Source organism: Aestuariivita boseongensis (assembly GCF_001262635.1).
In the GTDB taxonomy this organism is placed as follows: Bacteria; Pseudomonadota; Alphaproteobacteria; order Rhodobacterales; family Rhodobacteraceae; genus Aestuariivita; species Aestuariivita boseongensis.
The window spans coordinates 1-114,794 of the sequence record NZ_JXYH01000005.1; the positions used below are offsets into that span (position 1 = coordinate 1).

The 114,794-nt window shown below is 62.4% G+C and carries 104 protein-coding genes and 1 riboswitch (1 of these 105 running past the window's edge); of the genes, 51 read left to right on the forward strand and 53 right to left on the reverse strand.

Annotated elements, in window-relative coordinates; translation table 11 throughout:
* Positions 1-54: 54 nt before the first annotated feature.
* From TR61_RS03265 to TR61_RS03295, 7 genes are all read right to left on the reverse strand, one after another.
* On the reverse strand, positions 55-555 hold the full coding sequence (locus TR61_RS03265; RefSeq protein ID WP_050928136.1) for an OsmC family protein: 501 nt from the start codon (positions 553-555) through the stop codon (positions 55-57).
* On the reverse strand, positions 552-1,478 hold the full coding sequence (locus TR61_RS03270) for a fumarylacetoacetate hydrolase family protein (protein WP_050928137.1): 927 nt from the start codon (positions 1,476-1,478) through the stop codon (positions 552-554). Before TR61_RS03270 ends, TR61_RS03265 begins: the two co-directional genes overlap by 4 nt.
* Before the next feature lie 5 nt (positions 1,479-1,483).
* Positions 1,484-2,260, reverse strand: coding sequence for a cyclase family protein (locus TR61_RS03275; protein WP_050928138.1), 777 nt, complete (start codon positions 2,258-2,260; stop codon positions 1,484-1,486).
* 55 nt (positions 2,261-2,315) lie between these two features.
* Positions 2,316-3,623: a TRAP transporter large permease gene (locus TR61_RS03280; protein WP_050928139.1), complete on the reverse strand. Its 1,308-nt coding sequence runs from the start codon at positions 3,621-3,623 to the stop codon at positions 2,316-2,318.
* Between the two features lie 109 nt (positions 3,624-3,732).
* Positions 3,733-4,251 carry a TRAP transporter small permease subunit gene (locus TR61_RS03285; protein WP_050928140.1) on the reverse strand — a complete coding sequence of 173 codons (519 nt, stop codon included), beginning with the start codon at positions 4,249-4,251 and terminating at the stop codon, positions 3,733-3,735.
* Between the two features lie 6 nt (positions 4,252-4,257).
* Entirely contained in the window at positions 4,258-5,313 is a 1,056-nt protein-coding gene (locus tag TR61_RS03290) for a C4-dicarboxylate TRAP transporter substrate-binding protein (RefSeq protein ID WP_050928141.1), read from the reverse strand.
* A 45-nt stretch (positions 5,314-5,358) separates the two neighbouring features.
* Entirely contained in the window at positions 5,359-5,994 is a 636-nt protein-coding gene (locus TR61_RS03295; protein ID WP_172676926.1) for a TetR/AcrR family transcriptional regulator, read from the reverse strand.
* Positions 5,995-6,172: 178 nt separating this feature from the next.
* Here TR61_RS03295 and TR61_RS03300 point away from each other — a divergent pair, with 178 nt between their 5' ends.
* The 11 genes from TR61_RS03300 to TR61_RS03350 are packed head-to-tail and all read left to right on the forward strand — an operon-like array spanning position 6,173 to position 18,152.
* Complete coding sequence (locus TR61_RS03300; RefSeq protein WP_050928143.1) at positions 6,173-7,228, forward strand: C4-dicarboxylate TRAP transporter substrate-binding protein; 1,056 nt, start codon at positions 6,173-6,175, stop codon at positions 7,226-7,228.
* Positions 7,228-7,740, forward strand: a complete 513-nt coding sequence (locus TR61_RS03305) for a TRAP transporter small permease (protein ID WP_050928144.1) — start codon at positions 7,228-7,230, stop codon at positions 7,738-7,740. The genes TR61_RS03300 and TR61_RS03305 overlap by 1 nt, the downstream gene beginning before the upstream one ends.
* Complete coding sequence (locus TR61_RS03310; protein ID WP_050928145.1) at positions 7,740-9,080, forward strand: TRAP transporter large permease; 1,341 nt, start codon at positions 7,740-7,742, stop codon at positions 9,078-9,080. Before TR61_RS03305 ends, TR61_RS03310 begins: the two co-directional genes overlap by 1 nt.
* Complete coding sequence (locus tag TR61_RS03315) at positions 9,077-9,853, forward strand: IclR family transcriptional regulator (protein ID WP_050928146.1); 777 nt, start codon at positions 9,077-9,079, stop codon at positions 9,851-9,853. Before TR61_RS03310 ends, TR61_RS03315 begins: the two co-directional genes overlap by 4 nt.
* A gap of 21 nt (positions 9,854-9,874) precedes the next feature.
* The gene (locus TR61_RS03320; protein ID WP_050928147.1) at positions 9,875-11,968 is read left to right on the forward strand and encodes an FAD-dependent oxidoreductase; all 2,094 of its coding nucleotides are present in this window, start codon (positions 9,875-9,877) and stop codon (positions 11,966-11,968) included.
* Complete coding sequence (locus TR61_RS03325; protein ID WP_050928148.1) at positions 11,968-13,146, forward strand: acetyl-CoA C-acyltransferase; 1,179 nt, start codon at positions 11,968-11,970, stop codon at positions 13,144-13,146. Before TR61_RS03320 ends, TR61_RS03325 begins: the two co-directional genes overlap by 1 nt.
* Before the next feature lie 10 nt (positions 13,147-13,156).
* Positions 13,157-14,356, forward strand: a complete 1,200-nt coding sequence (locus TR61_RS03330; protein ID WP_050928149.1) for an acyl-CoA dehydrogenase family protein — start codon at positions 13,157-13,159, stop codon at positions 14,354-14,356.
* Positions 14,353-15,474: an acyl-CoA dehydrogenase family protein gene (locus tag TR61_RS03335; protein WP_050928150.1), complete on the forward strand. Its 1,122-nt coding sequence runs from the start codon at positions 14,353-14,355 to the stop codon at positions 15,472-15,474. The genes TR61_RS03330 and TR61_RS03335 overlap by 4 nt, the downstream gene beginning before the upstream one ends.
* Positions 15,455-15,889 (forward strand): PaaI family thioesterase, encoded by a 435-nt coding sequence (locus TR61_RS03340; RefSeq protein ID WP_245626807.1) that lies wholly within the window; start codon positions 15,455-15,457, stop codon positions 15,887-15,889. The genes TR61_RS03335 and TR61_RS03340 overlap by 20 nt, the downstream gene beginning before the upstream one ends.
* Positions 15,886-16,662, forward strand: a complete 777-nt coding sequence (locus TR61_RS03345; RefSeq protein ID WP_050928152.1) for an oxepin-CoA hydrolase, alternative type — start codon at positions 15,886-15,888, stop codon at positions 16,660-16,662. The genes TR61_RS03340 and TR61_RS03345 overlap by 4 nt, the downstream gene beginning before the upstream one ends.
* Positions 16,659-18,152: a class I adenylate-forming enzyme family protein gene (locus TR61_RS03350; RefSeq protein ID WP_050928153.1), complete on the forward strand. Its 1,494-nt coding sequence runs from the start codon at positions 16,659-16,661 to the stop codon at positions 18,150-18,152. Before TR61_RS03345 ends, TR61_RS03350 begins: the two co-directional genes overlap by 4 nt.
* Positions 18,153-18,212: 60 nt before the next feature.
* Here the strand turns inward: TR61_RS03350 and TR61_RS03355 are convergent, their stop codons facing one another.
* The 11 genes from TR61_RS03355 to TR61_RS03405 form a co-directional block, all read right to left on the reverse strand.
* Positions 18,213-18,959 (reverse strand): 2-dehydro-3-deoxygalactonokinase, encoded by a 747-nt coding sequence (locus TR61_RS03355; protein WP_050928154.1) that lies wholly within the window; start codon positions 18,957-18,959, stop codon positions 18,213-18,215.
* Entirely contained in the window at positions 18,952-19,641 is a 690-nt protein-coding gene (gene rpe / locus TR61_RS03360; RefSeq protein WP_050928155.1) for a ribulose-phosphate 3-epimerase, read from the reverse strand. Before rpe ends, TR61_RS03355 begins: the two co-directional genes overlap by 8 nt.
* A 108-nt stretch (positions 19,642-19,749) precedes the next feature.
* Complete coding sequence (locus TR61_RS03365) at positions 19,750-20,442, reverse strand: DUF1045 domain-containing protein (protein ID WP_050928156.1); 693 nt, start codon at positions 20,440-20,442, stop codon at positions 19,750-19,752.
* A 69-nt stretch (positions 20,443-20,511) separates the two neighbouring features.
* On the reverse strand, positions 20,512-20,988 hold the full coding sequence (locus TR61_RS03370; RefSeq protein ID WP_050928157.1) for a class I SAM-dependent methyltransferase: 477 nt from the start codon (positions 20,986-20,988) through the stop codon (positions 20,512-20,514).
* Positions 20,985-21,743, reverse strand: a complete 759-nt coding sequence (locus TR61_RS03375) for a polysaccharide deacetylase family protein (RefSeq protein ID WP_050928158.1) — start codon at positions 21,741-21,743, stop codon at positions 20,985-20,987. The genes TR61_RS03370 and TR61_RS03375 overlap by 4 nt, the downstream gene beginning before the upstream one ends.
* A complete protein-coding gene (locus tag TR61_RS03380) occupies positions 21,740-22,876 on the reverse strand; it encodes a glycosyltransferase family protein (RefSeq protein WP_050928159.1) in 1,137 nt (378 codons plus the stop codon). The genes TR61_RS03375 and TR61_RS03380 overlap by 4 nt, the downstream gene beginning before the upstream one ends.
* A complete protein-coding gene (locus tag TR61_RS03385) occupies positions 22,873-23,460 on the reverse strand; it encodes a histidine phosphatase family protein (RefSeq protein WP_050928160.1) in 588 nt (195 codons plus the stop codon). The genes TR61_RS03380 and TR61_RS03385 overlap by 4 nt, the downstream gene beginning before the upstream one ends.
* Positions 23,457-24,536 (reverse strand): glycosyltransferase family 4 protein, encoded by a 1,080-nt coding sequence (locus TR61_RS03390; protein ID WP_050928161.1) that lies wholly within the window; start codon positions 24,534-24,536, stop codon positions 23,457-23,459. The genes TR61_RS03385 and TR61_RS03390 overlap by 4 nt, the downstream gene beginning before the upstream one ends.
* Positions 24,533-25,780 (reverse strand): glycosyltransferase family 4 protein, encoded by a 1,248-nt coding sequence (locus tag TR61_RS03395; protein WP_050928162.1) that lies wholly within the window; start codon positions 25,778-25,780, stop codon positions 24,533-24,535. Before TR61_RS03395 ends, TR61_RS03390 begins: the two co-directional genes overlap by 4 nt.
* Positions 25,777-26,994, reverse strand: coding sequence for a glycosyltransferase family protein (locus TR61_RS03400; RefSeq protein WP_245626808.1), 1,218 nt, complete (start codon positions 26,992-26,994; stop codon positions 25,777-25,779). Before TR61_RS03400 ends, TR61_RS03395 begins: the two co-directional genes overlap by 4 nt.
* Positions 26,995-27,022: 28 nt before the next feature.
* Positions 27,023-28,303 (reverse strand): nucleotide sugar dehydrogenase, encoded by a 1,281-nt coding sequence (locus tag TR61_RS03405; RefSeq protein WP_050928163.1) that lies wholly within the window; start codon positions 28,301-28,303, stop codon positions 27,023-27,025.
* A 180-nt stretch (positions 28,304-28,483) separates the two neighbouring features.
* On the opposite strand from TR61_RS03405, the gene TR61_RS03410 reads away from it, so the two are divergent.
* Positions 28,484-30,811, forward strand: coding sequence for a mechanosensitive ion channel family protein (locus TR61_RS03410; protein ID WP_245626809.1), 2,328 nt, complete (start codon positions 28,484-28,486; stop codon positions 30,809-30,811).
* 4 nt (positions 30,812-30,815) lie between these two features.
* On the opposite strand, the gene TR61_RS03415 is transcribed toward TR61_RS03410, so the two are convergent.
* The 5 genes from TR61_RS03415 to TR61_RS03435 form a co-directional block, all read right to left on the reverse strand.
* Positions 30,816-32,585 (reverse strand): adenylate/guanylate cyclase domain-containing protein, encoded by a 1,770-nt coding sequence (locus tag TR61_RS03415; protein WP_050928164.1) that lies wholly within the window; start codon positions 32,583-32,585, stop codon positions 30,816-30,818.
* Positions 32,586-32,676: 91 nt separating this feature from the next.
* The gene (locus TR61_RS03420) at positions 32,677-33,831 is read right to left on the reverse strand and encodes an ABC transporter permease (RefSeq protein ID WP_050928165.1); all 1,155 of its coding nucleotides are present in this window, start codon (positions 33,829-33,831) and stop codon (positions 32,677-32,679) included.
* On the reverse strand, positions 33,828-34,856 hold the full coding sequence (locus tag TR61_RS03425; protein WP_050928166.1) for an ABC transporter permease: 1,029 nt from the start codon (positions 34,854-34,856) through the stop codon (positions 33,828-33,830). The genes TR61_RS03420 and TR61_RS03425 overlap by 4 nt, the downstream gene beginning before the upstream one ends.
* Complete coding sequence (locus TR61_RS03430) at positions 34,853-36,778, reverse strand: ABC transporter substrate-binding protein (protein WP_050928167.1); 1,926 nt, start codon at positions 36,776-36,778, stop codon at positions 34,853-34,855. Before TR61_RS03430 ends, TR61_RS03425 begins: the two co-directional genes overlap by 4 nt.
* Positions 36,771-38,540, reverse strand: coding sequence for a dipeptide ABC transporter ATP-binding protein (locus TR61_RS03435; protein ID WP_050928168.1), 1,770 nt, complete (start codon positions 38,538-38,540; stop codon positions 36,771-36,773). Before TR61_RS03435 ends, TR61_RS03430 begins: the two co-directional genes overlap by 8 nt.
* Positions 38,541-38,722: 182 nt before the next feature.
* Here TR61_RS03435 and TR61_RS03440 point away from each other — a divergent pair, with 182 nt between their 5' ends.
* The 4 genes from TR61_RS03440 to TR61_RS03455 all read left to right on the forward strand — a co-directional run bounded on the left by TR61_RS03440 (position 38,723) and on the right by TR61_RS03455 (position 42,724).
* Entirely contained in the window at positions 38,723-39,211 is a 489-nt protein-coding gene (locus TR61_RS03440) for a class I SAM-dependent methyltransferase (RefSeq protein ID WP_050928241.1), read from the forward strand.
* A 191-nt stretch (positions 39,212-39,402) separates the two neighbouring features.
* Positions 39,403-40,176 (forward strand): creatininase family protein, encoded by a 774-nt coding sequence (locus TR61_RS03445; protein WP_050928169.1) that lies wholly within the window; start codon positions 39,403-39,405, stop codon positions 40,174-40,176.
* 8 nt (positions 40,177-40,184) lie between these two features.
* Positions 40,185-41,579: a bifunctional enoyl-CoA hydratase/phosphate acetyltransferase gene (locus tag TR61_RS03450; protein ID WP_050928170.1), complete on the forward strand. Its 1,395-nt coding sequence runs from the start codon at positions 40,185-40,187 to the stop codon at positions 41,577-41,579.
* Positions 41,576-42,724, forward strand: a complete 1,149-nt coding sequence (locus TR61_RS03455) for an acetate/propionate family kinase (RefSeq protein ID WP_050928242.1) — start codon at positions 41,576-41,578, stop codon at positions 42,722-42,724. Before TR61_RS03450 ends, TR61_RS03455 begins: the two co-directional genes overlap by 4 nt.
* Before the next feature lie 53 nt (positions 42,725-42,777).
* Here TR61_RS03455 and TR61_RS03460 read toward each other — a convergent pair whose 3' ends face one another.
* A complete protein-coding gene (locus TR61_RS03460; RefSeq protein ID WP_050928171.1) occupies positions 42,778-45,189 on the reverse strand; it encodes a YbcC family protein in 2,412 nt (803 codons plus the stop codon).
* Positions 45,190-45,211: 22 nt separating this feature from the next.
* On the reverse strand, positions 45,212-46,762 hold the full coding sequence (locus tag TR61_RS03465; RefSeq protein WP_050928172.1) for a proton-conducting transporter transmembrane domain-containing protein: 1,551 nt from the start codon (positions 46,760-46,762) through the stop codon (positions 45,212-45,214).
* A 117-nt stretch (positions 46,763-46,879) separates the two neighbouring features.
* Between TR61_RS03465 and TR61_RS03470 the strand changes: the two genes are divergently transcribed.
* Complete coding sequence (locus tag TR61_RS03470; RefSeq protein WP_050928173.1) at positions 46,880-47,758, forward strand: LysR family transcriptional regulator; 879 nt, start codon at positions 46,880-46,882, stop codon at positions 47,756-47,758.
* Here the strand turns inward: TR61_RS03470 and TR61_RS03475 are convergent, their stop codons facing one another.
* Positions 47,759-48,631 carry a class I SAM-dependent methyltransferase gene (locus TR61_RS03475; protein ID WP_050928174.1) on the reverse strand — a complete coding sequence of 291 codons (873 nt, stop codon included), beginning with the start codon at positions 48,629-48,631 and terminating at the stop codon, positions 47,759-47,761.
* Positions 48,632-48,755: 124 nt separating this feature from the next.
* Positions 48,756-52,166: an indolepyruvate ferredoxin oxidoreductase family protein gene (locus TR61_RS03480; RefSeq protein ID WP_050928243.1), complete on the reverse strand. Its 3,411-nt coding sequence runs from the start codon at positions 52,164-52,166 to the stop codon at positions 48,756-48,758.
* Between the two features lie 140 nt (positions 52,167-52,306).
* Between TR61_RS03480 and TR61_RS03485 the strand changes: the two genes are divergently transcribed.
* From TR61_RS03485 to TR61_RS03500, 4 genes are all read left to right on the forward strand, one after another.
* Entirely contained in the window at positions 52,307-52,750 is a 444-nt protein-coding gene (locus tag TR61_RS03485; RefSeq protein WP_050928175.1) for an Lrp/AsnC family transcriptional regulator, read from the forward strand.
* A 140-nt stretch (positions 52,751-52,890) separates the two neighbouring features.
* Positions 52,891-54,267 carry a TolC family protein gene (locus TR61_RS03490; protein WP_172676927.1) on the forward strand — a complete coding sequence of 459 codons (1,377 nt, stop codon included), beginning with the start codon at positions 52,891-52,893 and terminating at the stop codon, positions 54,265-54,267.
* Entirely contained in the window at positions 54,264-56,444 is a 2,181-nt protein-coding gene (locus TR61_RS03495) for a type I secretion system permease/ATPase (RefSeq protein WP_050928177.1), read from the forward strand. The genes TR61_RS03490 and TR61_RS03495 overlap by 4 nt, the downstream gene beginning before the upstream one ends.
* Positions 56,445-56,447: 3 nt before the next feature.
* Entirely contained in the window at positions 56,448-57,770 is a 1,323-nt protein-coding gene (locus tag TR61_RS03500; RefSeq protein WP_050928178.1) for an HlyD family type I secretion periplasmic adaptor subunit, read from the forward strand.
* Position 57,771: 1 nt separating this feature from the next.
* Here the strand turns inward: TR61_RS03500 and TR61_RS03505 are convergent, their stop codons facing one another.
* Entirely contained in the window at positions 57,772-59,937 is a 2,166-nt protein-coding gene (locus TR61_RS03505; RefSeq protein WP_050928179.1) for a CHASE2 domain-containing protein, read from the reverse strand.
* A gap of 317 nt (positions 59,938-60,254) precedes the next feature.
* Between TR61_RS03505 and TR61_RS03510 the strand changes: the two genes are divergently transcribed.
* A complete protein-coding gene (locus TR61_RS03510) occupies positions 60,255-64,856 on the forward strand; it encodes an Ig-like domain-containing protein (RefSeq protein ID WP_050928180.1) in 4,602 nt (1,533 codons plus the stop codon).
* A 15-nt stretch (positions 64,857-64,871) separates the two neighbouring features.
* Here the strand turns inward: TR61_RS03510 and TR61_RS03515 are convergent, their stop codons facing one another.
* Positions 64,872-65,264, reverse strand: coding sequence for a DUF3307 domain-containing protein (locus TR61_RS03515; RefSeq protein ID WP_082181829.1), 393 nt, complete (start codon positions 65,262-65,264; stop codon positions 64,872-64,874).
* A 194-nt stretch (positions 65,265-65,458) separates the two neighbouring features.
* On the opposite strand from TR61_RS03515, the gene TR61_RS03520 reads away from it, so the two are divergent.
* The 5 genes from TR61_RS03520 to TR61_RS03540 are packed head-to-tail and all read left to right on the forward strand — an operon-like array spanning position 65,459 to position 70,711.
* Entirely contained in the window at positions 65,459-68,437 is a 2,979-nt protein-coding gene (locus tag TR61_RS03520) for an ABC transporter transmembrane domain-containing protein (RefSeq protein ID WP_342669399.1), read from the forward strand.
* Positions 68,438-68,458: 21 nt separating this feature from the next.
* The gene (locus tag TR61_RS03525; RefSeq protein ID WP_050928182.1) at positions 68,459-69,307 is read left to right on the forward strand and encodes a fumarylacetoacetate hydrolase family protein; all 849 of its coding nucleotides are present in this window, start codon (positions 68,459-68,461) and stop codon (positions 69,305-69,307) included.
* 12 nt (positions 69,308-69,319) lie between these two features.
* Complete coding sequence (locus TR61_RS03530; protein WP_157440810.1) at positions 69,320-69,562, forward strand: hypothetical protein; 243 nt, start codon at positions 69,320-69,322, stop codon at positions 69,560-69,562.
* 12 nt (positions 69,563-69,574) lie between these two features.
* On the forward strand, positions 69,575-69,829 hold the full coding sequence (locus TR61_RS03535; RefSeq protein WP_082181830.1) for a phospholipase effector Tle1 domain-containing protein: 255 nt from the start codon (positions 69,575-69,577) through the stop codon (positions 69,827-69,829).
* Between the two features lie 48 nt (positions 69,830-69,877).
* Entirely contained in the window at positions 69,878-70,711 is an 834-nt protein-coding gene (locus TR61_RS03540) for a T6SS phospholipase effector Tle1-like catalytic domain-containing protein (protein ID WP_157440811.1), read from the forward strand.
* Here TR61_RS03540 and TR61_RS03545 read toward each other — a convergent pair.
* Together TR61_RS03545 and TR61_RS03550 are read right to left on the reverse strand one after the other, a co-directional pair.
* Positions 70,696-71,055: an ArsR/SmtB family transcription factor gene (locus TR61_RS03545; protein ID WP_050928186.1), complete on the reverse strand. Its 360-nt coding sequence runs from the start codon at positions 71,053-71,055 to the stop codon at positions 70,696-70,698. The two genes, TR61_RS03540 and TR61_RS03545, sit on opposite strands and share 16 nt — an antisense overlap.
* Before the next feature lie 47 nt (positions 71,056-71,102).
* On the reverse strand, positions 71,103-72,356 hold the full coding sequence (locus TR61_RS03550; RefSeq protein ID WP_050928187.1) for a mandelate racemase/muconate lactonizing enzyme family protein: 1,254 nt from the start codon (positions 72,354-72,356) through the stop codon (positions 71,103-71,105).
* 177 nt (positions 72,357-72,533) lie between these two features.
* On the opposite strand from TR61_RS03550, the gene TR61_RS03555 reads away from it, so the two are divergent.
* Complete coding sequence (locus TR61_RS03555) at positions 72,534-73,742, forward strand: aromatic ring-hydroxylating oxygenase subunit alpha (RefSeq protein ID WP_050928188.1); 1,209 nt, start codon at positions 72,534-72,536, stop codon at positions 73,740-73,742.
* Between the two features lie 3 nt (positions 73,743-73,745).
* Here the strand turns inward: TR61_RS03555 and TR61_RS03560 are convergent, their stop codons facing one another.
* From TR61_RS03560 to TR61_RS03590, 7 genes are all read right to left on the reverse strand, one after another.
* A complete protein-coding gene (locus TR61_RS03560; protein WP_050928189.1) occupies positions 73,746-74,834 on the reverse strand; it encodes a Zn-dependent alcohol dehydrogenase in 1,089 nt (362 codons plus the stop codon).
* A gap of 85 nt (positions 74,835-74,919) precedes the next feature.
* Positions 74,920-76,107, reverse strand: a complete 1,188-nt coding sequence (locus tag TR61_RS03565) for a TCR/Tet family MFS transporter (RefSeq protein ID WP_425394196.1) — start codon at positions 76,105-76,107, stop codon at positions 74,920-74,922.
* A gap of 185 nt (positions 76,108-76,292) precedes the next feature.
* Complete coding sequence (locus tag TR61_RS03570) at positions 76,293-77,627, reverse strand: class-II fumarase/aspartase family protein (protein ID WP_050928191.1); 1,335 nt, start codon at positions 77,625-77,627, stop codon at positions 76,293-76,295.
* A gap of 13 nt (positions 77,628-77,640) precedes the next feature.
* The gene (pcaD, locus tag TR61_RS03575) at positions 77,641-78,429 is read right to left on the reverse strand and encodes a 3-oxoadipate enol-lactonase (protein ID WP_050928192.1); all 789 of its coding nucleotides are present in this window, start codon (positions 78,427-78,429) and stop codon (positions 77,641-77,643) included.
* An 86-nt stretch (positions 78,430-78,515) separates the two neighbouring features.
* Complete coding sequence (locus TR61_RS03580; RefSeq protein WP_050928193.1) at positions 78,516-79,496, reverse strand: threonine ammonia-lyase; 981 nt, start codon at positions 79,494-79,496, stop codon at positions 78,516-78,518.
* Positions 79,493-80,317, reverse strand: a complete 825-nt coding sequence (locus TR61_RS03585; protein WP_050928194.1) for an alpha/beta fold hydrolase — start codon at positions 80,315-80,317, stop codon at positions 79,493-79,495. The genes TR61_RS03580 and TR61_RS03585 overlap by 4 nt, the downstream gene beginning before the upstream one ends.
* Entirely contained in the window at positions 80,317-81,003 is a 687-nt protein-coding gene (locus TR61_RS03590; RefSeq protein WP_050928195.1) for a haloacid dehalogenase type II, read from the reverse strand. The genes TR61_RS03585 and TR61_RS03590 overlap by 1 nt, the downstream gene beginning before the upstream one ends.
* 190 nt (positions 81,004-81,193) lie before the next feature.
* Between TR61_RS03590 and TR61_RS03595 the strand changes: the two genes are divergently transcribed.
* Complete coding sequence (locus TR61_RS03595; RefSeq protein ID WP_050928196.1) at positions 81,194-81,622, forward strand: FKBP-type peptidyl-prolyl cis-trans isomerase; 429 nt, start codon at positions 81,194-81,196, stop codon at positions 81,620-81,622.
* Between the two features lie 155 nt (positions 81,623-81,777).
* Here TR61_RS03595 and TR61_RS03600 read toward each other — a convergent pair whose 3' ends face one another.
* Positions 81,778-82,089 carry a hypothetical protein gene (locus tag TR61_RS03600; RefSeq protein ID WP_172676928.1) on the reverse strand — a complete coding sequence of 104 codons (312 nt, stop codon included), beginning with the start codon at positions 82,087-82,089 and terminating at the stop codon, positions 81,778-81,780.
* 99 nt (positions 82,090-82,188) lie between these two features.
* Entirely contained in the window at positions 82,189-83,022 is an 834-nt protein-coding gene (locus TR61_RS03605) for a hypothetical protein (RefSeq protein ID WP_245626810.1), read from the reverse strand.
* Positions 83,023-83,184: 162 nt separating this feature from the next.
* Between TR61_RS03605 and miaB the strand changes: the two genes are divergently transcribed.
* The 13 genes from miaB (at position 83,185) to TR61_RS03670 (ending at position 95,524) form a co-directional block, all read left to right on the forward strand.
* The gene (miaB, locus tag TR61_RS03610; RefSeq protein WP_050928199.1) at positions 83,185-84,510 is read left to right on the forward strand and encodes a tRNA (N6-isopentenyl adenosine(37)-C2)-methylthiotransferase MiaB; all 1,326 of its coding nucleotides are present in this window, start codon (positions 83,185-83,187) and stop codon (positions 84,508-84,510) included.
* A gap of 258 nt (positions 84,511-84,768) precedes the next feature.
* The gene (locus TR61_RS03615) at positions 84,769-85,311 is read left to right on the forward strand and encodes an OmpA family protein (RefSeq protein WP_050928200.1); all 543 of its coding nucleotides are present in this window, start codon (positions 84,769-84,771) and stop codon (positions 85,309-85,311) included.
* A gap of 12 nt (positions 85,312-85,323) precedes the next feature.
* Positions 85,324-85,620, forward strand: coding sequence for a hypothetical protein (locus TR61_RS03620; protein WP_050928201.1), 297 nt, complete (start codon positions 85,324-85,326; stop codon positions 85,618-85,620).
* 195 nt (positions 85,621-85,815) lie between these two features.
* Positions 85,816-86,829, forward strand: a complete 1,014-nt coding sequence (locus TR61_RS03625) for a PhoH family protein (RefSeq protein ID WP_050928202.1) — start codon at positions 85,816-85,818, stop codon at positions 86,827-86,829.
* Between the two features lie 161 nt (positions 86,830-86,990).
* Positions 86,991-87,494 carry an rRNA maturation RNase YbeY gene (ybeY, locus tag TR61_RS03630; protein WP_050928203.1) on the forward strand — a complete coding sequence of 168 codons (504 nt, stop codon included), beginning with the start codon at positions 86,991-86,993 and terminating at the stop codon, positions 87,492-87,494.
* A gap of 30 nt (positions 87,495-87,524) precedes the next feature.
* On the forward strand, positions 87,525-88,400 hold the full coding sequence (locus tag TR61_RS03635; protein WP_050928204.1) for a hemolysin family protein: 876 nt from the start codon (positions 87,525-87,527) through the stop codon (positions 88,398-88,400).
* Entirely contained in the window at positions 88,397-89,869 is a 1,473-nt protein-coding gene (gene lnt / locus TR61_RS03640; RefSeq protein ID WP_050928205.1) for an apolipoprotein N-acyltransferase, read from the forward strand. Before TR61_RS03635 ends, lnt begins: the two co-directional genes overlap by 4 nt.
* 50 nt (positions 89,870-89,919) lie before the next feature.
* A riboswitch (SAM-SAH riboswitch) is annotated at positions 89,920-89,969 on the forward strand.
* Between the two features lie 5 nt (positions 89,970-89,974).
* Positions 89,975-91,156, forward strand: a complete 1,182-nt coding sequence (gene metK / locus TR61_RS03645) for a methionine adenosyltransferase (RefSeq protein WP_050928206.1) — start codon at positions 89,975-89,977, stop codon at positions 91,154-91,156.
* Position 91,157: 1 nt separating this feature from the next.
* Positions 91,158-91,790: a hypothetical protein gene (locus TR61_RS03650; RefSeq protein ID WP_050928207.1), complete on the forward strand. Its 633-nt coding sequence runs from the start codon at positions 91,158-91,160 to the stop codon at positions 91,788-91,790.
* Positions 91,791-91,803: 13 nt separating this feature from the next.
* The gene (locus TR61_RS03655; RefSeq protein ID WP_050928208.1) at positions 91,804-92,433 is read left to right on the forward strand and encodes a glutathione S-transferase family protein; all 630 of its coding nucleotides are present in this window, start codon (positions 91,804-91,806) and stop codon (positions 92,431-92,433) included.
* Between the two features lie 312 nt (positions 92,434-92,745).
* Positions 92,746-93,450, forward strand: a complete 705-nt coding sequence (gene trmB / locus TR61_RS03660; protein WP_050928209.1) for a tRNA (guanine(46)-N(7))-methyltransferase TrmB — start codon at positions 92,746-92,748, stop codon at positions 93,448-93,450.
* 119 nt (positions 93,451-93,569) lie between these two features.
* Positions 93,570-94,916, forward strand: a complete 1,347-nt coding sequence (gene aroA, locus TR61_RS03665; protein ID WP_050928210.1) for a 3-phosphoshikimate 1-carboxyvinyltransferase — start codon at positions 93,570-93,572, stop codon at positions 94,914-94,916.
* Positions 94,913-95,524 carry a (d)CMP kinase gene (locus tag TR61_RS03670; RefSeq protein WP_050928211.1) on the forward strand — a complete coding sequence of 204 codons (612 nt, stop codon included), beginning with the start codon at positions 94,913-94,915 and terminating at the stop codon, positions 95,522-95,524. Before aroA ends, TR61_RS03670 begins: the two co-directional genes overlap by 4 nt.
* A 5-nt stretch (positions 95,525-95,529) precedes the next feature.
* Here TR61_RS03670 and TR61_RS03675 read toward each other — a convergent pair whose 3' ends face one another.
* From TR61_RS03675 to TR61_RS03690, 4 genes are all read right to left on the reverse strand, one after another.
* Positions 95,530-96,441, reverse strand: a complete 912-nt coding sequence (locus TR61_RS03675; RefSeq protein WP_050928212.1) for an alpha/beta fold hydrolase — start codon at positions 96,439-96,441, stop codon at positions 95,530-95,532.
* The gene (locus TR61_RS03680) at positions 96,438-97,121 is read right to left on the reverse strand and encodes a Crp/Fnr family transcriptional regulator (RefSeq protein ID WP_050928213.1); all 684 of its coding nucleotides are present in this window, start codon (positions 97,119-97,121) and stop codon (positions 96,438-96,440) included. The genes TR61_RS03675 and TR61_RS03680 overlap by 4 nt, the downstream gene beginning before the upstream one ends.
* Before the next feature lie 95 nt (positions 97,122-97,216).
* Entirely contained in the window at positions 97,217-98,056 is an 840-nt protein-coding gene (locus tag TR61_RS03685) for a hypothetical protein (RefSeq protein ID WP_172676929.1), read from the reverse strand.
* Positions 98,057-98,176: 120 nt separating this feature from the next.
* Positions 98,177-99,346: a cation:proton antiporter gene (locus TR61_RS03690; protein ID WP_050928215.1), complete on the reverse strand. Its 1,170-nt coding sequence runs from the start codon at positions 99,344-99,346 to the stop codon at positions 98,177-98,179.
* 165 nt (positions 99,347-99,511) lie between these two features.
* Here TR61_RS03690 and rpsA point away from each other — a divergent pair, with 165 nt between their 5' ends.
* From rpsA to TR61_RS03725, 7 genes are all read left to right on the forward strand, one after another.
* Positions 99,512-101,347: a 30S ribosomal protein S1 gene (gene rpsA / locus TR61_RS03695; RefSeq protein WP_281178058.1), complete on the forward strand. Its 1,836-nt coding sequence runs from the start codon at positions 99,512-99,514 to the stop codon at positions 101,345-101,347.
* Between the two features lie 271 nt (positions 101,348-101,618).
* Positions 101,619-101,900 (forward strand): integration host factor subunit beta, encoded by a 282-nt coding sequence (ihfB, locus tag TR61_RS03700; protein ID WP_050928245.1) that lies wholly within the window; start codon positions 101,619-101,621, stop codon positions 101,898-101,900.
* A 6-nt stretch (positions 101,901-101,906) separates the two neighbouring features.
* Positions 101,907-102,257 carry a lipopolysaccharide assembly protein LapA domain-containing protein gene (locus TR61_RS03705; RefSeq protein WP_050928217.1) on the forward strand — a complete coding sequence of 117 codons (351 nt, stop codon included), beginning with the start codon at positions 101,907-101,909 and terminating at the stop codon, positions 102,255-102,257.
* A gap of 11 nt (positions 102,258-102,268) precedes the next feature.
* Positions 102,269-102,922 (forward strand): phosphoribosylanthranilate isomerase, encoded by a 654-nt coding sequence (locus tag TR61_RS03710; RefSeq protein ID WP_050928218.1) that lies wholly within the window; start codon positions 102,269-102,271, stop codon positions 102,920-102,922.
* A gap of 23 nt (positions 102,923-102,945) precedes the next feature.
* Complete coding sequence (locus tag TR61_RS03715) at positions 102,946-103,176, forward strand: hypothetical protein (protein WP_050928219.1); 231 nt, start codon at positions 102,946-102,948, stop codon at positions 103,174-103,176.
* A gap of 201 nt (positions 103,177-103,377) precedes the next feature.
* Positions 103,378-104,622, forward strand: coding sequence for a tryptophan synthase subunit beta (gene trpB / locus TR61_RS03720; RefSeq protein ID WP_050928220.1), 1,245 nt, complete (start codon positions 103,378-103,380; stop codon positions 104,620-104,622).
* A 700-nt stretch (positions 104,623-105,322) separates the two neighbouring features.
* Positions 105,323-106,456: a slipin family protein gene (locus TR61_RS03725; protein WP_050928221.1), complete on the forward strand. Its 1,134-nt coding sequence runs from the start codon at positions 105,323-105,325 to the stop codon at positions 106,454-106,456.
* A gap of 22 nt (positions 106,457-106,478) precedes the next feature.
* Here the strand turns inward: TR61_RS03725 and TR61_RS03730 are convergent, their stop codons facing one another.
* From TR61_RS03730 to pth, 6 genes are all read right to left on the reverse strand, one after another.
* On the reverse strand, positions 106,479-107,021 hold the full coding sequence (locus TR61_RS03730; RefSeq protein ID WP_050928222.1) for a helix-turn-helix transcriptional regulator: 543 nt from the start codon (positions 107,019-107,021) through the stop codon (positions 106,479-106,481).
* Between the two features lie 9 nt (positions 107,022-107,030).
* Positions 107,031-107,522: a hypothetical protein gene (locus tag TR61_RS19845; RefSeq protein ID WP_050928223.1), complete on the reverse strand. Its 492-nt coding sequence runs from the start codon at positions 107,520-107,522 to the stop codon at positions 107,031-107,033.
* Positions 107,523-107,606: 84 nt separating this feature from the next.
* Positions 107,607-108,245, reverse strand: a complete 639-nt coding sequence (locus TR61_RS03740) for a hypothetical protein (protein ID WP_050928224.1) — start codon at positions 108,243-108,245, stop codon at positions 107,607-107,609.
* Positions 108,246-108,445: 200 nt separating this feature from the next.
* Entirely contained in the window at positions 108,446-108,820 is a 375-nt protein-coding gene (locus TR61_RS03745) for a DUF2237 family protein (protein WP_050928225.1), read from the reverse strand.
* Positions 108,821-108,833: 13 nt separating this feature from the next.
* Positions 108,834-110,003 (reverse strand): serine hydrolase domain-containing protein, encoded by a 1,170-nt coding sequence (locus TR61_RS03750; protein WP_050928246.1) that lies wholly within the window; start codon positions 110,001-110,003, stop codon positions 108,834-108,836.
* Between the two features lie 91 nt (positions 110,004-110,094).
* Positions 110,095-110,772 (reverse strand): aminoacyl-tRNA hydrolase, encoded by a 678-nt coding sequence (gene pth, locus TR61_RS03755; RefSeq protein WP_050928226.1) that lies wholly within the window; start codon positions 110,770-110,772, stop codon positions 110,095-110,097.
* Positions 110,773-110,846: 74 nt separating this feature from the next.
* Between pth and hmuQ the strand changes: the two genes are divergently transcribed.
* On the forward strand, positions 110,847-111,158 hold the full coding sequence (hmuQ, locus tag TR61_RS03760) for a heme-degrading protein HmuQ (RefSeq protein WP_050928227.1): 312 nt from the start codon (positions 110,847-110,849) through the stop codon (positions 111,156-111,158).
* A 146-nt stretch (positions 111,159-111,304) separates the two neighbouring features.
* On the opposite strand, the gene TR61_RS03765 is transcribed toward hmuQ, so the two are convergent.
* A complete protein-coding gene (locus TR61_RS03765; RefSeq protein WP_050928228.1) occupies positions 111,305-112,480 on the reverse strand; it encodes an acyl-CoA dehydrogenase family protein in 1,176 nt (391 codons plus the stop codon).
* Positions 112,481-112,556: 76 nt separating this feature from the next.
* On the opposite strand from TR61_RS03765, the gene TR61_RS20125 reads away from it, so the two are divergent.
* Positions 112,557-112,730 (forward strand): hypothetical protein, encoded by a 174-nt coding sequence (locus TR61_RS20125; protein ID WP_172676930.1) that lies wholly within the window; start codon positions 112,557-112,559, stop codon positions 112,728-112,730.
* 26 nt (positions 112,731-112,756) lie between these two features.
* Here the strand turns inward: TR61_RS20125 and TR61_RS03770 are convergent, their stop codons facing one another.
* Together TR61_RS03770 and TR61_RS03775 are read right to left on the reverse strand one after the other, a co-directional pair.
* Entirely contained in the window at positions 112,757-113,419 is a 663-nt protein-coding gene (locus TR61_RS03770; RefSeq protein ID WP_050928229.1) for a 50S ribosomal protein L25/general stress protein Ctc, read from the reverse strand.
* Positions 113,420-113,501: 82 nt separating this feature from the next.
* On the reverse strand, positions 113,502-114,794 hold the 3' portion of the coding sequence (locus TR61_RS03775; protein ID WP_050928230.1) for an MFS transporter. 147 nt of this gene lie beyond the right edge of the window; the window shows 1,293 of its 1,440 coding nt (coding positions 148-1,440); its start codon lies beyond the right edge, outside the window; its stop codon occupies positions 113,502-113,504.

Genomic DNA, 114,794 nt, shown 5'->3' on the forward strand with positions numbered 1-114,794 from the left:
TCTTTCTGGCTTCAAATACCCATCCGACCGGCCCGCCACGGGTCTGCCTTCCGGTCAGATCTCCACATAATCCCCATCGCGCAAAATCCGGTGGCGGATTTTGTTTTGCTGGCCAAGGGTCTGCTCCAGAAAGCAGCCCTTTTGCGCCGCATGAACCAGGGCCACCGTGTCTTCGAACGCGTCGGGGCTGTCGATCAGCACGTCGATCTCGAAACTGTTGGGTGCGGTTTCGTACACGCGGCCCGCTTTTTGCCAGTCCCAGACCACGCGGGTTTCCACCTTCAGATCGGTCAGTGTTACGCCCAGCCGTTTGGCAAAGGCGCGGATCTGGGTCATCAGGCAGCCGGTCAGTCCGGCGACGAATAAGGCAAGAGGCGGTGGGGCCGAGGCGTCGCCGCCGTGAAAAGCGCCTTCGTCCGAGGCGAGCTGGAAGCTTTCGTGGAAGGGCCTCACCATGTCGACGGCCAGTTCATTGCGCATCTTGCCCACGGCGGTGCCCGTACAGTTGAACTGCACCTGTGCGGTTTGGGGCATTTGGTCGAGATCGACGCTCATGACTTCACGATCCGATTTGTGAGCGTGCCGATTTTCTCAATCGTCAGGTCGAACTGGTCGCCGGGTTGCAGATGTTTGCCGATCTCCAACCCGCAGCCGGTGCCGACTGTGCCTGACCCGATCACCTCGCCCGGATAGAGCGTTTCGGAGGCGGAGATATGTTCGATGATCCGCCCGAAATCATGGTGCATCTGGGAGGAGTTCCCGCCACCCCAGCGTTCGCCGTTGACCGATACCTCCATGTCGAGGGCGGCGGGGTGAGGCACCTCATCCGCCGTCACGATCCAGGGGCCGAGGATATTGCCCGTGTCGAAATCCTTGCCCTTGGCCGGGCCCAGCTGGCCGGGCATTTCGACCATCTGCGCATCGCGGGCCGAGACGTCGTTCAGGATGGAATAGCCAAAGATATGCGCAGGCCCATCGGCGGCGGAGATATCCTTACCCTTCTTACCGATGATGATGGCCATCTCCAGCTCCACATCCAGGAATTGTGCGTAGTTTGGCCAGATGACATCTTCCTTATGGCCGATGAAGCTCATCCGGTTGCCTTTGTAATAGATCGGCTGATCGTACCAGACAGGCGGGATGGCAAAGGGGCGGCCTGTCATCTTTTCGGCCTGGGCGAAGCTGTTTTTCAGATGCGTCTCGAACACCAGGCAATCGCGGTATTGCACGGGCAGGATGGGCGGGCGGAAGGTGATTTCCTCCTCCAGCAGGATCGCGGCATCCTGGGCGTTATCGATCAAGGATTGCGCCAGTGCGAGCGCTTCATCGCCGCCATAGATGACGGACAGCATGTCGATGAAGAGTGCTTCGTTCTCATGGGCATGCTCGGCGGCCAGATGCAGATCCAGCATGCGGCCTTCGCCCAGATCGGCAACGACGCGTTCGCGGTTTTCATAGCAGACAGTTCCAAGGCGCATTTGGCTTACTCCTCGATAATGGCCACGGCGCGGGTGAACCCGGCAGAGGCGGCTTTGATCTTGAACGGAAAGGCAGAGACGGTGAAGCCGGTGTCGGGCAGTTGATCGAGGTTCGTCATTTTCTCGATCTGGCAATAGCCCTGATCCATGCCCGCGCGGTGGCCTTCCCAGATGATGGAGGCGTCACCCGTCTTGGCGTATTCCTGTGCGGTGTAGCCGAAGGGCGCGTCCCAGCTCCACGCGTCGGTGCCGACCATGCGGACCCCTTTGGAGGTAAGGTAATTCGTGGCATCCCGGCCGAAACCGCAGCCCTTCATCAGGTAATCGTCGCGGCCATAGGCTTCGCCGGCGGAGGTGTTCACCACGACGATATCCAGAGGTTGGAGGGTATGGCCGATGCGGGCCAGTTCGGCTTCGATCTCAAGCGGGGTCACAACATGGCCGTCCGGCACCTCGCGGAAGTCGAATTTCACACCGTTGCCATAACACCATTCCAGTGGCACCTCGTCGATGGTCATGGCGCGCTCGCCTTTGTTCATCGTCGAATGGTAGTGATAGGGCGCGTCCACATGCGTGCCGTTATGGGTGGCGATCTGCAGCCGTTCGATGGCCCAGCCTTCGCCGCCGGGCAGGTCTTCGCGTCGAAGGCCCGGAAAGAACATCATTACCTGTTCGGCGGTTTGCTGGTGATCCATGTATTCGATCTCGGGCAGCATCATCGGCGGGTCCGAGGCGATGCCGGTTTCCAGCGGGACAGAGAGGTCGATATAGCGTCGGGGCATTTAGGGCTCCTTCTATCAGGGGCATCGCCCGCCCTGATGGGCGGTCTCAGGCGGGTTAGCGTAACAATCCGGTGGCGATTGCAGGAAAGGCCAGGACGAGGCCCAGGACGAGCAGCATGATCAGCGCAAAGGGTGCTGCCCCTTTGAAGATATCGCCCAAGGTGATGTTGGGATCATCGAGCGTGGCCTTGATCACATAGACCGATATCCCGAAAGGCGGGGTGAGCAGGCCGATTTCCACCGCCAAAACGGTGATGATGCCGAACCAGATCAGGTCGATATTCATTGGGATCACCACAGGCAGCATCAGCGGCACGAGGATCAGCATGATGGACGAGCTGTCCAGGATCATGCCCATCGCGATCACGATGGCGCAGTAGATCAGGATGATGCCCCAGTACCCCAGCTCGGCATCTGTCGCGAGGGAGCCGAGGCCTGCGGGCACGCCGGAGAGCGCCAACATGCGCGAATACATCTGTGCGGCGATGATCAGGAAACAGACGGTGGCTGTGACCAGGCCGGTCTCAACCAGAACGGTCCAGAGGGATTTGAGCGTCAGGCGGCCCATCGCGAAGCCCAAGACCAGTGCGCCGATGGCGCCCATGGCACCGGCCTCGACGGGGGTGAAGATGCCCGCGTAGATGCCGCCCAGGACTAGGATGATGAGGCTCGCAATGGGGAGGGCTTTTTTCAGAAGCTCGGATCGGGGGAGGCTGGGGATGTCGGCCTCATCCGGGGAGCCCACGAAGCGGGGGGTGAAGATCGCCATGGCGACGATGCCCAGGGAGAAGAAGATGGCGAGCAGGAGGCCGGGGCCGATGCCTGCGATGAAGAGATCTCCGATACTTTGTTCGGCGAGGATGCCGAATAGGATGAGGAGAAGGGACGGGGGGATCATCATGCCCAGGACGGAGGACCCGGCGACCACACCTGTCGCAAAGCGCGGGGTATAACCGTGGCGGATCATTTGCGGGACGGCGATCTTGGTGAAAACGGCAGCAGAGGCGATGGAGATGCCGGTGATCGCGGCGAAGATGGCGTTTGCGCCGACTGTACCGACGCCAAGCCCACCTTTGAGCCTGCGGAAGGCGGCATTGGCCACGTCGAAGGCGTCGCGGCCGAAGCCTGCCTCGGACACGATGAAGCCCATCAGCACGAAAAGGGGCACGACGCCGAAGAAATAGCTGGAGATGGCGTCATTGGCGGCCAACGCGAGGAGTTTGGAAGCCAGAACGGGGGAGCCTTTGATCGCCCAGACACCCACGAAGGAGCAGACCATCAGCGCGATGGGTACAAACATGCCCGCCATCACGGCAACGCCCATGGCAAGGAGCGACAGGAGGCCGATGTCGAACGGGGTCATCTGGGTGCCTCGGGCAAACCGCTTCGAAGCGGCTTGGATGAAGCCTGTTCGAACAGGCTTGGGAAGCGGTTTCGAAACCGCTTGGTCCAAGGCATTTCGAAATGCCTTGTCATCGGTAGCGCCTCCAGATGCGGGCGGCAAATTGCAGGATCAGGACGGATCCGCCCAGGATGAGGATCAGTTTTACGGGCCAGACGGGGGCGGCGAAATCACCCACGGCACCGACGAACTCGCCGCGGTCCCAGGCGCGGGTGAAGATGGGCCAGGTCTCGCGTAAGATCACCCAGATCACAGCGATGGCGATCAGATCGAAGAGCGTTGCCAGCAGATTTCCGATTGTCGGATAGGTACGGGTGAGCCAACCGATGAAGGCATCGGATTGGGTCATGCGACCTTGCCTGAGGGCGGCGGGGATTTGCAGAAAGACGATAGCGACGATGGAGAGCGTCACCAGTTCCGGCACGCCGCTGATGGGGTTGCCGGCCAGGTTCCGCCCTGCCACGTCGATCCCTACAAGGGTCATAAGCAGCAGGATCAGCGTTGATCCTGCCACGTTCAGCCCTTGGGTGATACCGTCAAGCAATCGCAGCGGGAGAGGCTCCCGCTGCGGGGTGGTGGTGTCGGACATCGAGGGTTACTCGGTATCCCAGTTGCGCAAGGGCGTGGCACCCGCGTCGCGCATGGCCGTCATGTAGTTCGTCAGAACTTCGGAGGCTGGCTTGCCCTGTGCGTCAAGGCTGTCGGCCCATTCACGCGCGGCGTTGTCCATGCCAGCGGCCCAGGCTTCGCGCATGCCGTCAGGGGCGTCCTGGATGGTCGCACCTGCCTCACCCATCGCAGTCAGCGACGCAGTGACGGCGGCTTCGAGTTGGTCGACATACCAGGCTTGGGCCGCGTCCGCGCCTGCGGCCAGCGCATCCTTGGCTTCTTGCGGCAGGCTGTCATACCACGCCTCATTCGCGCAGAGCGAACCGGCATATTGCGCGCCGAGACCTGCTTTGGTGATGAAGGGCGCGACCTCGAACAATTTGCCGGGCAGCGCTGCAGAGGCGAAGACGATCACGCCGTCATAGACGCCTGTTTTCAGCTCGTTGTAATAGGTCGTCAGGTTGCCCGACACGCCCACGGCACCGGTGCCCGAGAGCCAATTGATGGCGGCCCCTGGGGCGGCGACCTTGCGGCCGTCCAGATCGGCCAGCGAATTAACCGGGAAGTTCGTCATCAGCAGGTAATCGTCGATCACGATGGGCGCGCCCAGATAAACCACACCGTTTTCGCCATAGGCTTCGGTCATGGCGGGCAGGTTGGCGTGCATGTCGTCGATGATCGTGGACACCTTGCCCAGATCCGACGTGGTGAAGGGCGTATAATAGGTCACGTTCTGCACGGCGAGTTTCGCCGGATCAAAGAGCGCCTGGCATGTGCCGATTTCGGCCAGTCCAGCCTCGACCGCTTCAAGTTCCTCGCCCACCTTGGCGAGCGATCCGCCATATTGTTCGGAGAAGGAGATGGAGCGGCCTGCCGCTTCGACCTGTTCTGTAACCGTGGGCACGAACACGTCCGAGATCATCTTGACCCAGCGAAAGACCGGCGGGTGACCGGCGGCGATGGTGACGTTGTAATCCTGCGCGATGGCGGCCACGGGCGTGGCGACAAGGGCGCTGGCAAGAGCAAGGTGTTTCAGTTTCATTGCAGTCTTTTCCTCCCAAAAAAAACGGATCCGGCAGGGCCGGGGTTAATCTGGCGGTGGCGCGATCAGGGCGCGGATGCCGCCTTCGACGTAAGTGGTGAGCGTGTTGAGCACGTCTTCCTGTTGGGTTTTGTCAGGGTCTGCGCCACCCAGCCGTTCGGGGCGGCCCGAGTTGGAGACGGCGGCCACAAGCGTGCCAATCGCCAGGTTGTACCCCCAGCTGATCGCCGCGCGAGATGCGCCGGGCAGGGCCGTGTGCAGCGCGTCGATAAAGCGGGCGGCGGTGTCATCATAATGCAGGCGCACCAGTTCGGCGTCACGGGCGTCCCCCACGGTCAGACCCGCCAGAATGCGCGCATAAGCGCGACCGCCACCCTTGGGGCCAAGGGGCGGCTCCATGAGGGCGCGCAGGATCCGGGCCACCGCATCGGGCGCGGTCAGGTCGACCGCGGCCAGCCGTTCCAGCCGTTCGGCATTGATGATGCCCGATCGCCGTTCGATCACCGCGGCATAGAGCCCTTCCTTGTTGGTGAAGTGATAATGCAGCAGCCCCTGCGCCACACCGGCCTTTTGCGCGATGGCCTTCATGCCTGCGCCGGAAAAGCCGTCATCGGCAAAGGCGATCTCGGCCGCGTCAAGAATGCGGTCGCGGCCAGAGCTTTGCGAATCTTGGTGTTTCAACTCCCCCATGGCGATGCATCAAAATACTGACTGAACGATCAGTCAAGCATCTTGCGTGCGTGATGGGCGGATTCTCTCAAGGCGGGGAAAAACCGCTTGCAAGAATCCGGGGGCTGCATCAGTGTGCACTCGCAAATGCGAAACGCAATTTCGCATAGTGAAAATGGGAGGAATTTTCATGTCATTCATGAAAGGGGCCGTGCTGGCCGCTTCGATGGCTGTGTTCGGTGGTGCAGCCTATGCAGAGACCGTTCTGATCCATGGGGAGGCAGGGCCTAACCGCGGTGCGCGCGCCGCCGCCCTGCAATGGTTTGCCGATCAGGTGGCGGAACGTTCGGCCGGCGATCTGCGGATCGACATTCAATGGGGCGGGGCGCTGTTCAAGGCGAATGCGTCCGTGCCTTCGATCCGCGACGGTGTGGCCGATATGGGCAGCGTGATCGCAGTTTATTTCCCGCAGGAAATGGCGGGTTACGGCATTGCAGACCTGCCGATGAACAACCCGGACGCCTGGGTCGGCATGCGCGCCACAGATGAGCTGATGCGCAATTCGGCTGAAATTCAGGCTGATCTGGCCGACAAGAACCTGGTCTATATCGGCACCTGGACGACCAGCCAGGTGAACATCGGCTGCAAGGATGCCGCGATCCGCACCGCCGACGATATCTCGGGCCTGAAGGTGCGTGGCGTGGGTGCCTATGGCAAAGTGTTCGGTGAGATGGGCGCAAACATGGTACGCATGTCGATCTATGACGCCTATCAGGGCCTGGACACCGGCCTGATTGATTGCAGCCAGGGCTATTCCTATGCGGTGGCCGCGCTGAAACAGGCCGAGGTTATGGACAGCTATACCATCCTGAATTGGGGCCAGGTCGGCGGTCTGGGGATCTTCATGAACAAGGATGTTTATGATGGTCTGACACCGGAGCAGCAGGCCGTGCTGAACGAGACCGGCAGCGACATGGCGGACGAGTTTGGCCGCATGATCACCGCGGCGAATGAAAAAGCCGTGGCCTTGATGCAGGAACAGGGAGTCGAGGTGATCGAACTGCCTGCGGACGAGCGCGCCAAGCTGGTCGAAATGGGCGAGCCCTTCCTGGGCGAATGGGTCAAGACTGCATCGTCCATCGGGCTGCCGGGTGACGCGCTGCTGAGCCAGTATCGTGAGCTGATTGCCAAATACACCGCCGAGCGTGATGCCAATGGCTATCCGTGGGAAGATGGCGGCAGCTGATGCTGGGCAAACTTGAAAATGTACTGCTGGGGCTTGCGGCTCTGGCAGTCATGCTTTTGGGCGCGCTGATTGCCGGCAACGTGATTGCACGGGCTGTCTTCGGCGCGTCCTTTCCCGACAGCGTGATCATGGTGCAGGAGCTGATGGTGGCCGCCATTTTGTTGCCTCTGGCCGCGGCGACAGCGCAGCGTGCGCATGTCTGTGTCGAGTTCATCTCGGACCGGATGGGGCCGCGCACGAAATCCTGGCTGATCGTCCTGGGATCGCTGGTCGGGCTTATCGCGCTGACGCCGCTGCTTTATGCGGGCTGGCGCGAGCTGCTGTCGAACTGGAATTCGGGCAGTTTTTATTTCGGCGATCTGGGCCTGCCGAAATGGCCGGGTCGTCTGTTGTTCCTGATCGGGATCGGGGCCTGCTGGATCCGGCTGTTGGAACTGGTGATCCGCGATACCCGCGTGATCCTGTCCGGCGGCATTGTCGATGACAAACACGAATTGACGGAAGCTGAGTGATGGACGCATCGACCATTGGCATGATCGCCTTCGCGGCGGTGCTTATCCTGCTGGCGTTGCGCGTGCCGATCGCCTTCGCATTGGCGTCGGTCGCGATGGTGGCGACCTTCTTCATCTTCGCATTCCGCACCGGCACATTCATGCCGGAACGCGCGTTGAACGCGACCACGTCCATGGCGTTTTCAAACGCGTTCGACCTGATCCATTCCTATAATCTGTCGATGATCCCGTTATTCGTGGCGTTGGGCCATATCGCCTATCGGGCCGAGATCACGACCAAGATCTATTATGCCGCCAAGGTCTGGCTGACCAGATTGCCGGGCGGGGTGGCGATGGCATCCGTCATGGGCTGCGGCGGGTTTTCGGCGATCACCGGATCATCCATTGCCTGCGCCTCGACCATGGGCCGCATCTGCACGCCCGAAATGATGCGCATGGGCTATGACAACCGGCTGGCCACTGCTTCGGTGGCCGCGGGGGGCACGCTGGGGTCGCTGATCCCGCCATCGGTTCTGTTCATCATCTATGGGATCTTTACCGAAACCTCGATCTCGAAGCTGTTTCTGGCAGGGGTTCTGCCCGGTCTTCTGACGCTGGCCGGCTTTATCCTGGTCATCGCCGTTTGGGTCTGGAAAAACCCCGAGATCGCACCGCCGTCACATGAGACCTACAGCTCGAAAGAGCGTTGGGACGCAGCCATTGCAGCCTGGCCTGCGGTGATGCTGTTTGTTGTGATCATCGGCGGGATCTATGGTGGCATCTTCACGGCGACCGAAGCCGCCGCCGTCTGCGTGGCCGCCACCATCCTGATCGGCGTGCTGCAACGCAAGCTGACATGGAATGATCTGTGGGAAAGCTTCAAGGAAACCTGCATCCAGACCGCCGCGATCTTTTTCATTGCCGCCGGCGCCAAGATTTTCGTGGCTTTCATCGCGCTGACCGGCGTGGCGCCGGTGATCGTGAACGCGGTGACAGCCGCCGATCCGTCGGTCGTCATGTTGATGGTCTGCATCGCGCTGATTTACCTGCTTTTGGGCATGTTCCTGGATCCAATCGGTATCATGGTGCTGACCCTGCCGCTGATGATCCCGCTGGTAGAGACCTATGGCCTGGACCTGATCTGGTTCGGCGTCGTAGTCATCAAACTGCTTGAGATTGGCCTGATCACGCCGCCCGTGGGGCTGAACGTCTTTGTGATCGCCAATGTGGTGGGCCGCGACGCGCCGATAGACCGGATCTTTGCCGGTATCGCGCGGTTCCTCAGCGTGGATATCATCGTTCTGATCCTGATTATCGCTTTCCCGGCGATCTCGCTTCTGATCCCGAACGGCATGCAATGACGGACCAGTCGGAAAGCCGCAAATTCGCCAACACGCTGGCCCGTGGCCTGAGCGTGTTGCGCGCCTTCCGTGCCTCGGATGATGGGCTGTCGCATTCAGATATCGCGCAGCGCACGGGGCTGGCGGGGGCGACGGTAACCCGGCTGACCTTTACCCTGACCGAACTTGGCTTTCTGAGCCATGACCGCAAGACAGGGTACTTCCGGCTGGGCCCGGCGGCGATTGCGGTGGGATCGGTGGCGTCCGCCTCGGCCAATTTCCTCGACCTTGTGTCGGGACCGATGCAGGATCTGGCAGACAAGACCGGGACCCTGGCTCTGATGGCGGTGCGCGATGGCGACCGGATGATGCTGACCAAGACATGGCGGCCCTTCGGCACTGCGTCGATCTGGCTGGAACCGGGGCACCGTATTCCGGTTTACGGATCGTCTTCGGGGCAGGCGGTTGTGGCCTCTTTAAGTGACGCAAGGTTTTCGGCGCTGAACCCGGATGCGGATTTGCGCGCCTTCCGGCAGAATGGCTATGAACAACTGGTCGGGCGGGGGTTCACGATTGCACCCCAGCCCACACGATACGCCGCCACCGTCAACGCGGTCAGCGTGCCCTATTTCGCAGGCGAATTCGGCGAACCTGTCGCCTTCACCTGCGGCGCGCTGCCCGAGATGCTGAGTGATGCGCGCATGCTGAATGAAGTGGGCCCGGCCCTGCGGGATGTGGTGCGCGATCTGGAATTGAAGACCGGGCGAAGCAGTGCTTTGGCCCGGCGCGGATAAAGAGGGAGAGAGACACGCGCCATGAGCGACGCCATTCAATATGAAAAGCACGGTGATATTGCCATTCTTGCCGCCAACAACCCGCCGGTGAACGCGCTGGGTAAAGCAGTGCGCGACGGGCTGCTGGAGGGGATCGCGCGCGCCGAACAGGACGGCGTCAAAGCGGTTCTGATCTATGGCGAGGGGCGGACCTATTTCGCCGGGGCCGATATCAAGGAATTCGGCAAGACCCCGCTTGAGCCGTATCTGCCGGATGTGTGCACACGGATCGAATCCTCGCCCCTGATTGTGGTGTCGGCCATGCACGGCACGGCGCTGGGCGGTGGGCTTGAGATTGCCTTGGGCTCGCATTACCGCATCGCGGTGCCGTCGGCGCGCATGGGATTGCCGGAAGTGCTGATCGGCGTGATGCCGGGCGCGGGCGGTACGCAGCGCTTGCCCCGTTTGATCGGTGCGGAAAAGTCGATCGAGGTGATCACATCGGGCCGCCAGATCGGCGCGAAAGAGGCGCTGGAGCTGGGCATCATCGACCGGATCGCCGAAGGCAACCCGCGCCAGATAGGTCTGGCCTATGCGCGGGAGCTGATTGATCAAGGCGCGCCGCGCCGTGCCGTCAGCGAGATGCCGGGGCCGGAGCCCATCGACTTTGACGCGGCCTATGAGGCGACGCTGCAAAAGGGGCGCGGCCAGATTTCGCCCGCAACAGCGGTGCGCGGTGTGCAGGCGGCGGCGGAGCTGCCCTTTGACGAGGGGATGAAGCGCGAACGCGAGCTGTTCACATATCTGATGAACACCGACCAGCGCGCAGGACTGATCCACGCGTTTTTCAGTGAACGCGCGGTGGGCAAACTGCCCGAGCTTGAAGGGGTGGAGCCGCGCCCGCTGTCAGCCATCGGCGTGATTGGTGGCGGCACGATGGGCGCAGGCATCGCAACGGCGGCGCTTTTGAACGGGCTGTCTGTCACCATGCTGGAAATGTCACCCGAGGCGGCAGAGGCCGCCAAAGGTCGGATTTCCGGCAACCTGTCCGGTGCCTTGAAACGCGGCAAGATCAGCCAGGCGGAGTTCGAGGAGATGACCGAAAAGGCGCTGAGCCTGACCACGTCCTATGATGATCTGGGGCAGGTCGATCTGGTGATCGAAGCCGTGTTCGAGGAGATGTCCGTCAAGAAAGAGGTCTTCACCAAGCTGGATGCCGTCTGCAAACCCGGCGCGGTGCTGGCGACGAACACATCCTACCTGAATGTGGATGAGATCGCGGCGGTGACCTCGCGGCCTGAGGATGTGATCGGGCTGCACTTCTTCTCGCCCGCGCATGTGATGAAGCTTCTCGAAGTCGTGGTTGCTGACAAGACCGCGCCCGACGTGGTTGCAACCGGCTTTGCGCTGGGCAAACAGCTGAAGAAGATCAGCGTCCGCGCAGGCGTCTGTGACGGCTTCATCGGCAACCGGATCCTGGCCACCTACCGTACGGCAGCGGATCACATGATCCTGGATGGCGCGACGCCGTTCCAGATCGACGAGGCACTGGAAGAGTTCGGCTTTGCCATGGGTCCCTATGCCGTGAGCGATCTGGCGGGCCTTGATATCGGCTGGGCCGTGCGCAAGAGCAAACGGGCCGAGGGGCTGCACCCCAAAGCGCGCGACGTGGAATTCGCAGACCGTCTATGTGAACAGGGCCATTTCGGGCAGAAGACCGGCAAGGGATATTACGATTATGCCGCCGGGCCGCGGTCGCGTGTCCCGAACCCCGATGTGCCGGGTCTGATCGAGGCAGAACGAGCCGCCAAGGGGATTACACCGCATGAATTCACCAAGGAAGAAATCGTGCGCCGTTACATGGCCGCGATGGTGAACGAGGCGGCCAAGGTCGTGGGCGAGGGGATTGCGCGGCGGCCGCTGGATGTCGATATGACACTGCTCTTTGGCTACGGCTTCCCGCGCTATCACGGCGGCCCGTTGAAATGGGCCGACCTGCAGGGGCTGCCTGAATTGCTGGCCGATATCAAACGCTATGCAGAAGAAGATGATTACTTCTGGCAGCCCGCACCGCTGCTGGAACAACTCGTGGCCGAAGGCCGCACTTTCGATGATCTGAACAAGGAGGCCGCGTGATGCGCGAAGCCGTTATCGTATCCACCGCCCGGACCGGGCTTGCCAAATCCTTCCGGGGATCTTTCAACACCACCCACGGCGCCACGATGGGCGGCCATGTGGTGGAACACGCTGTGAAACGCGCCGGGATCGACCCGGGCGAGATCGAAGACGTGGCCATCGGCTGCGGCTTTCCCGAGGGCGCGACCGGCCAGAACATCGCCCGCCAGATCGCCATGCGGGCAGGCCTGCCGATTTCCGCGTCGGGCATGACGGTGAACCGGTTCTGTTCCTCGGGCTTGCAGACCGTGGCGCTGGCCGCCAATGCGATCACGCAGGAAGGCGCAGGGCCGATGGTGGCGGGGGGTGTGGAAAGCATCTCTCTCGTTCAGCCGCAGGCGAAATCGGTTGAGGAAGCATGGATCGCCAAAAACAAGCCTGCGATTTACATGACCATGATCGAAACCGCAGATATCGTGGCCGAACGCTATGGCGTGAGCCGTGAATATCAGGACGAATTCAGCCTGATGAGCCAACAACGCATCGCGGCGGCTCAGGAGGCGGGGCTGTTCGCAGATGAGATCGTGCCGATGCAGACCACCATGGCGGTGAAGGACAAGGAAACGGGCGAGATCTCGCATCGGGAAGTCACCGTGGATCGCGACGAATGCAACCGCCCGCAGACCACTTTGGAAGGGCTGGCCGGGCTGGATCCGGTGCGCGGCCCGGGCAACTATGTGACCGCCGGTAACGCGTCGCAACTGTCGGATGGGGCGGCTGCGGTTGTGGTGATGGACTCGAAAGACGCTGAAAAGCGCGGGCTTGAACCGTTGGGCGCGTTCAAGGGCTTTGCCGTGGCGGGCTGCGAGCCGGATGAGATGGGCATTGGCCCGGTTTTTGCCGTGCCTCGCCTGTTGGAGCGGCATGGGCTGAAGGTCGACGATATCGACTTGTGGGAGCTGAACGAGGCGTTTGCGTCGCAATGCCTCTATTCCCGTGACCGCCTGGGCATTGATCCCGATAAATACAACGTCAACGGCGGATCCATCGCGATTGGCCACCCGTTCGGCATGACCGGCGCGCGGCTGACTGGTCACCTGCTTTTGGAAGGCAAGCGGCGGAAGGCCAAATACGGCGTCGTCACCATGTGTATCGGCGGCGGTATGGGTGCTGCCGGATTGTTTGAAATCTACAGCTAAGGAGACAGCGATGGACCTCAGCTATTCCCCCGAAGAACAGGCGTTCCGCGCCGAAGTGCAGGAATTCATGGCCAATGAGCTGCCCAAGGAGCTTTCGGAAAAGGTGCGCCTGGGTGACGAGGCGCTGACCAAGGAAGATCAGGAGCGCTGGCACGCCATTCTGAACGAAAAAGGCTGGCTGGCGCAGAACTGGCCAAAGGAATTCGGCGGGGCCGCATGGAACGCCGTGCAGCGCCACATTTTCGAGGAAGAGGCCGCCAAGGCGAACGCCCCGCGCATTGTGCCTTTTGGCCTGTCGATGCTGGCGCCGGTGCTGATGAAATTCGGCTCGAAAGAGCAGCAGGACCATTACCTGCCGCGCATTCTTGATGGCACCGATTGGTGGTGTCAGGGGTATTCCGAACCGGGTGCGGGCTCGGACCTTGCATCGCTGAAGACCAAGGCAGTGCGAGAGGGTGACCATTACATTGTGAACGGTCAGAAAACCTGGACGACGCTGGGCCAGCACGCCGACTGGATCTTCTGCCTTGTGCGCACCGATCCGGATGCCAAGCAGCAGGAAGGGATCTCCTTCCTTCTGATCGACATGAACACACCCGGCGTCGAAGTGCGGCCGATCATCCTTCTGGATGGCACACATGAGGTGAACGAGGTCTGGTTCACGGATGTGAAAGTGCCCGTTGAGAATCTCGTGGGTGAAGAGAACAAGGGCTGGACCTATGCCAAGTACCTGCTGACACATGAGCGGACGAATATCGCCGGTGTCGGCTTCTCGCAGGCCGGGCTGGAGAGCGTGAAGCGCATTGCCAAGGCCGAGAAGGCGAATGGTAAGCCCCTGATCCAAAACCCACATTTCGCGGCGCGCATCGCGCAGGTGGAGATTGACCTGCGCGCGCTGGCCACATCGAACCTGCGGATCGTGTCCAAAGCCTCGGCTGGCGAAGCGCCCGGGATTGAGGCCTCGATGCTGAAGGTCAAAGGCACCGTGATCCGTCAGGAGATCAACGATCTCGCCCGCCGCGCGGTGGGTCCCTATGCGATGCCGTTCCCCTCGGAAAGCGTAGAGGGCGACAACATGGCCATCGGTCCCGATTACGCGGGCCCGCTGGCGGCGCAGTATTTCAACTATCGCAAACTGTCGATCTTTGGCGGATCGAACGAGGTGCAGAAGAACATCATCGCCAAGACGATGATGGGGGGCGGAAGATGAATTTCGATCTGACTGAAGAACGGCAAATGCTGCAGGACACCCTGCGGCGATACCTGCGCGAGAAGTATGACACCGCGACGCGCAACAAGATTCTCGACAGTGACGAGGGCATGAGTGCGGAGATCTGGGCAGAACTGGCCGAACTGGGCGTAATCGGCGCTTTGTTCACCGAGGATCAGGGCGGCTTTGGCGGCGGTGGGTTCGACATCGCCGTTGTGTTCGAAGAGCTGGGCCGCGCGGGTGTTGTGGAGCCTTTCCTGGATACGGCAATTCTGGGTGGTCGTCTGCTGGGCGCCGTTGGCGGGCAGGATGATCTGGTGGAAGAGGTGATCGGCGGGGCTGCACATCTGGCGCTGGCCCATGGCGAACCCGGCGCACGCTATGATCTGACCCGTGTGGAAAGCACCGCCGTTGCCGATGGTGATGATGTCGTTCTCAACGGGCGCAAAGCGGTTGTCGTGAATGCAGAGGCCGCTGGGCATCTGATCGTGTCGGCCCGTGAAAGCGGTGCGGTGGATGAGACGGATGGGATCTCTCTGTTCCTCGTGCCTACGGATACAGCGGGTCTGACGATGCGTGGCTATCCGATGCTGGCCGGTGGCCGCGCGGCGGAAGTTACGTTGGATGATGTCCGCGTGCCCTCCTCCGCCCGATTGGGCGGCGTCGGGGCTGGCTGGCAGCCGCTGCACGACACGCTTGCCTTGGCGCATATCGCGCTGGCGGCGGAAGTGCTGGGCGCGATGGTGTCGGCTACGGCGCTGACCAATGAATATCTTGGCACCCGCAAACAATTCGGGCGACCCATTGGCACGTTCCAGGCGCTGCAGCACCGCATGGCGGATATGCTGATCGAGCTGGAGCAGGCGCGCTCTGCCGTGATCAACGCGGCAGGCTATCTGGAGACCGACAGCCGGGATCTGAACATCGCTGGTGCGCGGAACCTGATTTCCCGCGTTGGGCGTCTGGTGGCCGAGGAGTCGATCCAGCTCCATGGCGGCATCGCCATGACGCAGGAATACGAGCTTGCCCATATCGCCAAGCGCATCGTGATGACCGACCACCGGTTCGGCGATGCGGATTATCACCTGGAGCGGTTCATTGAGCTTTCCGCCGCCTGAGGATGGCATCATTCGCGGCGGGTCGGGCGCACAGTTAAGCGTCGATTACGTCGTGGATGTGGGCCAGCCCGATGGCAAAGGTCGCGCATTGTTGGATGTGCGCGACCAGCACACCAACCGCAACGGCCATCTGCATGGCGGGATCATCGCCATGCTGCTGGATGCGGCCTGCGGGTTCACCGCCTCGATGCGGTTGGGAGAGGGGGATGCGCTGACGCCTTTGGTGACGGTGCAGCTCAACATCTCTTTCGTGGGGGAGGTGGAAAAGGGCCAGCGCGTGATCGCCGTGGGCCATTACACCGGTGGTGGACGCAAGATTGCGCATATTCATGGTGAATTAGCGGATGGAACGGGGCGCGTGGTGGCAACGGCCATGGGCGTGTTCCGCAAGATCACGCCAAGGGGGACGACATGACTTTGGCCCGGATGGAAGATCGCGGCGATCGCGCTGTGGTCGTGAACATGAACGTGACGCGGCGCGGGGCGCTGTCGCCGGATCTTTATGCGGCGATCCGCGATGCGCTTGCGCTGGCGCAGGAGGAGCGTATCCGCGCTGTGATCCTGACGGCCGAAGGCGGGTTTTTCTGCGCGGGGGGCGATCTGAACGTGCTGATCGCGCGGCGTGACCTGTCGGAGCCGGAACGCCGCGAAAAGGTGGATGAGCTGCACGACCTGGTGCGCGGCATCCGGGCTTGCCCGGTCCCGGTGATCGCTGCGGTCGAAGGGGGTGCTGCGGGCGCTGGCGCTTCGCTGGCGCTGGCCTGTGACCTGATCGTGGCCGCTGAAGGGGCCAAATTTACGGCCGCCTATGTGAAAGCCGGTCTGGTGCCGGATGCCGGGCTGACGGCGTCGCTTGCGCGGCTTCTGCCCCGCCCCCTTGCGATGGAAATGTGCTTGCTGGCCCGCCCGGTAACAGCCGAGCGTATGCTGGAGCTGGGCGCGATCAACGGTGTCGTACCGGAAGGCGCGGCGGATCAGGCCGCTGGCGAACTGGCCGATGCCCTGGCGAAGGGTCCGCGTAAGGCGCAATCGGTGATCCGCCGGCTTGTCAGCGATGCCTATGAGATCTCTGAGGCTGATCAGCTTGACGCCGAACGCGACGGGATGGCCGCCGCCGCCGGTGGCTCTGAAGCCGCCGAAGGTATCGCTGCGTTCCTTGAAAAACGCGCGCCGAGGTTCGGACAATGACCCCCCTTTGGCATCAGATTTTCGACCCGCATCTGCGCGAAAGGCCGGACGCACCCGCACTGCGCGATTCCACCGGAATGGAGTGGAGCTATGCGGATCTGGATCGCGCCTGCACCGCCGTCCAGGAGACGTTGTCAGGCATGGGCGTCAAACCCGGCGACCGGGTTCTGGTGCTGTGCGAAAACTCCTGTGCGGCTGTTGCGGCGCTTTTTGGCGCTTCACGCGCCGGTGCCTGCGTGATCCCCGTCAATGCACGCATGACCGCGCATGAGGTCGACCGCATTCGCACCCATGCCCGCCCCTCAGCCGTTCTGACCACCAGCGGCGCCTCCGCCGAGGCCGCCGCCCATGGCGAGCGTCTGGGCGCTGTACGCCAGACCGGCGCGTTGGGGGAACTGATGGTCGCGCCAGATGACGGCGATGGCGAGGCGGTCGATGCGGATGTGGCGGTGCTGCTTTATACGACTGGCACGACTGGCACGCCCAAGGGCGTGATGCTGACCCATGGCAATCTGACCTATGCCGGGCGTGCCGCGCAAGAGTTCCGCAGCCTTGCGCCCGGTCACATCGTCTTTGGCGTGGCCCCGATAACCCATGTGATCGGTCTGGCCTCCATGCTGACGGCGACGCTGACGGCCGGGGCTACCGCGCTGCTGGAAGCACGCTTCTCGGTCGAACGGCTGGAGGCTGCTTTGCGGGCTGGCGTCAGCCACTTGCCCGCCGTTCCGCAGATGCACGCGCTTTTGATGCGCCATGTGCAGGATCAGGGGCTGGATCGCTTGGAGAGCCCTGATCTGTTCTATGTTTCGTCCGGGGGTGCACCGCTGGATCCGGCGTGGAAGCGCAAGGCCGAGGCGTTCTATGGCCTGCCGCTGCAGAACGGCTATGGCATGACCGAAACGACAGCGGCCACGCATATCACCCGGAACAAGCTGGGCGATCCCGATATCTCGGTCGGTCCGCCGCTTGCGGAGGTCGAGATGCGAATCGACACCGATGTGCCCGGTGCCGGGGATGGCGCGGGCGAGGTGATCGTGCGGGGGCCCAATGTGATGAAGGGCTATTTCCGCAACCCCGAGGCCACGGCGGCCGCGCTCAGCCCGGATGGCTGGTTGCGCACGGGTGATCTGGGGCGCGTGGACGCCGAAGGCCGGTTGCACATCATGAGCCGCACCAAGGAGCTGATTATCCACGGCGGTTTCAACGTCTATCCGCCCGAGGTCGAGGCGGCGTTGAACGATCATCCGCAGGTGGTGCAGTCAGCCGTGATTGGTCGGGTCGAGGATGGTGATGAAAAGGTGCTGGCCTTCTGCCAGGTGCCCGTGGGCTGCGACCTGACACCAGAGGCGCTGCGCGATTTCGTGGCGGAACGGCTGACGGGGTACAAGCGGCCCAGCCGGATCATTCTGGCCAGCAGCTTGCCGGCCGCACCCACCGGCAAGATCCTGAAGCATAAGCTGCTGGAGGCCTTTGCCGATCGGTTGGGCTGATCCGGTGAACGCTGCGCTGCGGGGCATGCGTTGCGTTCCGTATTTTCAGCAAGAAGAAGATCAGGACAGGACCTGTTTCCACGCAAGGCAAAAGCCATCGAGATAGGCTTGGGTCAAATCGGCCTCTTCCACGAAGGCCCCTTGTTTTGCCAGCGCATGGGCATAGGCAGCGCTTCGTGCGTCATCTGTCAGGATGACCACAGGCTGACCCAGCCAGTAGGGCTTGGCCGAGGCGATTTCGGCCCCGATTAGATGCGCAAAAGCCTGCCCGTGCCCAGCCGCGCGGTCGCTGGCCAGATGCTGCGCCAGGCGGTCCGGGCGCGAGAGCGTTTCTGACAGTGCCGTGTCAAAGGCGTCATTGGAGGTGGGCTGTGGGGCGCCAAGGGCCGCTGCGATCTGTGCCGTCAGGAACCCCTGGAAGCTGACCACCTCTTCTGCAGAGATATGGGCCCAGAGGGTTTCGTCCCCCAGGACGAGCAGAACGCCATCAAAATTTGGGTTCTGCGCCAGATACCCTGCAATGGCGGTTTCGGCCCCATGGCTGCGCGCCGCCGGATTGTCTTGCCGCAAGGGCGGGATCGCCGCGACATGTGGCAGGCCTTCGGCAAGGGTCGTGCCGGTCAGAGGTTTTGCGGGAACGGGATGTGGTGCGATGTCCAGACCGGCCACTACCACGGGACCGGGAAGGGTTGGCAAGGCGTCTTTGGACAGGTCTTCCGGGGCAGAGGCCGTGCCATCCGCGCCCATCTTCCAGACGCGGATCCCATCAGCGCTCGCAAGAACCGCGCGCCACGCGGGATCAGACATACACGCCCTGCGCCGCCTCGCGAATGGCGCGGATGTTTTGGCCATAGACTTCGGGCTGGCTGACCGATCCGCCACGGAACACGGCAGACCCGGCCACCAGCACATCTGCACCTGCCTGCACCAGTTGCGGGGCGGTCGTTGGGTCAACACCGCCGTCAATCTCGATATGTATGGGCCGGTCGCCGATCATCGCGCGCAGCTTTTTGACCTTGGTCGTCATGTCGATGAATTTCTGCCCGCCAAAGCCGGGGTTCACCGTCATCACGCAAATGAGGTCGGTCAGGTCCAGCAGGTCGGTCACCGCCTCCGCCGGAGTGCCGGGGTTCAGCGCGACGCCCGCTTTCATGCCTGCCCCGCGAATGGCCTGCAGGGTCCGGTGGATATGCGGCCCTGCTTCGACATGCGCCGTCAGGATATCCGCGCCTGCCTGTGAAAAGGCGTCGATATAGGGATCGACCGGCGCAATCATCAGGTGCACATCCATGACCGTTTTGACATGTTTGCGGAACGCTGCCACGGCCGGCGGGCCAAAGGTCAGGTTCGGGACGAAATGCCCGTCCATCACATCCACATGGACCCAATCGGCGCCCTGATCCTCGATCGCTTCGATCTCGGCCCCGAAATTCGCGAAATCCGCCGACAGGATGGATGGCGCGATCTTTACGCTGCGGTCAAAGGACATTGGGCTCTCCTTCAGGTGTGGGATGTTGCGGGTCATATAGACTGCCCGGAACCGGAACGGTAGGGCTTGTTGTCCTGATCCATCTGAAACGTCAGGGCGTGGACAGTTTCACGCGCCGCTCAGGGCAAAGCGGTCGATCAGGTGGAAGAACCCCTCGTCATCCTCGCCCACCAGCGCGATATCGCGGATCACGAAGGGGCGCGGCAAAAGCGGGGCGAGATGGCTTTGCAGGGTGGCAAGCGTTCTGGCCTGATCGTCCTTGGGAAGCTTGCTGGTCAGCGTCATGTGGAAGCGGAACTGATCCAGCACATGGGGATACCCCCATTGCTTCAAGTTCGCCTCCTGCGCGGGCGACAGGTGCGCAGAGCGGCGTCGCTCAAGCTCCTGATCCGAGGGCGGGGCACGGAACGCGTCCAGCTCGCGCACGATGCGGGCAGCGGCGGCGTTGAGGGTGCGTGTCTCGCCCTGCGCGGTGAGCGCGAGAAAGCGGCCCAGCGGTGTCACGTCAAGCCCGGACAGCGTGACCGGTGCGATATCCCTTGCCAGATCCCGCACCGCACGGGTCAGGGCGGCCGCGGTTTTTCCGGCGCGCAGGCGGAATGGGGGTTTCAGTGTCGCATGCAGCCCGTATCGGCGGGGCACCGCCGTGATGGCCGAAACGGGCCGATCCAATCCTGCGATATCGGGGTGTTCGACGGCCTTGCCCGCCGCGATATCCCAGCCCAGCCAGGCGGTGCAGAACGCGGCCCATGGCTCGGCCTGATCGGGAATGAAATAGATCGCATAGCGGGTGGGTGTCATGGTCAAAGCTCCTTGAGGCGAAGCAGTGACGCGGTTTTATGACAGTTCAGTGACACCAGCCTGTGATCTTCAGGCGCGGTAGAACAGGTAACGGTCGGGCGCGATGGTGTCCGGCCCTTCGATCTGTTCGAACCCCACCAGCGGCTGGCCGGAAATCAGAAGCCCTCCAGACGACATCACCCGGGCCAGCGGCACCGAGAGTTTCGCGGCCTCGGCCACGTCCTGTTCCTTGACGCCAAAGCCCAGATCGTAATGCGCCAACCGGATTTTCACGCCCAGACCCGCCAGCTTTTCCAGCATCGGCGCGGCTTCGCCCTCAAGAAAGTCTTCATCGGGCGGAACGCAGGACGGATGGCATTGCAGCACACGGTCGATCACCCAGATGCGCCGATCGGGCAGGATTTCCCGCAGGTGGTCGTAGGTGCGCCCATTGCCGAGCCCCAGATCCAGCACATCGCCTGGCGCATCGCCGATCTGCTGGGCCGCCCAGTTCAACCCGTCGCGCTGGGCGCTCAGTCTGCGCAGCATGCTGTCCAGACGGCTCATGGGCGGTCTCCTTTGCCGAATTGCCAGGGCTGCGCGGGCCCCGACAGAAGCACCGCGATCAGTCGTTCGCAGAAAGACCAGATCGCGGGATCATGTACAAGGTGGTGGGTCAAAAGGCCCAGTGGTTCGTCGGCGTCGCTGCGCCCTGCGCGCCGGTCTTGCAAAAGCCGCGTGATCCGGTCGACCAGCAATGCCTCGTCCAGCAGCCCACGCGTGCCTTTCCAGTCGATCGGGTCGATATGGGTGTTGATCTGCTCCAACCCCTCTGCGGCCCAGCGGCTTTTGCGCGGTGTGGCGGTGGACAACACCTTGAACCCCAGATGAGGCAACTCCGCCACCAGATCCGGGCTGATCCGGTTCCATGGCGGCACGAAAACCGGCTGCAGCCGCGACCCGAAAAGCCCGTGCAGCTTGCCAAAACCGCGATCGGCGTCCTCGATCATCTCGGCCAGGGGGCGGTGCGCGCCGAATTCGGTCTTCTTCTGATCGGGTGGGGCGTGGTTTTCATGGGCCCAGCCATGAACAAGAGGGATCACGTGCGGCGTCCCGGACAGGAAGTCCGCGAGGCTTGTGTCGGCATGGGCCGGGATCACTGCGATATGCACCGGCAGTTGCGTCTTCTGTGACAGCTGTGCCAGTTGCCGCAAGGCTGCACTATCAGAAATGGCGTCGTCATCACGCCACCAGAGCGGCAGGGAGAGACCCTCTCGCTCCCACTGCGCCAATTCGTCGTGCAAGGCGGTCCAGTCGGTCATGTGTTTGCCCCTGCGATTTCTTCCACGATGCGCAGCGCCTCTGCCGCGCCGTTCATGGCAACCCCCTGAACGGGCCTACGGGACATCTGGCTGAGTTTTGTCACATGCTGCGCCATCGCCTCCGCGCTCAGCTCCGCGCTCAGCAGCATGTCGAAGCCGGGCAGGGCCGCAAGGCTTTGGGCACGCAGGGTTTGTTCCACTTCGCCGCCATCGTCAAAGGGGATCAAAAGGGCAGGGATGCCGGTTTGCAGAAGGTCCATGGCAGTATTGTAGCCGGCCAGGCTGACCGAGCATATGGCGTGGTTCAGCATCTGCGGAAAATCTGGGCGTGCGGGCTCAACGGTGGCGTTCTCAGGTGCAATGGCCTGAAGCCCGGCGATCGCGGATGCCGGATCAGCCCCGCCCACCAACAGGCGCCAGTGCAATGCGGGCGTCAGCCTCGCGGCCCGTAACGCGGTTTCGAAAACCGGCAGGCCCACAGCACCGCCGCCTGCGCTGACCAGCACTTCGCCCTCTCCGGCACGGTCAGGATGGGGCTCTGGCGCCGGTGGGGCCACGAACCCGGTATAGCGCAGCTTGGCACGCAAGGCGTCGGAGACAGGCCAGCTGATCTCAAGCGGTGTGGCGGCCTTGTCGGAATGCACAAGAACGGCGTCGTAGTACTGCGCGATGATCTGATCGGCACGCTCGGCCTTGGCGGGTTTCGAGGGTGGCGCAAGGATATCCCGGATCGAACAGAGGATTTTCGGCGGGCGCGGCAGGCGCTGGGCGGCGTCCAGTATGTCCAATAATTCCGGGGCAAGGACCCGCCTTCCAAAGGGGAAAAGCTCGGTGATCAGAACATCAGGGCCGTCCTTGATGCAGTCCAGAAGCCTGTCCAGCCGCCGGGCCAGATAGGCGGCGTCGGCACGCACCCCGTCGTCTGTCAGAAGCGTCGTGAAATTCGTCCCATCCGATTTCAGCGGCGGCAGTTGCACCAGATTGATGCCCGCGGTCTCAAGCCCTGGCACTTCGGTGCCGCCCGAGGCCAATGTCACCTGATGCCCGCCCCCGGCAAAGGCACGCGCAAGCATCATCGCGCGGCGCAGGTGGCCGGTGCCCAGAAGATGGGTCACGACGATCAGGATATTCATTCCGCGGGCCTGTCGATCAGGCGCACGGGTTCGGCTTCGGCCACGCTCAGGCCGTTCGACAGATCCAGCACGAACAACCTGTTGCGTTTGATCTGGAACGGCGCGGGGCCTTCGAAATCCCAGCCGGTCGCGCGTGCCAGCAACACGCGCATGATTCCGATATGCGTAACCGCGACCGTGTCGCGGCTTAGCCCGGCGACCCAACGCTGAAGCCGTGCCCAAACCTCGGCCGGGCTTTCCCCGCCGGGCGGGCGATAAGACCAGCCCCATTCCTCGATATCGCGGAAGCCTGAATTCGGGTCGGCCTTCAATTCCAGACCTTTCTGGCCTTCCCAATCGCCCCAGTTCATCTCGATCAACTCAGGTGCTGTTGCCGGCGGGCGTCCGCCCACCAGCGCGGCCGTTTCCTGCGCGCGCGACAGGGGGCTAGCCACCAGATCGGCCCCGTCCCAGGGCCGGGGCAGAGCCAGTTGCGCCAGGTTGGCCCGCGCATCGTCTTCCAGTGGGATATCGCTGCGCCCCTGGATCTGGCCCGCGCGGTTCCAGGCGGTATGCCCGTGTCTGAGAAGGGCAAGTTTCGTCATTCTGTTCCCTCCATCAGCGGGCCAAGTGTGTTTCGCAGGATGCCAATTGCGGCCGGGCGCAGGTGCCGCGCCTGTACATAAGCGCGGGCCTCTTCGCTGAACTTCCGCGACAGTTCCGGATCAGCAAGCAGGTGGTCAACCCGTTTGGCCAAGGCTGCAGGCCCCTCTTCCGGCGTTGGATAAACGCCAGGCACCAGCACATCACGCACGCCGGGCCTGTCCTGAGCGACCACCGGCAGACCGGCGGCCTGCGCTTCCAGATAGGCCATGCCAAAAGCCTCATTCACCCCGGGCCAGAGAAGAAGCGACGCCTTGGCGTAAGCCTGTGCCAGATCTTCGCGAGACAAAGCGCCCAGAAACCGCACGCGGTTGCCAAAGGGCGCAAAAAGCGCCTGGACCTCGACCCGCGCTTCGCCGTCGCCTGCAATGTCCAGCCGCCAGTCGGGGCGGCGAAGATGGCTGAGTGTTTCGGCAATCAACCGGTACGAGGCCAGCTTGTCGCCTTGCCGCATCATGCCAACGGCCAGCATCGGGCCAGAGTGATCCGATGCTGCCGGCATCGTGTCGCGATCCAGAAACGGGGGCAGTTCCACGATCTGCTGGTCTGCGCATCGGTCCCGTTCCAAAGCGATCCGGTCATTGCCGGTGAAATGAAAGATCACATCGGCTGCGTCGCTGGCCAGATGGGCCATTTCGGCGAAATCTGCCCAGGGGCCTGTCAGCCGTGATTTTGCGCGCGTGGCCTCGATCTGAACATAGGGAATGCCCACGCGTTTGCTGACCACCGGCCCGATCAGATCTGGGGCCTTGTAGTAATTGTGATAGGTCACCCAGATCGCCGGGTCAGGCAAATCACGCAGAACACGCGTGGCTTCTGATTGGGCCTCTGCCATCAGCTGCCTTTGGGTGTCCGCATTGCCTTTCGGCTCAAAACTCCGCAGTTCAGAGGCAAGCGTGACCGGCCGTTCAAAGCCCTGCGCCAAAGCGGCCATCAGGTTACGCGCAATCTGCCGGTCGCCCGAAGCTGTGGGGTGACGCGGCGATTTCAGCGGGGCGTAGAAGGCAATGGGCCTCATGTCGCTTCCCCGGTGAGAGAGGCAAGCCTGCGCGACAGCCGAGCGATGCCGGGATGCATCAGGAAGTTCGTTGTCAGCCTGTCATAGGCTGCCTCGGCCATCCGTGCCGTGCCGACGGGATCACCTGCCATCTGTGCCATAGCCTGTGCAAGGCTGGCTGGCTCGTCGGACACCAACAGCCCATGCACACCGCTTTCGATGAACTCCGGGATGGCAGAGACCGGCGTGGACAGGATCGGCAGCTTTTGCGAGGCCGCCTCCATAAGCACATTGGGCAGACCGTCGCGGTCGCCATCCGCAGCGATCCGGCTGGGCAGAACGAAAAGGTCCGCGTCGCGCATGGCCGCGATCACCTCAGGCTGGTCGCAGGCCCCGCGCCATGTGATGCGTCGCGCAATGCCTGCAGCCTCTGCCCGTTCGGCAAGCCGGTCTTTCAGATCGCCACCGCCGATATGGACCCAGTGCCAGTCCACATGGCCCGGCAACAGCGCCAGCGCATCGATCAGCCGGTCAAATCCCTTTTTTTCGACCAGTCGCCCGACCGAAAGCATGTGAAACGCATCGCCGGCCCCGCGCCTTTTCCGACCCGGCGGAGCGGGAAACCGCGCGAGATCCAGCCCGTGATAGATCAGGTCGATCCGCCCCGGATCGGCGGACAGCCCGCGCAGGTGCTCCGCGCCGAACCGGGTGCAGGTCGCGCCAAAGGCCGCCCCGTGCTGCGCGGGGTCCAGCTTTTCGTGAAGCTCCCATTCGGGCGAGGTCCAGATGTCCTTCGCATGGGCCGAAAAGCTCCAGGGCAGGCCGCGCATGATCGCGGCATATCGCGCGACCGATGATGGCGTATGCAGGAAATGCGCGTAAAGCGCGCGGGTGCCTGCGGGCAGTTCGGTGGCAAGAACGCAGGCCTGCCCAAACCGGCGAATGCGGTTCGTGGTCAAATCGCGCCGCAGATCCTTGCGCCAAACGGCATAGGCGGCGCCATATCCCGGCAAACGCTGCGCCGCATCGCGGGCCGCCCAGACGCGCGCGGGTTCCTGCCAGAGGTATTCGGGCAGATACCGCACCCGGGCGCGCAGCCGGTCATGCAGCGGGTGCGTCTTGGTGTCGGTGGGATGGCGCAGCGACCAGATGTCAAACCGGTGCCCGGCCTCTTCCAGCGCAACCAGTTCCTGCGCGATAAAGGTCTCGGACAGGCGCGGCCAGCCTTTGACCACGACGCCCAGGGGCGGTGTGGGGTCGGTCATTCCGCCGCGCAGCTTGATCTGTCGGAAAGCAGCGCACGCACCCGTTCGTTCACCGTCTCAAGCCCATCCAGAAGACCGTCAACAAAGGCGGCGGAAGGCGGCCGTTGATCGGGCAGCGCGGCAATGGCGGCGATCATCGCATCGGCGGTCAGGCCATCGCGTTCCTCGTCCAGCATCCGGCACAGGCCCAGTTCCTCGGCCTTGGAGGCGCGGATATACTGTTCCAGCCGGGGCACGCGGCGCGGCAGAATCACGGCGGGCTTGTCGAAGGACAGCACCTCGCAAAAGGTGTTGTAACCCCCCATGCAGATCACGCCCTGCGCGCCAGACAAAAGCGCCTCCATCTCGGATTCGAAGCCCACGGTGGTAACGCGGCCATCCAGCTTTTCCACCCGCGCCTCGAACGCGCGGCGGGTGTCGCCCGACAGGAACGGTCCATAGACGAATTTGGCGGGCGGGCCGAGTTCGGGGTCTTTCTCATAGGCCTGCAGAACCAGATCGACCAGGACTTCGCCATCGCCGCCGCCGCCCGGTGTGACCAGGATGTAAGGCTCATCGGGTGCGGTGACGTCATCCGGCACGGTGCGGCGCAGATAGCCTGTCCAATGCATTCGTGCGCGCACCGCCGGGCTGAAGGGCAGGCCCTGCGTCGGGTCATAGATCGACTGCAACCCGTATATCCAGATGTCGTGATAGAACCTTTCGGTCGCAGCAACCGACCCTTTGCGCTCCCATTCGGCGGCAAGGACATCGGGCGCGTCCAGAACCTCGCGCAGACCAAGCACAAGTTTGGTTTTCCCGCGCGCCAGAAGTTCTTCCAGCGTCGGCAGAAGCTCCCCACGGAAGCCGGTGGGTTCCTTGTCGACGATCAGAAGATCCGGGTCGAACTGTTCCGCCGCAGACTGGATCAGGCCGGCGCGCAGATTGGTGGTGGTTTCGATATCCGTCCCCATCGTGGCCGAGGCATAGGAGCCATCGGCCAGCTTCGTCACCCCCGGCAGGCGGATATGGTCGACACCGCGCGGAAAGGTGAACCGCCCCGCCACAGGTGATCCGGTCAGGATCAGCGCTGATGCGGTCGGATCCGCAGCCGTGATCGACGTCGCCAAAAGGCGCGAGCGGCGCAGATGGCCCAGACCGAACGTGTCATGGCTGTAGAGCATGACGCGCGGGGCCCGTCTGGTCTGAATGGGGGTAAGTTTCGCCTGCGCCATAGTATGCTCTTCTTGCGGGGCTGCGGCCTTACAGCCTCATATCCGAGTCAGTTTTGCCAAACATTCCCTTAATGTCATAAAGGATCGCACCCGGTTTTCCAAAGCCGCGAATCTTTTCAGGGCCCATTTCGCGAAATTCGCCATGTGCCACGGCCAGGATGATCGCATCATAAGCACCAGCTTGTGGTGCTTCGATGGGGGTCAGCCCATATTCGCGTTCCACCGCCTGCCTGTCGATCCAGGGGTCATAAAGATCGGCGGCAACCGAATAAGAGGCCAGTTCCGCCAGAATATCGGCCACCCGCGTGTTGCGGGTATCGGCGCAGTTTTCCTTGAAGGTAAAGCCCATGACCAGCACCCGCGCGCGGCTGAGATCGGACTTGCGCGCCAAAAGCGCCTTGATCAGCTCCTGCGTGACATGGCTGCCCATGCTGTCATTGATCCGGCGCCCGGCCAGGATCACCTCGGGGTGATATCCTAGCTGCTCCGCCCGGTATGTCAGGTAATAAGGGTCGACACCGATGCAATGCCCACCCACAAGGCCCGGTTTGAACGGCAGAAAGTTCCACTTGGTGCCCGCCGCCTCAAGCACTTCCAGCGTATCAAGGCCAAGACGTGAAAAGATCAGCGAGAATTCGTTGACCAAGGCAATGTTCAGATCACGTTGCGTATTCTCGATCACCTTCGCCGCTTCGGCTGTCATGATGGATGATGCCCGGTGTAGCCCGGCTTTGACCACCGGCGCATAGATCCGTTCGACCCGGTCCAGTGTCGCGCCATCCTGACCGGCGATGATTTTCACGACGTTTTCCAGCGAATGTTCGGCATCGCCGGGATTGACCCGTTCGGGCGAATAGCCAAGGGCGAAATCCTTGCCTGCGGTCAGGCCGCTGGCATGGGCAAGCTCGGGTCCGCAAACCTCTTCCGTGACGCCGGGATAGACGGTGGATTCCAGGATCACCAACGCGCCCTTGGTCAGATGCGGCGCGATTGCAGAACAGGCGCCCCGGATCGGGTCAAGATCGGGCTTGCGGGCATCGGTAATTGGTGTGGGCACGGCGATGATAAAAACGGTTGTGCCCGCCAGGTCCCCCGGCTCGGCCGAAAAACGCGCCGAGCTGGCTGTAAGCGAGGCTTCCGAGACCTCTCCGTTGCGGTCATGGCCCTTGCTTAAAGCGGCGACATGGGTGGCATCGGTGTCAAACCCGACCACAGTGAAGCCTGCGCGTGACAGCGCCACGGCCAAAGGCAACCCGACATAGCCCAGCCCAAGAACCGCGATCTTTTCGTCAGAAGCCCGGTTGCCCATGGGCCACACTCCACACCTGCTTGTTCGATCTGGCCTATACGTCTGAAGAACGCCCAAGGCCAGTGCAACCCCCTGTTTGTGATTGTGCGTGTGCCACCAAGCGAATTGCGCGGGGCGATCGGGTGATCTAGCGTGACGTCAAGGGAATAGACGGGATTGCGGGACATGGCGTTTGCGGTGATGAGAATTCTGACGGTGGTCGTCCTGCTGGTGACAGGGACGCTCGCCTCGGCGCAGGGGCTGTCCACGCTTGGCGCACGCTCGTCCGGAGAGACGGCGGAAAGCGCGCCTTTGGCCGATGCGATCCTGCGGGCGGCCGAACAAGGTGTGGCGGTGGTTGTCGTCGATCCCGAAGGCCAGGTCATCGCAGTCACAGGCGATCCGTCACAGGAACCCGCCGAAGAGGTGCCGATGATGGCCAGCGCCTCGATCCTGATGAAAGCCCAGGAACGCGCCGCCGATTTCCGCAGCACCTTGCGCGAACGTCTGGAGGCCCTGCCCAATTCGGTCAACGAAGTGGCCTTCATCCTGCGCGCAACCAGCCCTGACGGGCGCATCATGACCTATGTCGAGGCGTTGGTCTTCTCGGTCCTTCTCTTCATTCTCGCGCGGTTCCTGACGACCGAGCTTTACGGCAAGCGCTTTGCCAAACGCTTTGTCGTGGCCCGGATCAAGGAAGCGCCGGAAGGTTACGCCGAGAAGATGCCCTTCCTTGTCTTCCGTTTCTTCATGGGGGTGACGGGCACGCTGGTGTCGATGCTGATCGCCTATACAATCGGCCTTCTGATCTTCGGGTCGTTAGACGACGTGTCGCTGCAATTCACGATCCTGGCGATCTACAGCGCGTATTTCTTCTGGGCGGTGATCTCGGATGTGTGGCGCATGATCCTGTCGCCCTATCTCAGCCAGTATCGCATTCCGCGCTTTTCGGATCGCGATGCACGCAGGCTGTATCTGTGGGCAATCTCGGTCGCGCTGATTGATTTCACCGTGGTGGCGATATCGGCCTGGCTGGCGGATTTCGGGCTGAACTACAACCTCTATGCCATTGTCTATGGTGTCCTGTCGCTGGGGGTTCTGCTGCTGAACATCCTGATGATCCTGGTCAATCGCCGCGCCATCACAGGCGCGATCCGCAATGATCGTTCAGATGCGGAACTGCCCTGGGTCACCCGGTTCATCACCTATGCCTGGGCTCCGGCGGTGATCATCTATTTCATTTTCGGCTGGTTGAAACTGGCCGTCGATCTGGTGCTGGAGCGGCCCGTGTCGATCCCGATGATCGCGGGGGCTTACATGGTCTTCCTGTCCGTCGTCGTTGTCTATGGCATCATCAATTACGTCATCGAACGCTATTTCGAACGCAACCGCGCCCTGCGCGAAATGAACGCCTCTGCCACGACCCACGACGAGGGAGAGGCGACCGAGGAAGAGGTGTATCGCCCCACCGCCATGATGACTTATGAGGCGCTCGCGCGCCGGGTCTCGGGGATCCTCGCTTTTGTCGCGGGCAGCTATGCCATGCTCAAGATCTGGGACAGTGACAATGTCATCCTGAATGACATCATCATTGATCGCGGTCTGGATGTGATCGTGATCATCTTCATCGGTTACATCATCTATCACGCGATCCGCATCTGGATCGACGGCAAGATCGCCGAGGAATCCGGCGACATGCCCGAGGCCGAACTGGGCGATGAGGGGGGCGGGGCCTCCAGCGCCAGCCGTCTGGCGACGCTCTTGCCGCTGTTTCGGAATTTCATGTTGATTATCGTGGTTGTGTCGATCGCGCTGGTCGTGCTGCTGGAACTGGGCATCAATGTCAGCCCGCTTTTCGCTGGTGCCGGTGTTGTCGGTCTGGCGGTGGGCTTTGGCGCGCAGACATTGGTGCGCGACATCTTCTCGGGCGCGTTCTTCCTGGTCGATGATGCGTTCCGCAAGGGCGAATATATCGATATCGGGCAGGTCAAAGGCACGGTCGAAAAGATCTCGGTCCGGTCCTTCCAACTGCGCCACCATCTTGGCGCGCTCCACACCATTCCCTTTGGCGAAATCCAGGTGCTGACGAATTATTCCCGCGATTGGGTGATGATGAAGCTGCCCTTGCGCGTGACCTATGACACTGATGTCGACCGGGTGCGCAAGCTGATCAAGAACCTCGGCGCCGAACTGATGGAGGACCCGGTGGTCGGTCCCAGTTTCCTGCAACCGCTCAAAAGCCAGGGCGTGATCGAAATGCAGGACAGCGCCATGATCATCCGTGTCAAATTCATGACCAAGCCGGGTGATCAGTGGATTGTGCGCAAGCGCGTCTATCAGGATATCCGAGATCTGTTCGAACGCGAAGGCATCAAGTTCGCCCACCGCGAAGTGACGGTGCGCATTGCGGACGAGCCCGAAGGCGGCCTGACCCCGAAACAGCGCGAAGCAGTGAGCGGTGCGGTGAATGCGGCGATCGACGAGGATGCGATGGACGTCAATCCCGGCGATGGCGGGGACGACCGGTAACGCCTTACTCCGGCGGTACCCCCAGCTCTTCCATTTGCTTGCCGATGCGGTCCAGAACGGCAGGGGAAAACACCATCGCGTTCTTGAAACGGGCCACGGACATATTGGGATAGACGCGCATCATCGTGTCGCGCGACGCAAGCGCCGCTTCCTTCTTGCCTGCCCCCAGAAGGGCTGCGCACAGGTTGCGATGAATCCAATGCGCATTCGGCCGCTCTTCGAGTGCGCGCAGGAACATCTGCGCTGCGGCCTCGTCCTCTCCAGCCACTTGGTGGGCCGAGGCGAGGCCGACAAGATTGTTGAAGTTCATCGGATCAAGCGGGCTCAGCCGCATGGCGCGTCCGAAGAATTCCTTGGCCGCATCCGGGCGGTCGGCATAGGTCTCAAGCCAGCCCAGGCGGCTCAGCGCCCAAGCCGCGTTCGGATCAAGCTGGATCGCGCGTTCAAGCAAAACCCGCGCCGCGCCATAGTTGCGCGCAAAGGTATGGACCGTCCCCAGCACGGCCAGAACCAGAGGATCGTCTGACGACAGCGACGCCGCCTTTTCCGCAAGGCTCAGGGCATTGGCCCGCGCTTCATCGATGTTGTCGAACCAGTTGTAAACAGACCGCTGCGCCCAGCACCACCCGGCCAGAGCCAGCGCCAGCGGGTAATCCGGGTCAGCCGCCAGCGCCTGATCCAGAAGCTGCAGCGCTTTTGTCGCCTCGTCCTTTTCCAGCATCCAGACATGGCTGATGGCCCGCATCGTATAGTCATAGGCGCCCATATCATGCGGTGGTTTGCGGCGGGCGCGATCCACCTCGGCCAGCCGGATGGAGGGCTGCAACGCCCCTGCGATCTGTTCGGTGATCGTGTCCTGCAGATCGAATATATCGTCCAGAGAGCCGTCGTATTTCTCGGCCCACAGATGCGCGCCGCCTGCGGTTTCGATCAACTGCACGGTGATGCGTACGCGGTTGCCCGACCGCTGCACGGATCCTTCCAGAACATAGGCCACGCCCAGCTCGCGCCCGATATCGCGCACGTTCACAGCGCGCCCCTTATAGGCAAAAGCCGAATTGCGCGCGATGACAAAGAAACTGCGTATGCGCGACAGCTCGGCCGTGATCGCTTCCACGACACCATCGGCGAAGAACTCCTGATCGGGATCCCCTGACATGTTGTCGAAAGGCAGGATGGCAATTGACGGTTTGTCTGGCAGGACAGGCGGCGCATCCTGCCGTATCGTCTTTTCCCGAACATCCCCGTCCGGCGCCCAGAACCAGATCCGCATGGGCGCTGCGATGTTCTTCAACGCCCGCTCCCCGCCATCCCAGAACGTCACGTCGACCTTGCCCGCTGCATGATCATGCGCCGACGCGCTGAGCGCCACGCCGCCCTCTGGCGCAACCTCCTGAAGCCGGGCGGCCAGGTTCACGCCGTCGCCGAAGATGTCGCCGCGTTCGATGATGATATCGCCGAGGTTCACCCCGATGCGCAGATGCGTTTGCCGATCCTCGGGCAGGGCTGCATTTTGCTCCGCCAGCGCGCGCTGGATCGCCACCGCGCAGCTGACCGCATCCACAACGCTGCCGAATTCGACAAGGGCGCCGTCTCCCATCGTCTTTACTATGCGGCCCCGATGCGCCTTCACCTGCGGCGCAACAATATCTCGGAGCATCGCCTTCAGTGCTTTGAGCGTGCCGGCCTCATCCACGCACATCAGCCGGGAATAGCCGGCAACATCTGCCGAGAGGATGGCAGCAAGACGTCGTTGTGTGGGCGCGGCGGTCATCTGTGACAGGACCTTCCGGTGCAACGGGTGACCCGATTTAGGGTATCAAAGATGCAGTGTTTCATGAACCCGCCTTGTGGTTGGCGTGACATCAATCCTCGTAGGGGTCCAGGCTGTCGCGCAGACCGTCGCCCAGGAAATTGAACGCGAGAACCACGATAATGATGGGCAGCATCGGGATGGCGGTCCAGGGATAGATCTCGATCGAGGCGAGGTTTTGCGCGTCATTCAGCATGACGCCCCAGCTGACCGCAGGGGCACGCAGACCCAGGCCAAGGAAACTGAGCGCGGTTTCCCCAAGGATCATCGCCGGGATCGACAAGGTGGCCGAGGCGATCAGGTGACTGACGAAATTGGGCAGCAGGTGACGCCGGATCACCCGGCCCGAGGACGCGCCCATCATTTCGGCGGCGCGCACATATTCCTCTTCCCTCAGGCTCAGGAATTTCGCCCTGACGGCCCGCGCAAGCCCTGGCCAATCGAGTATCCCAAGAATGACCGAGATGATGAAAAACACCGCCACCGGCCCCCAGTTTGATGGCACGGCAGCAGACAGCGCCAGCCACAAGGGAAGCTCGGGCAGAGAGCGCAGGATTTCGATGGTGCGCTGGATCACCCAGTCGATCTTGCCGCCGAAATATCCGGCAATCGACCCGAACCCGATCCCCAGCAGAAAGGACACCGTGATCCCGATCAGACCCACGGTCAGAGACAGCTGCGCGCCATACAGAATGCGGCTGAACACGTCGCGACCCAGCCGGTCGGATCCCAAAAGGAAGATCGTCGACCCTTCCGAGGCGCAGAACAAATGCCGTTCAGTCTTGAAGATCCCGGCAAGCCTGTATTCCTCTCCGCGGCAGAAGAACTGCAGGGGCATGGGCCGCGTCATATCCGTTTCATAGGTCCAGCGGTAATTCTCAAGATCCGCAATGGCCGTGCGCGGATAGACAAACGGCCCGACGAATTCGCCCTCGTGAAAGAACTTCACCATCTGTGGCGGGGCATAGAGGTGATCGGCGTTCCGCTCGGTCGGGGTGTATGGCGCGATGAAGCCGGCAAAAGGCAGCATCAGGTAGGAAAAGAGCAGGAAGATCCCCGAAATCAGACCCAGCTTGTGCCGCTTGAACTTGCGCCAGACCAGAAGCCAGTTGGGGGCGTCCATATCCGCGCGTTCGATCCGGTTGATATTTTCATCCGGATCATAGGGGGCGTCGTCCACATAGCGGCCGTCGGGCAGTCTGCTCATGCCTCGCGCCCTCCATAGCGGATGCGCGGATCCAGCAGCACAAGAAGCAGGTCCGAAATCATCGTGCCGATCAATGTCAGAAGCGCGACAAACATCAGGATAAAGCCCGCAAGGAACTGATCCTGGCTTTTCAGCGCCGCCAGCAGCGCTGGCCCGATGGTCTGCAGGCCCAGCACCACCGACACCAGAACCGATCCCGAAACCATCGCGGGCAGCAGGTTACCGATATCGGCGACAAAGGGGTTGAATGCCATGCGCAACGGATATTTCGTCAGCATCTTGGCAGGCGCGAGCCCTTTCGCCTGTGCGGTTTCCACATAGGGCTTGCCCAGCTCGTCCAGCAGGTTGGCGCGCAGACGCTGCATCATGGCCGCAGCCCCAGAAGTGCCGATGACGAAGGTGGGCACGATCAGGTGGATCAGGATGGATTTCACCTTTTCCCAGCTCATCGGCTCGCCTTCGAACTGAGGATCCATCATGCCCCCGATAGGCAGACCCAGATAGCGGTTGCCATAGTAAAACAGGATCAGCGCCAGAAGGAAGTTGGGCGTCGCCAGGCCGATATAGCCCACGAAAGCCGCCGTATAATCGACCCAGGTTTTCGACTTGGCCGCCGCCAGCACGCCCAAAGGAAGCGCCACCATATAGACAAACAGAACCGCCGCCAGATTGACCAGGACCGTCAGCCACAGGGCATCACCCACGATGTCGGCCACGGGTTTGTCAAACTCGAACGACCAGCCGAAATCACCCTGCAAAAGCCCCGAAAACCCGTTCGGACCGGGCGCGAAACCCACCCAGATCAGGTATTGCTGCCACAATGGCCGATCCAGCGCATACTCCTTGCGCAGAAATTCCGCCTGCTCCACCGCGGATTCCTGTCCGGTGGCCCGCAGCTCTGCAATCTGGTTGGAAAGGTAATCGCCGGGGGGCAAATTGATGATGAAAAATATCAGGATCGAGACGACCCAAAGCGTCACCAGCATCGTGAAAAGCCGGTAGACCGCATATTTCAGGAGGCTCATTGCGTAACTGTTGCCTCCGGGTCGAACCAGAACTCATCCATCCGGTAAAGGCCAAAATGCGCGCCCGGGTCCCAGGCCCATGTGCCGGTGGTCGGCACGTTGCGCAGGTTATACGCGACGACAACCGGCTGGGGCGCTTCGGCCAGAATGCCGATGCCATAGATCTGGTCGGCGTGGATTTTCAGCATCTCGCGCCAGATCTCGGCGCGGGCTTCCTGGGTTGTGGCGTCCTCCCACTGCAGCGACAGCTCCATCAGGCGCTGGGCTTCGGGCATATCCGGCGCTTCGCCGGCCGCGCCATGGGTCTGGAAATACTGTCCCCATTTCGGCCAGGCCAGAAACTCCTGCTGACGCGGGGCCAGATAATCGGGCGGCGTGTCCGCGGTGGGAATGCCGTTGTCCCAGCCATACCAGACCGACGCCATCGTCACCCCGGTATAAACCCGGTTGCGCAGGATATCGCGGTCAAGCGGCCGCATCACCAGCTTGACCCCCACATCGCGCCAGGTGTCGGTGATGATCTGCAACGCATTCTCGACTTCCTGGCGTTCGCCAGCGGTTTCGATCACCAGCTCCATCGGGCGGCCATCGGGCAACAGGCGGATGCCATCGGCCTGACGTTCATGCAGACCCGCCTGATCCAGCAGCGTATTGGCAAGGGCCGGGTCGTAAATAGCCCATGATGTCAGGTTCTTGGGATCAAAAAACGGGCTGCGCGCCAGAACGGTCATCCCGCCTTCGCGGCCCAGCCCGAAATACAAAGCGCGGTTGATCATACGCCGGTCGATGGCCAGCGACAGAGCGCGGCGCACACGCACATCGCGCAGCACCTCGCGCCAGACCGGATCGTTGAAATTCAGATTGGGATAGATCGCGATCTGCGAGGCCGCGCCATTGGCCCAGAGATTGGTCTGGTAGTTCTTGCCGTCCACCTCGCCTTTCTTGAGGATGGAGATATCGCGGAAACTCAGCCCCCTTGCCTGCAGGTCCGCCTCTCCGGCATTGGTTTTGGCGGCGACCAGACCCCCTGCGACGATGCTCATCTCGACCACGTCGATATAGGGCAGCTGGATGCCGTTCGTGTCGATGCGGTGGTAATAGGGGTTGCGCACAAACAGCGCCCGCGTGCCCGCATTGGCCGACGCGCTGATCCACGGCTGCAACGTGGGCAGCTGCGGATTGTCGAATTTATACATATTGTCCAGACGGTTATGCAAAGCCGCCCAGCTGCGCACGCGCTTCTCGCGCATTTTGGCCTTCAGGTCTTCTTCATCCGCGAAGGCCGCGTGATACTGTTTCAGATAATGGGACGGGCGATAGATGAAGGGCGGGTTGGCCTGGGCCAGTGCGCGCAGGAATTGCGGATTGGGCGCATCCCACTCATAGATCACCGTCACCTCATCGGGAAATGACACGCGCGGCGGCTTGCCATCGGCCAGCAAAAGCTCGGAAGGCCCGCCCGGTGTCAGTTCGTCATTGTTGATGACGTGTTTCCAGTAATATTCGAAATCGGCGCTGGTGAAGGGGGCGCCATCGCTCCAGCGGTGGCCGGGACGCAGGTGGAAGGTGAACTTGCGGTTCTCGACATTCTCGAAATCCAGCAGGATGTCGGGCACCAACTCATAGCCTTCGTCATATCCGACCAGCCGGGCATAGCCATAGACGACCATCTGCCGGATATCCTTTGACCGCGACACCATCGTGCGCAGCGTGCCGCCCTCGATCCCGGGCTCGCGACCCTTCGATTTCAGATCGACGATCAATGGTGTTTCCGGCAGCCTCTCGCCAATGGGCGGCATATTTCCTTTGACGACTTCGGAATTCCAGAAGCTGCTTTCCTGCAACGTCGGAGAGGCAAGAGCCGCCGTTCCAAGCAGGGCCGCGATCAGGGCAAGACACAGTCTTCGGGAAACATCACGCATGGCAGCGCACCTTATGGCCGGGTTCCAGTTCGGTCAACGCTGGCACGATATCGGCGGTAAAGCGATACATCTCGGGCCAGCTGTCGGGTGATCCTGCGCCATGGGCGACCAGTTTCAGGTCGATCGGGCGGTTGATATCGGGTTCAGGCTGCGCCGCGATCAGCGCCTTGGTGTAGGGGTGCTGCGGGTTGTAGAACAGCGTTTCGGGCGGGGCCTGTTCGACCACAAGGCCCTGGCGCATCACGGCAACCTCATCGGCGATGCGCGCCACCACCGCCAAATCGTGGCTGATGAACAGATAAGACAGCCCCGCGCGGTCACGGATATCTTCCAGCAGCGTCAGGATCTGTTCCTGCACCGAGACATCCAGCGCCGAGGTGGGTTCGTCACAGACCAGAAGCGCTGGGTCCAGCATCAGCGCGCGCGCAATCGACAGACGCTGGCGCTGCCCGCCCGAGAACGCATGCGGATAGCGAAAAAGCATCTCCTGTTTCAGCCCGACCCATGTCAGCATTTCGGCAGCCTTGTCGCGCCGTTCCGAGCGCGCGCCCAGCCCGTGGATCTCCAATGGTTCCGTCAGCGCGTCTATCACGCGCATACGCGGCGAGAGCGAGGAATAGGGATCCTGAAACACCATCTGCGCCTGGCGCTGAAACCGCGTGCGGTCGGCGCGCGACATGCCATGCACCTTGATCGGCTCGGCATCGGGGCTGGCGCGGAACATCACCTTGCCACCCGGATCGGGCAGTTCGGCGCCCAGTGCAATCCGCGCGCAGGTGGTCTTGCCCGACCCGCTTTCGCCCACGATCGCCAGCGTCTTCCCCCGTGTCACCGCCAGATCCACGCCCCGGCAGGCATGCACCAGCATCTCGGGTTTCCAGCGGGAATTGCCGCGCACGCGGTAGGTTTTGGACACATCCTTCATGGTCAGGATCAGATCGTCGCGCGGCAAGGGCGGCGCAGGTTCAGCCACATCCGGTATCATCGGCGCGGCGGCAAACAGTTTCTTGGTATAGCCATGGGCCGGGTCTCTCAGAACCAGCTCGGCCGATCCGGATTCCATGACCTTGCCCTTGTTCATCACCGCCACGGTTTCGGCCATATTGGCCACCACGCCCAGATCATGCGTCACAAGGATAACGGCAGTCCCGGTTTCCTTCTGCAATTCCTTGATCAGGCCCAGCACCTGGGCCTGGGTGGTCACGTCCAGCGCGGTTGTGGGTTCATCGGCGATCAGAACCTCTGGCTTTGCAATCATCGCCATGGCGATCATCGCGCGCTGGCGCATGCCGCCGGACAGCTCGAACGGATAGGCGCGGAAGGCGCGTTCGGGATCAGGGAAGCCCACACGTTCGAATTGCTCAAGCGCGGCGGCCTTGGCCTGGGCTGCGCTGACCTTCTGGTGCAGCATCAGCCCTTCGATCACCTGGTTGCCCACCCGGTGCAGCGGTGAGAGGGAGCGCATCGGCTCCTGGAAGATCATCGAGACCGCGTTGCCGCGCACCGATCGCATGCGCCGCTCGCTCAGTTCCGACAGCACCAGCTTGCCGTCACGTCCGTTCAGCGTGATCCGGCCCGTGGGCCTTGCGCGTTTCGGAAGAATGCCCAGGATTGCCCGGCACGAGATCGTCTTGCCCGATCCGCTTTCGCCCACAAGCGCCAGCGTCTGACCCTGTTCAAGAGAGAAGCTGACCCCCTTCACCACAGGCTCAGCCGCGCCAAAGGCGATGCTGAGATCTTCCACGCTTAAAAGAGCGGTCATAAACGCGCCATGCCCCCGCCGGCAGTCCCAATCTGGCCATCCCACTGAATGGAACGGATTCTCTTCTTCTCCACCTTGGCAATGCAGAACCACATTCGTCAATGCGCAGGCTCTGGTTGGGTCTACACATTCCGGGCCGGATTTGGCATCACGGGCAGATATTCAGCATGAAGGATGCGGCCATGACACGACTTGATCTGTTTATCGCACGGATGGTGTCGCAGCGCGCCTGTCTGGATTACGCCATCGCCGCAGCGGCGCAGATGCCGGGGCCTGTCTTCGAGCTGGGTCTGGGCAATGGCCGCACCTATCACCACATGCGTGAAAAGATCACAGGGCGCGATATCTACGTGTTTGAGCGCGCTGTGGCCTCTCACCCCGACAGCACCCCGCCGGAGGATCTGACGATCCTGGGCGACGTGCGCGAGACACTGCCTGCGACGCTGGAAAAGATGGGCCCGGTGGCCAGCCTGATCCACGCCGATCTGGGCGGACATAACGCGGCCAAGAACGTGGCCTTCGCGAAAGAAGTGTCGCCGCTGATCGAACCGCTTCTGGCGCCGGGCGGGCTGATGGTATCGAGCGACCGGATGTTTTTCGAAACCCTGGAAGAACAGCCCTTGCCGCCGGATGCGATCGAGGGGCGGTGTTTCATCTACCGCCAGCCGTGATCCAAAGGAGATCGCTGCGCGATCACGCGGGTTTTTTGGCGCGCTGCGCGCGGGGTGAGGGACGCTGTCCCTCACGCTCCCTGGGATATTTTGAGCCAGAAAGAAACGGCAAGGTGACTTGATGCTTCTCGGGTGCTTGCCATTCGGGCCGTGACGCGGTTCTGTCTGGGGCAGATGAAGGGAGTGTTGCCATGACCCGTCGCCTCGATTGGGCAGAGTATCGCTTTGACGAGTTTCAATCGGCCGATCCGGACCGCACCATCGCGATCCTGCCGACAGCCGCGATTGAACAGCACGGGCCGCATCTGCCCGTGGGCACCGATACGATGATTGCCGAAGGCATGCTGGCGCAGTTGCGCCAGGACGTGCCGGAGGATCTGGATATTCGCATACTGCCGGTGCAGGCCGTGGGGAAATCCAACGAACATCTGCATGCGACGGGGACCCTAACGCTGACCGCGCAAACGGCGCTGGCGGTCTGGACCGAGATCGGTTTGTCCGTCGCCCGCGCCGGCATCCGCAAGATCGCCATCGTCAATTCCCATGGCGGGAACCTGGATCTGATTTCGATCCTTGCGCGTGAATTGCGCGTGCAGGCGGGGATGCTGGCCGTCAAATGCCAATGGGGCGCATTCGGCTATCCCGAGGGGATGTACTCCGATCAGGAAAACACCTTCGGCATCCATGGCGGGGATGTGGAAACCTCCCTGATGCTGGCCTTCCAGCCGCACACGGTCGACATGGATCAGGCCCGCGATTTCCGTTCCAGCGCCGAGACCAGTGCGATCTCGCCCATCGGGCCTGTCAGCTATGGCTGGATTTCATCGGATCTGAATGACGCAGGCACCGTGGGAGAGGCGCATCTGGCCAACGCCGAGAAGGGCCGGGCGACCTGCGCCCATCAGGTGGCGGGCTTTATCGGGCTCTTGCGCAAGATGCGCGACATGCCGGTGCCGGGCAGCTGAGGAGCGACATGTCACATCCCAACCACCACCGTATCGACAATGTGCCTTTCGATCAGCTTGAGATCGGGATGGAGGCTTCGGACACGCGCACCTGCCGGGCTGACGATCTTTATGTCTTTGCCAATGCCTCGGGCAATCTCAACCCGATGCATCTGCCGAAGGAAGACGGTGACGGCGACGGTGTGCCAGAGGCTGTGGCGCCGGGAATGTGGGTCGCTTCGCTGATCTCTTCGGTGCTGGGTTGCAAGCTGCCGGGACCGGGGACGCTTTATCAGACACAAACCCTGCGCTTCCTCGGACGCGCCCATGCCGGCGACACGCTGACCGCGCGGGTGCGGTTGCTGGAAAAAGGGCCGGGCCGGCGCGTGCGTTTCGAAACCTGGGTGGAAAATGCCGATGGCGCGCGCATCGTGGATGGTGAGGCCGAGGTGGAAGCGCCCATCCAGCAGTTGGGCTTCGATGCCGATGACATTCCGGGCCTGACCGTCCAACGCCATGAACATTTCGACCGGCTTCTGGCGCTGGCCGAACCTTTGCCCGCGATCCCCACCGCCGTGGTCGCCCCGGAAGAACCCGACGCGCTGGCCGGTGCGATCCTGGCGGCCGAACATACACTGATCACGCCGATCCTGATCGGGGATCCCGCGAAGATCGCCCAGGCCGCGATCGAAGAAGAACTGGACCTGACCCCCTATGAAATCGTGGCAGAGCCCGATCACAAACTGGCGGCCGCGCTGGCTGTGCAGATGGTCCATGACGGCCGGGCGCAGGCCGTGATGAAGGGGCATCTGCACACCGATGTGCTTCTGGGTCAGATCCTGAAGAAAGAGGGCGGGCTGCGCACCGGCCGCAGGCTCAGCCATGTGTTCGTGATGGATGTACCGGGGCTGGACCATATCCTGATGGTCACGGATGCGGCGATCAACATTTCGCCCGATCTGCAGACCAAGGCCGATATCATCCAGAACGCCATCGACCTGGCCCATGCGCTGGGCATTGCTGAGCCCAAAGTGGGCGTGCTGTCGGCCATTGAAAAGGTGAACCCGGCGATCCCCTCGACATTGGATGCCGCGATCCTGTCGAAGATGGCTGAACGCGGCCAGATCACCGGCGGGCTGGTGGATGGGCCGCTGGCCATGGACAACGCGATCAATCTTGAGGCTGCAACGACCAAGGGTATCCGATCGCTGGTGGCAGGGCGGGCCGAAATCCTGGTCGCGCCCAACATGGAGGCCGGCAACATGCTGGCCAAGGAGCTGACATTCCTTGCCCATGCCGAAGCGGCGGGCGTGGTCATGGGCGCGAAATGCCCGGTGATCCTGACCAGCCGGGCCGATGACGAAAAGGCGCGCCTGGCCTCTTGCGCGGTGGCGGCGCTGGCGGCCACGGGTGGCGCCGCATGAGCGCGATCCTGACACTGAACGCGGGCAGTTCGTCGATCAAGTTCGGTCTTTACGCGGCAGCCCATGATCCGGAACCTCTGGCCGACGGACAGGTGGAAAATCTGGGCGATGCGGCGGTGATGGAGGTGGGCGATGCCCGGCTTGAGATCGGGCCCGCCGATCACGGCACCGCTGTCGCGGCGATCCTGCGTGGCATATCCCCCTTCCTTGAAGGCCGGGAGGTCGAGGCGGTGGGCCACCGGGTCGTCCATGGCGGCACCACCTTCGCAGCACCGGTGCGCCTGCACGACGACGAGATTGCCCAGCTTGAGGCGCTGATCCCCCTTGCACCGCTCCACCAACCCCACAACCTTGCCGGTGTCCGCGCCGCGCGCGAGGCGTTTCCGGATGCCATTCAGGTCGCCTGTTTCGATACGGCCTTTCATCAGGGCCACCCCTTCGTGGACGATGCCTTTGCCCTGCCGCGTCGATATTACGACGAGGGTATCCGGCGTTATGGGTTCCACGGGCTGAGCTATGATTACATCGCATCCTGCCTCCGTGCCGATCATCCCGCGCTTTACGAAGGCCGGGTGATCGTGGCCCATCTGGGCAATGGCGCGTCGCTCTGTGCAATGAAGGGCGGGCAAAGCGTCAGCTGCTCGATGGGGTTTTCAGCGCTTGACGGGGTGCCGATGGGTACGCGACCTGGGCAGCTTGATCCCGGTGTCCTGCTGCATCTGATGGGCCAGGGCATGGGCGTGGATGAGATGACGCGCCTGCTTTACCACGAAAGCGGGCTGAAGGGGTTGTCGGGGCTGACCCATGACATGCGAACGCTTCTGGCCAGTGACGCTCCGCAGGCGCGGCAGGCACTGGAGTACTACACTTATCACGTACGTCGCCAGATCGGCGCGATGGCGGCGGGTCTGGGCGGGCTGGATGCGCTGGTCTTTACCGGCGGGGTCGGCGAACATGCGGCGCAAATCCGCGCGCGCATCCTCGACGGGTTGGAGTTTCTTGGCCTGAGCCTGTCAGAAGACGCGAATGCCCGCCACGCGCGCAAGATCCACGCAGGCCCCCTGCCGGTTCTGGTGATCCCCACCGACGAAGAACAGGTGATTGCGCGCGCCGCCAATGGCTGGCTCAGGCGGCATCGCATGTAAAAGGCGGCGCGAGTTTCCCCGCGCCGCCCCGTTGGTTCCCTTCTGTCGGGTCTTTACTCAGCGGCGATGGCTGCGCCGGCTGAGCTCTTCTCTCCCATTGGAACCCAGTTCAGGTTCCGGTCGTACCGCCAGGCCAGCTTGCCATCGTCATCCATGGCAATCAGGTGCAGCCAGCCGTTGTCGAACAGGTCCCGCACGCCGTCGTGGCGTTTCAGGATATCGGTCATCGCTTCCCTTGGCGCTTCGATGACAACCGACAGGCGCAGCGGATCGTGCTGATAACCTTCGCCGTCATGCACCGATTGCCAGGGCAGGCCGGGGCGCAGCGATCCACCGTTGCCTTCCAGCACACCGATGCCGCCTGCCACGTTGTGCAACAGCTTGTTGCCGCCGCCAAAGACGTCCGGCGCCACGGTTGACCCGTAATACTGCAGGCTGATCCAGCTGGCCACGACCACGGGTGCGGTCATGATCAGCTCAAGCACGCCAAAGCTCTCATCCTGTTTCCAGTCATAGCTGTGCAGGAAGGATTGCCCGGCAAGCGAGGTGCCATCGGTCCGGCCCCGCGGTGCCGCGATGAACGCCCGGCAGCCCGCCAGACCCCATTCGGGCCGCAGTTCCGACCAGTCGGCGGACCGTTTGGCAACGTCCTTCTCCATCTCGGCGCGCGGCAGCCGGCCTGCCCGTTCGGTCCGGGCAAGACGCCCGGCAGCGGCCAGCCATTTGCGCAGTTGCACCATGTCGCTGCGATCCTTCGCGGCGGGCACGTCCTGATCGTAAAGCGTGACCGCATCGGTGGTCGTGTCATGCAGCGCAGGCACAAAGATCGTGTCTTCGGGGATCTCGATGCCCTGGGCTTTCAGCCCGTCGCGCACGGCTTGTTCGTTCAGCACGCCCGCCAGAAGCCGTGCGTTCACGTCCCCGGCATAGCCCCCGCAGGCGCCGCAATGCAGCCCGCTTTCATGGGGGTTGTTGGTGACATTCGCGCCGTGGCCCGCCAGCATGACGATCTTGCCAAAGCCCTTGGTCAGCGACATCGCGCCAAGGATGGCCTTGGCCATGCCGATCCGCGCCTCAAGATCCACCGAGGCATCCAGTTGCGGGGCAGGGTCATGTGCCGCGTCCCCGTGCCCCAGGCCCAGAGCGTCGCGCACCAGCTTGCCCGCATAAACCGGACCCGTGGCCTCGACAAAGGCGAAGGACGAAACCGCAGCCAACTTGAACCGGCCCCAAGCCCGCTTGGCCCGCGCCGAATAGCGGCGGGTCAGGTCGGCCTCTTCGCTTTCGGCGGCATGGGTGTGGGTGCCCATCTGCAGCAGCACCGGACCCCGCGCCTCGGCCACGTCCGATCCGGCCGCCTTATGCGAGGCCGTCACACCGAAGAAGCCAGCAAAACCGATGGTCTCGATCCCGGCATCCAGCGATTCCAGGGCACGCCGGAACACTTCCGACCGCACGTCGATGCAGAAAGCCGCCTGCAGCGCGGGCCGCCCGTCGATCTTCCGGGGCGTGGCCTCGGTCAGCGCCAGCGCCAGCTTGCGCTGCTGTGCGCGCTCGGCCGCTTCCTGCAGCACGGCGTCGATCACATGTTCCTGCGTGGGGGTCACGGGCATCGTATGCGCCTTGACCACCTCGGCCCAACGCTCGGCGATCTGATCTTTATACAGCTCGAACAGGGCCTCTTCCCAGATCATCCGGATCGCCAGCAGCTCGGCCGTGGTGCTGTCATTTTCACCGTAAAGCTCGGCCTGCCACAGCTGGTAACGTGCATATTGCGCCCAGCCGCCCAGCGTCATCAGCAGCCGGTGGAAGGCCGTGCCCGCCGCATCCGTTGTCACGCCCAGCGTTTCGCACGCCCGGCCAATCGCCCGCCAGGGCGACCGCGAGGTGGCGGCGACAAAGGCGCCAAAGCCGCTCAGCCCGTGGATTTCCGGCGTCAGATCGCGCGCTGCGAATTCCCGCCAGGCGATGAACGCCCCACCGGCGCGATAAGGTTGCCACAGGGCCTGGCCCTCGTCGAAATGGCTGGCGGCCCAGACACCGATCCGATCCTCGATCAGACCCGGCCAGTCGATGCCCGAGACATCGGCAGCCAGTTCCGCCACCGTGGGCAGCGCCTTGGGGGTGCCGGGCTGGCTGTCCAGCGCGGCTTTCAGGTCTTTCAGCGCGGGCCGGTCGAAGGTACCGCCGGCACTGGCCAGCGCGTCTGTCAGATCCTCTTCGGTGATCTCGCCTGCGTCGAACTTGGTCTTGTACATCGCCCGATCCGGCATGATCCGCACCCCGGCCACCCGCGCCAGCCGCGCGGCGGTCACGGGCAGAGGCTCATGCGTCTGGCCCAGGAAGGGGTTGACCGCGACGCTGGATGCCAGCGGGAAAAGCGGCGGGATCGCCTTGATGGCACCTTCGGCCTCGGCCACCAGTTCCAGCAGGGCTGCGGGGTAGGTTTCGTGTTGCATGAACATTATCTTATCTCCCCTTCAAGGATCAGGTGGTGGACCGCTTCGACCAGCCGCCCAGCAGACGGTCGAAGATGGCATTCGCATAAAGCCCGTTGGACAGGTGCACCCGGACACCGGCAGCAGCCGGGTGCGAGGCCCAAAGCGGGAAGGTGGCCTGCGCCAGCGCGACCGTGCCGAAGCTGATTAGCGCCAGAACGATCAGCGCCCATTCCAGCGGGCCGGGGGCCGGGGTGGCGGGCAGGGTGCCTGCGGTCAGGAAGCTCGCGGCCTTCTGCAGCAGGAAATAGCTGACCGATGTGGCGACCGCGTAAATCGCCGTGCGCCGGGTCAGGGCGGCAGGTGCCGTGTCGGCAAAGCCCTGCGCCAGCAGATAGGCCACGCCGAAGATCAGGATCATGCCAAGCGCGATGGCCTGCACCGATTTCCCGTCAAAGCCGAAGATGAGGCCCACAACACCATAGATCGCGATGCCCACCGCGAAGGCCTGCAGCACCTTGCCAAAGCCGGGCACCGCAACCGGACCGGGCCGGCGAATGGCGGCGACGTTCTTCACCGCCTCACCGGCGCTCAGGAAAGCATGCGCCTTGTACAGCGAATGCGCCACGATGTGCAGCAGCGCCAGCGGGAACAGCGCCAGACCGCATTGCAGCACCATGAACCCCATTTGCGCGATGGTCGACCACGCCAGCGAGGTTTTCACCGCCGGTTGCGTCAGCATCACCAGCCCGCCGAACAGCGCGGTGAACCCGCCCAGCATCACCAGCAGGGCCATCACACCGGGGGCGGCCAGCATCACATCGGCAAAGCGGATCAGAAGGAAGCCGCCCGCGTTGATCACACCGGCATGCAGCAGGGCCGAGACGGGGGTAGGGGCCTCCATCACCTCGGTCAGCCAGCCATGTGCCGGGAACTGGGCCGAGGCAAGGACAGCCGCAATCGCGATCAGCAGACCGGCAGCGACGGTCAGCAGATCCGGCTGCACTGCGCCCAGGATCGTGGCGATATCGGTGGTGTCATAGGACCGCACCAGCAGAAGAACCGCGAACAGAAGCGCGATCTCACTGATGCGCGCGGTGACGGCTTTCTTCCGCGCTGCGCGCACGGCCGTTGTCCGCTCAGGGTAGAACAGCAGCAGCTGGTTCAGCGCCAGGCTGGTGGCCGTCCAGGCGAACAGCAACTGGATCAGGTTGCCCGACATCACCAGAAGCAGGACCGAGGCCAAGGCCGTCGACATCCAGCCGATGAACGCGCCCTGACGCGCTTCGCCATCCATATAGGTGGCCGAGAACCGCATCACGATCCAGCCGATGAAGCTGACCAGCACCAGCATGATCGCGCTGACCGCATCCAGTCTGACCGAAATCCCGATGCCCGACACCCCGATCAGCGCCGAGGTGCCCGCGCCGTTCATCACCAGCGCCACAGCGGACAGAGCCGAAACGACAAAGGCGCCGAAAGCCGCGGCTTCGGCCAGTTTCGGCAGATTGCCCGGGCGCAGGCCCGGTGTGCGGCTGGCGAAAAGCGCGGTCGCCAGAAGGATCAGCGGGGCCAGTAAGGGCAGCATCAGGTGGCTCATGGTCGGTATCCTTGCATCCAGAAAAGGGCCGGGGCCCGTTGGCGCATCAGATAGGGCCAGTAGAATATAAAGAAAAATACATTGTTCTTTCATAATCGTTTTAATAAATAGAACGATATGCCTCTGAACTATCATCATCTGCGTTATTTCTGGGCCGTGGCCCATGACGGAAACCTGACCCGCACGGCGGAACGGCTGAACCTGTCGCAATCGGCCCTCTCGGTGCAGATCAAGCAGCTCGAGGAACGGTTGGGCCATGACCTTTTTGAACGACGGGGCCGCCAGCTGCACCTGACCGAAGCGGGGCGGATCACGCTGGATCATGCCGACGCGATCTTTTCCACCGGGCAGGAACTTGTGGCCACGCTGGAAGGGGCGGGGCGCACGCGGCAGGCCCTGCGCGTGGGGGCGCTGGCTACGCTGTCACGGAACTTTCAACTGGGCTTTCTGCGCCCGATCCTGACCCGCCCGGATGTCGAAGTGATCCTGCGATCGGGCAGCCCCACGGAATTGCTCGAAGGGTTGGGCACGCTGAACCTGGATCTGGTGCTGATGAACCGCGAACCGCCCAGTGATGCGCTTGCGCCCTACGTGGTGCACCGCGTGGCCGAACAGGCGATCGGACTGGTCGGCACGCCGTCCCGGCTGGATGCGGATACCCCTTTGGCGACGCTCTTGCAGGAACAGCCCGTGATCCTGCCCACGCAGGAAAACTCGGTGCGCGCGGCCTTCGATGCCCTGACCACCCGTCTGGCGATCCGCCCTCAGATCGTGGCCGAGGTTGATGACATGGCCATGATGCGCCTTCTCGCGCGCGAAGATATCGGCTTGGCGCTGGTCCCGCCCATTGTTGTGCAGGACGAACTTGCCTCGGGCCGGCTGGTCGAAGCGAAAGAGCATCCCCAGATCAAAGAAACGTTTTACGCCGTTACCTTACAACGACGTTTCCCCAATCCGATCGTGAAGGATCTATTGGTGGCCAGCGCCCGGGTCTGATCAGGTTTTGCGCAACCAGAGCGATCCGTTCCAATGGTGCCACTGCCGCTTGTCAAAACCATCAAACCGGTCGAACACCTCTCGGTTCGACTTCAAAGCGGGCGCGGATTTCTTCACAAAGGCGTCCACGAAAAACAGGATATCGAAACTGTTTCCGTGCGTGAGCATCGTGTCGACGATATGCGCCTCGTTCCAGAAGCGCGGCTCACGAATACGCCAGCGACGTGGATACTCGAACGGATAGAAGATGTCGTGGATATGCACCACGACACCCGGCTTCAGTCGCGGCAAAAGATGCAGATAGATGTAATGCACATCGCTGGCCGTTTTCATGACATGAGAGGAGTCGATGAAAAGAATATCGCCCTTTTCCAGGGCGTCGAAACGTTCGGTCTCGACCGTCTGTATCAGGCTCTCGCAAAGCTCTGCATTTTCTGGCGGGTCCAAGTCTTTGACGCGAGACAGGTCCGGATCAATTGTGCAGAAATGTTCCAGCCGATTGTTTTCCAGGCGGTCGAACGTGTCGAACATGACCGCCGACGAAAACCCCGCGCCAATCTCTATGACCCGTTTGGGGCGCAGCCATCCAAGCATGCCGGACAACGTCGCGGCGTCGATGTATTCAAAGAAACGGTTGTCGCCGAAATATCGAAAGCCCTTAGTCCGCTGAAATGGAAAATTGACGATGTGTGGGGCGATCTTGGACCACGTCCTGCGCATCGCAGGCAGATCCAGCATGGCGTCCACCCGCTCGGCCTGGGCTGCGAACAGGGACGACCCCTGGTAAGCACGCATCTGGTTCGGTGTGTAAAGCGGGCTGTAATAGTGCCCGGGCGTCGAATAGGGGGACCCCGTCCCCGCGTCCTGTTTCATGTGCCCCGCCTCCGCCGTTTGTCGTTTTTCGCACTGTGGGGAAAACTTGGATCAAACCAAAGAGCAGAGTGCCGGCGGACCGAATTTCAGTTCATGTTGTGGCTTACGCGCAAACGGTGCGATCTCAGAGATCTTGGCTCAGGCGCTCGAAACGCCGCATGGCCGCTTTCGCCCCGGCCTCGCGCACCGGCCCATAGCCCCGGATCTCCGACGGCAAGTCCAGAATGTCGCGCCAGGTCTCTGCCGTTTCGGGCGTCCGTTCCGCCGCCGCACGCTCCAGCACGTCTTCGTACCAGCGCAGCAGCTCGCGATGCAGTTTGCCATCGGGGGTAAACCGGAACGGATCAAACGGCGTCGACCGCAGCCCCTTCAGGCGCGCAAGCACCGCCATTGCCTTGCCCATCCAAGGTCCGAAACTGCGCTTGCCGGGACGGCCGCGCGCATCCTTTGCCTTAGCAAGGAAGGGCGGGGCAAGGTGGTAGTGAACCTTGAAACCGCCCTCGAATTCCTGCGCAAGCTGATCGGAGAACCCCATCTGCGTCTGCAGCCGCGCGACCTCGTATTCATCCTTGAAGGCCATCAGTCTGAACAGGTTCTTTGCCACGCTGATCAACTGATCTTCAGGCAGGATCGGACGCAAAGCGTCCAGACGTGCAGTGTAATGCGCGGCATAGGACGCGTTCTGATACTCGGTCAGAAAGGCGGCGCGATGGGCGATGATCTCGTCCAGTGTCTTCGGAAGCGGGGTATCCGCGCGCAGATGCGCCTTCACCGCCTCAGGTTTTGCAGCCATCACCCGGCCCAGATCGAAGGCGGTTGTGTTCTTCTCGATCGCGACGCCGTTCAGCACGATGGCTTGTTTCAACGCCAGCTCACTGACGGGCACCAGCCCCTTCTGGAACGCAAAGCCCAGCATCATCACATTGGCGAATACGCTGTCGCCCAGCAGATCTTCGGCCAGCTTGTTGGCGTCGATGCCCCACAGGTTCTGCGCGCCGACCGCGCCAGCAATCACCGCCTCGCGCTCGTCCACCTTCAGCTGCGCGTCGCGGTGCAGCACCAGATCGCCCGTGGGCATTTCGGCCCGGTTCAGAGCCACCTGCGTGCCCGCCCGGTAATGTGCGCTGGCCTTGGGCGTGGAGGAGACGACGATATCGCACCCGATCACCGCATCCGCGCTACCCTGATCAATGCGCACCTGGTGCAGATCGCCAGGCTGTGCGGACAGGCGGATGTAACTCAGCACCGTGCCGAATTTCTGCGCAAAACCGGTGAAATCCAGAACGCTCGCGCCCTTGCCCTCAAGATGGGCTGCCATCGTGATCAGCGCGCCCACGGTGACAACTCCGGTGCCGCCCACGCCGGTCACCAGCAAATCAAAAGGCGCATCCAGCCGCGCAGGCATAGGCGCGGGGATGCCCGCCAGCAATGCCGCCACATCCAGCCCGGCACCGGTTTTTTTGCGCCGCGTGGCCCCTTCGACCGTCACGAATGACGGGCAGAACCCGTTCAGGCACGAGAAATCCTTGTTGCAGGAATTCAGGTTGATCTTGCGCTTGCGGCCCAGGGCGGTCTCTTTCGGCTCCACGCTCAGGCAGTTCGATTCCACCGAACAATCGCCGCAGCCTTCGCAGACCAGATCGTTGATCATCACGAATTTCGGCGGATCGTCCATCGTGCCCCGCTTGCGGCGGCGGCGCTTTTCGGTGGCGCAGGTCTGCTCATAGATCAGAACGGTCACACCGGGGATCTCGCGCAGCTCTCTCTGGATCACGTCCAGCCGCGACCGGTCGTCAAAGCTGGTGCCTGCGGGAAAGTCCGACCGGTCGAACTTGCCGATATCATCCGACACCAGCGCGATCCGCTCCACCCCTTCCGCGCGGCAGGTCTGGGCGATCGCGGCGACCGATACAGGGCCATCCACGGGTTGACCGCCTGTCATGGCGACCGCGTCATTATAAAGGATCTTGTAGGTGATGTTTGTCCCCGCCGCGACCGCCTGCCGGATCGCCAGAGAGCCCGAGTGATACCACGTCCCCTCTCCCAGGTTCTGAAACACATGCTTGCCGCCGTTGAATTTCGATGCGGCCACCCATGGCACGCCCTCGCCGCCCATCTGGGCGTATCCGGCAGTGTTGCGATCCATCCAGCTGGCCATCACATGGCAGCCGATGCCGGAATTGGCCTGCGACCCCTCCGGCACCTTTGTCGATGTGTTATGCGGGCAGCCCGAACAGAAGTAAGGTGTGCGGGTGGCCCCGCTGACATTCAGCACGGGCGGCGCGTCAGTGGTCAGGGCGCGCGCCTTTTCGGGCAGGTTTTCCCCGGGGAAGAACCGATGCAGCCGGTCGGCCACGATGGGCAGCAGCAGGCGCGGCGACAGCTCCCCTGTCCAGGGGATCAGCGGGTTGCCCTGGCTGTCATGCTTGCCCACCATGCGCTCGGGCTTCTCGCCGGGCCAGTCATAGAAATGTTCCTTGAACTGCGACTCAATGATGCCGCGCTTTTCCTCGACCACCAGCACCTCGCGCTTGCCCTTCACGAAACCCAGCGCATCGCGTCGCGCCAGTGGCCAGACCATCCCCACCTTATAGATGTCGATGCCCAGGCGCCGGCATTTCCCTTCGTCCAGCCCCAGAAGGCGCAGCGCCTCCATCAGGTCCAGATGGGCCTTGCCGGTGGTGACAAAGCCAAAGCTGGCCTCGGGGATGTCATAGATGCGCCGGTCAATCGGGTTGGCCTCGACAAAGGCGCGCACCGCCTCCAGCTTGTGACCGATCCGCGTTTCGATTTCGGGCGAGGGCAGGTCAGCACTGCGCACGTGCAACCCGCCCGGCGGCGGGGTGTAATCCGGCGTGACGAAATCCCGGTCGGGATGCAGTTCGACCGATCGCCCCGATTCCACCGTTTCCGAGATCGCCTTGAACCCGACCCAGGTGCCGGAAAACCGCGACAGCGCCAGCCCGTATTCGCCAAAACCCAGATATTCGTCGATGGAAGCGGGGTTCAGCGTCGGCATGAACCACGACATGAACGCCACATCCGACTGATGCGGCATGGAGGAACTGACGCAGCCATGATCGTCCCCCGCCACGACCAGCACGCCGCCTTTGGGCGCGCTGCCATAGGCGTTGCCATGTTTCAGCGCATCGCCCGACCGGTCCACGCCGGGGCCCTTGCCGTACCACATGGAAAAGACGCCCTCGTACTGGCAATGCGGATCCAGCACGGCCTGCTGAGCACCCAGCACGGCCGTCGCCCCCAGATCTTCGTTCACGGCCGGCATGAACTCGATCTGGTCCGCTTTCAGCCGCTCCCGCGCGCGCCACAGCTCCAGATCCAGCCCGCCCAGCGGCGACCCGCGATAGCCCGAGATGAAGCCCGCCGTGTTCAGCCCCGCCGCCCGGTCGCGGCGGGCCTGATCGAACATGATGCGCGCCAGCGCCTGCGTGCCGGTCAGAAAGACCCGTCCGGACGTGCGGGCGTAACGATCGTCAAGTTGATAGGTGTCGAATTGCGGGGCGGGGTGGGTCACGGAAATGGATCCTTGGCACAGGCACGTTTCGCGGGAGTTTACCCCCGCGCATGTGAAAAGTTTTTCCAGATCTTGCGGAAAAGCGGCAAAATGTGGAAAATCCAACCATGAGAAATTGAAGAATGAAATGAACGACCGAAATGACGCCGCTTTCAGAAAAAGACCTGACCATCCTGGCCGAGCTTCAGAAAGACTGCCGCCTGCCCAATGCCGAACTGGCCGAGCGTGTGGGAATGTCGGCCTCGGCGTGCTGGCGCAGGGTCCGCGCGCTTGAGGAGGCAGGAGTGATCGAACGCTATGCCGCGCAGGTCAATCCCCGGAAGATTGGACTTGAATTCCACGCACTGGTCCATGTGCAACTGACCCGTCATGCGCCCGACAAGATCGTGGATTTCATCCGTGCGGTCGAAGCCAGCCCAGAGGTGGAGGAATGCTATGCCACCACCGGGCAGGCGGATTACCATTTGCGCGTGCTCACCCGTGACATCGATGCCTATAACCGGTTTCTGGAAAGCTTCCTGTTTCGACTGCCCGCAGTATCCAGCGCGCAAACGAATGTGGTGCTGCGCACGATCAAAGGCTGAACTGCCGCAACGGCATCCGGAACGGGGCCACGCGCGGAGCCTGCGCACTAATCCGAGAATCCTTTGAAATATTAAAGAAATCCGTTAACGTCGTGAAAAGTAATTTAATTTAAGAGATCAATCTGGCGATGGGGATCAGGATGAGGGCAATTTTCGTGTCATTGGCGGCGGTCGGTTTTGCGTTGTCTTTTGTTGGACCCGTTCAAGCTGAGTCTATCCGCGATGCGGTGCGCCACGCGGTGACGACGAACCCGCTGGTTCAGGCGCGCGATGCCAATATGAAAGCTAGCGCCTATGAGCTGTTGCGCCTGCGCGGCGAATACTTGCCGCGCGTCGAAATCTTTGGCGATATCGGGCGGGAACGTGTGGATGATCCTACAAGTTTGGAAGTCGCTACGGAAAATGATGTGACTAAGACCCGCCGCCAGATCGGTGTGCGGGCCAGTTATGTCCTGTTTGACGGGTTCCGCCGGGCCAATCTGGTCTATGCCAATGCCGCTCGGGTCGATGCCAGTATATTTAGCCTGCTGGATGCGTCGGAAACGATGGCCCTGAACGCGGCAGAGGCGTACATTGACGTTTACCGCCACCAGGCCCTTCTGGAAGTGGCGCGGCGCAATGTCCGCAAACATATTTCCATCGGTCAACAGGTGCGTGACCTCGTCGAAGCGGGCCGTCTACCGTTCAGCGACGAACTGACGATTGATGACCGCATCGCGGCCGCGCGCCTGGTCGAACTGGATGTCCAACGCTCTCTCAGGGATGCGCATGCGCGCTATGTCCGGGTGATCGGTCGGGCACCGTCGGGCAACATGTCCCTGACCAATGTCAAACTGCCCCGCAGCGAACAGGCGCTGCGCGAGGCCGCGTTGACCAACAGCTACCGGCTGAAGGGGGCGCAGGCCCGTCTGGATCAGACCACTTATCAGCAAGGGATCAGCCAGGCGGATCGCTATCCGCAACTGACCCTCGACGTGGGCGCGTCGCGTGGTGAGAACCGGAACGGCAATTTCAACACCCGCAACGATCAGTTCGCCGGCATCTCGATGAGCTGGACGCTCTACAAAGGTGGGCGCAACGACGAACGGCGCGCCTTTGCCCAACGCAGTTACGAGGCCGCCTTCCAGCGTGACGCCGCCGCGCGCGATGTGATCGACCTCTCAAGCCGCTCCTGGACCAGTCTTCAGACCAATGACGAACGCGCGCGCCGCCTGCGCCAGCAACTGGGTATCAACCGCTCGCTCGTCGATGTGTACCGGGAAGAGTTCGACGCGGCCAAGCGCACCCTTTTGGACCTGCTTGAGATTGAACGCTCGCGCTTCAATGTTGAGTTCGAAAAGGTCAGCGCCGATGCCAGCCTGGCCTTCAGCAAATACCGGGTTCTGGCCACGCAAAGCCGTCTTGCGGAACATTTCGGTCTGAAACCGGCCGATATCGCGCTTGAGCCCACCTTCCAGCGCCGCGCACTGGCGTCGCCCACATCGGTCTTCAACACCGTGATCGAGCCGCTGGAATGACCTCAGCCCCCGATAACACCGCCAAGGTGGTATCCATCGGGACCAGTGATTTTTCAGAGACCCGTGCAGGTGACACACGCCTTGCCGTCGTGGAGTGGTTCGCCCGCGAGAAATCCCAGACCTTCAACGCAGCCGCCGTCGCAGGCCGCCTGCCACATGGCACCGACCTGACCAAACCCGAAGGGCTTGCGCGCGCGCTTGAGGTAATCTCGCTCCGCTCGCGCTTTGTGCTGAAGGATGTCCGCCGGCTCGATCCGGTGGTGTTCCCTTGTGTCGTGTTCCAGAAAGACGGCCCGCCCCTGGTCGTGACCGGCATCGAACGAAAGATGGCCACCGTGGTTGACCCCGCGGCAGCCGACATGCTGCGCGAGATCCGCCTGCGCGACCTGCGGCGCAGGATCAAACCCGGCGTCCTGCTGGTGACCGAGGCGGAAGACGCCGTGAACCGCCGGCTTGATCCCGCCAGCGCCCTGCCGCGCAACAGCCACTGGTTCTGGGGCGCGGTGCGCGCCAATTGGGGGGCGTGGTCGCAGATCGTGCTGGCGGCCTTCTGCATGAACGTGCTGGCGCTGGCGCTACCGCTGTTCGTGATGAACGTTTATGACCGGGTCATCCCGAACCTGGCTTTTGTCACGCTGTGGACGCTGGCGCTGGGCGTGGCGATTGCGCTGGCGCTGGATCTGATCCTCAGGTCCGCACGGGTCAGCATCATCGAACGGATCGGACGGCGCGTGGACCTCAAGGTCGCGTCATCGCTGTTTGCACAGGCGATGAATGTCAAACTTCTGACGCGACCCGGCGGGGCGGCGGGCATGGCCAACACGATCCGCGATTTCGACATCGTGCGGGACTTCTTCGCCTCGACCACCGTGGTGTCCCTGATCGATCTGCTGTTCATCGGGATCTTTCTGGGCGCGCTTTACATGATCGTCGGGCCCATCGCCCTGGTTCCGCTTCTGGCGGTGCCGTTGGTGATGATCTTGGCCTTTATCGCGCAGATCCCCATGGGCCGCGCCGCCGAACAGGCGCAGCGCATCGCCACCAAGCGCCACGTGGTTCTGGTGGAATCCCTTGTGGGCGTGGAATCGATCAAAAGCCTGAACGCCGAACCCGTGATGCAGCGCGAATGGGAAACCGCCGTTGCCGCCGCCGCGCGGGTGAATTCGCGCACCAAGACCTGGTCCAGCGTCGCCTCGCACGGTACGATGCTGATCCAGCAGGCGGTCAGCGTGATCATCATCGTCTGGGGCGTCTTCCTTGTCGCCGCCGGAGAGATCACCGTCGGTGGTCTGATCGCCGCCAATATCCTTGCCGGTCGGGTGCTGTCGCCGCTGGGCACCATCGCCCAGACGATCTTTCGCGCCCAGCATGCGGTCAAGGCGCTGAAAAACCTCGATGCATTCATGGACCTGCCCACCGAACGCGGCCCCACCGTCACCAGTGACTTGCGCGCCAGCGCGGGCCAGCTGGAGTTTCGCAAGGTCACCTTCACCTATCCCGGCACGCCGAACCCCGTTCTGTCCGAGCTCAGCTTTGCCATGAAACCTGGCGAAACCCTGGGCATTCTGGGCAAGGTCGGATCGGGCAAGACTACCATGGGCAAGATAGCCATCGGCCTGATCGAACCGCAATCGGGCCAGGTTCTGCTGGATGATATCGCGATCACCCAATACGACCCGGCCGAGCTGCGCCGCGCGGTCGGATACCTGCCGCAGCAGCCTGATCTGTTCACCGGCACCCTGCGCGAAAACCTGACCATCGGCGCCGCTGACGCCTGCGACGAGGCGATCCATAAAGCGCTCTATTACGCCGCGATGGACAGCTTCGTCTCTGCGCTCCCCGACGGTATCGAGACGTTTCTGGGCGAACAGGGCAACCGCCTGTCGGGCGGGCAGAAACAGGGCCTGGCGCTGGCGCGTATCTTGTTGCGCAGGCCAAAGCTGCTGTTTCTGGATGAACCCAGCAGCGCGATGGATCACCGGATGGAAGCGCTGGTCGCCGAACGCCTGAACGAGCTGTCGAAAACCGGCATGGGCATGATCCTGTGCACCCACCGCATGTCGCTGGCCAATATCGTGGGCCGGCTGATGGTCATCGATCAGGGCAAGGTTCTGATGGACGGCCCGCGCGCGGACGTGCTGGCCAAGCTTGCAAATAACGCACCCAAGGCGGATTAGGCGATGTTCGGCACCCGGATCGAGGATGGCTTTGCCAATGACCACGCCGCCACCACGCTGGTGGTCGAACGCTCAGGGCCGCGCTGGCTGTTCTGGCTGATCCTCGCGGGGCTGGCCGCTTTCGTCTATTGGGCTGCCACCTTCACGATCGAGGAATCTGCCCGCGCACTGGGCCGGGTGATCCCGTCGCAACAGGTCCAGACGGTGCAAAGCCTTGAAGGGGGTATCGTTTCGGCGATCGAAGTGGCCGAAGGCGATTTCGTCGAAGCTGGCAGCGTGCTGATGCAGATCGACGACACCCGCTTTGATTCCGAACGCGGCGAATTGCTGGAACGCGAAGCCGCCCTTCTGGCCGAAACCGCCCGGCTTGAAGCCGAAGCGCGCTTTGCCACGGATCTGCAGTTCCCCGAGGGGCTGGCCGAACGCACCCCGTTGGCCACCCAGGCCGAAATGCAGCTGTTCCTGTCGCGCCGCGAACAGCTCACGCGCGAATTGAACGTGCTTGATGACCAGCTTCTGCAAAGACGAAGCGAGCTGGAAGAACTTCTGGCCCTGCGCCAACGCACCCGCGACATCATCGCCCCCCTCCAGGAAGAAGCGGCGCTGACGGAAGACATGGTCGCCCGCAACCTCGTCCCTCGGATCGAGCTGTTGCGCCTGAAATCACGGCTGGCAGAACTGTCGGGCGATATCACCGTTTCCATCGCGTCGGAGGGGCGGCTGAAGGCCACAATCCGCGAGGCCGAAAACCAAATTGACGCCGCGCGGTCCTCTTACGTGCTCTCGGCGCGTCAGCGTCTGGCGCAGCTGCAGCTGGAGCTTGCCGTCGTGCAAGAAAGCCTGCGCGCCGCCGAAGATCGCGTCCGCCGTACGCAGTTGCGCGCGCCGGTCGAAGGCATTGTGAACGCGGTCGCAGTCAAGACCCTGGGCGCGGTGGTGCAATCGGGACAGCCGCTGATCGACATAGTGCCCATCGACGACAGCCTGCTGATCGAGGCCGATCTTGGCCCCCGCGATATCGGGTTCGTCCGTACCGGAGAGGCCGCTTCGGTCAAGATCACGGCCTATGATTACCTTCAATATGGAGCGCTTGAGGGGGAGGTCGTGCGCATCGGCGCTGACACCATCCAAGGCGCTGACGGGCAAGAGTTTTTCCGCGTCGTTGTACGCACCGACCGGTCCTTTCTGGGATCGGACGACAACCCGTTGCCCATCACGCCGGGCATGGTCGCTTCGGTCGATATCCAGACGGGGGAACGAACGGTGCTCAGCTATCTGACCAAGCCGATCCTGCGCGCCCAGTCCGAAGCGCTGCGCGAACGCTGATCTATTTCTTGGTCGACGAAAACACGCCGTCCCAGTCCGGCCCCGGCGGGTTGGCGCGCATATCGGCGATCCGGCTACGATACATGTCGATCAACATGTCCAGATCAAGGCCAAGCGCCTCTCCCAGCGGTTCCATATCGCTCAGAAACGCCTCTGCCGTGGCCCAGTCCTGCTCGCGATAGGCCACCTGCATCTGCGAGGCCACCCGGAACAGTTTCTGGAATTCGGGCTTTTCGCGCAGCGTCTCGTCGCCCACCAGCGCGAAGATGTTTTCCGGCAGCGCCTTGCCCACCACGCGGACCATGTCGATCTCGATCGCCGCCAGGGTGCCCATAACGAATTGCGCCGTGGAAAAGCCCAGGATGATCGGAAGCCCGTAATAGCGAGATTGCCCCTCAAGCCGCGAGGCCACGTTCACCGGATCGCCAAGCGCGGTGTAATCGAACCGGTTGTCACTGCCCATGTTACCCACGACGCAGGGGCCTGAATTGATGCCGATGCCCACGTTCAGCGGCATGTGTTCCACCCCGCGTTCGGCGGCTTCGGCCTTGCGGATCTCGTTCAATTCCTCGACCCGGCTGATCATTTTCAGCGCCGACCGGCAGGCTGCTTCGGGATGGTTTTCCAGATCCAGCGGCGCGTTCCAGAACGCCATCACCGCATCGCCCATGAATTTGTCGATCGTGCCCTGCGTCTCCAAAATGCCGTTCGACAAGGCCGTCAGAAACCGGTTCATCAGCGCGGTCAGCCCTTCGGGATCGTCCTTGAATTGCTCGGCAATCGCGGTAAAGCCCCGCACATCGCTGAACAGAAGCGTCAGCTCGCGCGTTTCGCCGCCCAGCGTCAGCGCCTCCTGATTGCGTGACAGCCGCTCCACCAGATCAGGCGAAACATATTGCCCGAAGGCGGTGCGGATTTCCCGCCTTTGCCGTTCTTCGCGCAAATAGTTCACCGTCGACATCAGCATGATGCCCCCCATGGTCGCCAGAACGGGAAAACTGGGGTCGACCAGCTGACGGTGCATCGCAAACTGGTAATAGGAAAATCCGGCATAGCCCACCAGCAATAGCACCGATCCCCCCACCAGAAGCCGTGCCGACAACGCAGGTGCCAGAATGATCACTAGAAGGCCCAGGATGAACGTCGCGAGCAGCTCGATCGCAATGGCGTAATTGGGACGATAGAGCAGCGAATTCGTCAGGATGTTTTCCAGAAGCTGGGCATGGATTTCCACCCCAGCCATGTTCACACCAAGGGGCGTTGCGCGGAAATCCTCAAGCCCGATGGCCGACGTGCCGACCAGCACCAGATGGCCCGCCAGCCGACCCTGTTGCATGGTGCCGTCCATCAGGTCGCTGGCCGACACGTAGCGAGCGCCGGACGACGGGGTCAGATAAGGCCAGACCGTCCCATCAGCCGCCGTGCGCACCAGCTGCCTTGCGACAACGACCCCTTCGATCCCCGCCTCGTTCGTGCGAATGGCAAACGGCGCGCCGCCGGTGGCCACCCGCAGCAATTCCGGCGCCAGACCCAGCCGGTATTTGCCCTGCACCGACATCACGATGGGAATGCGCCGATAGACCCCGTCAAACTCGGGCCGTACGCTGAACACCCCGTGACCCGCCGCGCTGGCCTCCAGCTCGGGCAAGTTCTGGACGATATCGGGGAACTTCTGGATATAGGGCATCGGGTCCGGTCCAATCAGGGCGTGGGCCACCTCGATCATCTCACGTTTGACGTCGCGGTTGCCGCGTTCGGTCCGGACACTGGTCTGACCCACAACAACCCGCGAGGCCGCGAAGGCCTGGGCCAGAAGCTGATCGTTGTCGGGCAGACCCTCCAGTTCGGACGACAAGAGAAGGGGCAGATTTGGGTTATCCTTCACGAACCGTGCGGGCGACAGCCGGTCGGGTTCGGCAAAAACCACGTCAAAGGCGATGGCCACCGCACCTGCTGCGGTCGCGGCATTGACCATATCGGCCACCCGGTTCCGCGGCCACGGCCATTGGCCCACGGTTTCAAGGCTTTTGTCGTCGATATCCAGGATGGCAACCGGCACCGGCACCATCTCGCGCGGCTTGATCTGCTGGAAGAAATCAAAGGTCGCAAATCGTAATGCCGCGACGGGTCCAGGATCCCCGATGCGGATCAAAAGCGCGAACAACATCCCGATAAAGGCGAAGACGCGAACCCATCCGACCCAACGGGAAAACCAGCTCCGCATCAGGAGACAGGGCCATAAGATATGTATGGCCGACTCGGTTCAGCCCTCAGTGATTCGAGCGATTCGAAAAACCAGATGCCGAGGAGAAATTCAGCGAATTTCCCGCATTGGTTGAGTGAAACGACGAGAAACCTCGCGATTCTGACGTGATTCTTGAGAAATATGGCCATTGTGTGGCATAATTTAGTGTATCTTATGTTCATTAGTCAGTGTGGTTTTACTGTATTCTGCATATTGCTTCATTTTCAAGGAGGGGGTTTATGTCCCTCGACCGTTTCGAAGACGCATTTGAAGATCTGGCACCTGTCATACTTCTGGAGCCTGAGGACGGGAGGCTGATCGTTCCTGACGCTTCGCTTCTCTTCGGGGCCGATTTCCAAAGGGCCGGTCACGATTTGCTCCTCGTGAATGAGGACGCCCCAACCATTCGGATCGAGGATTATTTCTTCTCCGACCCTCCAGCCTCGATTTTCTCTCCCAACGGCGCTCAATTGACTGGAGAGATCATTTCCCGTCTCGCAGGCCCCATTGCGCCGGGCCAGTATGCGCAAGTGGGCAGTGTCCGCGGCGGTGATCCAATTGGTCAGGTCGAAACGATTGACGGCGTGGCCACCGTACAGCGGTCAGATGGTACGGTTGAGACGCTCGACGTCGGAATGAAGATTTTCCAGAATGACGTGGTTGAAACCGATGCCGCGGGGAGCGTTGCTCTCACCTTCGTTGACGGCACGATCTTCACGCTTGCCTCCGGCACACGGATGGTCATCGACGAATTGATCTATGACCCGTCCTCTAATGACAATACCGCCTCGTTCAGCCTGGTGCAGGGCAGTTTCGTTTTCATCGCCGGGCAGGTCGCCAAAACGGGCGGCATGGACGTGAATACGCCCTCTGCCACGATGGGTATTCGTGGCACCACTGTTCTGGCGCGGATTGAAACCGTGAATGGGGCGATTACTACAGAAGTTACACTCGTGCGTGACGCAGATGGCGATCTGGGTCGCATCGAATTGCGTACACTCGACGGAACTTTGGTGCAACAGATCACAGTGACCGACACTCGCTGGGAGGTTACGACCGAAGATGGTGAGACATATTCGGTGGAGCGGAGCGCAGTTGATCCCAGTGACGATCAAGCACTTGTCGCCGATGCTTTCGGGGCTCTGCAATCGGCGATCAATCGGGTTGATGCAGGTCAAACTTTCGTCACGATGCCTTCTACCTCGAGTGGAGGTTCGGGTGGACCGGGTGGCGGCGAGGGATCATTCGGAACAGGTGATGTTGACCTGTTCGATGAGCCTATCATTATCGATGATACCGATCCATATGACGCCGAAGTAGATGCCGAGTTTCAGGGATTAGAGCCGGATGGAGAGCTGCCCGATTTACAAGCGGGCGATGTTGTCGTTGAGGGGCAGGAAGATGCCGGTGAAGATGGCGGGATCGACGGCGTTGTCGATGTCGGTATCGTCGGTGGGCTGACCTACGAGATCATCGCTGGTCCAAGCAACGGCATGGCCACGATCGAAAACGATGGTAGTTTCAATTATGTACCAAACGAGAACTTCAACGGGATTGACAGTTTTACGTACCTTGTCACCGACGAGACCGGTGAACAGGCCACCGGGACGGTCTTTGTCCAGGTGGCTGCGGTCAATGACCCTCCCGAGTTACCAGATACAAACACGAGCGCAGAGGAGGACGGCGTTCTAGTAGCGACACTAGTCGCGACGGATGTGGATGGCGACACGCTGACGTTCTCGTTGGTCAGTGGCCCGACCCATGGTCAAGTGACCTTGTTTGATGACGGCACTTATACATACATACCCAATGATGATTTCGAAGGGCAGGACAGCTTTGAGGTTCTAGTCGATGACGGCAATGGCGAAACAGATACTGCCACCGTCTTCGTAACCGTCACGCCTATCAATGACGACCCGGTCATTGACGTGGAAACCAGCGACCTGTCGGCGGATGTTTCCGAGGGGACGGCGACTGCCACGGAGTTCACCGGCCAGATGGTCTCGGATGATTTGGATGTGGGCGACGGTGCGACCTGGAGCGTTGTGACCGAGGGCCCCGACCCGGTGCAGGGCACCTATGGCACCTTCACGATCTCGGCCTCGGGGGAATGGACCTACACACTCACGGAAAGCCTTGAAGGTCTGAATGCGCCCGAGGCCGAAGGTGGTGCTTCGGCGATCGAGACCTTCACGGTTCAGGTCTCTGACGGGAATGGCGGGGTCGACCAGCAGGTGATCACGATCAACCTGGTCGGCGACAATGACCTGCCTGTCTTTGACACCGAACTCAGCACCGATACCGGTGAGGTGACGGAAGATTCCGATGACATCGCCGCGACCGGCACGATGATCGCCACCGATGTCGACAGCGCCGATCCGGTCTGGAGCAACCTGACCGGTGGCGACACGATCCAGGGTACGTATGGCGCGCTGCAGATCCAGGCAAACGGCTCGTGGACCTATGAGCTGGATCCCGAACTGTCCGACAGTCTGGGCGATAGCGATGTGGAGACCGACAGCTTTACCGTGAGAGCCAGCGATGGCGACGGCGGAGAAATCCAGCGCACCATCCAGATCACCGTGAATGGATCGAATGATGCGCCGGTCATCACCTCCGGACCCGAGGCCGCGACGGGTTCGGTCACCGAAGATGATCAGGTGAACACAGCTTCAGGCCAGCTGACGGCCTTTGATGCCGAAAACAGTCCGCTCACCTGGGGCATGGTGGGCAGCATCGAAGGCACCTATGGCACGCTGACCATCGACGATGACGGCAACTGGCTATACACGCTTGACAACATTCAGGCCAACAGCCTCGGCGAGGGTGACAGTGACACCGATACCTTCACCGTCTTCGCCTCGGATGGCAGCCTGCAATCGGGCAACCAGCAGATCACGATTACGGTGAACGGTGCCAATGACGCACCCGAACTGCCCGAAGACAACGTCTTTGAAACCACACAGGCCACGGCGGTTACAGATACCATTCTGGCCACTGACCCCGATGGCGACACGCTGACCTATACCCTGGTCACCGGCGAAGGGTTCGACGCGGAAAACGGCACCGTGTCGCTGACCAGCGGCGGGTCTTTCACCTATACCCCCAATGAAGGCTTTGTGGGCTTCGACAGCTTCACCTACGAGGTCAGCGACGGGCTGGGCGGCGTGACCCAGGGCGAGGTGATCATCGCGGTTGAAACGGGTGAGGGCGGCGACAACAGCGTTGATGTGATCGTCAATTTCGATCCGGCAACGGATGCTCCGGCCGGTAGTGTCGTACTGGATGCCAATGAGGTCACGTCATCCGAGGTCAATCTAATCTTTGCGCTGGATGGGTCCGGCAGTATCTCCAATGACGACTGGAATGCGATGATCACGTCGATCGATGGGGCGCTTGACACACTGCAGACCCGGTTTGAAGGTTCAGAATTAACGGTTACCGTTGGATTTACCGTCTTTTCCAGCGATGCGACTGAGGTTGTGTCTTTTGACCTGTTCAACGCCACCGGCACTGCCGAAGATCCTCGCGACGGCTGGGCGGAGGAGCTGGAAGCTCTGCGCGACGAACAGCCCAGCAGCCTGACCAACTGGGGCGCCGCACTGGACAGCACCGATACCTATCTTGACGGAACGGATCCCAACGCGCAGAACTTCCTGTTCTTCATCACCGATGGTGTGCCGTCGGGCAATGACTCGGTCTGGCAGGTCGAGCGAGATGAGCTTCTGGCCAACCACAACATCGACATCGAAGCCTTTGGGCTTGGTCCTGCCTTTGATAGCACCAGCGGCAATCCCTCTGCCAATGCGGTCGAAAGCCTGAACGGGCTGGACAGCGACGGTGCCTATACCGCGCTCTCAGGCCCTGAGGATTTGGAGCAGGCGTTGATCACGACCCCAGCTTTCAACCCAACGCTTGTGTCTTTGTCGGTGTCCTTGTCCGTCGAAGGTGGACCCTCGACCGTGGTTGCCACAGAAGACACCCGGGCCCTGGCCAAGGAGGGAATTGACTACGAATTGGCGCTGGCCGAGATCGAAGACCTCTCTGACGCTCTGGGAGTGGAAAACCGGTTTTCGGTTACAGCCACTTATGACCTGGATGGTGATGGCGTCGCGGATCTGACCGTTTTCGCTACAGAAGTCTTTGGTAAGTCTGAAACGGAGGTGACGATCCCCAATGCCACCGACAGCCCCGCGTCCGAGCTGACGGGCAGCGATCTTCTGTTCGGGAGCGATCTTGCCGATGATATCTCAAGTGGGTCGGGCAATGATCTGGTGATGGGCTATGACGGTGCGGACAGCCTGAATGCCGGCACCGGGATCGATACAGTGCTTGCAGGGGCAGGCGACGATCTGCTGACTATGGAAGATGCTGGAGTGACCCGTCTGCCCGAAGACGGCGGCGACGGGGATTTGATGGATGGTGGCACGGGCCAGGATACGCTGGTCTTCGATTTCACCAACGACATTCTGACCAACCTGCTGGACGATGTGACGATCCGCGACATCGAAACACTGGATATGGATAACGGCTTGCAGAACTCCATGATGCTGACGCTAAGCGATGTAGTCGATTTGTCGACGGACTCGAACGCGCTGCTTGATGGGCAGGGCGTGGGAGCCGTGTCGGACAGCGCATTGATCCTGGGTGACACTCAGGATGTCCTGTTCCTGGAAGACGGCGCAGACGGAAATTGGGTGCTGGCTTCACAGGATGAAGATATCGGTGGAGGTCAGTTGGTGGATATATGGCAATACCAAAGCAACACTGATCCGGTCGGCGTATTTTCGGCAACATTGGGTGTTGATGCAGAAATCGAAGTGAACCCGCCCGTCGCTTAAGAAGATCTCGTGCCGCTATCTTGCCGCAAAGACCAGCCATGCCCAGATCATGGCAACATAAGTCATCTGGTGTAGGAACTGGTCAAAGCCTGCGGCACGCCAGAAACCTGCGTCGGCGGGCCCATGGCCTTTGGTGGCGGTATAGGCTGCTTTGGCCCAGTCGATGTGGAAGTGCACCACCCATTCTAGCAAGATCAGCACCAGGATCACTCCTATCGGCGCGCCAACAATCAGAAGGCAGATCAGCGATCCGACCGCGTGCACCAACGCGTGCTGCGCACGACCCATATGAAAATAGGTCCCGCGCCCTTCCAGCATCCTAGAAGTCTGGAGGAAGTAATCCGAAAACATATGCTTGATTTGAAGCAGGGAAAGCAGGATCAGAATCTGTAACGCCAGCTCGGTCACGTGGTTAACATCCTTTACGACACGCCGGCCGATACGTTGAGTGTAATGCCGAATATTTGGGCAAAAGCAATTGATTGCAAGAGCCTAAGACGTTTACCTTGGGTCCCATGTGCTTGAAGCTGGAATAAGCAACACGCGGCAACCGCTTTGCGGCAGATTGGAACAAGGCCATAGAACGCACACTTTTCAAATTCATTTGGAAATACTCCAAGCGCGACCAACTGGTTCTTTTGGCCGTGACAACCTGCTTGTTCCCGCTTCTGTATCTGACGCTGGAATTGCCCAAGCGGATCATCAACGACGCCATAGGTGCGGGATCCTCCCCGGTGCAGTTCATGGGCTATTCCGTCGAACAGGTGGTCTTGCTCAGTATCCTCTGCGGGGCCTTTCTGCTGTCGGTTCTGGCCCACGGCCTTCTGAAGATGCGCATCAACACGATGAAGGGCATTCTGTCGGAACGCATGCTGCGGCGGTTCCGCTATACACTGATTGCGCGCGTCACGCGGTTCCCGCAGCCCTATTTCGAACGCACCAGCCAGGGCGAGCTTGTCTCGATGATCACGTCCGAGGCCGAACCGATGGGCGGTCTGATGGGCGACGCGATCAGCCAGCCGGTGCTGCAGGCGGGCCAGATGCTGACGATCCTCAGCTTCCTGTTCCTGCAATCCTTCTGGTTCGGGCTGGCCGCCATTGCGCTGATCCCGCTGCAGGCCTGGCTGATCCCGATGCTGCAGCGCCAGATCAACCAGCTGAACAAAAAGCGCATTGTGCAGGTCCGCGCCTTTGCCGCCGAAATCGGGGAAACGGCCCAGGGCGCCTCGACCCTGCGGGCCAATGGCGGCTGGCGTTTCCGGCTGTCGATGATCACCGACCGGCTGGCGCGGCTGTTCACGATCCGGTTCGAGATCTACCAGAAGAAATTCTTCATGAAGTTCCTCAACAACTTCATCAACCAGCTCACGCCCTTCTTCTTTTATCTGGTGGGCGGTCTTCTGGTGATCCAGGGAGAGATTACCGTGGGCGCGCTGGTCGCGGCGCTGGCGGCCTACAAGGATATCGCCAGCCCCTGGAAAGAGCTTCTGGCCTATTACAACCAGGTGCAGGACATGTCCCTGCGCTGGGAGATCATCACCGAACGCTTTGCCCCCGAAGGCATGACGGACGAGGCGCTGTTCACCGGCCAGCCCGAGGGCGAACCCGATCTGAAAGGCCCGATCACGCTGAAACATGTCAATGTGCGCGATGCCGATGGCAACAGCGTGCTGGAAGACCTCAATGTGACCCTGAACGAGGGCGCGATGATCGGCGTCACGGCCCCCAGCGAAGAGGACCGCCGCGCCTTTTCAGAAGTGCTGGTGCGCGAGGTGCAGCCTGCGGGCGGCAGCGTGACCATTGCCGACCAGCCGCTGGCGGGGCTGCATCAGGCAGTTGTGGCGCGCCAGATCGGCCATGCCTCGGCCCGGCCCGTTCTGTTTCAGGGCACTTTCCTGGAAAACGTGCTGATGCCGCTGAAGTACCAGCCCCTGTCGAAAGAGGGGATGGAGGCCGCGATCCTCGATGCCGAACGTTCGGGAAACAGCGGCGATCCGCTTCTGGCAGATTGGCTGGACCCGTCGCTTGCCGGGCTTGAAGACGAAGCCGCGCTGCGTGGCTGGATGCTGAAACTGGTCGACGCACTTGGCAGCGCGCCCACCTTCTTCCGCAGGGGCCTTGATATGCGCGCCGACGCGGTTCAGACGCCCGAGTTGACCCAGGCCATCATCGACGCCCGCACCAGCCTGAAGGAAGAGCTGCGCGCCACCGGGCTTGACCGCGCGGTGCATTGGCTGAACCCCGTGGCCTATAACCCCGCGCTGCCCGTGGGCGACAACCTGCTTTATGCCTCCCCGCTCAAACCCATCACGCAAGAGGCGCTGGCGCAGGAAACCGAATTCCTTGCCTTCCTGCGCGAACAGAAGATCGACGCGGGCCTGATCGCGCTCAGCCGCGATGTGATCGACATGCTGCGCCAGATCTTCGGCATGGACGGCACCGACCACCCGCTGTTTCACAAGCTGGGGCTTGAGGAAGGCACCTATGCCAAGGCGGCCGAATTGGTCAGCGCCCATGACGACAGCGGCGAACTCAGCGACGATGATCTGGCGCTTCTGATGACCATTCCCTTTGGCATTTCCGCCGAACAGATCGGCCCGGCCTTCCCCGAAGCCATGCAGGAGCAGATCCTGGAACTGCGCGCCACCCATGGCCAGGACATGCGCGAAAAGCTGAAAAGCCTTTACGTGCCGCTTTCCAGCAGCGCCTGGGCTCCGGGGATGAGCGTTCTGGAAAACGCGCTTTACGGGAAAGTGTCGGATACCGCCGGCGCCCGCGCGGACGAGGTGCGCCGCAAAGCCGCCGAATATCTGGAACGCGCCGGTCTGCGCGATCTGGTGGTGGCGCTGGTCTTTGACTGCCCGGTTCCTCTGGGCGGTGCCAACATGCCCTCGATTCTGGCCGAACCGCTGGCGGTGATGCGCGCCGCGATCAAGCGACCCAATGTGCTGGTTCTGGACAACGTGCTGGCCAGCCGCGAACGCGACGAGCGGCAGGAAGCCTATGAGAAACTGCACGAGCTTCTGCCCGGCACCACCATGGTTGTTCTGTCCGACAGCTTTCCCGCCGGTGCCGTCTTTGAACAGCAGCTTGACCTGCAACAGGGCCGGCTTGTCGCCCATGGCGAAACCGTGGCCGCCGAACAGGATGGCGCGGCCAGCGCGGACCTCACGCGCAAGCTGCGCGCGCTGGAACAGACGCATCTCTTTTCCGGTCTGGGCCGCCGCCAGCTGCGCCTGCTGGCCTTCGGCGCGCGCTGGTATGACGCGCAGGCGGGCGAATATGTCTTCTACAAGGGCGACCCGCCGATTGACGGGGCCTATATGGTCATCGAAGGCGAAGCGGGGCTTTATCTTCCCAAGGACGGCGAAGACGATCAGCTGATCACCACCGTGGGTCCCGGCACGCTGGTGGGTGAACTGGGACTGATCCGCAACGTGCCGCGCGCGCTGGACATGAAGGCCGAAACCGATTTGAGATGCCTGCGCATCGGGGCCGAGGAATTCCTCGCCGTTGTGGAAAATGACGCCCAGACGGCCTTCAAGCTGTTGCAGGTCGTGGCGGGCTATGTCTCGAACTGATCACTGCGCAAGAGGACAGGAATGAAGCTGAAGAGAGTTGCCAGGGGCGACGCCATCCGCAACGCTGCCGAGGATCCGTCAGGGACCTGGCGCGACGTGACCGACGTGACCGGCGATCTCAGCGCCAAATGTCTGGCCAACGACGGGTTGGCCGCGCTGCATGGGGCCGACCTGACCGCGCTGCCGGAACTGGGCGCCTATGACCGGCTGCTGCCTTGTGTGGGCAGCGTGGGCAAATTCATGTGCATCGGCCTGAATTACTCTGACCACGCGGAAGAGGCGGGCATGGCCATCCCCGACCATCCGATCCTGTTTCTGAAAGCCAATTCCGCCATTGCGGGGGCGCAGGACGATCTGCTGATGCCGCGCGGATCCAAAGCGCTGGATTGGGAGGTCGAACTGGGCGTGATCATCGGCAAGCCTGCGAAATACGTGGACGAAGCGCGGGCACTGGACCACGTGGCGGGCTATTGCGTGGTCAATGACGTGTCCGAACGCGATTTTCAGCTGCACCTGACCGGCCAGTGGACCAAGGGCAAATCCTGCGACACGTTCGGCCCCATCGGCCCGTGGTTCGTGACCGCCGACGCGGTGCCCGATCCGCAGGCCCTGTCGCTCTGGGCCGAGGTGAACGGGCAGCGGATGCAGGCGGGCCACAGCTCGACCATGATCTTTACCGTGGCCCAGATCATCGCGCATCTGTCGCAACTGATGACGCTGCATCCCGGCGATGTGATCGCCACGGGTACACCTCCGGGTGTGGGCATGGGGATGAAACCGCCGCGATACCTCAAGCCGGGCGATGAGGTGAAGGCCGGGATCGAAGGTCTGGGCGAACAGGTCCAGCGCGTTATCGAAGATCAGAGCTGATCGGGGCAGGGCATGTTGGGTCTCAGACGGGTTCTATTGGCAGCAGCGCTGGGCGTGTCGGCCTGCAGCGGTGTCACCACCATTCACAACCCTGCGGCAGATACCGTCTGGCCCCCTCAGGAAAAGTCCGCGCCTTATAGTCAGGGCACGAAAACCACCGCGCGCAAGAATATCGCGATCTTCTTTGATGGCACGGGCAATGATTTCAACGCGGCGACCAATGTGGGCCGTCTGTATCAGTTGACGATCAACTAGAACCGCGACGACATCGCGGCCTTTTACTCCTCGGGCGTGGGGGTTGATCGCGAGGTGCCTGTCGGGCTCGCCACTGGCCTTGGCTTTCGCGAGGATGTGCAGAATGCCTATCGCTTTCTGTCCGAAAACTATGCGGGCAGCCATGACCAGATCCATCTTTACGGCTATTCGTGCGGGGTGTTTGCCGTCCGTGCTCTGGGGGGGGGCGTGCATACGGTGGGGCTTGTGGATCTTCCCGATGACTATGACGCCGATCGCCGCGATTAGATCATTCACGAGCTCTTCACGGCCTATAAATTCGCCCACAACAGGGCCGTGCCGCAAGGCTGCCCGGTCAGATGGGGCCAGCCGCAGGAAGCCATCGACCGCCGTCGCTGCGCAACGGGACGCGTGCTGGCCAAACACGGGCTGAGCGTGTCACGTTACCATGACGAGGTGCGCTTTGCCATGGTCGGCCTGTGGGACACGGTCGAAACGCTGGGATGGACCAATGGCCGTGACGATATCGACGATGTGAACTGGCGCTATGCCGATCAGATCTGCAACATGGACCGGGTCGCCCATGCCGCGTCGCTGCATGACAATCGCGCGGGGCCCTATACGCCCATCCTGATGACCCGCCGCCGTATTGTAGACGATTGCGACCATCCCGATAGGGTGCTTTTCAAACGTGTGAACGAAGTCTGGTTTGCAGGCGATCACGGCCAGATCGGCGGGACCGAACCTTTGGGATATCTCTCGGGCGTGTCGCTGAACTGGATGCTGGATCAGGTGCGGCAGGTTCGCGTGAACGGACCGATCTTTCCCAAACATGCTGCCGTCCATGAAGACCGCCTCGATGTGGTCAAGGATGCCGAGCGCCAACGCCTGGGCTTCCGAGTGCTGTTTGACCGGCAGATGCGCGGTATCCGCTGTTACTTCAAACCGGGCAATGATCGGCTATGGCAAAACGGATCCGCCGTCAGCAGGATCAAACTCCATGTGTCGGTGAAAGAACGTCTCGCGGCCGATGTCAGGCAGGTCCGGCGCGACCGGACCGGTGAGCCCCTGAAAGCGCTTTCCATCGAAGGGCAGGAGGCCCAGGTCGCCCGGATCAAAGCGTCAGATGCCGCCTGTAACCCCGTTAAGCTGGTCTACGTCGGCGGCTGATCCGCTGCATGCGCATCGTCTGCGCCGCAATAGATCTTGTGCAGCATCCCGATCACCTGCGTGGTGGTCTCGTTGGCCAGCTGGTAAAACACTGTCCTTCCAGATCGCCTTGCGCTGACAACCCCATCTTCGCGCAGCCGCGCCAGCAATTGGGATACGGCGGCCTGGCGCATGTTCAGCAGATCCTCAAGCTCTCCCACGGATCGTTCGCCGGTGGCCAGATGGCACAGGATCATCAGACGGCCCTCATGGGCAAGGGTCTTGAGGAAGGCCGCGGCCTCGGCCGCGCGTGCCGCCATGTCCGAAGGCGCATCTGACGGCAATAGGGTATCAACTGTGGTCATATCTGCCGCAAGTGTCGTAGTAATTGCCCGCCACTATGCCCGCTTCGTCAATCCGTGTCACCTGTTCCGTCAGGCTCGGACGCAGGGGCCCCACCTTCGAAGGCGTTGCCATTGACGTAATCGCAGGGCGCTTCCTGCATTTCCAGATGCAGGCCCGTGCCGGTATAGGGATGGGCGCGGGCCAGATCTTCGTCCACCTCGATGCCCAGACCGGGGGCGGTGGGGGGCGTTATGAACCCGTCCTCCACCCGGATTGCGCCCTTGATCAGACGATCATGGAAATCGGTCTCAATCGTTTCGCACATCAGGATATTGGGGATCGACGCGGCCAGGTGAATATTCGCCGCCCATTCTACCGGCCCTGCATAGAGATGCGGCGCCATCTGCGCGTTATAGACCTCGGCGATGGCGGCCACTTTCTTCATCTCCCAGATACCGCCCGCGCGCCCCAGCGCTGGCTGTAGGATCGTCGCCGCGCCCGCACGCAGGATCTGGGCGAATTCGGCTTTGGTCGTAATCCGCTCTCCGGTGGCCACCGGGATGCGCACGGCGCGCGCGACCTTGGCCATCTCCTCCACCGCGTCGGGGGGAATGGGTTCTTCGAACCACAGCGGCGAATAGGGCTCCAGCGCCTGGCCCAGACGGATCGCGCCTGCGGTGGTGAACTGGCCATGGGTGCCGAACAGCAAATCGGCCTTGTCGCCCACAGCCTCCCGGATCGCTTTGCAGAAGGCTACCGATTGGCTGATATCCGACATCGCCGGCATATGCCCACCGCGCAGCGTGTAGGGGCCTGCGGGGTCGAATTTCACCGCCGTGAAACCGCGCGCCACGCAATCCGCCGCAGCCTCGGCCGCCATCTCGGGCGAGGTCCAGAAGTCTTTCATCCGGTGATGCGCCAAAGGGTAAAGATAGGTATAGGCGCGGATCCGGTCATTCATCTTCCCGCCGATCAGCGCATGAACGGGGCGGTCCCGATCCTTGCCCAGAATGTCCCAGCAGGCGATCTCAAGCCCGGAAAACGCGCCCATCACCGTCAGGTCGGGCCGTTGCGTAAACCCGCTGGAATAGGCGCGGCGGAACATCAGTTCGATGTTTTCGGGGTTCTCGCCCGCCATATGCCGTTCGAAAACATCGCGGATCACATGGGTCATCGCCTCGGGCCCGATGGACGAGGCATAGCATTCCCCCCAGCCCGTAACCCCGGTATCGGTGGAGAGCTTCACCAGGATCCAATACCGCCCACCCCAGCCAGGAGCAGGGGGCGCGGTCACGATCAAGTCCAGATCGGTCAGTTTCATCAGTCCCTCCCATTTTTGCTGACCCTGCAGCCCGTTGTCCTACGGCGCAAGCGCGAAAACAGCATCGAGCGCAGGTCGCCAGATGCAAATCAGCGATCATGTCCCGACCCAGTCCGGAATTGCGGCAGACCGGGCCGGTCTGCTAGCCTGCTGCGCACCGTCATCGGGGAGGCCCAAATGACCACTGCTTTCGAAAAACCAGACCTCGGCAGGTTGATCGCCAGCCAGGTGCCCGGCCGATCTCTGGATCAGGCGTTCTACCTGTCGCCCGGGGTTTTCGCCGCCGACACGGCGCGGATTTTCCATCAGGACTGGCATCTGGCGGGCCATATCTCGGAATTGCCAGAGCCTGGCAATTACCTTTTGTTCGACATGCTGGGCGAAAGCGTCATTGTCGTGCGCGGGCAGGATGGCGCGCTGCATGCCCATGCCAATGTCTGCCGTCACCGGGGGTCGCGCCTGTGCCTTGAGCCGCGCGGATCGGTCAAACGGTTTACCTGCCCCTATCACGCCTGGTCCTATGAGGTGGACGGGCAGCTGTTCAATGCGCGCCAGCTGGACGCGGGCGAAGACCGGGACGCGCTGTCGCTGAAACCTGTCGCGGTGGAGCTGTTCGAGGGGTTGATCTATGTCTCCCTCTCCGACCAGCCCGCCAGCTTTGCCGCCCTGAGGGAGGAACTCACACCCCATGTCCGGCCCTTTGGCATGGCGCGCACAAAGATCGCGCATCGGCGAACATATCCGGTCAAAGCCAACTGGAAGCTGCTGGTCGAAAATTACAACGAATGTTACCACTGCTCCGGCGCGCATCCGGAATTTTCGCGCTCGCACTCCATCCATATGACCTCCGACCGGGTGGCCCCGCTCAATGACGATTTGCAGGCGCGTGCGGCGGCAATCGGGGCCTCTGCGGTCACGCTGGACCGCTCGACAACGCATGCGCCGGACGGATCGCCGGATTATTCCTATAACCGTTATGCGCTGTTTGACGGCTTTCAGACCGGCAGCGAGGATGGTCAGCCGGTGGCCCCTCTGCTGGGCGATCTGACTGGTTATGATGGCGGCGCATCAGATGTCTATGTGGGTATTCTGAACCCGATGCTGGTCTATTGCGACCATGCGGTGCTCTATCGGTTTGTCCCTGTCGATCTGCACCATTCCGTGCAGGAAATCATCTGGCTGGTGCACGAAGACGCGGAAGAGGGGCGCGATTACGATCTGGGACGTCTCACCTGGCTCTGGGACGTGACGACCGAGGCCGACAAACGCATCATCGAGGCCAATCAGGAGGGCATCGGCTCGCGCTATTACGAGCCGGGACCGCTGGTGGAGATGGAGCAATATACCCGCCGGTTCCTGGAAACCTATCTGGCGCGGCTGGCCTGATGCCTACCGGTCAAACACGATCACGTTGCGCTTGGCCGACCCGGTCTTGGTATCGGCAATCGCTTCGTTGATCTGCTCAAGCGACCAGCGGTTCGAAATCAGCTCATCCAGCTTCAACCGCCCTTGCTTGTAGAGATCCACCATCCACGGGATATCCCGCTGGATCACCACATCGCCCATCTTCGATCCGATCATGCCCTGACCGGTAAAAGACAGGATCACCGGCTCATAGCTCGACATGGCACCGGAATGGGGCATGCCCACCATGATCACCTTGCCGCCCCGCGCCAGATAAAGCGGCGCCTGGTCATAGGCCGGGATCGCACCCACGGTGACGATCACCGCATCCGCCCCGCGCCCGATGGCCCGCTGCGCAGCTTTCCATGGCGCTTTGTGGGTGGCCAGTACGCCATCGGTGGCCCCAAAGCTTTTGGCGATCTCCAGCTTTTCTTCGGTCATGTCCACCGCCACGATCCGCCGGGCGCCGGCAATCCGCGCGCCCTGAATGGCGTTCAGGCCCACGCCGCCTGCGCCGATCACGACCACGTCCTGACCTGCGCGAATGCCCGCTGCGTTCACCACGGCGCCCACGCCGGTGATCACGCCGCAGGCGATCAGGCTGGCGGCTTCCTTCGGGATGTCATCGCCGATGGCCACGACCTGGCTTTGATCCACGACGACCTTTTCGGCAAATGCGCCCGAGGCCATGGCCTGATGCAGCTTGCCGCCCTCTGCCGTCTTGATCGGCCCGTGATCGCCATCATAGGGCGTTTCGCAAATCGTGGGCTTTCCGCCCGCGCAGGAGGGACAGGTGCCACAGGCGCGGATCAGGGTCACGACGACGCTGTCGCCCACCTTCACCGTGCCCACACCATCCCCCACCGCGGTTACGACACCGGCGGCTTCGTGCCCGTAGACCGCGGGCAGGGATCCGCCCCATGCCCCGTCGGCATAAGAGATATCCGAATGGCAGATCGCGACGGCGTCCAACGTAACCTCAACCTCTCCCATACCGGGCGGCGCGATCTGGATCTCTTCGATGCTCAGGGGTTTGCCGAATTCATGGCAGACGGCGGCTTTGATCGTTTGCATGGAACCTCCCACGTCCCTCGTTTTGTCAGACCGTGACCTGAGTTGGCCCTTGCCGCAAGCGGGAAACCGTCAGGGGAACGCGCAATTACGCCACGGTATCGGATGCAGGTTGGTCCGCCGCCCGCGCGCGCCCCAGAAACACCGCCAGGCTGATGGCCATCAACACCAGCGACAGCACGAAAGGCGCGCCGGGCAGATAGATCGGCGCTGTTTCATGCGTGAAGGCGGCAAAGATCCCGGTCATCACAAGCGGAGAAAGGATCATCGACAGCGCATGGAGCGAAGCCAGAACGCCCTGCAGCTCTCCTTGTGCATCATCGCCCACGGCGCGTGACATCATCGCGCTGAGCGCCGGGGTGATCACCGCACCAAGGGCGGCCAGCGGCGTCAGGATCAGCGCGAGCGTGCCACTGGTGACGACGGCCATGGCGGCAAAGGCCGCCATGTCAAAAACGTGGCCATAGATCACCGTGTTGCGCTCCCCGAACCAGCGCAGGAAGATGCGGATTAGCCCGCCTTGGGTGACAGCCATCATGATGCCGAAAAGCCCAAGCGACAGGCCGATCATCTGGGGCGACCAGCCGAAACGCTCCTGCGTGAAATAGGACCAGACCGCCGGATAGACATAGAAGGCGATGGAGTAGAGCAGGTAGATCACCAGCAGCCTGCCGATGCCGGGCAGGCGGGCGACATGGCGGAAGGCTCCGAACGGGTTGGCGCGTTTCCAGCTGAAGGGGCGGCGGATCCGGTCGGTGACGGTTTCCGTCAGAACCACATAGCCCAGCACGGCGTTCAGTGCGGCCAGCACGGCTGCGGCATAGAACGGCGCGCGGGTGCCGAATTCGGCCAGCAAACCACCCACCATCGGACCAAGGACAAAGCCCGCCCCGAAGGCAGCCCCGATCAGACCGAAATTCGCGGCCTTTTCATGGGGGGCCGAGATGTCGGCCATATAGGCCGACGCGGTGGGACCGGTGGCCGCAGTGATCCCGCCCACCACGCGGCCCAGAAGCAAGAGCCATATCGTGCCGGCAACGGCCATGACGAGGTAATCGAGGCTCATCACCACGAGCGACACGAGCAGGATGGGACGCCGACCGTACCGGTCGGAAAGCGCGCCGACAATTGGGCCGAACAGAAATTGCATCACGGCGAAAACGGTCGAGAGGACCCCACCCCACAAAGCCGCCGAGGCCAGCGTGCCGCCCTGCACCTCGAGGATCAGGTCGGGCATGACCGGCATGATCAGGCCAATGCCCATCGCGTCCAGCATGACAGTGATCAGAATGAAAAGGATGGGCAGGCGCAAAGGGGGTCTCGGGTTAGGGTTTTGCGTGTCAATCTAGGTGGACATGCGCCTGAAAGGAACCCTTGCCGTGGGTGTCGCTTTTTTCGGCAAACGGCGCGCCAGCGGCGGGCGGAAGGTTGGGTATTTTTAGCCAGAAAGAAGCAGCAGGGTCAGCTTTTGATCGCCACCACGGCGGCGGCGAAGCGGTGCGCGTCTTGCGGGGCGAGGCCCATTTGCTGTGCGGGATCGAAAAGGGTTTGTGCGTCCAGATCCGGGTGATCCCGCGCCACCAGTTTTGAAAGCGGGGTCTGGCTCTCCTGTGCTTCGCGGCACAGCGCCTTCGTGGCGGCCTGCGCGTCGGGGTGGGGGAGTTTTTTGGCGAGCGCGAAACTGAGCGCTTCGGCATGGATCATGTCCAGTTGGGAGGCGAGGGTATCGGCCATCACGCCCGCGTTCGGCACGATTGTGGGGGCGAGGGTCCGCGCGATGTTCAGCGCGGCGGCAGTGCCCAGCACGATCTGAGGCAGGGCGGTCCATTCGGCAAACCACGCCGCGCCGTCGCGCTGATAGCGGTGGGAGGCGGCGTTCAGAAGCACGCCCTGCTGGCCCTGAACCTGCGCGCAGAGCGCGGTCAGAGCCGAGGGCGCCACCGGGTTTTGCTTTTGCGGCATGGTGGAGGAGGCGCCCGTCGCTCCAAGCCCGATTTCCCCAATGCCCGTCTGGGTGAGGGCGGTCAGGTCTTCGCCCATCTTGGCCAGCGCAATGCTTACCCGCCCCATCCAGTTTGCAATCCGCAGGATCGGGCCGCGATCGGTATGCCAGCTGCGGCCCGGATCATTCAGGCCGAGGGCCGCGGCCAGATCGGCGCGGGTCTGTGCCGCATCCGGGCCGAGGGCCGAGGAGGTGCCCGCAGCGCCAGACAGTGACACCCACAGGCTGCTTGCTCGCAGTGCGTCGAGTTCGTGCAGCAGATCCAGAAGCGGCCAGCCCCAGCCGGCCACCAACGCGCCGAACGAGGTGGGCGTGGCGTGCTGCCCATAGGTGCGCGCGGCCATGGGCAGATCGGCATGGGTGTCGGCCAGCGTGCCCATCTTGGCCAGAACCTCGCGCAGATGGGTTTCGAATTGCCCCAGCGTCTGGCGCAGGCGCAGCATCAGCCCGGTGTCGATGATGTCCTGCGAGGTGGCGCCCCAATGCAGATATTGCGCATGTTCCGGCGCGTTCATGGCGGACCGGAAGGCGGCCAGCAATCCCGGCACGCTCACGCCGTTTTCGCCCGTGGGTGCGGCCAGGGCGGCGGGGTCGATCTGCAGCTCCATCGTGGCGCGGTGAATGGCCTGCGCGCTGATTTCGGGGATGATCCCTTGCGCGCCCTGCACCTTGGCCAGCGCGCCTTCGACCAGAAGCATCGCGCGCACCTCGGCCGTGTCGGAGAAGAGCCGCGCGGTCTCTCCTGTCGGGAAGAGGCGGGTGTAGATCAGGCTGTCGAAAACGGACGCGGCCATGGCGGGTTCCCCTTCAGATATGCCCCGTGTCGCGCATGAATTGCGTCAGCACCTGCGCATATTCTTCGGGCTTTTCCACGCAGGGCAGATGGCCCGCGCCGCGGATCAGGTGGAACTTGGACCCCGGCACCAGATCGACGGTTTCGCGCACCAGATCGGGCGGGGTGGATCCATCTTCACTGCCCGCGATGCCCAGAACCGGCAGGCGCAAGCCACTGGTGGGCGTATAGAAATCCGTGCCTGAAATCGCCGCCGAACAGCCCGCGTAACCGGCGGCGGGTTGGCGCACCAGCATATTGCGCCACAGCTGCAATTCGGGCGTGGCGCGGAAGGCCTTTGAGAACCACCGCTCCATCACCGGATCGGCCAGCGCCTCGATCCCGCCTGCGTTCACGGCGGCGATGCGGTCATCCCACATGTCCTTGGTGCCGATCTTGGCGCCGGTGTTCGACAGGACGGCCGCGCGCACGATATCCAGCCGTTTGACGGCGAGGCCTTGCGCGATCATCCCGCCGATCGACAGGCCGACGAACAGGCAATCGCGCACCTTCAGCATGTCCAGCAGGCGTTCGGTATCCGACACAAGCGCGCCCATGGAATAGGGCGCGGCCGGGCAGGACGACAGCCCGTGCCCGCGCTTGTCAAAGCGGATCAGGCGCAGGCCGTCGGGCAGGTAGGGCAGGATCGGATCCCACAGGCGGAAATCGGTGCCCAGCGAATTGGCGAAGACCACAGGCGCGCCATCTTCGGGTCCATCCACGCGATAGTGAAGCTGAACATCTCCCAAATCGGCAAGCTGCATGGATGGGTCCTTTCGCTGGTCTTGTGTTGTCCCGTGTTAGCGCAGCTTCGGGCGATGCGCCATGGCTGTTGGGCAGGGTCAGACCGTCAGGTCTGCCCCCCGAAGCGGGTCAGCGCCTGCACAAAGACCGACGCATCCACATTGCCGCCCGATATGGTGACGATCACGTCGTCGCCCTCGATCTGATCGGCATGATAAAGCGCCGCCGCCAACGCCACCGCGCCACCGGGTTCGGCCACAACCTTCAGCCGTTCGAAGGCGGCGGCCATGGCCTGCAGTGCCTCATCTTCGCTGACGACCATGCCGGGGCCACACAGCCGGTGCATGATGGGAAAGGTAATCTGGCCGGGCGACGGGGTGATGATCGCGTCGCACAAACTGCCCGAGCTGCGGTTGTTCACCTCGATCCCGCCCGAGCGGAGCGAGCGCGCCACATCGTCGAACCCTTCCGGTTCCACCGGGCGCACGCGCAATTCGGGCGCTTTGGCCTCCAACGCCAGCGCGATGCCCGAGGTCAGGCCGCCCCCGCCGCAGCAGACCAGCACATCGGCCTGACTGATGCCTGCCTCGGCGGCCTGTTCGGCAATCTCCAGCCCCGTCGTGCCCTGACCGGCGATCACTTGCGGCTCATCATAGGGTTTGATCAGGGTCAGCCCGCGTTCTTCGGCCAATGCCGCACCGATGGCGGCGCGATCCTCGCCCGCGCGGTCGTAAAGGATCACCTCGGCCCCCAGCGCGCGGGTATTGTCGATCTTCATCTGCGGGGCGTCCGACGGCATGATGATGACCGCGGGTACCCCATGCAGTTTTGCCGCCAGCGCCACGCCTTGCGCATGGTTGCCGCTGGAAAAGGCGATGACACCGCGGGCGCGCACGTCCGGATCCAGGGCCGAGACCGCCGACCAGCCGCCGCGAAACTTGAAGCTGCCAGTGTGCTGCAGGCATTCCGGTTTCACCCAGACGCGCCGCCCGGCGATGTCGTCCAGAAAGGGTGAATTCAGCAGCGGCGTGCGCCGCGCATGGCCCTTCAGCCGTTCGGCGGCGGCCTCGATCATGTCGATATTCATTTGATTTTCCCGATCCATTCCTGCAGCGCGGCCACGGCAGGCGGCTCATCCAGGAAGGGGATATGCCCGCGATCGGGCACCTCGGCCACGATCAGGCCGGGGGCGCGGCGGGCCATCTCGGCCACGGTCTCTTCCGACAAAAGGTTGGAATTCGCCCCCCGGATCACGGCCATGGGTTTGCCCGCAAGCCCGTCGAAAAGCGGCCAGAGGTCAGGCGCAGGTTGCGCGCCCGCCTCAAGCACCGCGTCGCGCAGGCGCGGGTCATAGGTGATTTCCAAACCATCATCAGTTTGATTGTAAAGCTTGCGGACCTCGGCCTCCCACCGGCTTTCGGGGATGTTGTCGAAGCCCGTCATCACCTTGGGCAGTTCGCGCGCGGCTTCCTCGTGGGTTTTCCAGACCGGGTTGCGCCCGATGTAATTCTTGATGAATTCGATCCCCACCGGTTCGATCACCGGGCCGATATCGTTGAAGGCCACGCCCATGATCCGGTCGGGTGCTGCGACCCCCATACCCATCGCCACCAGCCCCCCACGCGAGGTGCCAAGGATCGCGGCCTTCTCTAGACCCAGGTGATCCATCAGGGCCAGCACGTCGCCCACTTCCACCGGGATGGTATAGGTCATGTGATCCTTGGCCCAATCCGATTGCCCGCGCCCGCGATAATCGGTCTTGATCAGGCGGTGGCCCGACAGATGCGGTGTGACATAGTCGAAATCAGCCGTGTTGCGCGTCAGCCCCGACAGGCAGAGGATCGGAAGGCCTTCACCTTCATCAGTATAGTACAGCGAAAGCCCGTCAGGGGCGGTATAGTGGGGCATCAAACACCTGCAACATTGGGGATGGTTGTGAGATCGGGCAGGATCGTGCCGGGCACCCAGGGCAGGCGATCCACAGGTTCACCGGCGCGATTGACCCAGGCGGTGTCAAACCCGTACCCGGTCGCGCAGGCCGCGTCCCAGCCGTTGGAGGAGACGAACAGAACCTGGTCCTTGCCGCAGCCAAACCGTTGGCCTACCAGGTCATACACCCGCGCGTCCGGCTTGAAGATACCGACGCTTTCCACCGACAGCACATCATCCAGCACGTCGCCGATGCCTGCCGATTGCACCGCGCCGTTCAGCATGTCGGGCGATCCGTTCGACAGGATCGCGGTGTTCATCCCCGCCTTTTTCAGCGCGGCCAGCATCGCAGGCACTTCCGGATAGGCCTGAAGTTCCCAATAGAGATCCAGAAGCCGCTGGCGCAGCGCGTCGTCACCTGCAAGCCCGGTGGCCTCCAGCGCCCAGTCCAGACCGTTCTGCGTGACCTCCCAGAAATCGGTATGCGCCCCCGCCACGGCCCGCAGCCAGGTATATTGCAGCTGTTTCAGGCGCCATTGGCCGGCCAGATCCATCCATGTGTTTTGCAGCGCCGGGAAGGCGGGTTCGGTTGCGGCCTGGCGTGCGGCGGCGGCGACGTCGAACAGCGTGCCATAGGCGTCGAAGATACAGGTGGTGATTGGCATGGCTCTCCCCTTCGCGGTTGGGGGCAATCTGGCACAGCCGCCTCGCAGGGGAAAGCCGGGTTACGCCTGAAATTGCGCCCTTTTGACGCCCCGGTTTACATCGGGGGTCAGTGCTTTAGGCTGCGCCCCGAACCAGAGCACCCGCGAGAGACGCGGCCTCTCCCTTTCTCCCAGACAACAGGATTTTGCGATGACCGAGGTCAAAACCGGCGATACCGTCGCCATTCACTATACCGGAACTCTGAAAGACGGCACCACGTTCGACAGTTCGGAAGGGCGCGATCCGCTGTCGTTCCAGGTGGGCAGCGGCCAGATCATTCCCGGGCTGGACAGCGCGCTGCCGGGCATGACCGTGGGTGAGAAGAAAACCGTCGAGGTGGATTGCCAGGACGCCTATGGCCCGATGAACCCTGCAATGCGCCAGGCGGTGCCGCGTGAAGGTATCCCGGCGGAGATTCCGCTGGATCTGGGCACCCAGCTGCAGATGCAGACGCCCGAAGGCCAGGCCGTTCCCGTCACCGTCGTCGAAGTGACCGAAACCGAGGTGACGCTAGACGCCAACCACCCGCTGGCCGGCCAGGACCTGACCTTTGATATCGAACTGGTGTCGATCGGCTGACACAAGCCGCAAAGCCCCGGGGCCCGTGCCTGCCGCATGAGGTCCCGGCGCGGGGGCCGGGACGGCCCAAGGCGGTGCATACGCGCCCACCCAGTGCGCCACGCGCGCGCCCCGGACGTGATCCGGGGTCTCTGAGCCGCACAGCTGATCAGTGTTCAGGGTTTCAGAAGGGACGTTTCCGCCTGCGCGACCGCCATATCCGCAAGGGGCAGGACGGTCACATCGGGGTTCAGGGCAATCTTCAGCTCTGATTCCAGGAAAATGGGCAGATTGGTGCCCACATATTCATACATCGTGCTGATGCCCGAACGTGCCGCGCCCACCATCGACGGTTCCATGATCAGCGCCGCGCCCACCAGCCCGGCCAGCACCACCCGGAAAAATCGCGATAGTCTGCGCGCGGCCTCTGCCCGCAGCTGACATCGCGTTTTCTGCGGCCCGGTCGTATGTGTCGTAAAGTCCAGCATCATCCGGCACAGTTAAGCCCGAATCTGTCATCATCCGGTAAATACCAAGGAATTCTCGCGTCAGCCGCCCCATTTCCGGCGCAACTGGCAAACGGTTGGTTAAAACCACTGCCCCGGCTCCATCAGCCCCAGATCCAGCAATTGCCGTGAATGCCATTCGAAACTGGTGGTGTTGTGCCATTTGAACGACTGGATATCGAAGGCCGATCCCGGGTTGGCCTTCAGCGCCTTCGCGGTACGGAAAGAACAGATCGCCGCCGTCAGGTTATTGTGCCAGGGGCAGGCATAGGTGTTGTATTCCTCGTCATTGAAGGTGTGATCGGACCGCAGTTCAAGCCCTGGCTTGGTCAGGAACAGGCCGATGCGGTCGATCTTGCGGCTGGCCTCGGGGATGTGTTCCTCGTACCGCCAGCGCAGCCCGCCGAAAAAATCCAGCTGCCGTTCCTTGGGATGGCCCGTTACCGGGTCGGGCCGGGCCAGCGCGTAATATCCCGTCCGGTCCATATGCGCGCGTTCCAGCGAAACGGCATTTGGCGTCTCGCTCAGGTCATCGGCATAAAGATCAACCACATAGCACAGCATCGCATCGCGCCGTTCCTCGGTATGGAAGGCCAGCATCTCTCCGACGCTGCGGGTCTCGCAGAAGGGATAGAACAGGTATTCCCCGTTGAAACAGTAATACATCCACACACCCGGCGCAGATTTGATGATCCGGTTCAGCGCCGCCTGCGCCAGTTCGGGCCGGGTCACCGCGTGATTGACCCGCACCACCTGCCGTGCCACATCCGCCGGCAGGTCAAAGGCATCGGGCATCACCGCCAGCACCACCTTGAACTTGCAGTCCAGATGATGGCGCAGGGTCGAGGCGACCTCGGTCTCGTCCTCCACCAGAATGACGGCGACCGGCCCTTTCGCCAGGATCTTCGGCGCCATCTTCAGAAAAGCGTCAAGGGAGGGGTAATGCTGACCTGCCATGGGTTCCGATGCGATCTTGTGCCCGAGTTCTGGCGCAGAATCGGTTAATTTCGCGTGCATTGCAAGGCGGGCTGCGTTGGTCTAGAAGGCGCGCTGATCCCTCCACGACCTGGTGACCTCATGGCCGAGCCGAAGAAGCTTTTTATCAAGACCTATGGCTGTCAGATGAACGTCTATGACAGCGAGCGCATGGCCGAGGCTTTGGGCTCTCAGGGCTATGTCGAAACGCAGACGCCCGATGACGCGGACATGATCCTGCTGAACACCTGCCATATCCGCGAAAAAGCGGCCGAGAAGGTTTACTCCGAACTGGGGCGCTTCAAGGGCCTGAAGGCGGAAAAGCCCGATCTGAAAATCGGTGTGGCCGGCTGCGTGGCCCAGGCCGAAGGGGCCGAGATCATGCGCCGTCAGCCCATGGTCGATCTGGTTGTCGGCCCGCAAAGCTATCACCGCTTGCCGGAGCTTGAGGCCAAGGCGCGCGGCGGAGAAAAGGCGCTCGACACCGACTTCCCGGAAGAAGACAAATTCGAACATCTGAAATCCCGCCCCAAGGCGGCGCGTGGGCCGACCGCGTTTCTGACCGTGCAGGAAGGCTGCGACAAGTTCTGTGCCTTCTGCGTGGTGCCTTATACACGCGGTGCGGAGGTGTCCCGCCCCGTAGACCGTGTGGTGCGCGAGGCGCAGGATCTGGTCGAACGCGGCGTGCGCGAAATCACCCTGCTGGGTCAGAACGTAAACGCCTATCATGGTGCGGGCCCGGATGGCACGGACTGGTCGCTTGCGCGACTGATCTGGGAACTGGACAAGGTCGACGGGTTGGAGCGCATTCGCTTCACCACCTCCCACCCCAATGACATGGATGACGACCTGATCGAGGCGCATGGCACCTGCGCCAAGCTGATGCCTTATCTGCATCTGCCGGTGCAGGCGGGGTCCGACAAGATCCTCAAGCGGATGAACCGCGCACATACCGCCGAAAGCTATATCCGGCTGATCGAACGCATCCGCGCGGCGCGGCCCGATATCCTGATCTCGGGCGATTTCATCGTGGGTTTCCCCGAAGAGACCGAAGAAGATTTCCAGGCCACGATGGATCTGGTGGAAGAGGTGAACTACGGCTACGCCTATTCCTTCAAATACTCCACCCGCCCCGGCACACCGGCCGCCGAACGCGCGCAGGTTCCCGAGGATGAAAAGAACGACCGCCTGCAGCGTCTGCAGGCCCTGCTGACCACCCAGCAACGCGCCGCACAGGACGCGATGGTGGGCAAGACCGTGGGCATTTTGTTCGAACGTGAAGGGCGTCTGCCGGGCCAGATGGTGGGCAAATCCGACCACCTGCATGCGGTGCATGTGGCCGACTGCCCGGCCCCGGCCGGAACGCTGGCACAGGTCAGAATCATCTCATCCGGCGCGAACTCTCTCGCGGGGGAGCTTTTGGGCTAACTGCCTGAGATCAAAATGGAGTTTTCAGGCCTTTTCGGACCATTGCGAAACAATGGCGAAAGGGTGGCGGATTTGTGGCGGGATAAGCTACAATATCTAGTGATTTCTTCTTCCCAAGTAACCAGATATTTTCTAACGTCCTTGCAACGGAGGTGGGGGCCTCAGCGACCAATCTGTCCTGTGTATGCATCCTTGCCTCATTCGGGGGAATCTAAGTGAAGGATGGTTTCAGTGCGTGAGTTTGGCTTCAGAAAACTGATGACCTTTGTGGCCGCTGCAGGCATCGCATGTGCGTCTGTCGTGGTGTCACCGCTGCCCGCATCGGCGCAGAACACGGCCGTGGGCGAGCGTTACATACCCACGATCTGGGTCGATCCGGATGGCTGCGAGCATTGGGTGATGGATGACGGTGTCGAGGGCTATATGACGCCTCATGTGAACCGCCAGGGCATTCCGGTCTGCCGCCGGGGCGATGTCTGCGGGGTGATGAATTCCGATCAGTTTTTCGCCACCGACAGCTATCGCATCAGTGCCGCGGGCAAACAGCGCCTGACCGAGTTCTTCACTCAATCGACCGCCACGGCTTTCATCATCACGGGTCATACCGACAGCCGCGCCTCGGACGCCTATAACATGCGCCTGAGCTATAACCGCGCCAATGCCGTGGCCCGTGTCGCGGCCGCCGCCGGTGCGCGTATCTCGGATGTACGCGGGTATGGCGAACGGATGCCTGCGGCGTCGAACGCCACGGCAGCGGGCATGGCCAAGAACCGCCGCGTTGAAATCATCTGCATTCGCTAAGGGACCCGCATCATGAAAATTGCAAAAACAGCCATTCTGTTGCTGGTCGCGGGCACCGTCGCGGCTTGTGACGACAAGATCGACAAGACTGTGGACCGGGGGTTTGACAGCAAGGACCTGTCCACGCTGAAGGCCGGTATCTGGGTCGATCCCAACGGCTGCGACCACTGGATCATCGACGATGGCGTCGAAGGATATCTGTCGCAACGGCTGGACAAGTACGGCAAGCCGGTCTGTTCCGGCGTCGCGCCGCCCAACACGGCGACTGGGCCGTTCAAGCAAGGTTCGGAATTCCCGGATCCGATTTGATCCTGCCACCATTTGCAATTCCAGGGGCCGTCCGCCGCGTGCGGGCGGCCTTTTTCTGTGCCGGCGTCAAGCGCCTGAGGAAATACAGGCGTGCCGACACCATTTTTGTTTCAACCCCGTGAATTTTATCCCGCGCCGCTTGCCAGATTGCGCAGGCTTTGGCACCCTGAGATCAGAGCAGATAAGGAGACCAGATTGGCCATCAGCGCCCTGACCCCCGATCAAACCCTTGCAGCCGATCAAGAGCTGCTGATCGAATTTCCAGACAATCTTCTCATGGCCGCCCTCGTGGGCGAACATTCCCGAAACCTCGTTCCCATCGAACAGCAGCTTCAGGTGCAGATCCTCCACAAGGGCAACCAACTTGCGATCCTGGGGGAAGAAGACGCGCAGAAACGCGCCGCCGAAGTGCTGCACGCGCTTTACACGCGGCTGGAGCAGGGCCGCGCGGTGGAACAGGGCGATATCGACCGTGAATTGCGCATGGGCGGGTCCGAGGACGTGACAGGCGACCGCGCCGGCGACCAGCTTGAGATGTTCCGCGGCGGCAAGGTCGAGATCAAGACGCGCAAGAAACTGGTCGAACCGCGCACGGACGCGCAGAAGGCCTATGTGACGTCCCTGTTCGAGCATGAACTGGCCTTCGGCATCGGCCCGGCCGGCACCGGCAAGACCTATCTGGCGGTGGCGGTGGGCGTGAACATGTTCATCAACGGCCATGTGGACCGGATCATCCTGTCGCGCCCGGCGGTGGAGGCCGGTGAAAAGCTGGGCTATCTTCCGGGCGACATGAAGGACAAGGTCGATCCCTACATGCAGCCGCTTTACGATGCGCTGAACGATTTCCTGCCAGGCAAGCAACTGGCCAAACTGATCGAGGAAAAGCGCATCGAGATCGCGCCACTGGCCTTCATGCGCGGCCGCACGCTGGCCAATGCCTTCGTGGTGCTGGACGAGGCGCAGAATGCCACGACCATGCAGATGAAGATGTTCCTGACCCGCCTGGGTGAGGGAAGCCGCATGGTCATCACCGGCGATCGCAGCCAGGTCGACCTGCCGCGCGGGGTGCCTTCGGGGCTTGCGGATGCCGAGCGGCTGTTGAAGTCGATCCCCAAGATCAGCTTCAACTATTTCACCGCCAAGGATGTGGTCCGCCACCCGCTGGTCGCCGCCATTATCGAGGCCTATGACGCCGATACCGCCGGGTAGGGGTGAACGCCCCTTGACATCGAAGAGCGCGTCCAAGCGCCTTGGAAGGCGCTTGTCACGCGATTTGGAAATCGCGTATCTCAAGCCCGTTCGAACGGGCTTGCCCCCTCAGACATAGCAAAACGCTTTGCCCCGGTTTCGCCTCTGCGTTAAGGGACCGCATGACCGCAGAGACCCTCATCGAAGACGACCGCTGGACCCAGATTGACCTGCCCCGGCTGACCGATCAGGCCACCGCCGCGACACTCACCCATCTGGGCCTTGACCCCGAGGCGTGCGAGCTGACGGTTCTGGCCTGCGATGACTCGCGCATCGCCGTGCTGAACGCCGAATTCCGCGACAAGCCCACACCCACCAATGTGCTGAGCTGGCCGTCAGAAGATCTGGCCCCCGAAATCGAGGGCGACACGCCCATGTCACCCAGCCCCGACATCACCGGAGAGATCGCCCTGGGCGACATCGCCATCGCCTATGACACCTGCGCCCGCGAGGCTGCAGAGGCAGGCAAAACCCTGCGCGATCACGCGACGCATCTGATCATTCATGGTCTGTTACACCTTCTGGGCTATGACCATATTCGTGACGGCGATGCCACGTTGATGGAAGAAACTGAGGTCAGGATACTTGGCACATTGGGTATTGATGACCCATATAGGGTGGATTGATGGGGGATTTCCCCGTTTCGGACAGGACAAATGGGCGACATAGAAGGCAGTTCTAGCGCAGCGCACAGCGCGCAAACGGACGACAGAGACAGCAATTCGGGGCTTTTCGGGCGTATCATCGGCGCCTTCACAGCCACCGGGACCGATGCAGATGACGGCACGGCAGAGGCGACACAGGCCGAATTGCCCGCGCATGGCATGATAAACCTGCGCCAGAAAACCATCGAAGATGTGGCGATCCCCAAGGCCGATATCGTGTCGGTTCCGGTCACGATCTCCAAGGAGGAGCTGGTGAACGTCTTCCGCGAAAGCGGGCTGACGCGCCTGCCGGTTTATGAAGGCACGCTGGACACGCCCATCGGTTTTGCGCATCTGAAGGATTTCGCGCTGACCCATGGCTTTAACGGCAAGGGCAAGGATTTCGACCTTCAGGGCATGTTGCGCCCGCTGCTGTTCGTGCCGCCCTCCATGCCTATCGGGGTTCTGCTGACCAAGATGCAGGCGGAACGGCGTCACATGGCGCTGGTGATCGACGAATATGGCGGCGTGGACGGTCTTGTGACGATCGAAGACCTGATCGAACAGGTGATCGGAGAGATCGAGGACGAACACGACATCGGAGAGGACCAGTCATGGGTCAAGGAAAAGGATGGCTGCTATATGGCGCTGGCCAAGACCTCCCTGACCGAGTTCGAGGCCGAGATTGGCCAATCCCTGACCGACCATGACGAGGTCGACGAGGAAGAGATCGACACCCTGGGCGGTCTGGTCTTCATGCTGGCCGGTCGCATCCCGGCACGGGGGGAGGTGGTGATCCATCCCGAAGGACCGGAATTCGAAGTGGTCGACGCCGACCCGCGCCGGATCAAACGGCTGCGCGTGCGCGTGCCTGCCCTGGCCGGATGAATTTCCGCCTGAGCGTGCTTTTTGCCCTGCTTGCGGGCGCATTGGGTGCGCTTGGTCTGGCCCCTTATGGCATTTGGCCTGCGACGCTGGTTTCTCTGGCCGGGGCGTTCATCCTGTTTGACCGTGCAGACAGCCCGCGTCAGGCGGCGCTGACCGGCTGGGCCTTTGGCACCGGATATTTCGCGCTGGCGCTGCTGTGGATTGTCGAGCCCTTCCTGGTGGAGCCCGAGATCTATGGCTGGATGGCGCCTTTCGCGCTGGTCTTCATGGCCGCCGGGCTGGCGCTTTTCTGGGCTGTGGGTTTTCTGGTCGCCGCGCGTGCGCGCGAGGGTATGCGGCTGCTCACGCTGATCACCGCCTTGGCGGTGGCGGAACTGGCGCGTGCCTATGTGCTGACGGGCTTTCCCTGGGCGGGGTTCGCCCAGATCTGGGTGGGCCATGGCCCCGATCTGCTTCTGGCAACCATCGGCCCGCACGGGCTGGGCCTGATCACGCTGTTTGCAGGCCTTGCCCTTGCCCGCGCCATTGCGGGGCAGGGGGCCTTGCCGGTGCGCCTTCTGGGCCTTCTGCCGGTGGCGGCGGTTCTGGGCTTTGGCTTTGTTCTGGCCGCCAGCCTGCCGCCCGTGGCGGAGGGGGCAAAGGTGGTCCGTCTGGTTCAGCCCAATGCGCGGCAGGATCAGAAATGGGATCCCGAGATGATCCCGGTTTTCCTCAACCGCAACCTGACCTTCACCGCCCAGACCCCCCGGCCCGATCTGATCGTGTGGCCCGAAACATCAGTCCCCACGCTGATGGAGTATGGCGGCCCGATTTTCGAAGAGATGTCCGCCGCAGCCCAGGGCACCCCCGTGATCGCGGGCGTCCAGCGGCGCGAGGGCGCACGGCTGTACAACTCGGCCTTTCTGCTGGATGGCGCCACGCCCACGCAGATCTATGACAAGCACCATCTCGTGCCCTTCGGCGAATACATCCCGCTGGGTGACCTGGCCGCGCGCTTTGGCCTTTTCGGTTTTGCCGCGCGCGACGGGCAGGGTTTCAGCAGCGGCTCCGGCCCCCGGCTGATGGATCTGGGCGATCTGGGCCGCGCGCTCCCGCTTATCTGTTACGAGGCTGTCTTCCCGCAACTGTCGCGCACCGCCGACCGGCCCGACATGCTGATCCAGATCACCAATGACGGCTGGTTCGGCCAGCATTCCGGCCCCTATCAGCATCTGGCCCAGGCCCGCATGCGCGCCATCGAACAGGGCCTGCCGATGATCCGGGTGGCCAATACCGGCATCTCGGCCATGATCGACCCTTACGGGCGGATCACCCACAGCCTGGGTCTGGGAGAGGCTGGGTATCTTGACGCCCCCTTGCCCCAAGCCCTGCCCAAAACGCTTTACGCGCGCAGCGGGGATTGGCCGATGCTGGGCCTGCTGATCCTTGCATCGCTGGGTCTTGTCGCGATGCAGCGGCGCAACATCTGATCCAGAATGAGATTGACCCCGCGCCTGCGCCCGCGTAAGCGCTGTCGTCATGGCTCTCGCAACGGCTTCCTGGCGCGGGAGTGGACACATTAATGGAGCACCTTCATGGCCCGTCAGAACTATACGTTTACCTCGGAATCCGTTTCCGAGGGCCACCCCGATAAAGTCTGCGACCGCATCTCGGACGCGGTTCTGGATGCCTTCCTCGCGGAAGAGCCCGAAGCGCGCGTTGCCGCAGAAACCTTCGCCACCACCAACCGCGTCGTGATCGGCGGCGAAGTGGGCCTGTCGGACAAGGACAAGCTGCAGACCTATATGGGCAAGATCGACGAGATCGCCCGCGCCTGCATCAAGGACATCGGGTACGAGCAGGAGAAGTTCCACTGGAACACCTGTGAGATCACCAACCTGCTGCACGAACAATCCGCCCATATCGCCCAGGGCGTGAATGCTTCGGACAACAAGGACGAAGGCGCCGGCGACCAGGGCATCATGTTCGGCTATGCCACCACGGAAACGCCCGCGCTGATGCCCGCACCGATCCAGTATTCTCACGCGATCCTGCGCCGCCTGGCCGAAGTGCGCAAGAACGGCACCGAACCCGCGTTGGGCCCGGATGCCAAATCGCAGCTGTCGGTTGTTTATGAAAACGGCCAGCCCGTGCGGGTCAGCTCGGTCGTGCTGTCGACCCAGCATCTGGACGAGGATCTGACCTCGGACGATATCCGTGCGATTGTGGAGCCATATATCGTGGAAAGCCTGCCCGAAGGGTGGCTGACGGCGGACACCGTCTGGCACGTGAACCCCACCGGCAAGTTCGTCATTGGCGGGCCTGACGGGGATGCGGGGCTCACCGGCCGCAAGATCATTGTCGACACCTATGGCGGTGCGGCCCCCCATGGGGGCGGCGCGTTCTCCGGCAAGGATCCAACCAAGGTGGACCGCTCGGCCGCTTATGCCGCGCGCTATCTGGCGAAAAACGTCGTGGCCGCCGGCATGGCCGACCGCTGCACGATCCAGTTGAGCTATGCCATCGGTGTGTCGCACCCGCTGTCGGTCTATGCCGACACCCACGGCACGGGCGAGGTTGCGCCCGCCGATATCGAAAAGGCCGTGCGCGCCGCGATGGATCTGACCCCGCGCGGCATCCGCGAGCATCTGCAGCTGAACAAACCCATCTATCAGCGCACCGCGGCTTATGGCCATTTCGGCCGTGAACCGGATGCGGATGGCGGCTTCTCGTGGGAGAAGACGGACCTTGTCGAGACGCTGAAAAAGGCGATCTGACGTGACCCTTGCGCGCGGCATCGCGTTGGCGCTGGCGTTGATCGCCAGCCCGTCCGCCGCGCGCGACACCACCCCGAAGCTATATGTCAACGGCGACACGCTGGTCTATGACACCACCAACGCCACCGGCGACAGTACCGAGATCGAGGCCGAGGATATCGAGGTGCTGCGCGCCCTGCTGAGCGCAAACCCGGAGGTGACCACGCTGCAGCTGACCTCGTCGGGCGGGTCGGTCTGGGCCTCCCAGGTGATCAGCGATATCGTGATCGACTATGGGCTGGACACGCGGGTCGAGGGCGATTGCGACAGCTCTTGCGTGACGATCTTTCTGGCCGGCGAAAACCGCACCATGACGCGCGGGTCGCGCCTTGGGTTCCACCAGGTGCAGTGGAGCGCCCAGAACATTCGTGAGTATTACGAGCGTGAGACTGAAAACTTCGGCTGGGAAGACGCATGGGATTTCGCTGAATGGATGTATCTGGACACCCAGCAGGAGGTCTACCGCGCGCTGAACTACATGGTTGCGCGCGGGGTGGATCCGGCCTTTGCGATCCAGTCGATCCGCCAGCCTGACGGAAACATGTGGCGCCCCTATCGCGCGGTTCTGCGCGCGGCGGGGGTGCTGACCGAATGAAAGGACGCTTGCGATGATTTTCTACGATTGCGCCACCGCCCCCAGCCCGCGCCGCGCGCGCATGCTGATTGCCGAAAAAGGGCTTGAGGTCGAAACCCGCCAGGTCGATCTGCGGTCAGGTGAACATCTGCAGCCCGCCTTTCTTGAGATCAACCCGCGCGGCACGGTGCCGGTCCTGGTCACAGATGAGGGCACGATTCTGACCGAAAATCTGGGCATCGCGGCCTATCTCGAGGCCGCCTTTCCGGACACCCCCATGACCGGCAGCACGCCCGATGAGACCGGTCTGGTCTGGAGCTGGACGATGATCTGCGAACAGCAGGGCGGCATGGCCGTGGCCGAGGCGCTGCGCAATGCCTCGCCCGCGATGAAGGACCGCGCCTTGCCGGGCCCTGTGCCTTATGCGCAGATCCCCGAACTGGCCGAACGCGGCCGGGCGCGGGTGGCGGCATTCTTTGACCTGCTGGAAGACCGGCTGACCGACCGCGAATGGCTGGCCACGGATACTTTCACGCTGGCCGATCTGACCGGGTTCGTCTTTGTCGATTTCGCCCGGATCGTGAAGATGCAGATCCCCGACACCCATGAGGCGGCCCAGGCCTGGTTCAACCGCATCGCGCATCGCCCCAGCGCGCAGGTATAGGGGGCGGCCAAGCACCACGCACCACCGCGCGCTGCTGTAACGCGGTTTTCAGGCTTTGGCCCTAAAGCTCTGCCGCGTAGCTACATTGCTGTCGGATTGGCACCCGGCAGTGCGATCAGGTTGATGGTTTTCAACGCGCTTATCCGTTTGCACCGGTCTTTCAAACCGGGGTGACGGAACCATCTGCAATGTCAGCGGGCCCGCCCCTGACGCCGTTTTTCTTCCAATATCATGCAGTCCCCCTGCCGGAGAGAGCTTCGAGCGGGGCCATCGGCTTGCCTCACGCCCTGCGCTGGCGTAGAGGGCAGCGCCATGAGCACACCCAATCGCCCCCACCGCAATTTCTATGGCCGCCTGAAAGGCAAGGCGCTGAAGAAAAGCCAGAAGGCTTATCTGGACGAGGATCTGGCGAAACTGTCGCCCGGGCCGGTGGATTGGGACGTGAACCCCGACCGTGTGCCGCTGGATCTGGAGGCGCTGTTCGGCGGGCGCGAGGTCTGGCTGGAAGTGGGCTTTGGCGGCGGTGAACATCTGGTCCATCAGGCGCGGGAGAACCCGAATATCGGCATCATCGGGGCCGAACCCTATATCAACGGCGTCGCGATGCTTCTGGGCAAGATCCGCCGGGCGGGGGTGACGAACCTGGCCGTCTATCCCGGCGATGCGCGCGATCTGATGGATGTGCTGCCCGCGCAGTCGATCGCGAAGGCGTTTCTGCTGTATCCCGATCCCTGGCCCAAGGCGCGCCACCATCGCCGCCGGTTCGTGACGCAAGAACATCTGGAGCCGCTGGCCCGCTGTCTGAAACCGGGCGCGGAGTTTCGCGTGGCGACCGACATTCCCGATTACGTGCGCCAGACCCTGGAAGAGGTGCCCAAGGCCGGGTTCGACTGGCTGGCGGAACGCCCTGCCGATTGGCGGGAGCCTTGGGGCGACTGGATCAGTACCCGCTATGAACAGAAGGCCCTGCGCGAAGGGCGCGTGCCGCATTACCTGACCTTTCAGCGTCACGCCTGATCCGGGCGTTGGATTGGGGTATTTGGAGCCAGAAAGAAGCAGCAGGTCGGTTCTTCTGGACCCGGTCCGGGTGATTGGGTAAGCCCGCAGGACGATTTTTGCCTTTGGAGAGGTCTTTTATGTCTGCGCATGGCGATCCCATTCCCATGATCTCGCGCCCCTGTGGTGCGCTGTCCGGCGTGGCCGAGGTGCCGGGCGACAAGTCGATCTCGCACCGGTCGCTGATCCTGGGCGCGATGGCGGTGGGCGAGACGCGGATCACCGGGCTGTTGGAAGGCCAGGACGTGCTGGATACGGCGCGGGCCATGCGGTCTTTCGGGGCGGAGGTGACCGATCACGGCGGCGGGGACTGGAGCGTGCATGGCGTGGGTGTGGGCGGTTTTGCCGAGCCCGATCACGTGATCGATTGCGGCAATTCCGGCACCGGCGTGCGGCTGATCATGGGGGCGATGGCGACCTCGCCCATCACGGCGACTTTTACCGGCGATGCCAGCCTGAACGGGCGGCCGATGGCGCGGGTGACGGACCCTCTGGCGCTGTTCGGGGCGCGCTCTGTCGGGCGGGCCGGTGGACGGTTGCCAATGACGATTGTCGGCGCGGCTGATCCGGTGCCCGTGCGATACGAGGTGCCCGTGCCCTCGGCCCAGGTGAAATCGGCGGTGCTGCTGGCGGGGCTGAATGCGCCGGGGCAGACCATGGTGATCGAGAAGGAGGCCACCCGCGATCACACCGAACGGATGCTGGCCGGTTTCGGCGCGGACATCACCGTGGAGGACACCGATGAAGGCCGGGTCATCACCCTGACCGGCCAGCCCGAGCTGAAACCGCAGGTGATTGCCGTGCCGCGCGATCCGTCCTCGGCCGCGTTTCCGGTCTGTGCCGCGCTGATCGTGCCGGGATCGGATGTGCTGGTTCCCGGCATCGGTTTGAACCCCACGCGCGCGGGCCTCTTCACCACGCTGCAGGAGATGGGCGCGGATCTGACCTTCGAGAACATGCGCGAAGAGGGCGGGGAGCCCGTGGCCGATCTGCGCGCGCGCTATTCGCCTGACATGAAAGGGATCGAAGTGCCGCCGGAGCGTGCCGCCAGCATGATCGACGAATACCCGGTGCTGTCGGTGGTGGCCGCCAATGCGACGGGTGACACGGTCATGCGCGGTGTCAAGGAACTGCGCGTGAAGGAAAGCGACCGGATTGATGCCATGGCCACTGGCCTGCGCGCCAATGGCGTGACGGTGGAGGATGGCCCGGACTGGTGGACCGTCACCGGGATGGGTGCGGGCCAGGTGCCCGGCGGAGCAGTTTGTGCCAGCCATCTGGATCACCGGATCGCGATGTCCTTCCTGATCCTTGGGATGGCAGCAAAGGCACCTGTGTCGGTCGATGATGGCGGGCCGATCGCGACATCGTTCCCGATATTCGAGCCGCTGATGGCCGGCCTTGGCGCGGATCTGGAGCGGACATGAGTTTTGCCGTCGCCATCGACGGCCCGGCAGCGGCTGGCAAGGGCACTGTGTCGCGCGCGGTGGCGGCGCATTTCGGCTTTGCGCATCTGGATACGGGATTGCTGTATCGCGCTGTTGGCTTTGCGGTGCTGCAGGGCACCAATGCGGTGGAGGCCGCGCAAAACCTGACGGCCGAGGTTCTCGAGAACCCCGACCTGCGCACGCCCCATGTGGCCGATGCCGCCAGCAAGGTGGCCTTGATCCCCGAAGTGCGCGCGGCCCTGGTGGATTTCCAGCGCGCCTTTGCCCGGCGCGCAGGCGGCGCGGTGCTGGATGGGCGTGATATCGGCACGGTGATCTGCCCGGATGCCGAGGCGAAGCTTTTCGTCACCGCCTCAGCGGAGGTGCGGGCGGAACGGCGCTTCAGAGAATTGCAGGAGCGCGGGATTGAGACCAGCCTTGACGAGGTTCTAGCCGATGTGCGCGCCCGCGATGCCCGCGACATGGAGCGCGCCGAAGCTCCTTTGCGCCCGGCTGATGACGCGGTGCAGATCGACACGTCGGACATGACGATTGAACAGGCCGTGGCCACAGCCATCGCCGCCATCGAGGCCCGCCGCGGCGGCTGACGGCCTTAGTCCTGCCGGGGCGCTTCCAGCGCCTCGACCGCAAAGCGCCGGGCGGTCTCGAACACATCGGGTTGCGAGAGGTACAGCAGATGCCCCTCGCCCGGAAATCCATAGATCCTGTCCTGCCCCAGCGCGCGCGCAAAGCGCAGCGTCTGCGCGGTGGAAAAGACCGGATCCTCCAGCCCTGCATAGATGCGCAGCCGCACGTGGCTCAGGTCCAGATCGGGGGGAAGTTCCCAGTTCTGCAGGGCCTGCCCATGGGATCGGGCCAGCCGGGTTTCGGGTGGGCCCAGGGGGCGCTCTCCACGGTGGGTCTGGGCGGTTTCGATCACCCGGTCGCGGAAACCGGGCAGCGGCGGCGCGTTGCGTCCGCGCAGAAGGATCTGCCAATATTCGATCCAGACCTGCAGCGGATCAAGGCTTTGGGCCCGCGCGGCGGCGCGCAGGATATCGCCCGCCCCGCGCGCCAGGGTGGGCAGACCGCCGCCATGTTCCACCGCAGGCGCAAGGGCCGCGACCGGAACGACGCGGTCCCCGGTGATCCGGGCCGCGGCCAGAATGGCAATCGGCGCGCCCGAGGAATAGCCCACCAGCGCCACCTGCTTGTCCGGATGGGCATTGGCAAAGCCCGCGACCTGCGCTGCCGCCCTGTCGATATCCAGCGGGCCGGGTGGCATGCCATCCAGCCCCGGAAACCGGTAATAGGCATCGGCGAAACCGCCCGCCTGCCAGCCCTTCGCGGGGGTATACATGACCACCGAACTCAGCGCGCCGGGCACGAAGATGACCAGCCTCTCGGCGCGGGCGACTTCGGCCGGATCGTAGAGGATCGGATCGGGCGCGTCGGGGGCGGGGGCGGGCCCTTGCGCGCAGCCTGCCAGCAGCAGACCCGCCAGAAGGGCCGCGCGCAGCCTCACGCGCCCGTGGGCCGCGCGTTCGAGGCCAGGATTTTCCGCTTCAGATCATGGGCGATGCCCACCTCAAGCGCGGCCATCAGCGGCGAGGCCTCGCGCCGCAGCTTGCGCAGCCGGTCGGTGGGGATCATCCAGCAATAGGCCTCCTGCGCGACTTTCGCCGTGGCCGAGGCCGGGCCGCCATCGACCAACGACATCTCGCCCACGAAATTACCCGGCTCGCAGCGGCCCACGGTGCGGCCATCGACCTCGATCGTGACCTCGCCCGACAGAAGATAGACAAGGTGGTGCACCGGCTGGCCCTGTTCGGTCAGGTCCGTGCCGGGCAGGGCGTCGATCCACAGGCCCATATCCAGAAGCCTGCGCGCCTCGCGCGGGGACAGCGTGTTCAGCCGTTCGGCGATCAGGCGGCGTTCATCCTCGTTGAACTGCACGCGGCGGTTTGTGTACCAGATGATGAAGATCTGCACGACGTTAACGACGATCAGCATGCCTTCCCAGAACACCGTCACCGGATCGTGCAGCCAGATCGCCCCATAGGCCAGCGCCACGATGGCCGACAGGATGACGAAGATCCGCAGCCAGGTGATCGACCGCATCAGCATCGAGATCACCAGAAGCAGATAGGCGAAATGGCCTACCATCGCCCCGGGCGAAAGCGCGGATTCAAGGGTCAGTTCCAATGCGCGGGTCCTTTGCTGACAGGCAGCCTTCACGCCGTTTTATAGCGTGCGCCATGCGCGATGGTAGAGGCCAGTCAGCCAACGGCAAGCCGCAATCAATGCCTCGCGACCGCGTATGTCCTGTTCAAAGCGTCAGGATCCTGCGCTGTGGTCAATTCTTCGGTTGAATATCCCAAGCGCTCTGCCAGTGCCATTACGGCGTCTGACAGGGCTGGATGTGCCGTTCCGATTTCGACAGGCAGCTTTTTCTGTACCTGGTCGACGGGCTTGGCTTTGAAGTCGATATCCGCATCTCCCAGAAGCTTCGGAAGCATCCGGGTAATCTGGTGCTTGTGCGGCGTGTACAGGTCTTCGAACCGGAAAAGCCCGACAAAGCCGTCGCGGTCATGGTGTTCAATCAGGAACTGGTTCAATTCCAGCCAATGGAACAGGTTTCGGTCAAAGGGAGAAAACCCAGCGGCATAGGCCTGCAAGCTGCGGTGATGGGTATTGGCATCCTTTGCATGGATCATGGACAGCCGCTGGAACCTGCGTCCAACCTTTGTCGGTTGCGAAAACAAGCCGTGAGTGGTCAGAGAGGCCGCGGTGTGAAACGGGTTTCGGACCAAATGAGCAAAACGGAAGTTCTCTCCGAACCGATCCGACAGATATGGCAGCCACCCAAAGGCTGGCCACCCTGCATCAAGATAGGACCTGCCTTGCGCCATGCCGTCTTCAATGCCGATCAGCTTGCGCTGAATTTGTACCTGCGCGCCAAGCACCTGATGGAATTTCTCCGGATTTCTGAACACCCGGCGGGAATGGTAATAGGGCCCCAAACCCTCATGTTCGACCGACGCTTTGGGATAACTGCGTTTGGCCAATGCGGCTATGTTCTGGGTGGACGTGCGCCCGGTCGAAAAAACAAATGCAATGGGTGGCATCGGTACCGCCATCCTGTCTGAAGCAATTAATCTGAAGGCTGTCTCAAATCGGAGCCTGTCACAACCACGCGGTACTGGCTTCTTTTCGTGTGTGACTTTTGCGCCCTTTTTGGTTTGTTCAAAAAGTCCGTATCACCGGCCATTCTCGCGATGCGCGCTTGCCCGGCGGATGGCACTCAGGGTTATGGGCGGGCCTGCCAGTTCGAAGGCCACGGTGGTGGCGATGACCAGCGCCATGATGGACGGGGCCCATTCGGGAAACGCCTCGCCCGCGACAAGACCCATGCCCACCGCGACGCCCGCCTGCGGCAGAAGCGCGGGGCCGTACCACGGCGTTTCATGGGCGGGCACTCCGGCGAGCCTTGCCCCCAGATATCCGCCGCCCAGGCGCGACAGGACGCGCAGCACGATAAAGGCCAGACCCGTCCAGCCCAGCGTCAGCAGCGCATCCAGTTCCAGCGAGGCTCCGGCCAGGATGAAAAACAGGATCATGAAGGGCCATTGGATGTTTTCGATCTCGTGGAAGGCGTGATCGTGGTGGCGCGCAAAATTGGCGACGATGGCGCCCGCGGTCATGCCGGCCACCAGGAACGACACCTCAAGCCACAAGGCCAGGCCCGCGGTCAGAAAGACGATGCCGATGGCCTCGGCCTGAAGGGGTTGTCCGGGGCTCAGCCGTCCGGTCAGAAGCGCCGCCGGCACGCCCAGGGCGATCCCCAGGGCGATCCCGCCGCCCAGATCGCGGCCCAGCCCCGCCAGCACGCCTGCCATCCCGTCGGACTGGCCCACAAGGATCAGCACAAGGCTGAACACCGCCAGCCCCCAGGCATCGTCAATGGCCACGATCCCTTTCAGCGTATCGGTAAAGCCGTTCTGCACGCCCGATTGCCGGATCACATCCGTCATCGCCGCCGGGGCCGTGGCCGTCCCGATCGCCCCCAGCAGAAGCGCCAGCCCGGCGGGCACCCCGATCAGCATGAGCCCGGCTGCGATCACACCCAGTGTCGCGCCCACAATGGTCAGCGAAATGACGATGATCGCGCGCCCGTGCCGGGCCAGGTTGTCCCTGGTCAGCGCGCCGCCCAGCAGGAAGGCCACCATGGTCAGCGCGGTGACCGACACCGCGTCGAACCACGCCAGCGCGCCCGGCGGCATCAGACCCACCCCGGCATTGCCCGCCAGCATCCCCAGGATCAGCAGCATCGTGACCCGTGGCAGCCGCGTCATCCGGCCCAGCTGATCCGCCGTCAGCCCCGCCAGAAACAAAAGCCCCAGCAAAATGAAGAAATCGGCCTGCTCCATAATGCTTAGCTTAGCAAGCTTTCCGGCCTGCTCACCCCCAAAATGGCGGTTCAATCCCGAAAGGCAGGACAGAATCCGCCGAATGCCGTGCAGAAAGGCCAATGCACGCTTGATCCGCTGTGCATAACCCGCTAAGAGCACCCCGTCGAAGCGGCGAGGACAGTCGTGCGACTAGGACTTGAGCAGGGTCGGTGCAAACCGGCCCTTCGTTTTTGTCCCGGTACCACGCCAGACCGTCGACCACCCAACCTGAAAGACCGGCGGAGACAACCGCATGGCCCGAAAGATGTAAACGTAAAGGAAACCGAGACCCGCATGGCTCAGAACGCATCTATGGAGGAATTCGAAGCCCTCCTGAACGAAAGCTTCGAAATGGACACACCCGAAGAAGGGTCTGTCGTCAAAGGCAAAGTCATCGCCATCGAGGCGGGCCAAGCCATCATCGACGTCGGCTACAAAATGGAAGGCCGTGTCGAACTTAAAGAATTCGCAAATCCCGGTGAAGCACCCGAAATCGCTGTTGGCGATGAAGTGGAAGTCTACCTGCGCGCGGCTGAAAACGCCCGTGGCGAGGCTGTCATTTCGCGCGAAATGGCGCGTCGTGAGGAAGCCTGGGATCGTCTGGAAAAAGCCTATGCCGACGACCAGCGTGTCGAAGGCGCGATCTTCTCCCGTGTCAAAGGTGGTTTCACCGTGGATCTGGGCGGCGCGGTCGCGTTCCTGCCCGGCTCGCAGGTGGATGTGCGCCCCGTGCGCGACGCGGGCCCTCTGATGGGTCTCAAGCAGCCCTTCCAGATCCTGAAAATGGACCGTCGCCGTGGCAACATCGTTGTTTCGCGCCGCGCGATCCTGGAAGAAAGCCGCGCCGAACAGCGCGCCGAGGTCATTGGCAACCTGGCCGAAGGTCAGAACGTCGATGGTGTGGTCAAGAACATCACCGAATACGGTGCGTTTGTTGACCTGGGCGGCGTTGACGGCCTGCTGCACGTCACAGACATGGCATGGCGCCGTGTGAACCACCCGTCCGAGATCCTGAACATCGGCGAGACCATCAAGGTCCAGGTGATCAAGATCAACAAGGACACGCACCGCATTTCGCTGGGCATGAAGCAGCTGCAGGAAGATCCGTGGGATCTGGTGGCCGCGAAGTACCCGCTGGAATCCGTGCACAAGGGCCGCGTGACCAACATCACCGATTACGGCGCATTTGTTGAGCTGGAGCCCGGTGTCGAAGGTCTGGTCCACGTGTCGGAAATGTCCTGGACCAAGAAGAACGTGCACCCCGGCAAGATCGTTTCGACCAGCCAGGAAGTCGACGTCATGGTTCTGGAAATCGACGGTGCCAAGCGCCGCGTGTCGCTGGGCCTGAAGCAGACCATGCGCAACCCGTGGGAAGTGTTTGCAGAAACCCACCCCGAGGGCACGCAGGTCGAAGGCGAAGTCAAGAACATCACCGAGTTTGGTCTGTTCATCGGCCTCGAAGGCGAGATCGACGGCATGGTTCACCTGTCCGACCTGTCGTGGGACGAGCGTGGCGAAGATGCGATCCAGAACTACCGCAAAGGCGACATGGTTGAGGCCGTTGTCTCCGAAGTGGACGTGGAGAAAGAGCGTATCTCGCTCTCGATCAAAGCGCTGGGCGGCGACAAGTTCGCCGAAGCGGTTGGCGGCGTGAAGCGCGGCTCGATCATCACGGTCGAAGTGACCGCGATCGAGGATGGCGGCATCGAGGTGGAATACGAAGGCATGAAATCCTTCATCCGCCGTTCGGACCTGTCGCGTGACCGTGCCGAACAGCGCCCCGAGCGTTTCTCGGTCGGTGACAAGGTCGATGTGCGCGTGACCAACGTGGACAGCAAGACCCGCCGTCTGGGCCTGTCGATCAAGGCACGCGAAATCGCCGAAGAGAAAGAGGCCGTGGAACAGTACGGTTCGTCCGACAGCGGTGCATCGCTGGGCGACATCCTGGGCGCGGCGCTGAAAGGCGACGAAGACAAGTAATCCTTGCCCATTGTGGCAGGCACAGACGGCCCCGCCTTCCCTGGCGGGGCCGTTTTCGTTCCGAATCAATGGTTTCTCTGCGATGCGGCGGGCGTGACCTTGGCCGTGTCAGGGCCGCTCTGGCGCTGCATTTGGCATCGCCGCCTCGGCAAAACCCTGCAAAATGCGTGATTTATCGGGCAAGTTCGGGCCAGTTCCCATTTCCGTGTTCCGCGATTGTGCCTATAGTCATCTGAAGAACACGCGCGGTAACACATGGGGGGAAAGCTCGATGATCCGATCCGAACTGATCCAAAAGATTGCGGAAGAAAATCCACATCTCTACCAGCGCGATGTCGAGCGGATCGTGAACACCGTTTTCGAAGAGGTCACCAGCGCCATGGCCCGTGGGGACCGTGTCGAGCTGCGCGGTTTCGGCGCGTTTTCGGTCAAGAAACGCGATCAGCGTATGGGCCGGAATCCGCGAACCGGAGAAACAGTCCATGTCGAAGAAAAGCACGTGCCGTTTTTCAAGACCGGCAAGCTGCTGCGTGACCGTCTGAACGGAAAGTAACCTGTGATGCGATATATTCGCTATGCCTTCCTGGCCGGGCTGGCCGTGATCCTTGTGTCCATCGCGATGGCAAATCGCGACGATGTGACGTTGAAACTTCTGCCCGAAGGGTTGGAGGATTTCGCCGGCGTGAACTGGCAGATCGACCTGCCGCTGTTCATCGTGGTGTTCGGCGGCATCATTGCCGGTCTGATCATCGGCTTTGTCTGGGAATGGCTGCGCGAATACAAGCACCGCCGCGAGGCGACGCTGAAAACCAAGGAAGCCAAGCGGCTTGAACGCGAGGTGACCCGCCTGAAGGGCGAGAAGGCCGAAAACAAGGACGAGGTGCTGGCGCTTCTGGACGAAGCCAGCTAATCCTGCGCCTCATGGCACCCGAGATTTCCGTCAAGATCTGTGGCCTGACCACAGAGGACCAGGTGAGCGCCGCGGCCGAGGCCGGGGCGCGGTTTCTTGGCTTCAACTTCTTTCCGAAATCCCCCCGCTATGTGACGCCGGCCCGCGCGGCGGAACTGGCGGCGCAGGTTCCCGTCGGCGTGGCCAAAGTGGCGCTGGTGGTGAACGCGTCGGATGAGGAGCTGGAGCAGATCGTATCCACGGTGCCAATCGACATCCTTCAGTTGCACGGATCGGAACCGCCCGAGCGTGTGGCCCAGCTGAAGGCCCGCTTTGGCCTGCCGGTCATGAAAGTCATCGGCGTGGCGGACGAGGCAGATCTGGCTGCGATCGACATCTATGAACCGGTGGCCGATATGCTGCTGATCGACGCGAAGCCCCCCAAGGATGCGGTCTTGCCCGGTGGCAATGGTCTGGCCTTTGACTGGCGATTGTTGGCGGGGCGCAAATACTGGACCCGGCCCTGGATGCTGGCCGGTGGTCTCACGCCCGAGAACGTGGCCCAGGCGATTGCCATGACGGGGGCCCGCGCGGTCGATGTGGCATCCGGCGTGGAACGCGCGCCTGGGGTGAAGGACCCGGCCCTGATGGCCGCGTTTGTGCAGGCGGCGTCAACCGGGCGTTAACCAGAACCGGGGCAGGGTGGGGTATGGCACAGATACCCGAACACCTGACACCCGAGATTTGGATAAACCAGTTTTTTGGCTCGCAGGAGGCGCAGCGCGGCGGCGTCGTGAAACGCAAGGTGCGTGATGTGGAACGGCTTGTCGGCCATGAGGCCTTCATTGCCGAGGTTGAACGGCGCGGTTTTCAAGCCGTGCGCAACAATCTGCATTACGTGGTCTTCTGCAATATGTTGCCGATCCGCCGGGTCCGGTGACAAGGGCCTTGGAAGGCCCTTGTTCAAGCGGTTTCGAAACCGCTTGAACAAGGCGTTTCGAAACGCCTTCCCCACCTTCGCCAAAGCTGTGAAGGCGAATTTTCGAAAATTCGCTTCTGCCGGCAAGCGATCCTTCGAAGGATCGCTTTACCCTCCTCATACGTCCCGCTAAACCGGGGAAAGCCAATTGGGGACACCAAGATGAACGATCTTTTCAACTCTTTCATGACCGGCCCGGATGAAAACGGCCGTTTCGGCAATTTTGGCGGGCGCTTCGTGTCCGAGACGCTGATGCCGCTGATCCTGGAGCTGGAAGAGCAGTATGAGCGCGCCAAGACCGACGACAGTTTCTGGGCCGAGATGCACGACCTCTGGACCCATTACGTCGGCCGCCCCAGCCCGCTGTATTTCGCCGAACGCCTCACCGATCATCTGGGCGGCGCGAAAATCTATATGAAGCGCGATGAGCTGAACCACACCGGCGCGCATAAGATCAACAACGTGCTGGGCCAGATCATCCTGGCCCGCCGCATGGGCAAGACCCGCATCATCGCCGAAACCGGCGCGGGCCAGCACGGTGTGGCGACTGCCACGGTCTGTGCGAAATTCGGGTTGAAATGCATCGTCTATATGGGCGCGCATGACGTCGAACGTCAGGCCCCCAACGTCTTCCGCATGCGCCTTCTGGGGGCAGAGGTGATCCCCGTGACCTCGGGCCGTGGCACGCTCAAAGACGCGATGAACGACGCGCTGCGCGATTGGGTGACCAATGTGCGCGACACGTTTTACTGCATCGGCACGGTGGCGGGTCCGCACCCGTACCCGGCCATGGTCCGCGATTTCCAGTCGATCATCGGCAAGGAAGCCAAGGAACAGATGCAGGCCGCCGAGGGCCGTCTGCCCGACACGATCATCGCCGCCATCGGTGGCGGATCGAACGCGATGGGGCTGTTTTACCCGTTCCTCGACGACACCTCGGTGAACATCATCGGCGTGGAAGCCGGCGGCAAGGGCGTGAATGAGAAGATGGAGCATTGCGCCTCTCTCACCGGCGGCCGGCCCGGCGTGCTGCACGGCAACCGCACCTATCTGCTGCAGGATGAGGACGGGCAGATCCTGGAAGGCTTCTCGATTTCGGCGGGTCTGGATTACCCCGGCATCGGGCCGGAACATGCCTGGCTTCATGATATCGGGCGCGCGCAATATGTCTCGATCACCGATGTGGAGGCGCTGGAGGCGTTCAAGTTGTGCTGCGAGCAGGAGGGGATCATTCCCGCGTTGGAGCCCAGCCACGCGCTGGCCCATGTGATGAAGATCGCGCCGGAGCTGCCCAAAGATCACATCATCTGCATGAACATGTGCGGACGGGGTGACAAGGATATCTTCACCGTGGCTCGTGCACTGGGCTTTGACATGTCCGGCCCAGAAGGCCGCAGCGTCGAGTGAAATATTCCATCTGAAGACCTCCGGCAAACGGGGCGGCAGGGCGGCCAGACCGGGGCCGCCCTTTTCATTTGTTGCGCAACTGCGCAATTTTGTTGCGCGCACACCACAGGCGCTTCCGCCACGTAAATCTTTTTGTTGAGCGAAGCCGCCGCCGCGCCGTATTCCAGCCCTCCCAATTGGAGGCGATCTTCAAGGTTCAGGGTCCAAACCTGACCGGTGCGGCTGGCGCTGCCTGACCGTATGCCGATCGCAGACAAACGGGGGCCGATTCCAAAACTCGGATAGAGCGTGGGCCTCTTCAAAGCCCTGCCGTGAGGCACCTTTTCGGACATTGCCACGTCCGAACACCATCCATTCGGTGTTCCTTTCATCGGATCGCCGGGCCCGCGCAGCGTGCGGCCCGGACCGCAACCGGCTTTGCCATTTGCGGGACAAACCAACCGCTGCTCTGGCCTTGTGCCAGGGACGTGGATGACGGATCCGCCGCCCTTTGGCCCGCCGCTGGCGCGCCTCTGGGTCGCGCCCCTCTCGCCCACGATCCCTCGTCCGGGGGCATGGCAAAAGGTTCGGCGATCCACCCCGCCCCCCGGCTCAGGGGCATCACACCTGCGGTCCATGACGGGCCCAACCCACCCAACCAGAAAAGGAGTTCGCGTTTTGCGACGACGATGACACCCGCAGCTAACAAAGGAGATATGTGATGCGGTTTTTTGATTTTTTGACCCCGAAACGACGGGTCGTGGTGGCCGCCGATGAACGCGCGGTGATCACACGAGACGGCACAGTGGTCGATGTGCTTGGGCCTGGCACCCATTCCATCGTTCACACAGACACCGCCACACGGGTCCGCCTTGAGGATCCCATAGTTCCTTTGGTTGAAGCGCGGAGGCTTTTCGTCACAAATCCGGACTTGGCGAAGCGCCATTTCCAGTTGGTTGAGATGGGGCCGCATGAGATCGCGGTTGCCAATCGGCACCAGGCGTTCTCCCACGTGCTTTTGCCGCGTGAGCAAGTGGTGTTCTTGGCGGATGCGCTCGATTTGACGATCGACCGGATCGACATCACGGCGTCCCGCATGTTGCCGACGGATGTCCGCGACCGGTTCTTGCAGGGGGCTACCCCGCATGAATTCAGGCGCATCGATGTGCCTGCCGGTCATGTTGCGGTGGTCTTTGACGGGGATGCCCCGCCGATGGTGATGCAGCCCGGGACGGAGTTCTTCGTCAGAACCGGTGCGATCTTCCACATGCGCACCATGACCATGCGCCAGCAGGCGATGGAGGTCACCGGTCAGGAGATCTTGACCCGCGACCGTGTCTCTGTCCGCGTGAACGTCACGGTGGCCTTCGTGGTCGAAGACCCTGTGCGGGTTGTCACCACGACCGAGGGGGTCAACGAGGTCTTGCGCACCGCCGTGCAATTGGCCGCGCGGGAAACCTTGGGGGCCGTCACGCTTGACGGGCTTTTGGAAGACAAGGTGGCGATCAACCGCGAGGCCGCCGACAGGGTCCGCGCCGAGATGGCAGAGTTCGGGATCAAGGTCACGACTCTTGCCCTCAAGGACGTGATCTTGCCCGGGGAGATGCGGGAGATCCTTACCTCTGTCGTCGCCGCGCAGAAAGAGGCCGAGGCGAACGTCATCCGCCGGCGCGAGGAAACGAACGCCACGCGGTCCTTGCTTAACACGGCAAAGGTGATGGCGGACAACCCGGTGCTTCTCAGGCTCAAGGAGCTTGAGGCGCTTCAGGCGATCGCCGACCGGGTCGATACGATCACGGTGCATAACGGGACCGAAGGGTTGATGACCGATTTGGTCCGGTTGCGCGACCGGTAAAACACAGCTTGGGGCGGTCGGGTCAGACCCGGTCGCCCCTTGCGTTTTCCACCACAGAAACAGCAGGCGCACGGGCCGTGTCGTCCAGCCCGTCCAACAGATCCTCGATAAAATGGCTCAGCAGTTGGGGCCGGCCCGAAACCCCGGCCTTGCGATAGATGGCGGCGGTCTGCGCCTTGACCGTTCCTTCCGAGGTCGAGCGCAGCTGAGCGATCTCCTGCGTGGTCAGCCCCTTGATGGCAAACAGCGCCACGTCGCGTTCTGCCGGGGTCAGGCCCCATTCGGTGAAAGACTCCTCCAGCAGGTCCATGAACGCGCCCGAGGCGATGCGAAGCTGCGATTTCATCCGCGCTGCGTCGCGCAGGGATCGGCGCAGAACCAGCGCACCGAAACCGACACCGCAGACCAGCCCGATGGCCGCGCCTACCTGCATCAATTCGTAAAGCTGCCAGTTGATCGGCGCGACGGGCAGGGCCAGCAATGTGACCAGGATATCGAAGGTGAAGAAGCCTGCGCAAAGAACCTGAATGATCAGCAACAGCGCAATGGCCCAGCGACGTGTCATGCGTCGTCGTCAGTCATCGCCGCCTCCGTCGCCGCCATCTCCGTCGCCGCCATCTCCGCCGTCGCCATCGCCGTCGCCGTCACCGTCACCGCTGCCGGGACCACTGCTGTCGCTGTCGCTGTCGCTGTCACTATCGCCGTCGTCGCCGCCATAGCCGTCATCCCCGCCATAGCCATCGTCGCCATCATCATCGCCGCCATGGCTTTGATCGCCACCGCCGCGTCCGGGAGAGGCCGCGCCGGGGTCGATCAGTTGGATGCGTTCCCGCTGGCGGGCGAAGTCGCGCAGGATGACGCCTGTGACGGGGTTGAAGATGATTTCGCGGTTCAGGCTGTCGTTCTGCGCGGTGATCCGACCACGGCCCAGAAAGGTGCGGCTGACCTCGATATTCGAATATCCCTGCGCGCGCAGTTGGGACACGATGCTGCGTTCAAACGAGTTTGCGCTGGCCACGGCGGGTGTCAGCACCAGGGCAAAGATCAGAAGCAGTCTGCGTAGCATCGCGTTTTCCCACAAAGAGCCCCCGCGCGGATTGCGCGAGGGCCTGCTTGTCACACCAACAATAGGGCGTGTTGGTGCCGAGGATCAATCATCGCCGCCGTCACCGTCACCGTCACCATCGCCGCCATCCCCGTCTCCGCCGTCGCCGTCTCCACCATCGCCGTCACCGTCGCCGCCGTGGCCGCCGTCATCTCCTCCGTGGCCACTGTCATCGCCACCACGACCGCTATTGTCGCTATCGCTATCGCTATCGCTGTCGCTGTCGCTGTCATCACCGCCACGGCCACTGTCGTCACCGTCGCTGTCGTCACCGCCACCACGGCCATGGTCATCACCGCTGTCGTCGCCGTCGTCGTCGCCACCGTTGTCGTCATCACCATCGTCGTCGCTGTCATCATAGCCATCATCATCGCTGTCGTCGGGGCTGTTGTCGTCATCGCTGTCGTCATCATCCGAGCTGTCATCGTCGTCGGAATCATCATCCGAGCTGTCATCGGATGAGCTGCTGCTGACGCGCCCGTCGCTGTCGTCATCGCCATATGTTTCGTTGAAATCGTCAATGCCGCGGACCCGTATGACAAGACCGGGAAGATCGCCTGTATCGGGGGCCGAGATAACGGCCAGCGGACCCAGCATATCAGGCTGGCGCGCAATCCCGACCGAGGCCTGGGCGGTACCGCCCAGCAGGATGGCAAGAGTGGAAAAGGTGATCACGGGTTTCATGCTGCGTTCCTTTCGCGTGTGGGGGACCGGCTTGGGGGGCAGATCCGATGCGAAGTAACAGAGCAGCCAGGCGCCAGCCCCTCCATTGGACTGAGGCTTAGGGGCGCGAATTCTACCTTTGGTTTATGATTGCCCTGTTCCGGCGGCGCGCGGCGGGGGCAAAACAAACCAAAGTTTATGCGACATGCGCGCGCTGGTGCTCAGTGGGCCAGTGCGTGGGCCTTCAGAACATCCAGCGGAACGATCTCCAGCGCGCGTTGATGGGTGGCGGTCAGCTTCACGCGGGGGGCGCAGCCTTCATCGGCGGCCTGCAGAAAGCGGCTGGCACACAGGCACCACTGATCTCCCGGCTTGAGGCCGGCAAAACCGAATTCGGGCCGGGGCGTTGACAGGTCGTTGCCCACATATTTCGAAAAGGCCAGGAATTCGGCTGTCATCACCGCACAGACGGTGTGGCTGCCGTGATCGGCCGCGCAGGTGTTGCAATGCCCGTCGCGGAAAAAGCCCGTCTTGGGATCGTTCGAGCACAGCTCAAGCGCCTCACCCAGAACGTTGATGCTGTCTTCCGGTTCCATCGGTCGGTGTCCTTCAGTTTTGCGCCAGATCGGCGATCTTGCGCATCATCTCAACATTCGCAAGGTTCACGCCGGGCTCGCGGAATTGGCGGTCGGCGGCGGTGGTGACGATCACCAAATCGCGCTCCTGATCAATATAGATATATTGCCCGTAAATTCCGCGCCCCAGGAATTCTTTTTCGCGCGGCTCCACCGGCACCCACCATTGATAGCCATAGCCGATCTGACCCGGCGCAGTGGGCGCACTGGCTTTCGTGCTTTCGGCGATCCAGTCGGCGGGGACGATCTGCTGGCCGTTCCATTTCCCGTCCTGTTCGATCATCTGGCCAAAGCGCGCGTAATCGCGGGTGGTCATCAGGATGCCGCCCAGCACGATCGCAACACCGGCCCCGTCGCTGATGAACCGCGGCGCGCCTTCCAGACCCAGCGGCGCGATGATCTTTTCGCTCATCAGTTCGGAGACCGGGCGGCCCGTCGCGCCCCGGATCACCATGCCCAGCACATGCGTGTCGAGAGAGACATATTGCCAACGCTCCCCCCGCGTGCCGTCGGTTTCGGAAAAGCTGGCGGTGAAATCATCCATCAGCCCCCCCAGCGCCAGCACCCGGCCCATGCGCTGAATGTCGGACCGCTGGTCAAGGTAATCCTCGTCAAAGACCACGGTGCTGGTCATCTGCAATACGTTCCGGATCGTGGCGCCATCATAGGCGGTGCCCGCCAGTTGGGGCACATATTGCGTGACCGGATCGTCGATGGAGCCAATGGCCCCTTCCTCGAGCAGGATGCCGAAAAGCGAAGACATGAAGCTTTTGGCCAGCGACCACGAGATCCGGTGATCATCGGCTTCGGTGCCCAGGTAATAGCCTTCATGCACGATCTCGCCCCGGTGCAGCACCAGAAGGGATGTCAGGTCGGCCTCTGCCACCCAGGCGGTCATCTCGGGGGTCGGCGTCAGGGGGGCGCCTGCGGGCAGGGGTGTGACCGGGCCATCGCCGCGCGGGACGGGCACGGTCAGGAAGGCTTTGTCCATGTTCGAGAAATTCTCGACAATCCGGCCTTCGTTGAACAGCGTCACCACGAAATGCAGTCGCTTGATCTGTTCCCACTTCCAGACGCCGACAACCGTTGCGGCCAGAACCAGCATCAGCAAGATGCGGCCCAGCCATTTCCCGAATGTGCGCATGATCATCCCCCGATATTTGCGGGCCACGTTACGCAAGGCCGGATGGGGTGCAAGCCCGACGTGCCGTCAGAGAGATCGGCATGTCCCGCGCTCAGCGGAACTTGTCCATCAGTTTCTGCATTGCGCTGCGGGTGTCTTCCGGTTCGGGTGCGGGGTCTGCCGGTTTGCTGTCCGCTTTGGGCTTCGTCGTGCTGGATCGCGGCGGGTTCGTTCGCAGGCTGACGGCGTTCAGAAACTTGCCGCTGTCGCCCTGCGCCAGCATCGGCGCGCCGTCCGAGACACCGCGCAGAACATCGTCCAGCCACTCCTGATCGGCCTTTCCGAAATCATGCAGCACGTAGTGTGACACCAGATCCTTGCGGCCCGGATGTCCGATACCCAGTCGCACGCGTTTATAGGCCTCTCCGATATGGCCGTGGATCGACCGCAAGCCGTTATGGCCCGCATGGCCGCCCCCCATCTTCACGCGCACCTTGCCGGGGGCCAGATCCAGTTCGTCATGGAAGACGGTGATGTCCGATGGCTCAAGCTTGTAGAACCGCATCGCCTCTCCCACAGACTGGCCGGAGAGATTCATGAACGTGTCGGGTTTCAGCAACAGCACCTTGGCGCTGCCCAGACGGCCTTCGCTGATCTGGCCCTGAAACTTCGATCGCCACGGCCCGAACCCGTGATCGTCGGCGATCCGGTCCAGCGCCATGAAGCCGATATTGTGCCGGTTGCCCGCGTATTTGGGGCCCGGATTGCCGAGGCCAACAAAGATGTGCATGGTTTGGCTTGAACTCCGTTGTCTTGGGGACAGATATGCCCCGATCAGACAGCAATTTCCAGCAAGAGGCCGCGATGTATCTGACGATGAACCGTTTCAAGGTCCACCCTGACAAGATCCAGGCGTTCGAGGCGCTTTGGCTTTTGCGCGACAGCCACCTGAAATCGGTGCCGGGCTTCATCGCCTTCCATCTGATGCGCGGGCCGGAACGGGGTGATCATGTGCTTTATGCCTCCCACACCGCGTGGGAGAGCGAAGAGGCCTTCACCGACTGGACCAAATCCGAGGTGTTCCGTGCGGCCCACAAGGATGCGGGCGGCAGCCGGGATCTGTATCTGGAGCCGCCCGAGCTGGAGATTTTCGAGACGGTGCAGGAATTGAGCTGAGGTTTGAGAGCGCAGGGTTCGGGACCGGCGCGCGACAGACTGCGTTCAGACCGAAGCGGCCAAACAGAACCGGCACGCGCTTTGTGCGACCTCGCGCCCTGCAGATGTTTCTTCCGGCCCGGACGAGGCCTTGCCGGGCACCCGGTTCAGCCAGTTTCCGCACGCCCCAGCAACGCCCGTGCGATCACTTCGCGCTGGATCTCGCTTGTTCCTTCGAAGATGCGCATCACGCGGGCGTCCCGGTAAAGCCTCTCGATTTCGTAATCGCGACTGTATCCGTTGCCGCCATGAACCTGCAGCATCTTGTCGACAACGCGACCGCACATTTCGGACGCGGCCAGTTTCGCCATCGAGGCTTCGGACCTTATGGCGCCATCGCGATCCAGCAGCCGCGCGCCCCGCAGCATCAAAAGCCAGGCCTGATCCAGTTCGGTGCGGCAATCCGCTATGGTAAAGCGCGTATTCTGAAAGGTGCTGAGCGGTACGCCGAAAGCTTTACGGTCGGCCGCATAGGCCATCCCAAGCTCGAGCGCGCGTTCGGCAATGCCGATGGACTGAGCGGCAATCGCCAGACGGCTTGCGCCGATCCCCGACAGGGCCGCCGCGTATCCTTTTCCCGGTGCGCCCAGCACCTGAGCGTCAGATACCCGGGCATCGTCAAACTGCAACACCGCCGTGCCTGACGAACAGAGCCCCAGTTTGTCTTCGACCCGACCCAGCGAAAAGCCGGGGGTATCTTTTTCGACCAGAAAGGCCGTTACGGCGCCGTCACCCAGCTCGGGCGTTCTTGCAAACACCAGGAAAAGCTGCGCGCCGGCGGCCCCGGTGATCCATTGCTTTGTTCCATTCAGAACCCATCCGTCCCGGTCACGCACCGCTTGTGTCGTGATGCCGCCCGCGTCCGACCCTGCGCCAGGTTCTGTCAGGGCAAAGGACAGCGCACCAAGTTCGCCGTGGATGGCCGGGGCAAGATAGCGCTGGCGCTGGTCGTCGGTGGCATGCGCGTCGATGATCGCCGCAGCAAGGTTGGAGGCAACCATGACAACGCCAACCGACGCATCCATCCGAGAGATCGCCTCGACCGCCAGGACATAAGCGGTTGTATCGGCCAAAGGCTCTTCACCCTCGGCACGGGCTTTCATGGCCATCCCGCCAAGCGCGGCAAGTTCCGAAATCAGGTCATTGGGGAAGGCGTGGCTTTTGTCGCGCGCGGCGGCACCTGGCGCCAGACGGTCTTTGGCGAACCGCAGCATGGTGTCGCGGATCTGGATCTGATCGGCCGTGAAATCGAGAGCGAAGCGTTCAAGGTCATCAGCACTCATCTTTGCGGCCCTTCTTCCGTCCTGTTGCGGGTAAAGGACAACGAAACGCCCATTTTGACAAGTCAGACCATGTGGCGTGACGCTGGCGGTTGCGATGGAAACGGTGGGGCATCGCATGGCGCATTGGAATCCGGGCGTCATCCGCAAGATCAGACGGGTGACCGCCAGCACCGCCCAACCTTTCGCGCAAGACACCCACTCGAAAAAGAAAAACGGCCAGCAGATGTCCTGCCGGCCGTTTCCATTCTGACCCAGGCGCCCTGACGGGCGGAGGGTTTATTCTTCGCCGCCTTCGGCTTCGGCTTCTGCGGTGGTGGGCACTTCATCGGCCTCCACCTCTTCCTCGTCCTCGTCTTTCTGCGAGGCCAGACCAGACGGTGCCTGGATGTTGGCGATCACGAAGTCGCGGTCGATGGTGGGTTTCGCGCCAGAGGGCAGATCCACGGACGAGATGGTGATCGTGTCGCCGATCTCCAGACCCGACAGATCGACAACTACCTTCTCGGGAATGTCGCCCGCGGTCACGACCAGTTCCACCTCGGGGCGGACAACGGTCAGCACGCCGCCTTTTTTCAGGCCGGGGGCTGCGCCTTCGTTGGTGAATTCAACCGGGATGAACAGGTTGATTTTCGTGGTGCGGCGCAGGCGCATGAAATCCACGTGAGTGGGCAGGTCTTTGACCACGTCGCGCTGCACGTCGCGGCAGATGACGCGCACGTCGTCATGGCCATCGACTTTCAGGTTGAACAGGGTCGATTTGAACCGCCCGGCTTTCAGCATTTTCAACAGTGCGTTGAACGGAATGTTGATCGGAAGCGGATCGTTTTCGCCACCAAACACAATCCCCGGAACCAGCCCGTCGCGGCGGGCCTGACGAGCGGCGCCCTTGCCTGTCCCCGTCCGTTCCAGGGCGACAAGATCAGGAATCTCACCAGCCATAGAATATCTCCAAATTGTAAGGGCAGGGTGCCTCCAAGGCTGTCACCCCGCATGAAGCCGCGGCTTTAGACGGGAATCGCCGTTATGACAAGGGCAAAGATGGGGCTGGCCGCGCCTGCGGGCGCACAAGGCCCCAAAGGCCGGGAATGGCCAAGAGACCCGGCGGGACACAGGCGAGGAAAACAAGGTAGGCCACGTGTCGTGCGTCCGAGGTGGTGGACATGTCGAGAAAGCCCGCCGTGTTGGCCACGATCCCGATATAGGCTGCGCCCAAAGCATAGCCGAACCGCTGGATTGTGGGCAGGGCACCGGCGATGCGCTGGGCCTCATCCGCGGGGGCAAGGGCGGTGGTGCGGCGGAGGATGAAGGTCCAGGCGATGCCGAACCCGCCGCCTTCGACAAGTGCGCAAAGCGCGATCAGCCACAGCGGCCCGTGCGGCACCGCATAGAGAAAGCCGGGGATGGAGAGGAGAACAAGCGCAATACCCAGCGTGATCAGCTGCGGATCGCGCCGTTCCGGGGCGGAAGAGACGAGGATCGCCGTGATTGTCCACCCGATGGAGGAGCAGGCCACGATATAGCCCACGGTCAGGGCAGAGGCCCCGTGGATGGCGGTGATCAGAAGCGGGCCGAAAGCGGTGATCGCGATGGTGGCCAGCGACAGCGCAAGGATCATGGACAGCGTCGCGCCTGCGGCTGTGCGCGGATCGAAGGGCGCGCTGGGCAGCAGGCGGGTGGCGGGCGTGGCGCGGCTGTCCTGCCAGAGAAACAGGGCGAAGGCTGTCAGGCCAGCACCCACCAGGAGGGAGGTTTGCAGCGGTTGCACGTCGATCCCCGCAATGGCCACAAGCAGGACGGAGGCCATGAGCAGCGACAGCCGGATTGCGGGGAAGCGTTCAGTGGCGGGGATATCCGATTGGCCGTCCTGCGGTGCCCGCAGAAAGATCCACAGCGCCAGCACCAGCGCCTGTGCGGCGAAGAACGCGAAGCCCCAGCGCCAGGTGGCGAATTCCACGAACAGCCCTCCGATCAGCGGGCCGGTGAAGGCCGACATGCCCCACAGCGCCGACACCGCCGCCAGGGCCCGCGCGGTATAGCGGGGCGGAAAAAGGACCGACACCGCGACAAAACCCATGGCGACAAGGCCGCCGCCGCCGATGCCCTGCAGCAAGCGCCCGGTCAGAACGACAGGCATGGAAGGGCTGACCGCGCTGAGCAGGCATCCCGCGCCGAAGATCAGCGCGGCCAGACCCATGGGCGCGCGAAAGCCGTGGCGCATCACCAGCAGCGCCGAGGCCGCGCCCGCGATGATCGAGCCGATCTCGTAAAGCGCGACAGACCAGCCCACCAGCGCCGCCCCGCCGATATCGGCCAC

Bases quoted from the DNA above. Each gene is read 5' to 3' on its own strand.
- TR61_RS19845 (WP_050928223.1), bottom strand. From the start codon at position 107,522: ATGCTACGCAGACTGCTTCTGATCTTTGCCCTGGTGCTGACACCCGCC.
- TR61_RS03345 (WP_050928152.1), top strand. From the start codon at position 15,886: ATGACTTTGGCCCGGATGGAAGATCGCGGCGATCGCGCTGTGGTCGTG.
- TR61_RS03425 (WP_050928166.1), bottom strand. From the start codon at position 34,856: ATGAGCCTCCTGAAATATGCGGTCTACCGGCTTTTCACGATGCTGGTG.
- TR61_RS03285 (WP_050928140.1), bottom strand. From the start codon at position 4,251: ATGTCCGACACCACCACCCCGCAGCGGGAGCCTCTCCCGCTGCGATTG.
- TR61_RS03705 (WP_050928217.1), top strand. From the start codon at position 101,907: ATGCGATATATTCGCTATGCCTTCCTGGCCGGGCTGGCCGTGATCCTT.
- TR61_RS03305 (WP_050928144.1), top strand. From the start codon at position 7,228: ATGCTGGGCAAACTTGAAAATGTACTGCTGGGGCTTGCGGCTCTGGCA.
- TR61_RS03365 (WP_050928156.1), bottom strand. From the start codon at position 20,442: ATGACACCCACCCGCTATGCGATCTATTTCATTCCCGATCAGGCCGAG.
- metK (WP_050928206.1), top strand. From the start codon at position 89,975: ATGGCCCGTCAGAACTATACGTTTACCTCGGAATCCGTTTCCGAGGGC.
- TR61_RS03605 (WP_245626810.1), bottom strand. From the start codon at position 83,022: ATGGCGCCGAAGATCCTGGCGAAAGGGCCGGTCGCCGTCATTCTGGTG.
- TR61_RS03370 (WP_050928157.1), bottom strand. From the start codon at position 20,988: ATGAGCCGTCTGGACAGCATGCTGCGCAGACTGAGCGCCCAGCGCGAC.
- TR61_RS03280 (WP_050928139.1), bottom strand. From the start codon at position 3,623: ATGACCCCGTTCGACATCGGCCTCCTGTCGCTCCTTGCCATGGGCGTT.
- TR61_RS03270 (WP_050928137.1), bottom strand. From the start codon at position 1,478: ATGCGCCTTGGAACTGTCTGCTATGAAAACCGCGAACGCGTCGTTGCC.
- TR61_RS03615 (WP_050928200.1), top strand. From the start codon at position 84,769: ATGACCTTTGTGGCCGCTGCAGGCATCGCATGTGCGTCTGTCGTGGTG.
- TR61_RS03315 (WP_050928146.1), top strand. From the start codon at position 9,077: ATGACGGACCAGTCGGAAAGCCGCAAATTCGCCAACACGCTGGCCCGT.
- TR61_RS03470 (WP_050928173.1), top strand. From the start codon at position 46,880: ATGCCTCTGAACTATCATCATCTGCGTTATTTCTGGGCCGTGGCCCAT.
- TR61_RS03330 (WP_050928149.1), top strand. From the start codon at position 13,157: ATGGACCTCAGCTATTCCCCCGAAGAACAGGCGTTCCGCGCCGAAGTG.
- TR61_RS03390 (WP_050928161.1), bottom strand. From the start codon at position 24,536: ATGAGGCCCATTGCCTTCTACGCCCCGCTGAAATCGCCGCGTCACCCC.
- TR61_RS03750 (WP_050928246.1), bottom strand. From the start codon at position 110,003: ATGCGCACATTCGGGAAATGGCTGGGCCGCATCTTGCTGATGCTGGTT.
- TR61_RS03490 (WP_172676927.1), top strand. From the start codon at position 52,891: ATGAGGGCAATTTTCGTGTCATTGGCGGCGGTCGGTTTTGCGTTGTCT.
- TR61_RS03690 (WP_050928215.1), bottom strand. From the start codon at position 99,346: ATGGAGCAGGCCGATTTCTTCATTTTGCTGGGGCTTTTGTTTCTGGCG.
- trpB (WP_050928220.1), top strand. From the start codon at position 103,378: ATGAACGATCTTTTCAACTCTTTCATGACCGGCCCGGATGAAAACGGC.
- TR61_RS03420 (WP_050928165.1), bottom strand. From the start codon at position 33,831: ATGAGCAGACTGCCCGACGGCCGCTATGTGGACGACGCCCCCTATGAT.
- TR61_RS03710 (WP_050928218.1), top strand. From the start codon at position 102,269: ATGGCACCCGAGATTTCCGTCAAGATCTGTGGCCTGACCACAGAGGAC.
- TR61_RS03430 (WP_050928167.1), bottom strand. From the start codon at position 36,778: ATGCGTGATGTTTCCCGAAGACTGTGTCTTGCCCTGATCGCGGCCCTG.
- TR61_RS03715 (WP_050928219.1), top strand. From the start codon at position 102,946: ATGGCACAGATACCCGAACACCTGACACCCGAGATTTGGATAAACCAG.
- TR61_RS03740 (WP_050928224.1), bottom strand. From the start codon at position 108,245: ATGAAACCCGTGATCACCTTTTCCACTCTTGCCATCCTGCTGGGCGGT.
- TR61_RS03380 (WP_050928159.1), bottom strand. From the start codon at position 22,876: ATGAATATCCTGATCGTCGTGACCCATCTTCTGGGCACCGGCCACCTG.
- TR61_RS03415 (WP_050928164.1), bottom strand. From the start codon at position 32,585: ATGACCGCCGCGCCCACACAACGACGTCTTGCTGCCATCCTCTCGGCA.
- TR61_RS03440 (WP_050928241.1), top strand. From the start codon at position 38,723: ATGACACGACTTGATCTGTTTATCGCACGGATGGTGTCGCAGCGCGCC.
- TR61_RS03545 (WP_050928186.1), bottom strand. From the start codon at position 71,055: ATGACCACAGTTGATACCCTATTGCCGTCAGATGCGCCTTCGGACATG.
- TR61_RS03655 (WP_050928208.1), top strand. From the start codon at position 91,804: ATGATTTTCTACGATTGCGCCACCGCCCCCAGCCCGCGCCGCGCGCGC.
- TR61_RS03510 (WP_050928180.1), top strand. From the start codon at position 60,255: ATGTCCCTCGACCGTTTCGAAGACGCATTTGAAGATCTGGCACCTGTC.
- TR61_RS03290 (WP_050928141.1), bottom strand. From the start codon at position 5,313: ATGAAACTGAAACACCTTGCTCTTGCCAGCGCCCTTGTCGCCACGCCC.
- lnt (WP_050928205.1), top strand. From the start codon at position 88,397: ATGAATTTCCGCCTGAGCGTGCTTTTTGCCCTGCTTGCGGGCGCATTG.
- TR61_RS03725 (WP_050928221.1), top strand. From the start codon at position 105,323: ATGCGGTTTTTTGATTTTTTGACCCCGAAACGACGGGTCGTGGTGGCC.
- TR61_RS03465 (WP_050928172.1), bottom strand. From the start codon at position 46,762: ATGAGCCACCTGATGCTGCCCTTACTGGCCCCGCTGATCCTTCTGGCG.
- TR61_RS03555 (WP_050928188.1), top strand. From the start codon at position 72,534: ATGACCACTGCTTTCGAAAAACCAGACCTCGGCAGGTTGATCGCCAGC.
- hmuQ (WP_050928227.1), top strand. From the start codon at position 110,847: ATGTATCTGACGATGAACCGTTTCAAGGTCCACCCTGACAAGATCCAG.
- TR61_RS03585 (WP_050928194.1), bottom strand. From the start codon at position 80,317: ATGCCCCACTATACCGCCCCTGACGGGCTTTCGCTGTACTATACTGAT.
- TR61_RS03600 (WP_172676928.1), bottom strand. From the start codon at position 82,089: ATGCTGGACTTTACGACACATACGACCGGGCCGCAGAAAACGCGATGT.
- TR61_RS03635 (WP_050928204.1), top strand. From the start codon at position 87,525: ATGGGCGACATAGAAGGCAGTTCTAGCGCAGCGCACAGCGCGCAAACG.
- TR61_RS03505 (WP_050928179.1), bottom strand. From the start codon at position 59,937: ATGTTGTTCGCGCTTTTGATCCGCATCGGGGATCCTGGACCCGTCGCG.
- TR61_RS03275 (WP_050928138.1), bottom strand. From the start codon at position 2,260: ATGCCCCGACGCTATATCGACCTCTCTGTCCCGCTGGAAACCGGCATC.
- TR61_RS03560 (WP_050928189.1), bottom strand. From the start codon at position 74,834: ATGCAAACGATCAAAGCCGCCGTCTGCCATGAATTCGGCAAACCCCTG.
- TR61_RS03670 (WP_050928211.1), top strand. From the start codon at position 94,913: ATGAGTTTTGCCGTCGCCATCGACGGCCCGGCAGCGGCTGGCAAGGGC.
- TR61_RS03530 (WP_157440810.1), top strand. From the start codon at position 69,320: ATGTTGGGTCTCAGACGGGTTCTATTGGCAGCAGCGCTGGGCGTGTCG.
- ihfB (WP_050928245.1), top strand. From the start codon at position 101,619: ATGATCCGATCCGAACTGATCCAAAAGATTGCGGAAGAAAATCCACAT.
- TR61_RS03355 (WP_050928154.1), bottom strand. From the start codon at position 18,959: ATGTCTGATCCCGCGTGGCGCGCGGTTCTTGCGAGCGCTGATGGGATC.
- TR61_RS03325 (WP_050928148.1), top strand. From the start codon at position 11,968: ATGCGCGAAGCCGTTATCGTATCCACCGCCCGGACCGGGCTTGCCAAA.
- TR61_RS03300 (WP_050928143.1), top strand. From the start codon at position 6,173: ATGTCATTCATGAAAGGGGCCGTGCTGGCCGCTTCGATGGCTGTGTTC.
- TR61_RS03770 (WP_050928229.1), bottom strand. From the start codon at position 113,419: ATGGCTGGTGAGATTCCTGATCTTGTCGCCCTGGAACGGACGGGGACA.
- TR61_RS03265 (WP_050928136.1), bottom strand. From the start codon at position 555: ATGAGCGTCGATCTCGACCAAATGCCCCAAACCGCACAGGTGCAGTTC.
- TR61_RS03745 (WP_050928225.1), bottom strand. From the start codon at position 108,820: ATGGAACCGGAAGACAGCATCAACGTTCTGGGTGAGGCGCTTGAGCTG.
- trmB (WP_050928209.1), top strand. From the start codon at position 92,746: ATGAGCACACCCAATCGCCCCCACCGCAATTTCTATGGCCGCCTGAAA.
- TR61_RS03475 (WP_050928174.1), bottom strand. From the start codon at position 48,631: ATGAAACAGGACGCGGGGACGGGGTCCCCCTATTCGACGCCCGGGCAC.
- TR61_RS03485 (WP_050928175.1), top strand. From the start codon at position 52,307: ATGACGCCGCTTTCAGAAAAAGACCTGACCATCCTGGCCGAGCTTCAG.
- TR61_RS03450 (WP_050928170.1), top strand. From the start codon at position 40,185: ATGTCACATCCCAACCACCACCGTATCGACAATGTGCCTTTCGATCAG.
- TR61_RS03310 (WP_050928145.1), top strand. From the start codon at position 7,740: ATGGACGCATCGACCATTGGCATGATCGCCTTCGCGGCGGTGCTTATC.
- miaB (WP_050928199.1), top strand. From the start codon at position 83,185: ATGGCCGAGCCGAAGAAGCTTTTTATCAAGACCTATGGCTGTCAGATG.
- TR61_RS03395 (WP_050928162.1), bottom strand. From the start codon at position 25,780: ATGACCGACCCCACACCGCCCCTGGGCGTCGTGGTCAAAGGCTGGCCG.
- TR61_RS03335 (WP_050928150.1), top strand. From the start codon at position 14,353: ATGAATTTCGATCTGACTGAAGAACGGCAAATGCTGCAGGACACCCTG.
- TR61_RS03580 (WP_050928193.1), bottom strand. From the start codon at position 79,496: ATGAATATCGACATGATCGAGGCCGCCGCCGAACGGCTGAAGGGCCAT.
- TR61_RS03570 (WP_050928191.1), bottom strand. From the start codon at position 77,627: ATGGCCGCGTCCGTTTTCGACAGCCTGATCTACACCCGCCTCTTCCCG.
- pcaD (WP_050928192.1), bottom strand. From the start codon at position 78,429: ATGCAGCTTGCCGATTTGGGAGATGTTCAGCTTCACTATCGCGTGGAT.
- TR61_RS03460 (WP_050928171.1), bottom strand. From the start codon at position 45,189: ATGTTCATGCAACACGAAACCTACCCCGCAGCCCTGCTGGAACTGGTG.
- pth (WP_050928226.1), bottom strand. From the start codon at position 110,772: ATGCACATCTTTGTTGGCCTCGGCAATCCGGGCCCCAAATACGCGGGC.
- TR61_RS03405 (WP_050928163.1), bottom strand. From the start codon at position 28,303: ATGGGCAACCGGGCTTCTGACGAAAAGATCGCGGTTCTTGGGCTGGGC.
- TR61_RS03375 (WP_050928158.1), bottom strand. From the start codon at position 21,743: ATGACCGACTGGACCGCCTTGCACGACGAATTGGCGCAGTGGGAGCGA.
- TR61_RS03590 (WP_050928195.1), bottom strand. From the start codon at position 81,003: ATGCCAATCACCACCTGTATCTTCGACGCCTATGGCACGCTGTTCGAC.
- TR61_RS03410 (WP_245626809.1), top strand. From the start codon at position 28,484: ATGAGAATTCTGACGGTGGTCGTCCTGCTGGTGACAGGGACGCTCGCC.
- TR61_RS03525 (WP_050928182.1), top strand. From the start codon at position 68,459: ATGAAGCTGAAGAGAGTTGCCAGGGGCGACGCCATCCGCAACGCTGCC.
- TR61_RS03765 (WP_050928228.1), bottom strand. From the start codon at position 112,480: ATGAGTGCTGATGACCTTGAACGCTTCGCTCTCGATTTCACGGCCGAT.
- TR61_RS03385 (WP_050928160.1), bottom strand. From the start codon at position 23,460: ATGACGAAACTTGCCCTTCTCAGACACGGGCATACCGCCTGGAACCGC.
- TR61_RS03565 (WP_425394196.1), bottom strand. From the start codon at position 76,107: ATGCTGGACGCGATGGGCATTGGCCTGATCATGCCGGTCATGCCCGAC.
- TR61_RS03595 (WP_050928196.1), top strand. From the start codon at position 81,194: ATGACCGAGGTCAAAACCGGCGATACCGTCGCCATTCACTATACCGGA.
- aroA (WP_050928210.1), top strand. From the start codon at position 93,570: ATGTCTGCGCATGGCGATCCCATTCCCATGATCTCGCGCCCCTGTGGT.
- TR61_RS03495 (WP_050928177.1), top strand. From the start codon at position 54,264: ATGACCTCAGCCCCCGATAACACCGCCAAGGTGGTATCCATCGGGACC.
- TR61_RS03550 (WP_050928187.1), bottom strand. From the start codon at position 72,356: ATGAAACTGACCGATCTGGACTTGATCGTGACCGCGCCCCCTGCTCCT.
- TR61_RS03685 (WP_172676929.1), bottom strand. From the start codon at position 98,056: ATGGCGGTACCGATGCCACCCATTGCATTTGTTTTTTCGACCGGGCGC.
- TR61_RS03435 (WP_050928168.1), bottom strand. From the start codon at position 38,540: ATGACCGCTCTTTTAAGCGTGGAAGATCTCAGCATCGCCTTTGGCGCG.
- TR61_RS03400 (WP_245626808.1), bottom strand. From the start codon at position 26,994: ATGGCGCAGGCGAAACTTACCCCCATTCAGACCAGACGGGCCCCGCGC.
- TR61_RS03730 (WP_050928222.1), bottom strand. From the start codon at position 107,021: ATGACACGTCGCTGGGCCATTGCGCTGTTGCTGATCATTCAGGTTCTT.
- TR61_RS03500 (WP_050928178.1), top strand. From the start codon at position 56,448: ATGTTCGGCACCCGGATCGAGGATGGCTTTGCCAATGACCACGCCGCC.
- TR61_RS03445 (WP_050928169.1), top strand. From the start codon at position 39,403: ATGACCCGTCGCCTCGATTGGGCAGAGTATCGCTTTGACGAGTTTCAA.
- TR61_RS03350 (WP_050928153.1), top strand. From the start codon at position 16,659: ATGACCCCCCTTTGGCATCAGATTTTCGACCCGCATCTGCGCGAAAGG.
- TR61_RS03455 (WP_050928242.1), top strand. From the start codon at position 41,576: ATGAGCGCGATCCTGACACTGAACGCGGGCAGTTCGTCGATCAAGTTC.
- TR61_RS03320 (WP_050928147.1), top strand. From the start codon at position 9,875: ATGAGCGACGCCATTCAATATGAAAAGCACGGTGATATTGCCATTCTT.
- TR61_RS03620 (WP_050928201.1), top strand. From the start codon at position 85,324: ATGAAAATTGCAAAAACAGCCATTCTGTTGCTGGTCGCGGGCACCGTC.
- ybeY (WP_050928203.1), top strand. From the start codon at position 86,991: ATGACCGCAGAGACCCTCATCGAAGACGACCGCTGGACCCAGATTGAC.
- rpe (WP_050928155.1), bottom strand. From the start codon at position 19,641: ATGTCCTTTGACCGCAGCGTAAAGATCGCGCCATCCATCCTGTCGGCG.